Here is an 89745-nt window from a genome sequence, read left to right on the forward strand (position 1 = left end):
GGTCTACATCATGGTTGCGCCGAAGGGCCGCGAAGATCCGGCCATGCTGAAGGGCAAGGCGGTGTCCGCCGAGGACGTGACCGAAGAGCTTGCGGCGGTGGGCGCGACGGCGGGTGTGGTGGCTGCGGCGAAGGTCGCTGTCGACGACGAGCCCACGTCCGAGGCCGCGAGCGAAGCGGAGAAGCTCACCGCCGATGTCCTTAGCGCACCGTCGGAAGATATCGCCTCGGCGGAGGAGTTTGCCGCGGAAGGTGAGCCCGAGGCGGCGGAGGAGCCGGACACCGAGTCCGAGGCCGCTGCGGAAGCCGAAGAGCTCGCCGAGGATGTCGAGGAAGCGCCGGCAGAGGACATCATCGAGGCGCAGGACTTCGCGGAGGCCAAGGAAGACGCGGAGACTGAGGCTGCCGTCGACGATGTCGATGAAGGCGAAGAGCTCGCTGCCGAACTCGACGAAGCCGCCGATGCGATGGCCGAAGAGGTGGCTGTCACGGAGGCAGCCGGCGCGGATACGGTCGAGCCTGAGGCCGGCGTCGGTGCGGTCGAGGGGCTGAAGGAGGCCGAGCCCGAAACGGACGGGGACTCGGGGGCATCCGATTCTGACGCTACGGGCGAGACTGCAGTCAGGGCTGTCGAAGCCGACGAGGCTGAAGAAGTCAACGAAGCCGCGGAGCCTGATGCTGGTGTGGGTGCGGCCGAGGGTGAGGCGGCCGTCGAGGGGCTCGAGGAGGCCGAAGACGTCGCCGCCGAAGTCCATGAAGGCGCCGACGAAGCCGACGAGGAGGCCGAGCCCGAAACGGACGGGGACTCGGGGGTATCCGATCCTGACGCTACGGGCGAGACTGCAGTCAGGGCTGTCGAAGCCGACGAGGCTGAAGAAGTCAACGAAGCCGCGGAGCCTGATGCTGGTGTGGGTGCGGCCGAGGGTGGGGCGGCCGTCGAGGCCGAGGACGTCGCCGACGAAGTCCATGAAGGCGCCGACGAAGCCGACGAGGAGGCCGAGCCCGAAACGGACGGGGACTCGGGGGCATCCGATCCTGACGCTACGGGCGAGACTGCAGTCACGGCTGTCGAAGCCGACGAGGCTGAAGAAGTCAACGAAGCCGCGGAGCCTGATGCTGGTGTGGGTGCGGCCGAGGGTGAGGCGGCCGTCGAGACCGAAGACGTCGCCGACGAAGTCCATGAAGGCGCCGACGAAGCCGACGAGGAGGCGGAGGTCGAGGACGCCCAGCCCGAGGCAGGCGTCGGTGATGTAGAGGACGACGACACCGACGAGACGGCCGAGGCCAACACTGAGCAGGACAGAGCCGACACCGAACAGTCGAAGACCGTTTCTGTTGAATCAGCCGCCGAGTCGGGAGGACGCTTACGCCGCTGGATGCGAAGGCGGCGGAGGACCTAACGGGCTCGGTTATCCACAACTGCGAATTCATCCACAGGCCTAAGGTAACGCCTTCGCAGCGAGGCGCCCGGCAGCAGGGTCGACGAATACGGTGCTGCGCCGCTTCCCGCTCACGTACGAGAAGTGTTGGTACACAACGGAACTGCATTATCACGCCGCTGCGTGTCGGGGCTGCCGCGCCGACCATCCCATCGCAGTACAGACCGCCACCTCTTGCGCGGACCGACTGGTCCGGTTTTGTCGGTAGGTGCTGTCATGATGCGGTTATGTCTTCGTCGACCGCATCTGATGCCGTGGAGTTGAGCTCCGTTGAGCGGCTGGATGGGTTGTTTGATGAGTTGGCGGAGTTGGCCGGTCAACGCAATGCCATTGATGGACGCATGGTCGAGATCGTGGCCGAGATCGACCGTGACCGGTTATGGGGATCGACTGGGGCGCGGTCGTTGTCGGGGTTGGTGGCCTGGAAGTTGGGGGCATCGACCAAAACCGCCACCACGATCACTGCGGTGGCTCAGCGCTGGGAAGAGTTCCCGCGCTGCACCCAGAGTCTGCGCGAGGGCCGGGTGTCGTTGGATCAGGTCGGGGTGATCGCCCAGTACGGCGGGGCGGGATCAGATGATCATTACGCGCAGTTGATCGAGTACGCCACGGTCAGCCAGTTACGCACGGCCACCAAGCTCGAACCGCCGCGTGACCCCAAACCCAAACGCGACTCCTACTACGACGCCGACCCCGACCCTGATGCCGAGCCGCAGCCCGCGCCGGTGCCCGAGCCGACGATTTCGAAGACCGTCGATGTGGATGGTTCGCATCGCTATCACATCACCCTGCCCGCGATCGAGGCCGCCAAACTCGACGCGGCGTTGCATGCCCATCACGAGGGGATGCTGGCCGATTGGAAACACGACCGCGACACCAGCGACAGCAGCGGCAGCGTTGAGCACCCGGGCCCGGAAGCACCGCCGATGCCGACGCTGGGGCAGGCGTTCGTGCATCTGGTGGAAAGCAGCTGGGATGCTGAGGCCGCGCGGCGCCCGCACGGGCAGCGCACCACCGTGGTCGTGCATGTCGATGTCAACGACCGCATCGCCTCGTTGCATCTGGGCCCGCTGCTGGCCGATGCCGATCGGCAATACCTGCTCTGTGATGCCAGCTGTGAGGTGTGGTTTGAACGAGACGGTCAACCCATCGGAGCCGGACGCAGCACGCGTTCGATCAGTCGCCGGTTGCGTCGGGCGTTGGAGTATCGCCATCCCACCTGTGCGGTGCCCGGTTGTGGGGCCACCCGCGGTCTGCACGCCCATCACATCCAACATTGGGAAGACGGTGGGCTCACCGAACTCGACAACCTGGTGCTGGTGTGTCCCCATCATCACCGGCTGCACCACCGCGGGTTGATCACCATCACCGGGCCCGCTGATCGCCTGACCGTCACCGACAGCGCCGGACGCACCATGAGCAACGCATCACTGGCGCGCCCACCCACCACCGCCGCACCCGCGGTGCCTCCATGCCCGGGTCCGACCGGTGAACGCGCCCAATGGTGGTGGTATGACCCCTACGAACCCCCACCCCAACCGCTGAACTAACATCCGTTCCGCCGATGCCCAAACCACATGCGGCGAAGGATTCAGGCCGCGCCGACTCGGCGAAGCGCCGGCTAACGCCCCGGGGTGACGTGGAAGTCGCGGTCGTCTGGCTCGCCGAGCATCGTGGCCATCGTCGCGCGGTCATAGGGCCAAAGATCGACGGTGCCTTCGTCGGTGAGATACCACGAGTTACAGCCGGTGTTCCAGACCGTCGGGCCCAGCGCGGCAGCGACGTCGTCGTTGAACTTGGTGGTTGCTTCCTCGGTGACCTCGACAGTGTCGATGTCGCCGTCGCGAAACCTCGTCAGCCACTGGGCGATATAGCGTGCGGTGAGTTCGGCGGAGTACTGCAGCAGGATTGAACCGGTCGGCGAATTCGGCCCGAGCACCGTGAAGAAGTTCGGAAAGCCGGGAATGGCCGTCATGCGATACGCACGCGGGCCCTTCGCCCACACATCGTCGATCGACACGCCGTCACGGCCCCGTAAGTTCATCGGCCGCATGTAGTTGTGCGCGTGAAATCCGGTGGCCAACACCAGCACATCCAGATCGACCTCGACGCCATCCGCCGTCCGAACACCACCTGAAGTGACTGCCTCGATAGGCGACGTCACCAACCGTGCGTTGGCAGCCCGCAACGCACGGTAATAGGAACCCGAGACCACCTGGCGCTTGCACAGCGGTTCGTAGTCCGGCGTCAGCCGTCGCCGCAACTGCGCGTCACGCACCTGAAAACGCAACGACGACCGCGCATATGCCTGAACAAGCCTCCGTCGCCAACTCGGCCGGGTGGTGACGTCGGCCAGAATTCCCGACCCCTGCAACAACACCTCGTACAAGCCACGGTTCAGCCCCGGCCGCCCAGTCAACAGTTTGCCCACCAACTTCGGTTGTCGCAGGTTTGTCGGCACCCACATCACCCATTGCGGGGTGCGCACGAAATGCGTGATTTCGGTCGCCTCGGGTTGCAACGCCGAAACGACCTGGACCCCGGTAGAACCATTCCCAATGACACCGATTCGGCTGCCGCGCACTTCGACGCGGTGATCCCAGCGGGCCGTATGCGCCACCTGTCCCTCGAACGTGGCCAATCCCGGTATCTGCGGCGTGTACGGATGATGCAGCACACCGGTTGCTGCGATCAGGAAGTCGGCGTCCCACCGTGTGCCATCACCTGCGACCACTCGCCAACCGGTCCCAGTGAACTCCGCGGCGACGACCTCGGTATTCAACCGGAGATACCGGTCAAGGCCGAACCGGTCGACGACGTCGCGCAGATACCGCTGGATCTCTGCCCCCGGCGCGAAGACCGACGACCAGTCCGGTTTAGGCGCGAACGAGAACTGATACAGCTGCGACGGCACGTCGCACGCCAGCCCGGGGTAGCGGTTCCAATGCCATACGCCTCCGACGTCGGCACCCTTCTCGAGGATGGTCATGCCACGAAAACCAGCCCGCTGCAGCGTCACTGCCGTCGCGATACCCGCGATACCGGCCCCGATGATGACGACCGTTGGTTCCCGGCTCATCGCTGCAACATACTTCCCGATCGAAAAGGTGGGTTTTCCTTACTTACTGGGCCGAACGGATTCTGGCATGCTGGCCCTATGACTGAGCCGCAGTTCGGTGGCAACGAGAACTCCAACCCGCCTCCGCCGCCACAGCAGCCGTATCCACCACCTGGCCAGTACGGTCGGCCACCAGGTGGCTACCCGCCCATCTACACCGACCCGGCCGCGCCGTTCGGGCGTCACCCGCTGACCGGTGAACCGCTTTCGGACAAGTCCAAGGTGGTCGCCGGCCTGCTGCAGTTGGTCGGGCTGATCGGGATCGTCGGCATCGGCCGCATCTACCTGGGCAACACCGGCCTGGGCATCGCCCAACTCATCGTGGGGCTTATCACCTGCGGTGTCGGTGCCGTCATCTGGGGCATCGTCGATGCCGTGCTGATCCTGACCGACAAGGTGCGCGATCCGGAGGGGCGTCCGCTGCGCGATGGCACCTAGCGCCACCTTCGGCCGGAAACGGACATATGGCGCGCTCGGGACGGGCGCCCTGGCGGTGGGCGCGCTGACCTATGTCGGCCTGGCCGACCCGCACCGCACCGACTTCTTCTTTCCCGCCTGCCCGTTCAAGGCGCTGACCGGGCTCGACTGCCCCGGCTGCGGCGGTCTGCGCATGACCCACGATCTGCTCCACGGCGACCTGGCCGCGGCCGCCGCCGACAACGTCTTCCTCCTCGTGGGCCTGCCGTTACTGCTGATCTGGGCGCTCGCGCGGTGGCGGCAGAATCGACCAGTGTGGAACATCCCCGTCGTCGTCCTCATCATCGTCACCACCGTGACCTGGGGGGTGGTCCGTAACCTTCCCGGTTTTCCGCTCGTCCCGACGATGCTCGACGGCTGACTGACCGACGCACGAAAGACACAGGCGCACTAGGGATTCACACGCCCGCACCGGACACACCCGCCGGGGGCGCGCAGCCCAGCATCTGAATCGATCAACGACTATGCTGAACAGTCGTGAGTAGACGCGGAAAGATCGTCTGTACGTTGGGGCCGGCCACCGCTTCTGACGAGGCCGTCAGGGCGCTGGTCGACGCCGGGATGGACGTCGCGCGGCTGAACTTCAGCCACGGCGGATACCCCGATCACGAAGCGAACTACAAGCGTGTCCGCGCCGCTTCCGACGCCTCCGGCCGCGCCGTCGGGATACTCGCCGATCTGCAAGGTCCCAAGATCCGGCTCGGCCGGTTCGCCGCCGGGCCGACCTACTGGGCCACCGGCGACACGGTGCGCATCACGATCGACGACCTGGAAGGCACCCAAGACCGGGTCTCGACGACTTACAAGCGGTTAGCCGAGGACGCCAAGCCAGGCGACCGGGTTCTGGTCGACGACGGCAACGTCGGCCTCGTGGTGGAAAGCATCGACGGCAACGACGTCGTGTGCACCGTCACCGAGGGCGGGCCGGTCAGCAACAACAAGGGCATGTCCATGCCCGGTATGAACGTTTCGGCGCCGGCGCTGTCCGAGAAGGACATCGACGATCTCGAGTTCGCGCTGCGCCTCGGCGTCGACCTCGTCGCGCTGTCGTTCGTTCGCTCACCCGCCGACATCGAGGTCGTGCACGAGGTGATGGACCGCGTCGGCAGGCGCGTCCCCGTCATCGCCAAACTGGAGAAGCCGGAAGCCATCGACAACCTCGAAGCGATCGTGTTGGCGTTCGACGCGATCATGGTCGCCCGAGGCGACCTCGGTGTGGAGCTGCCGCTCGAAGAAGTCCCGCTGGTCCAGAAACGCGCTATCCAAATGGCAAGGGAGAACGCCAAACCCGTCATCGTCGCCACCCAGATGCTGGAGTCGATGATCGAGAGCTCCCGTCCGACGCGCGCAGAAGCCTCCGATGTCGCCAACGCGGTGCTCGACGGCACCGACGCTGTCATGCTCTCGGGGGAGACGTCGGTGGGCAAGTACCCGCTGGAATCGGTCCAGACGATGGCCCGCATCATCTCGGCGGTCGAGGACATTTCGGTGGCAGCCCCGCCGCTGACCCACGTGCCGCGCACCAAACGCGGCGTCATCTCCTATGCCGCACGCGACATCGGCGAACGCCTGGACGCCAAGGCGCTTGTCGCCTACACGCAGTCCGGCGACACCGTGCGCAGGCTCGCGCGACTGCACACACCGCTTCCGCTGCTCGCGTTCACCTCGCTACCCGAGATCCGAAGCCAGCTGGCTTTGACGTGGGGCACAGAAACATTCATCGTGCCGCACATCCAGACCACCGACGGCATGATCCGGCACGTGGACCAGTCGTTGCTGGAACTGGGCCGCTACAAGCGCGGCGATCTGATCGTGATCGTCGCGGGAGCCCCGCCCGGCACCGTGGGCTCCACGAACATGATCCACGTGCACCGCATCGGCGAGGAGGACGTATAAAAAGGCCTGTGTCTTCCGACGAACCGTCCGCACGGGCAGTAGCCAGCTCAGCAGACTTCGACGAACTGCTGGCGATTCTCGACCTCAAACAAACCGACGAGAACCTCTACGTCGGCAAGCATCCCAGTAAGAACCCGGTCCGCACCTTCGGCGGCCAGATGATGGCGCAGGCTTTCATGGCCGCGAGCCGCAGCCTGAAGCATCTGACCCCGCCGAGCGCGCTGTCCGCGCACTTCATCGCCGGTGGCGACCCGCAGAAAGACCTCGAGTTTCACATCGTGCGCCTGCGCGACGAGCGCCGCTTCGCCAACCGCCGTGTCGACGTGATGCAGGACGGTCAGCTGCTGACCACAGCGATGGTGTCCTATCTGTCGGGTGGACGCAGCCTCGAGCACGGCATCAAGCCGCCCGAGCTGCCGGGCCCGCAGTCGGTGCCCCCGGTCGACGACCTGCTGCGCGGCTACGAGGACGTCGTACCGCATTTCGTCAACGCGCTGCGCCCGATCGACTGGCGCTACACCAACGACCCCACCTGGGTGATGCGCAAGAAGGGAGAGAAGCTGCCGCACAACCGGGTGTGGATGAAGGCGCTGGGCCAGATGCCCGACGACCCGGCCGTGCACGCCGCGGCGCTGGTGTACTCCTCGGACACCACGGTGCTCGACTCGATCATCACCACCCACGGGCTCTCATGGGGTTACGACCGGATCTTTGCGGTCACCACGAACCATTCGGTGTGGTTTCACCGGCCGATCCGTTTCGACGACTGGGTGCTCTACTCGACGTCGTCGCCGGTGGCCGCTGACTCCCGCGGCCTGGGCACCGGGCACTTCTTCGATCCGTCCGGTCAACTGCTGGCGACCGTCGTGCAGGAAGGTATCGTCAAGCACTTCCCGGCGACCTGATCGCTACGGGGTCGGGGTGACCGTGACGGAGAACTGGTCTTCGACGCGTTGTTGGAACTCAGTGGCGCATTGCTCGAGGGCCGCCTGATCATTGCCGGCTTGTGACACGCAGTCCAGGTAGTCGGTGCCGCCTGCCCTGTCGAATCCCCACACCAGCAAGGTGATCGCGGCGATCGCCTCGATGATGCTGAGGATGCCCAGGATGATGCCGGCCACGGCCATGCCGCCGTTGGTCGCCTCACCGCGCTTGGCTCGGCCCCAGCCGAGGAAACCGAAGATGATCGCCACGACGCCGAGCACGACGCCGAAGATGATCGACAGCAGCGCGACGATCGCGATCACCAGCGAGGCGATGCCGAAACCGTTCTTGGGGCCCGTCGGTGGCAGTGGGTAACCGCCGTAAGGCTGCTGTGGCGGCGGGGGCGGCGGATAGCTGCCCGGGTACGCGCCGTACTGGCCGGGTGCGGACGGCGGCAGAGTCGACGGCGGGGTCGGCGGCGGCGTCTCGGGTCTGTCCGGTTCGCTCATACCGACGAGGCTACCCCGGGCATGTCGAGGTTAAGGACGCGACAGCGAACATCTTTGGGCAGATGGTGGGTCGCGACGACGACGGTGCGGTCGGCGCCGAACAGCCCGCCCGGGGTGAGCAGCGCGGTCAGTATTTGCTGACCGCTGTCGGCATCGAGATGTTCGGTGGGTTCGTCCAGCAGCACAGTCGGCGCCGCGCAGATCAAGGCGCGGGCCAACAGAAGCCGTCTGCGCTGTCCCGCGGACACCGCGGCCGCACCGCCGACCAGCACGGTGGACAACCCGTCGGGCAGCCCCTCCAGCCAGTCCCCAAGGCCGACGCGGCACAAGGCGTTTCGCAGCTCGTCGTCGGTGGCATCACCGCGGGCGACCAAGAGATTGTCGCGCACGGTGGTCGCGAACATGTGCGCGTCCTCGGCGAAAAATGCGGTTTCTGAGGGATTTTCGGCCATCGCCATCAGCAGCGTCGTCTTTCCTGAGCCGCTGGGGCCCAGCACCGCCAGCCGGGAGCCCCGTGGCAGTTCGATTGGAGTGACCGGTGGGCGCACGCGGTCGACCGGCGTGGTCAACTCGGCCAGCCGGCGTGCGGCGATGCGCGAACGGGTCAGCTGCACGGCTGCGGCGGGCAGCGCGGTCGTCGCCTCGAAAGCCGACAGCGGCAGCAGCATCAGGATCGCCACCGTCATCGGCGCGACGGTATCGGCGATCGCGATCGCGGCCACGACCGCGCCGAGCACGCTGAGCCCCACCGCGGCCGTGGGCGCCGCCGCAGCAACGGCACCGGGTGCGGCCGCCCGGTCGGTGTGGTGACCCCAGTCCCGGTGGCGGCGGCCCGCTTCGGCGATGACATCGTCGAGACGCCCGCCGACCCGAAGCTCCGGGGCATGCTCGAGCGCGAGCATCACCGCGACATCACGGCCGGAATGATGCTGTGCGGCAACTGCTTCCGCGGCCGCCGCGGCGCGCGCAGCGGCCCACGGCGCGACGACGCCCGCGACGAACAGGCAGATCGTCAACACGGCCGCCGCCGCAGGCGAGATGACCGCGATCACCGCCACCGCCGTCACCGAGAGCACCGCGGCCACGGCGATCGGCAGCACCGCCCGCACCAACACATCGGCCAACTCGTCGACCGAGCCGCCGATCCGGGCCACCAGCTCACCGCTCGGGAGCCGCGACGCCACACCGGTCGGCGCGTCGGCCAGCCGGCGGAACAGGGTTTCGCGGACGTCGGCGGCCGAGCGTAAGGCGGTGTCGTGTGACGCCAGCCGTTGGCAGTAGCCGAGCACGCCGCGGGCGATGCCCAGCGCGCGGACCGCGACGACGGCGACCGTCAGATGCAGCACCGGCGGCATCTGCCACGCCCGGGTGATGAGCCATGCGGAGATCGCGGCCAGCGCCAACGCGCTGCCCAGCGACAGCACCCCCAACATGGCCGCCAGCACCAGTCGCGGAAGTCGGGGCCGCAGCAGCTCAAGCATCGACGAGGCTTCCCATGCGCAGCACCCGGTCGCCGATCGCGCAGACGGTCTCGCGGTGGCCGACGACCAGCACGGTGGCTCCCGCCCGGGCCCGTGCCACGATGGCGTCGAGCACGCGCGCCTCCATGCGGGCGTCGAGGTGCGAGGTCGGCTCGTCGAGCAGCAGCACGGGCGCGGGCGACCCCAGTGCCCGGGCCAGCCCGAGCCGCTGGCGCTGGCCCAACGACAGCCCGACGCCGCCGCGGCCGAGCATGGTGTCCAACCCGTCGGGCAGCGAAGCGAGTACCTCGTCGAAGCCCGCGTCTTGGCAGGCGGTCTGCATGTCGCGCAGCGGCCCGAACAGCTCGAGGTTGTCGCGCACGGTGCCGGGGATCAGCACCGGGCGATGCGGCAACCACGTCACCTGCCGCCACCAGTTCTGCGGCGCGAGGTCGGCGACCTCGGTGCCGTCGACCAGAACCCGTCCGGGATGCAGTCCGAGGACCGTCTCCAGCAGCGTGCTCTTGCCGATGCCGTTCGGGCCGGTGAGCACGGTGACCCGGCCCGGCTCGACGGCCGCGTCGAGCACATCTAGATGGATGGTGGCGCCGCGCGCCGACACGGTGCGGGTACCCGGGGCTCGGCGCGGCAGCGTGTCGAGGAGCCGAAATGCCTTGTCGGCAGCGGTCTTACCGTCCTGGGCGGCGTGGAACTCCACCCCGACGCGGCGTAGCGGCCAGAACACTTCCGGCGCCAGCAGCAACGCCGTCAACCCAGCCGTCAGCGTCATCTCGCCGAACACCAGCCGCAGCCCGACACCTACCGCGACCAGCGCCACCCCGAGCGTGGCGAGCAGTTCCAGCACCAGCGCGGACAGGAACGCCATCCGCAACGTGGACATCGCCGAACGCCGGTGTGCCGCACCGAGTTCAGCGATACGTTTCGCTGAGCCACCGACCCGCCCGAGCGCGCGCAACGTCGGGATCCCGGCCACCAGGTCCAGCAGCCGCGATTGCAGGGTGGTCATCGCGGCCAATGCCGCCGCCGAGCGGTCCTTGGTCAGCAGCCCGATGAGCACCATGAAGATCGGGATGAGTGGCAGCGCGATCAGCACGACGACCGCCGATGGCCAGTCGTACACGGCGATCGTCAAGACCGCGGCCGGGGTGAGGATGACCGCCAGAAACACCGCGGGCACATATGCGGTGAGGAACGGACGCAGACCGTCCAGGCCGCGGGTGATCACCGCGGCGACGGTGTCGCGTTCGGCGGCGAGTCGGCGCGATGGCAGATCAGTAACGGTGCGCAGCACCTGATCGGACAGGTCGGCAATCACCGCCGTCGCGCCGGCTTGCGAAAGGCGCCCCTGCTCCCACTGTGCGAGCGTGCGAAACAGCCAAAGCGCCAACAGAATTGCCAGCGGGCCGGTCCAGTGCGACAGTGACCGCGATGCGGGGTCGGTGACCACACCGGCCACGATGCGGGCCAGCACCACCGCCGACCCGATGGTCGCTGCCGCGATGACGACCCCGCAGGCCACCGACAGGGCCAGGTAGCGGCGCATCGCCGCCGAAGCGCGCACGAGGTTCACGGTGAGCGCCTGGTCAAACCGGCCGGCGCCGGGATGTGTTCGGCGGAAACCCGTCGCCGGAACACCCAATACGTCCACCCCTGATACATCAGGATCAGCGGTGCAAACGCCAGCGCGGCCCAGGACATGATGGTCAGCGTGTACGGGCTAGACGAAGCATTGTAGATCGTCAAGCTCCAATCCGAGTTCAGCGCCGATGGCATCACGTTCGGGTACAGCGCGCCGAACATCAGGACCACCACCGTCGCGACGACGAAGGTGGTCGACGCAAAGGCCCAGCCGTCGCCGGTGCCGCTGACCATCCACAGGATCGCCGCCACCAGGGCCACGACGGCGATGGCCAGCACAATCCAGGTCCAGTTCTTGCCGCGCGCCAGTTGGGTCCACAACCCGAAACCGCCCACCGCCGCCGTCACCGGCAGCGCCAACAACCTTGCGAAGTGCAGCGCGTCATCGCGCAGCGCGCCACCGGTTTTCAGCGCGACGAACGATGCGCCGTGCAATAGGAACAGCCCGCAAGTCGCCAACCCGCCGAGCAACGTGTAGGCGTTGAACAGGTCGCCGAGCGAAAGGCGCAGCTGTTTGTCAGCGTCCACGGGCAGCCCCTGCAGCAGCGCGGCGAACACCACACCCCACAGGATTGCGGGCACCCACGAGCCCGCGGCGATGCCGACGTCGGCCCATCGCTGCCATACCGGATCGTCGATCTTGCCGCGCCACTCGATGGCGACCACCCGCAGGATCATTGCCAGCAGGATCGCCAGCAGCGGCAGATAGAACCCGGAGAACAAGGTGGCGTACCAGTCCGGGAACGCGGCGAACATCGCGCCGCCCGCGGTGATCAACCACACCTCGTTGCCGTCCCACACCGGGCCGATGGTGTTCAATGCGGCGCGACGGTGTTGTTCGGGGTCGCCCTTGGCGACGCGGCCGAACGGGCCCATCAGCATGCCGACGCCGAAGTCGAAACCTTCGAGGACGAAGAAGCCCAGAAACAGCCCGGCCATCACGACGAACCACAGTTCCTGCAGCCACATGTGCCGTCACCTCCTCAGTACGCGAACGACAGCGGCGCCACGTCGTCGTCCTCCGGTGAGTGCGGCGGTGCCGGTTCAGCGTCGTGTTCGGTGGGTCCTTGGATCACGTAGCGGCGTATCAGCCAGAACCAGATCACCGCCAGCACCCCGTACACCACGGTGAACGTCGCCAACGACGCCACGACCATGCCGACCGAATGTCCCGAGACGCCCTCGGCGACGGTCAATCTGATCATCTGGTCGCCGGTCGGGTTGGGCACCACGACCCAGGGCTGGCGGCCCATCTCGGTAAATATCCAGCCCGCGCTGTTGGCCAGAAACGGCGTCGGCAGGGTGGCCAGCGCGAACCGGGTGAACCAGGGGGACTGCGGGATTCGGCCGCCGCGAGTGAACCACAGCACGGCAAGCGCGAAAAGCGCCGGGACTGCGAGCAATCCGATCATGGCGCGGAACGACCAGTACGTCACGAAGAGGTTCGGCCGGTAGTCGCCGGGGCCGAACTTCTCCTGGTACTGCTCCTGTAGGTCCTTGACGCCTTCCAGGTGTACCCCGGAAAACGTGCCCTCCGCCAGGAACGGTAGGACGTAGGGCACCTCGATCAGGTGTACGACGCTGTCGCAGTTGTTGTGCGTGCCGACGGTCAGGATCGAGAAGTACGGGTCGGTTTGACTGTGGCACAACGATTCTGCCGAGGCCATCTTCATCGGTTGTTGTTCGAACATCAGCTTGCCCTGGATGTCTCCGGTGAAGACGAGGCCGGCGCTGGACACCAACACGACAAGGCAACCGAGCACGGCGGCCGGCCGGTAGAGGGTCTGCGCGTCAGCCGTCGGCCCCTGACGATGGGTTCGGACCAGCCACCACGCGCAGACGGCTGCGACGAACGTTCCGGCGGTCAGGAAGGATCCGAACACCGCGTGGGCGAACGCGGCGATCGCGGTGTTGTTGGTGAACAACGCCACGATGCTGGTCAGCTCGGCACGACCGGTGTCGGGGTTGACCCGTGCGCCGACGGGGTGCTGCATCCACGAGTTGGCGGCGATGATGAAGAACGCCGACATGTTCACCGCGATGGCCACGACCCAGATGCAGGCCAGATGGACCAACCGGGGCAGCCGGCTCCATCCGAAGATCCACAGCCCGATGAACGTGGACTCGAAGAAGAATGCGGCGAGGCCTTCCATGGCCAGCGGAGCGCCGAAGACGTCGCCGACGAAGCGGGAGTACTCGCTCCAGTTCATCCCGAACTGGAACTCCTGGACGATGCCGGTGGCCACCCCGAGGGCGAAGTTGATCAGGAACAGCTTGCCGAAGAACCGGGTCAGCCGATACCAGGCCGGGTTGTCGGTGATCAGCCATGCGGTCTGCATGACGGCGATCAGCGGCGCCAGCCCGATAGTCAGCGGCACGAAGATGAAGTGGTACACGGTGGTGATGCCGAACTGCCACCGCGACACATCGAGCGCGTCCATCTGCCCTTCTTTCGTGGCTGTGCAACCAGCCTACGACAGGGCGTAGTAGACGTCAGCGTGTGTTAGGTCACCGGTGTCTCTGCCTCGGGCGTCTGGGTCTCAGGCGCCGTGGCCTGGGGTGACGGCGTTTCGGTGTCCTGGTCCTTCGAGGCCTTGCGGATGGCGAACGCGGAAACCACCTCGAACACACCTAGGACAACGAGCCCGATCCCGGCAACCAGGGTCAGCGCCGCGAGCGACGGGAACGGCAGTGCCAACAGGATGACGCCGGCGATCAGGTTGAGCACGCCGATGAAGATCTCCCATGCGCGGCCGGGCAGGGTGGGGTCGCTGATCGCCGACACCGCGGTGGCCACACCACGGAAGATGAACCCAATACCGATCCAGATCGCCAGCAGCAGGATCGACTCCTGCAAGCTGCGGAAACACAACACCGCCAGGATCAGCGCCGCGGCGCCGCTGACGAACAACAGCACCCGCCCGCCGGCCGAGATGTGCAAGCTGAACGCGAAGATCACCTGCGCAATACCGGCAACCAACAGATACGCGCCGAAGAAGATCGCCGCGATGATGATCGTGATTCCCGGCCAGGCGAGGATCAGCACGCCGAGGATCAGGGCGATGACGCCGGAGAGCAGCGTCGACTTCCAGAGGTGTTGCGACAGGTTGGGTGGGGCTGGGCTTTCCATGCGCGAAGTCTGGCACAAAGCAGCATCCAAAGACCTGCTTTCCCGCACCACCGACCCGCAGATTGACGCTTGCGCAAATCTCTCCACGCGTCGCGCGCAAACGGTGTGACATGCACACTGGAGACTAGTGTTCGGCCGCACAGTGCGTATTCGGTACGATGATCAACCACCAGCAACCGTTTGAGCACAGTCACCTGCCGCAACCGAGCAAACGAGGAGTGATGATGACACGGACCGTCCTGCGCCGGGGCGCCGCCGCAACGGTGGCCGCTTTACTCGTTGCGACAGGCGCCGGGCTGGCCGTCGCACCCGCGCACGCCGGCGAGAAGGACGACCAGTTCATCGAGTACCTGGACCAGAAGGGCGTGCCGTACTCCAATAAAACGGAGGCCATCCGCGTTGCCAAGGACTTCTGCCTGGCGCGGACGAGGCAGAACGCACCCAAGTGGCGCGCGGCCTACCACCTCGCGAACGATCAGGGCTGGACCGAGACCGAAGCCGCCCACTTCGCCGAGGCTGCGATACCGACGTACTGCCCGCGAGTCTGGCAATAGGCGCGGGTCCGAGTTCTCCTGCTCCCGCCTTAGCTCTCCACTACTGTTCCGTTACCGGTCTTGCAAACCGGTTCCCGGGAGGCAGAAAGCCGAGGGTGAAGCGTGTCAGGTACGGGTCAAAACCGTCGAAGGGCACTGTGGCGCATCGCCACAGCGGGTGCTGCGGCCAGCGCCCTTGCGCTGTCGGGTTGCGCTGGCAACACGGCCACAGACGACACCGCCGCACCGACCACCACGGCGCCTGCGCAGAAGATCGACAAGATCGCCAATACCGTGCCCGAGGCGATCAAGTCGTCCGGAGAGCTGGTCATCGGCGTCAAGATTCCCTACCCGCCCAACGAGTTCAGAGATCCCAGCGGCAAGATCGTCGGCTTCGACGTCGACCTGATGAACGCGATCGCCGCGACGCTGGGGGTGGCACCGGACTACCGTGAGTCCGATTTCGCCAAGATCATCCCGTCCGTCCAGGGCGGCACGTACAACGTCGGCATGTCGTCGATCACCGACACTAAAGAGCGGGAGGAGTCCGTCGACTTCGTCACGTACTTCAGCGCGGGCATCCTGTGGGCGCAGCGTCCCGGTGAGCCGGTCGATCCGAACAACGCATGCGGAATGAAGGTGGCGGTGCAGGCCACCACCATCCAACAGGTCGAGGAACTACCCGCCAAGAGCAGAACCTGCACCGACGCCGGTCGACCGCCGATTGGGATCGTCTCGTTCGACGGGCAAGACGCGGCTACCGACGCGCTGATCCGAGGCGAAGTCGATGCGATGTCGGCGGATTCGCCGGTCACGTCCTATGCCATCAAGCAACGCAACGGCAAAATCGAGGCGGCAGGTGAGATGTTCGATTCAGCGCCGTACGGATGGCCGGTGCAGAAGGGTTCGCCCTTGGCGCAGTCGTTGCAGATGGCCCTTCAGCATCTGATCGACACCGGTACCTATGAGGAGATCGCCAGGAACTGGGGCGTCGAGAGCGGGATGATCGACAAGCCGGTCATCAACGGCGCCACCAACTAGGGATTGCGCGGTGATGCGGAACACGCCCGACCCGGCCGCCCCGCTATGGCGGGCGGCCCAGGTGTTCCGGTTGCTGAGTTGTCTTTACGCGCTTGGTTTTCAAATCGCGGTCAACCCCGCGCTGGACCGGCCGGTGCTCGGCTGGCTGCTGTTCGGTGCGCTGATCGCGTGGAGCGCAGCCTGTGCGGTCGCCTACCTGAGCGGGTTCGGCCGACGCCCGTCGTGGGTGCTGGCTGAGATCGTGGTGGTGCTGGTGTTGATCCTGTCCACCGAACTGGTTGCCTCGCAGCAATGGGCGCTTGACAACCAGTCCTGGCCGACGACGTTGTGGGCCACCAACGCCACGATCTCGGCGGCGATCCTGTTGGGCCCGATCGCCGGCATGCTGACCGGGGTGGCGGTGGTGATCGCCAGCATGGCGGTAAAGGGCGTCGTCACTTACGATCTGGGCCGCAACGCCACCATCGTCATCGAACTGGCTGTCGGTCTCGCGGTCGGCATGGCCGCCCAGACCGCGCGCAGGGCACACGCCGAACTGTCAGCCGCGGCGCGTCTGGCCGCCGCACAGCAGGAGCGGGAACGGTTGTCGCGAGAGGTGCACGACGGCGCCATTCAGGTGCTCGCGTTGGTATCGCGGCGCGGCCGCGAAATCGGCGGCGACACTGCGGAACTCGCGCAGCTTGCCGGTGAGCAGGAGCGGGCGCTGCGGCGGCTGGTGAGCTCCGGCGATGCCGAACCGCGGGTCGGGCAGATGACCGACATCGGGGCGCTGTTGCGGTCGCGCGCATCCGATCGGGTGTCGGTGAGCCTGCCCGCCGAACCCGTGCTGCTCGACGCACACACCGCGACCGAACTGTGCGCGGCAGCCACCAACGCGCTGGACAACGTCGCCGCCCACGCCGGACCGGGCGCCCGGGCCTTCGTGCTGCTGGAGGATCTGGGTGACTCGGTGACGGTGAGCGTGCGCGACGACGGCATCGGCATCCCCGACGGCCGGCTGGCCGAGGCCGTGCATGAAGGGCGCGTCGGCGTGGCCAAATCGATTGTGGGACGGATGGCTTGGCTGGGCGGAACCGCCAAGCTGCACACCGGACCGGAAAGTGGAACGGAATGGGAACTGACGGTACCCCGACGGTGATGGTGGTCGACGACCATCCGATCTGGCGTGACGCGGTGGCCCGCGACCTGGCCGAGGACGGGTTTGACGTCGTCGCGACCGCTGACGGGGTCGGGACCGCTCGGCGCCGGGCGGCCGCCGTGCAGCCCGACGTCGTCGTGATGGACATGCGCCTCGCGGACGGCGACGGTGCGATGGCCACGACGGAGGTGCTCGCCGTGTCACCGTCGTCGCGCATCCTCGTGTTGTCCGCCTCCGATGAGCGCGACGACGTCCTGGAGGCGGTTAAGGCTGGGGCCACCGGATATCTGGTCAAGAGCGCGTCCAAACAAGAGCTCGGCGATGCGGTACGGGCGACGGCCGATGGCCGCGCGGTGTTCACCCCGGGTTTGGCCGGTCTGGTGTTGGGGGAGTACCGCCGCATCGCGAAGAAGAACCCGGCGCCGGGCCCGCAGACACCGAGCCTCACGGAGCGGGAGACCGAGATCCTGCGTCATGTCGCGAAAGGGTTGACCGCCAAGCAGATCGCCGCACGGCTGTCGTTGAGCCGCCGTACGGTCGAGAACCACGTGCAGGCGACGTTTCGCAAACTTCAGGTTGCCAACCGCGTTGAACTGGCCCGTTATGCGATCGAGCACGGGTTGGACAAGGAATCCGAGTAGTCCTACTCATCCGGAAACGCTCGTCGCGCTGCGACGATGACGCCATGAGCGAACCGCAGCATGCCGTCATCGCCCGGCTGTCGGCCGACTTCTCCGCGATCTCGCAGTACATGGCGCGGGTCTCAGCAGACCTGACGTATTTGGACCGACTGCTTTCGGAGCGCACGTCGGGCGCGCCCGCGCCGGCACCGTCGTACTGGCCGCAGTACGCCCAACCGCAACAGGCGCCGTCCCAGCCGACGCAACTCACGGCGGCCCCACCTGTGACGCCGACACCGCCCAGACAACCCCGCGACGACGGCTGGATCGGCAAGGTGCTCGCCGTCGCCGGCGTCGCGGTCACGTTGATCGGCGTCGTGCTGCTGCTGGTGCTGGCCGCCCAGGCCGGCATCCTGCGACCGGAGATCCGCGTCGCGGCCGGCGCCGGGCTCGCCGCCGCGCTGGTGGCCACCGCGGGCTGGCTATGGAGTAGGCCCGGGGGCCGGACCGGCGCGATCGCGTTGGCGGCCACCGGCGTTGCCGCGGCCTACATGGACGTCATCGCCGTCACCACGATCTATGACTGGGTATCGGCGCCGGTCGGTCTCGTCATTGCCGCGGTGATCGGCGGTGCCGGGCTGACGTTGGCCCGGCGCTGGGACTCCGAGCAACTGGGACTGCTGGTGCTGGTCCCGCTGTTGCTGCTGGCGCCGGTCCTGGTCGGCACCGTCAACCTGCTGCTCGTGGCGTTCATGCTTGCGTTGGCGGCCGCCTCGCTGCCGGTGCAGCTCGGCAAGGACTGGATCTGGTTGCACTGCGCTCGAACCGCCGCGGCCACCGTTCCGCTGCTGATGGCCCTGCTCGCCGTGAGCTTCGACGACGGCCACGATCCGGCGCTGGCAGCGGCGTGCGCTATCGCGGCGGGGTTGGCGCTCCTCGGCGCGCTGATCCTGTCGCCGTGGACCGCGAACCGGATCGGGATGGCGCTGCTGACCGGCGCCGGGGTGCTGCCGGCGCTGTGTGTTGGCCTGGCGGCGGACCGGCTGGTGGCCGCCGCCATGGCGGCTGTCCTGGCGGCGGTGCTGCTCGCGTTCGTGCTTCTCGGTGGACGGCTACCCGCGGTTCAAGGCGGTGCTCGGCAGGTGTGGGCGGTGTTGTCGGCGGTCGCGGCGTTGATCGCCGTGCTGGTCGCATTCGACGGGCACATCGCCGCGCCGGTGCTGCTGGCGATGGCGGTTGTGGTGGCCGTAGCGGGCCGCTCCGACGCGGTCGCGAGGTGGGCCGCGGTCGGGTTCACCGTCGTGGGCGGCGCTTTCTACCTGAGCTATGCCCCGCCCGACACCTTGGTCGAGGCCACCGCCACCCCGTCGGCGACGGGTATCTCCACGCTGATCGCGAGCCTTCTGCTGATCGCATGTGCCGCGGCGATCGTGTGGTCGTTTCCGGGTCGTGATTCGACGGCCTGGGCCGGCGCGGCCGTCGTGGTGGTCTATGCGCTCACCGCGTTCACCGTCACGGCCGGTGTGCTGATCGGCGGTGTGGAAGGCGGCTTCTTCGGTGGGCACATGGCAGCGACCATCTGCTGGATCGCCCTGGCCGCGGCGCTGTTCGGCTACGGGGCACGGCTGCCGCGCGCGGACCGCTCACTGCCGATCGGCGGCGGACTGGCACTGGTTGTCGCCGCGATGGCCAAGCTCTTTCTGTTCGATCTTTCAACGTTGGACGGCATCTTCCGGGTGGCCGTGTTCATCGTCGTCGGGCTGGTGCTATTGGGTATGGGCGCCGGGTACGCACGGCTGCTCGAGCGCCAGGACCAGCAAAAAGAGCAGCCGGTGTGATACGCATCATATGCTAAACTGGATTGAGTCCAATCTAGGAGATGTTGGAGTGGATATGACTAAGAACGCACGTCGAACCGAAGACGATGTCCAAGAATTTGTCGCCTCGACCGAACTGAGCGCGAACCTACAGCGAGTACTTATCGACCTCATTGAACTGCACCTCCAGGGTAAGCAGGCGCACTGGAACGTCGTCGGGACCAACTTCCGCGACCTTCACTTGCAGCTCGACGAACTCGTCGACCTGGCCCGTGCGGGCAGCGACGTCGTCGCCGAGCGGATGCGCTCCCTGTGGGCTGTTCCGGACGGCCGTACGGACACCGTCGCAGCCACCACGACCCTTCCGCAGTTCCCTGGCTTTGAGCAGAGCGCGAGCGAGGTCGTCGACCTGATCGCGACCCGTACCTACGCCGCTGTCGACACCATGCGCAAGGTGCGCGACGCCGTCGAGGCTGAGGACCCCATCAGCGCCGACATCCTGCACGGGCTGATCGACGGTCTGGAGAAGCAGGCCTGGCTGATCAAGTCGGAGAACCGGAAGGTCTAATCCGATCGCATCGTTTCGCGCCGGAGCGGGTACTCCGCTCCGGTGACCGTGACACGAGACATACGCGCTTCGCGCCAACAGGTGTGGGACGTAATGGCCGACGGGTGGACTTATTCGCAGTGGGTGGTCGGTAACAGCCGGATGCGGGCGGTGGACCCGAACTGGCCAGACCCCGGCTCCAAGATCTGCCACTCCATCGGCGTTTGGCCGCTGTTGCTCGACGACGTCACCGTCGTCGAGCACAGTGAGCCGTTGGAGCAGCTGGTGCTGCACGCGAAGGGCCGTCCCATCGGGGGCGCGCGGATAACATTGCGGCTCAGCGATATCCCCGGCGGCTGCCGGGTGGAGATGGAGGAGTGTCCGGTCAGCGGGCCCGCCGCTGTGCTTCCGGACCGGCTGTCTGACCTCGCGGTGTGGCCGCGCAACCGTGAAACGCTGTGGCGGCTGGGTGCACTGGCCGAACGGCTCAACCCCGCCGAGGTGTCGGATTAGCTGACCGGGCGCAGTTCGACGGCGCGGCGGGTGGCCGCGTCGTCGCGGCGCCCCACCAGGTACCAGGTGTACATCACGCCCTTACCTTTGACGTCGACCGCGCCGCGCTCCTCGAACAGGTACGAATCCTTGAGCCGCTCATAGACGTTTTGCGGGACCTGGATTCGGCCTTCTTCATCGGTGGATTCCATGCGCGCCGCGACGTTGACGGTGTCGCCCCACACGTCGTAGAAGAACTTGCGTGCCCCGACGACGCCGGCAACCACGGGGCCGGCCGCCAACCCGATGCGGATCGGCACGATACGGCCGTGCGGGTCACGGTAATCCGCGACGGCTTCGGCCATGTCCAGCGCAAGGCAGGCCAGCGCCTCGAGGTGGTCCTCCCTCGGGTTGGGCACCCCGCTGACCACCATGTACGAATCACCTGTGGTCTTCACCTTCTCCAAGCCATGCCGATCGACCAGCGCGTCGAGATCGGTGTAGAGGCGATCGAGAAACCGCACCAGATCGCTGGGTGTGGTGTCGCTGGCGCGCTTGGTGTATCCGGCGATGTCGGCGAGCAGAATCGAGGCGTCGTCGTACTTGTCGGCGATGATGTTGTGGGTCGGATCCTTCAGACGCTCGGCGATGGTGGCCGGCAAGATATTGGCCAGCAGCTGTTCGGACCGGTCGTATTCGGCCTCCATCGCCAGCCGGGCGCGCCGGATTTCCCGCATCGCGTACCAGATGGTCGCCACCAGCAGGAGCCACGCGGTGATCACCGTCAGGACAAACGACATTTGAAACGCCCATGGCGGTTGCGCACCGGTGTCGTTGGGCACCAGGAACTCGAGCAGGATGACCGCCGCGGCGCCGACGGCCATCAGCACGGCCGCTACGACCATATGGTCCAGACCGAGGACCACAAGCGTGATCGCCGCGGCGACCACGAAGTACAACTGCAACCCGGTGCCGGTGCCCAGGTGCACGCACAACACGGTGATCGTCGCGTAGGCGACCACGAAGTACACCAGCGGCGCCACGAGTTCCCCGAACCGGCAGAGGGAGGGGATCGTCATGAAGACCAACGCGCAGCCGAAGTTGAGCAGCGGAACCCACCAGATGTTCCCCTCGACCAGCACGGCTTGTACCCCGAAGAAGGCGATGATGGCAGCGCTGATCCGCGCGGTCATGCTCAGCACCCGGCGATGACGCTCCGCGGTCTTGATGTGGTGGCGAGTTCGGGCCGGCGCTCGACTCTCCAGTGCCACGTCGGGCACGCAGACCGCTCGGAAGTTCGCGACCACCGTCAAAGCGTAACCGCCGCACACCGTGCCGACCTGCGATTTTGCCTCCGCCTCGCACTCGGCTTAGGAAGTGGCAGGCAATACCGGCGACGTGGTCGGCGCCGAGAAATCACCGCTGACGAAAATAATGGTCTGCATGACGTTGCTCGAGATTCAACTGGCTAGCCGGCAAGCGAACCCGACCTGTACCGGTGAAGACGGCGGTACACAGGTCTTTCAGAGCTGACGGCCGCATGCCATCGCGTGTAATAAGTGTCGGAAACGAGTTTGCTGTATTCGCAGCGAAAGTCCCATTGGCGCGTTATTTGCGAATTGCGTATTGCGCTATCTTAAATCGGCTAATTTGAATCCATCGTCTGTGGCAACGCCAAGCGTGCGTCGAGAACAGGAGTGGCATGAGGGCCATCGTCAAACGTCGACTTCGGCGCTGGGGGTTGGCCGCGGTGATTGCCGCCGCGCCGATAGCCATTCTGTGCGCGTACGTGACCAATTTGCTCGTCCCGACCGAGCCGACGGGCAAGCCCAGATACGACGCGGCGGCGCTGCACATCGTGCCCACGGCGACCATCAAAGACGAGTCGACGACGATCGGGATCGCCGACTCGGATATGTATGACCCGAATCTGACCGAGGATGAGATCATCAAGCGCTTCGACGACATGCAAGCGCTAGGCGTCGACACTTTGCGGGTTCTGGTGCCGTGGGCGGCGATCCAGCAGGCCGAGCCAGGTAGCCCCCTGGAAGAGCTGTTCCCGCAGGATTGGAGCCGAATCGACTTCATCCTCAGCCAGGCCCAAGAGCGCGATATGGCAGTGCTGGGCGTGCTGAACTCCACCCCGTACTGGGGCGGTGCCGACGGCAGCGGCTGCCTCGGCTGTCCCGGCGTCGCGCCGGATCCGGCGAAGTTCGCCGCGTTCGCAAGTGAAGCGGTCACCCGGTTCGACACGCTTTATCCGGGCGTCGTCTCGGCCTATGAAGTGTGGAACGAGCCGAACTATTACCGCTCGTGGTTCCCGGCGGTGGATCCCATCGCCTACACCGAGGTGTTGAAGGCGGCCTACACCGCGATCAAGGCCGCGGACCCCGACGCGACTGTCGTCGCCGGCGTGCTGGGCGCGGTCATTTCGGCGGGCGGGTTCACGATGGATCCGGTGACGTTTGTGCAGACGATGTATGCCAACGGCGCCAAGGGGTACTTCGACGCGCTGTCGTACCACCCGTACAGCTACGACCGGCCGTTCGGGGAGCAGAACCCCAATTTCATCTCGCCGCTGCGCGCCCTGTTGGAAATGCGCCAAACGATGTTGGACAACGGTGATGACCTGGTGAAGATCTGGGCGACCGAGTATGGGCTGCCGACGTCGATCGTCAGCGATCAACAGCAGGCCGTATTCATCGAGGACTTTCTCAACACCTGGGCGGACGGGCTGACCGAGGAACAACTAGCCCAGTTGCCAGCGGAGTTCCTCCCGTTGGTGGCCGACTGGGAGAACTGGATCGGCCCGGCGTTCATCTACACGCTGCGTGACCGGTTAGCCGCCCCGGACACCGAACAGGGCTCGATGGGGCTGTACTACTTCGACGAGGCCAGCGGTGATTGGAAGATGAGGCCAGCCGCCGAGGTCATCAAGTCGATCATCGAGGGCCGCGCGCCCGACAGCCTGGCAGAAGCGCTGGCCGCGTCGCTGCAGAAGCTCGTCGAGCAGGTGGCTGACTCGGTGGCGGCCGCGGTCCAGAACGCGGTGCCGGCGGTGACTGCGACCGTCCAGCAGATCGGGGCACAGGTCGCCGATGCGTTGGCGAATGCCCTTGCCGCGTTGTTGGGCTCGGTGTCGAAACCCGCGGCGACGACGGCGGCGACGGCGGCCGATGCGCCGTCGGCGGATGCGTCCGCGACCGCTGAGCCGTTGATGGCTGAGGAGCCCATTGAGCCCACCGAGCCCGTCGAGGAGAAGGTGACCGAGGCCATTGAGCCCACCGAGCCCCTCGCGGCCGTCGAAACCATCGAGACCGAGGGCGAGTTAGAGGTCACCGACTCCGTCGAGGTCGGCTCTGAACCGCAGCCTGCCCGCGACGACTCCGGCGAAGACGAGGTCGATCTGGACGAGGACGCGCTGGATTTCGAGGACATCGATACGGACATCGAGACGGACCTCAGCGATGTCGACGACGTGACGGACACCGACAGCACGACGACGGACGGTAAATCCGACCACGGTGGCGTCGAAAATGAGACATCCGTCGACGCCGACGCGTCGGACACGGACACCGGGGGAGACGACGCGGGCGACACAGGCGATGCGGACACCGACGCGGCGGCCTAGCGGAAAGCCCTGGAGCACAAGGGTTCCAGAGCGCAAACAGTGCCCTCGGTGGGATTCGAACCCACACTGTCTGGGTTTTGAGTCCAGTTCCTCTGCCAGTTGGGATACGAGGGCGTCGGGACGTGTACTCCCGCGCGGCTTACTACCTTAGAGGATGCCCCGGCGTCGCTGATCGTGGCCGCTACCGCCACAATATCCACTATGACCGGGTCACCGACCGACGCCGAGAAATCACGCCGCGTTCTCGTCGCAGAAGACGAAGCGCTCATCCGGATGGACTTGGCCGAGATGCTGCGCGACGAAGGCTACGAAATCGTCGGTGAGGCCGGCGATGGGCAGGAGGCCGTCGACCTGGCCGAGCGCCTCAAACCCGATCTGGTGATCATGGACGTCAAGATGCCCCGTCGTGACGGCATCGACGCGGCCTCTGAGATCGCGAGCAAGCGCATCGCGCCGATTGTCATCCTCACCGCGTTCAGCCAGCGTGACCTCGTCGAGCGGGCCAGAGATGCCGGCGCGATGGCCTACCTGGTCAAACCGTTCACCATCACCGACCTTGTCCCGGCCATCGAAGTGGCGGTCAGCCGGTTTCGTGAGATCTCTGCCCTGGAGCAGGAGGTCGCCACCCTGGCGGACCGGTTGGAGACCCGCAAGCTCGTCGAGCGCGCCAAGGGGTTGCTGCAGAGCACACACCAGATGACCGAACCCGAGGCGTTCAAATGGATCCAGCGCGCCGCGATGGATCGGCGAACGACGATGAAACGGGTCGCCGAGGTGGTCCTGGAAACCCTCGACACCTCCGACTCGTCGTGAGCATCGGGCGTTTTTCCGACTAATGGTGACTCCGCTTCCCTAAGATCACAGCTTGGCCATGCCGACCTCTGCTGTGCGTGCATCTGATTTAGGAGCGACTCGATGAAGAACCGGACACTGGCTCGCGCCTTCGCCGCTGCGGGTATCGCCTCGTTGGCACTCGCCGGCTGTTCGTCGGGTGAGCAGTCGAGTGAGGAATCCGTCGCCGCCGAGGGCGAAGCGCAGGGCACCGCCGAAGTCGTCAGCACCGACTGCGAACCCCCACAGGCGACCGCGGGCCCCACCCCGGACACCACCGCGATGAAGATCGGCACCTTGCTGCCCGAAACCGGGACGCTGTCCTTCCTCGGACCGCCCGAGATCGCGGCTGTGCAGGTAGCCGTTGGCGAGATCAACGAGGCAGGCGGAGTGTTGGGCCAACCGGTCGGGTTGGTCACCGGCGATTCCGGCGACACCACCACCGACACCGCGAACGTCACGGTCGACCGCGAGCTCGCCGAGGGCGTCGACGTCATCGTCGGGGCCGCCTCATCGGCGGTGTCGCTCAAGGTGATCGACAAAATCACCAGCGCGGGCGTGGTGATGTTCTCCCCGGCCAACACCTCCGACCAGTTCGTCTGCTACCCGGACCGGGGCCTGTATTTCCGGACCGCGCCTACTGACGTGCTGCAGGCGCAGGCGCTGGCCCAGCTCATCACCCAGGATGGTGCGCAGCGGGTGGTTGTGTTGGCGCTCAACGATCCCTACGGAACGGGCCTGGCCAACAACGCGGTCAATAACCTCGAGACCGCAGGCATCGGATCCGACCAGATCAAGAAGATCATCTACGACCCGAACGCGCAGTCTTTCAACGCCGAGGTCGATCAGATCAGGGAGTTCAACCCGGACGCGGTCGCGGTGATCGGCTTCGAAGAAAGCGCGAAGATCCTCACCCGCATGCACGAGGTGGGCATCGGTCCCTCCGACGGCATGTTCGTGTACGGCACCGACGGCAACATGGGCAACGCGCTGGGCGAGGGCGTCGCGCCGGGACTGCTGGAGGGGATGAAAGGCACCGCGCCGATGACCGAGACCAGCCCCGAGTTCCGGGATCGACTGCTCGCGGTCAACGGCGCCCTGGTCGACTTCAACTACGCCGGCGAGGCCTACGACGCGGTAGTCATCTCCTCGCTCGCCGCCGAGCAGGCCGGTTCGACGGCCGGAGTCGACATCGCTGCGAACATCAACGCGGTGACTCGCGACGGCGTGAAATGCACGACGTTCGCGCAGTGTCGAGATCTGCTCGCCGCCGGCGAGAGCATTGACTACGACGGTGTGACCGGCCAGTTGGCGTTCGGACCCGCGGGCGAGCCGTCGATCGGCTCCTACGGCAGCCTCGAGTTCGACGCGAACAACAAGATGCAGACCATGGACTACATCGTGGTGGAGAACCCGTAGCTAGCCGCGACTAGCCCGAATCACGTTTGCCGGCAAGGGTTCCCAGGTACAGCTCGATCACCTTGGGATCGTTCATCAGGTTGCGGCCGCTGTCGGTGTAGGCATTGACACCCTGGTCCAGGACGTAGCCGCGGTCGCAGATCTGTAGGCATCGGCGGGCGTTCTGCTCGACCATGATGACCGAGACGCCCGTGGCGTTGATCTGCTTGCAGCGGATGAAGACCTCGTCGGCGAACATCGGTGACAGCCCTGCCGACGGCTCGTCGAGCAGCAGCACGGACGGTTCCATCATCAGGGCCCGGCCCATCGCGACCATCTGGCGCTCGCCGCCGGACAGCGCCCCGGCCTTGACGCGGCGTCGCTCGGCCAGCAGCGGGAACAGCTCGCTGACGAACTCGAACCGCTCGGCGAATTTGGACGACCGCAGATAGATGCCCATCTGCAGGTTCTCCTCGATGGTCAGCGAGGCGAACACGTTTTGGTTCTGCGGCACGTAGCCCACACCCTTGGTGACGAGAACGTGCGCGGGGGCGGCGGTGATGTCCTCACCGCGCAGGGTCACCCGCCCGGACCGCACCGGGATCATCCCGAACAGCGCCTTGAGCAGCGTGGACTTACCTGCCCCATTGGGCCCGATGATGCCGACGATCTCGCCGTCACGTAGGAAGAAGTCGCAACCGCGCAGGATGTCGACGTCGCGCAGGTAACCGGCGACCAGGCGGTCCGCTCGCAGCAGCGCGCCTTCGGCCTGACGCGCATGCTCCTCCGGGGTGGCCGCGACTTCGCTCACGGGATTGGCTCAGACAGGTCGCCGCCGGCCTCGATCGTGCCCGCAACAGCCCGCTCGAGCTGCACGGCCAGCTGCGCGGTGGCGCCGACCGGGTTGCCGTGCGCGTCGAACTCGAGCACCTGATCGTGGTGGCTGCCCAGATACGCATCGACCACCGCCGAGTTGTCGGCCAGGTTCTCCGGCGTCGACTCGGCGATGACCGCGCCCTGCGCCATCACGACGACCCAGTCGCTGATATCGCGGATCACGTCCATGTCGTGCTCTACGAACAGCACCGTCATCCCTTCGTCGCGCAGCGACCTGATGTGCTCGAGCAGGTTCTGGGTGAGCGCCGGGTTCACCCCCGCCATCGGCTCGTCGAGCATGATCACCTTCGGATCGGTCATCAACGCCCGCGCCATCTCGAGCAGTTTGCGCTGGCCACCGGACAACGAACCGGCCATATCGTCGGCCTTGGTGTCGAGCTTGAAGCGGGACAGCATCTCGTGCGCACGGGCCGTGATGTCGCGCTCCTGCTGGCGCCAGGCCGGCCGGATCAGCGAGGTGAAGAAGCGTTCGCCGGTCTGGTTGCCCGCGCCGAGCCGCACGTTGTCGAGGACGGTCATTTTCGCCAGCGCCTTGGTGAGCTGGAACGTGCGCACCGCGCCCCGGCGCGCCACCCGATGCGGAGGTAGCTTGCCCATCGCTTTACCGTCCAGCGTCCAGGATCCGGTGTCGGGCCGGTCGAACCCGGTGAGCAGGTTGAAGAACGTGGTTTTGCCGGCGCCGTTGGGGCCGATCAGGCCGGTGATGACGCCGCGTTCCACCTCCAGATGCGTGACATCCACAGCCTTGAGGCCGCCGAAGGTCCGAGACATGTTGTCCACCACCATGATCGGATCCGGTTTGGCGGAGCCGGGCTCGGCGGCCACGCCAGCGAACGGGGACGTGTCAACCATCGAGCGCCACCTCCCGTCTTCGTCCCATGATGCCCTGTGGACGAAACACCATCAGCAATGCGATGACAACGCCCAGCAGCACGTAGCGCATCGCGCCGACTTGGGCGTCGGTCAGCGGCAACAGCGGCTCGGGTCCGGCGATCGCCTGGCGCATCAACGCATCGGGAATCGCCAGGAAAAACCAGAACAGCATGGCGCCGACGACCGGCCCGAACACGGTGGCAGCCCCGCCGAGAAGCAGCGCCCCGAACGCATAGAACGTCTGCGCCGTCGAGTAGAAGTCGGGGTGGATCGACTTGGTCTGCAACGCGTTGAACACCCCGCCCATGCCGCCGATGATCCCGCCGATGATCAGCGCCTGCAGCTTGTAGACGAAGACGTTCTTGCCGAGCGCGCGCGCCGCATCCTCGTCTTCGCGGATCGCCTTGAGGACCCGGCCCCACGGGCTGTGCGCCAGCAGGTACACGAACGCGCACAGCACCAGGACCAGCGTCCAGCCCACCACCATCGCCCATACGTCGTCGCCGACGAAGCGCACCCCGAAAATCGAATACTGCTTGCTGGAATCGAACGGGCTGAACCGGGTGAACGGTTCGGCGAATCCGTAGAGGCCGTTGGTCGAGCCCGTGACCGGATCCGACGCGGTAGATCGGAATATCAGCCGTAGCACCTCGGCGGCGGCGATCGTCGCGATCGCCAGGTAGTCGGCGCGCAGCCGAAGTGTGGGGATTCCCAACACAATTGCGAGCCCACCGGCTGCCGCCAACCCCACCAACACCCCGACCCAGAGCGGCTGTTGGTACGTGACGGTCATGATCCCGACGCCGTACCCGCCGAGCAGCGCGAAGCCGATCTGGCCGAAGTTCAGCAGCCCGGTATAGCCGAAGTGCAGGTTCAACCCGATGGCGAGCAGCGCATAAAAGATCGCCGATGGGCCGATCAACTGGGCGAACGATGTCTGTAGCGCGCTGACGATGTCCATGGCGGTCCTCAGCCGATTCTTTCCCGCGAGCCCAAGATGCCCTCCGGGCGCACGATCAAGATGAAGATCAGGATCAGCAACCCACCCACGTATTTGAGGTCCGGGTTGATCACCAGGGTGGACAGCTGCACCAGCATGCCGACGATCAGGCAGCCCAGCAGCGCACCGTAGGCGGTGCCGATCCCGCCGAGGATGATGCCGGCGAACATCAGCAAAAGCAGTTTGAATCCCATCTCCCACTGCACGCGGCCACCCAGTTCGGAAATTGCGAGCAGTACCCCGCCCAGGGCGGCCAGCCCGCCACCCAGGCACCAGACATAGGTGATCACCCGTTCGACATTGATCCCGGACGCCGCAGCCAGGCTCTTGTTGTCGGCGACCGCCCGCATCGCCTTGCCGATCCGGGTTTTCTGCAGCATCACGGCCACCGCGATGAGCACGACGACGCTGATGGCCATGGTCATCAGGTTGGTGTCGGTGATGGCGATCGGACCCCATTGGCGCTGGACGCTGACGGTGTGGTCGGCGAACGCCTGGGTGCGATCGGAGAACAGCATCAGGATCAGATACCTCAGGCAGATGGCCACGCCGATCGAGACCACCAGTTGCGGGATGAGCCCGATTCGTCGCGTCCGCAGGGGACGCCAGATCCCGGCGTTGTTGAGCCAGCCGACCGCGACGCCCGCGACCACCGCCAGCAGCGCGGAAAGCAGCAGCGAGAACCCCATCGTCACGTTGAACACCCAGGCAAACACCGCGCCGAGGGTTACCAGTTCCCCGTGCGAGAAGTTCGTCAAACCGGTCGTGCCGTACACCAGGCTGAGCCCGATCGCGGCGACCGCGATGACGAGCCCGAACCGCAGCCCGTCGATGGCCAGGTGGATGACGCGCGCATACAGGGGGGTGCCTTGGCCGGTGCGGACCTCACCGAACGTGAACACGACGGCGTTGACCCTGCCTGCGGTCACCTTCCGCGTCACCGTGCCCTGCACGCTGGTGTCCTCCGGGAGGGTGTCGGCGACCACCTCGAACGTGTAGGTGCCGTCGGGAACTTGCAGGGTCCAGCGTCCGGCCGCGTCAGATTCCGTGGTCGCGGCCTCCGCGCCGTCGGCATCCAGCGCACGGATCTCCGCGCCCGCGACCGGTTCGCCGGCGTCCACGAGCCGCCCGGACACCCGTGCGGTGTCCTCTTCGTCGGCGCCGGCCGGTCCTGCGCTCAACACGGCCGCGAACATCACGAACAGGAGCAGCAACAGGGCTCGCGAAAGCGTTCGAGCGCACGAGCCCAATGATCAACCTCCGTCACGATCGTTCCCCGGGACTGAGGGGACTGTATAGCGTGCGCGCACGTGTTGCCGGGAGCTAAATGAGTTGCACGCGACAGTTTTGGTTCGGGAAAGTGTGAAGGGCCGCGCCAGACCGGTGGCGGAATTTATACGGAAGGCGTCACTACTGCCACTGTCGTGGGCGTTGCGGAAGGCGGAACATCGCTGACATGACCATCCTGATCGTGTTCATCGCAATGCTTGTGGTGCTCACGGTTGCCGCGATCGCGGAAAAGACTCCCGACACCCATCGCGAAGTCAGCCCGCACGGCCACTTCGACTTCTGAGCGGCGCGTCCGACGGCGTTGCTATGTTTTACCTCGGGGTTCTCCCTTGACTCCCGAGGCCAGAAGCCGCATGACCCGGAGGTGACCGCGTGCGCCGTCGTTGCACACGGAGCGCGCTGGTGTGGGGGTTGGCCTCGGCGACGGTGCTGAGCATGGCCGCGTGCGGGCAGTCCGCACCGGGCCCGACGGCGCCGCCGCCGGATTTGACGATCGTGGCCCAGGAGTCGATCGACCGGACCGGCGCCCGAGTCGACGTCGAGGCCCTCGGAGATCCGGCTGACCCGGCCGGGGACGGCAACGCGGTCTGTCCGCCGGTGTCGATCGCCATGGCCGGGCCGCTCAACGGCCCCGACGCGGCGCTCGGCGTCGGGATCAAGAACGGCGTGCAACTGGCCGTCGACAAGCACAACGCGGCCAACCCGGCGTGCCAGGTGCAGTTGAAGCCGTTCGACACCGAAGGCGATGCGGAGACGGCCACGCGGGTCGCGCCCCGCATCGTGGAGGACGCGTACACGATCGGGCTGCTGGGTCCGGTGTTCTCGGATGCGGCCATGGCGGCGGGGGAGGTGTTCGACCGCGCGGGTCTGGCGGCCGCGACGCCGTCGGCCACCAACGCGGCACTGAGCGCGCAGAATTGGCGCACGTTCTTCCGGGGATCGGCCAGCGACGCAGTGCAGGGTCCCGCGGTGGCCAACTACATGACCGCCACCCTGGGCAACCGCAAGGTATGCGTGGTCGACGACAGCACCGACTACGGCCTAGGGCTCGCCACGCGGGTGCGCGAAACCCTTGGTGCGATAGCGAATTCGGAATGCAACATCGCCGTCAAGCGCGGCGACACCGACTTCGAGGGGGCGGTGACACTGATCAACGCCGCCGCACCCGACTCGGTGTTCTTCAGCGGCTACCATGCCGAGGCCGCGCGACTGGTGCGGCAACTGCGCGACGCCGGCTTCACCGGCACATTCGTCGGGTCCGACGGCTCGAAGAACACGGCGTTTCTCGAGCAGGCCGGGGCAGCGGCCGCCGATGTCGTGCTGTCGTGTCCGTGCAGTCCGGCCACCCCGGAGTTCGCCGACGAGTACAGCCACACGTTCGGCGTCGTACCCGGCCCGTACAGCGCCGAGGCATACGACCTGGGCACCATCCTGCTCCGCGGTATCGACTCGGGCGCGATCACGCGCCCGGCACTGCTTGACTATGTGCGCACCTACGAAGGGCAGGGGATCGCGCGGGCGTACAGGTGGGCTGACAACGGCGACCTGGAAGATGCGCTGAACTGGATCTACCGCGTCGAGTAGCCCCGGGCTATTCGACGCGAAACCGCTTGGTACGGGTCGTCTTACCAGAGATCAGCCGCACCCGGCTGGGCGGCACGCCGAGGTGGCCGGCCAGCACTTTGGTGACGGCTTCGTTGGCCTTGCCGTCGACGGCGCGCTCCTGCACATAGATGGTCGTCGACCCGTCGTCGCCGACCTCCACCAGCGGCCCTTTCCGGCTCCCCGGCTTGACGCGCACCACGAGCGTGCGCGGGCTCGGCCCGCAACCCGGTGTGTCGCTCGCTGGGCCCACCGCTCGCTCGCGCTATCGGGCGACGATTACCGACGAGCCGTGGCCGAACAGACCCTGGTTCGCGGTGACGCCGACCTTCGCGCCCTCGACCTGACGGCCGGTGGCCCGGCCCCGCAACTGCCAGGTGAGCTCGCAGACCTGCGCGATGGCTTGCGCCGGGATCGCCTCGCCGAAGCAGGACAGCCCGCCGGACGGGTTCACCGGGACCTTTCCGCCCAGAGCCGTTGCGCCGCTGCGCAACAGGCTTTCCGCATCGCCCTTGGCGCACAGGCCCAGGTGCTCGTACCAGTCGAGTTCCAGCGCGGTGGACAGGTCGTAGACCTCGGCGACGTCGACATCCTCGGGCCCGATGCCGGCCTCGGCGTACGCGGCGTCGAGGATCTGATCCTTGAACACCCGCTCAGGTGCCTCCACAACCGCGGTGGAATCCGTTGCAATGTCCGGTAATTCGGGAAGGTGCTGCGGATAGCGCGGGGTCACCGTGCTGACCGCCCGCACCGACGGTACCCCGTCGAGCGACCCGAGATGCTTCTGCGCGAAGGACTTGCTCGCAACGATCAACGCCGCCGCGCCGTCGGACGTCGCGCAGATGTCCAGTTGGCGCAGCGGGTCGGCGACCATCGGGCTGGCCATCACGTCCTCGACAGCGGATTCCTTGCGGTAGCGGGCATTCGGGTTGTGCAGGCCGTGGCGGGAGTTCTTCACCTTCACCGAAGCGAAGTCCTCCTGCGTCGCGCCGTAGAGATCCATCCGGCGGCGGGCCAGCAGCGCGAAGTACACCGGGTTCATCGCCCCGATAAGGTGGAAGCGCTGCCAATCAGGGTCGTTCTTGCGTTCACCGCCGACCGGCGCAAACGCGCCTTTGGGCGTGGTGTCCGCCCCGATCACCAGCGCGACGTCACAGAAGCCCGCCAGGATGTGGGCCCGCGCGCTCTGCAGCGCCTGCGAACCGCTGGCACACGCGGCATACGAGGACGACACCGGAACGCCGTTCCAGCCGAGCTTCTGCGCAAACGTGGACCCGGCGATGAAGCCGGGGTAGCCGTTGCGGATGGTGTCGGCGCCGGCCACCATCTGAACCTGCGGCCACTCCAAACCGGCCTCGGCCAGCGCGGCACGGGCGGCGACCACGCCGTACTCGGTGAAATCATTACCCCACTTGCCCCACGGGTGCATACCCGCGCCGAGGATGTAGAGCGGCGCCGAAGTGCCAGTGCTCATTCCGCCACCTTCCATGCGTAGACGACGCGCTCGACGTTGTCGTCATCGACATACAGCGTCATCGTGTCCAGCTCCATCTCCATACCGACCTTGAGGTCCTCGGCCAACGTGCCGTCCACCACTTTGCCCAGGATGATCAGACCCTCGTCGGCGAGCTGCACCGCGGCGACCGCGAACGGTTCGAACGGGTCTGGCGCCGGATAGGGGGCGGGCGGCGGATAGCGGTTTTCGGTGTAGCTCCACAGCGTGCCGCGGCGCGACAGCGGCACCTGGGCCAACTCGTCGCCGGTACAGGCGGGGTTGGGGCAGTTGTTGGCGCGCGGCGGGAACACATAGGTCCCGCACTGGTGGCATTTGCTGCCGATCAGATAGGGCGCGCCGGACTCGTCGGTGGCGAACCACCCGTCGATGGCTGGCTTCGTGGAGGCTGCTGACACGTCGGTCAGCCTACCGACCCGCCAAACCGCGCTGAAACATGTTCCAGTTTCGCGGCCACGGGGTGGCTTTCCCGCGGCGCCGCGGTCGGCGAACCTCGGCGATTCTCTGCCATACCTGCGGGTTACCCGGGTAGCGTCCGCCCATACATCACGACCGGGGGCGGGCAGATGGGGGCCGGGGAAGCGATGGGGCGTCGTGCCGGGAAACGAAGGACGGCGACCGGGGTCCGGCAGGCGGTCGACGCGTACACCGCCGGTCCGGTCGACCTGGCCTCGATGGCCGGTCCCTCGACACGTCCGCGCGGCGTCGACGACCCGATCTGGCAACCGATCAGCGGCATCTCGTTACAGGACTACGCCAGGCTGGTCCGCGAGGCACAGGCCCGCGGGGTCTTCGATCAGGCCGGGATGATCGACCTCGCGACGGCGCGTGGCTGGAACCCGCTGGCGACCAAGGCCGCGCTCGACGGGTGGTCGATCCGTATCGGCCAGTCGGTGGAAGTGGGTCAGCAATTCCGCAGCTTCCTTGGTTGTTGAGGCTGCCTACTACTTGTCACAGGCGGTGCATAGAGTAAGGCCGTGAGCCCAGCCAGCACCGCCACCGACAAGAAGAAGGGTTCGGTTCCTGCAGCCGAGCAGCAGCCGACATTGATGCTGTTGGACGGCAATTCACTGGCGTACCGAGCGTTTTACGCCCTGCCCGCGGAGAACTTCAAGACCAGAAACGGGCTGACCACCAACGCCGTCTACGGCTTCACCGCGATGCTGATCAATCTGCTACGCGACGAACAGCCCAGCCACATCGCGGCGGCGTTCGACGTGTCCCGGCAGACGTTCCGGGTCGACAAGTACCCGGAGTACAAGGCCGGCCGCTCGACCACGCCCGACGAGTTCCGCGGCCAGATCGACATCACCAAGGAGGTACTGGGCGCGCTCGGCATCACCGTGCTGGCCGAACCCGGTTTCGAGGCCGACGACATCATCGCCACGCTGGCCACCCAGGCCGAGGAGGGCGGTTACCGCGTGCTGGTCGTCAGCGGCGACCGTGACTCGCTGCAACTGGTCAGCGACGACGTCACCGTGCTGTACCCGCGCAAGGGTGTCAGCGAGCTGACCCGGTTCACCCCGCAGGCCGTGGTCGAGAAGTACGGGCTGACACCGCAGCAGTACCCCGACTTCGCGGCGCTGCGCGGCGACCCCAGCGACAACCTGCCGGGCATCCCCGGCGTCGGCGAGAAGACGGCGACCAAGTGGATCGCCGAATACGGATCCCTTCAGGGGCTGGTCGACAATGTCGATTCGGTGAAGGGCAAGGTGGGCGACGCGCTGCGGGCCAACCTGTCCAGCGTGGTGCTCAACCGCGAGCTGACCGACCTGGTCAAAGATGTGCCGCTGGCGCAGACCCCCGACACGCTGCGGATGCTGCCGTGGGACCGCGACCAGATCCACCGGCTGTTCGACGACCTCGAGTTCCGTGTCCTGCGCGACCGGCTGTTCGAGACGCTGGCATCGGCCGACCCCGAGGTCGACCAGGGCTTCGACGTCCGCGGCGGGCCGCTCGAAGCCGGAGAACTGGCCGGCTGGCTGGCCGAACACAGCCTGGGAAACCGGTTCGGTCTGGCCGTGGTGGGCACACACCAGGCGTTCGACAGCGACGCCACCGCACTGGCCATCGTTGCCGCCGACGGCGACGGCCGATACCTCGACACCGCGACGCTGACCCCCGAGGACGAGGCCGCGCTGGCGTCCTGGCTCGCCGACCCCGGACCACCGAAGGCGCTGCACGAAGCCAAGCTCGCGATGCACGACCTGGAAGGCCGCGGCTGGAAATTGGCTGGCGTCACGTCCGACACCGCGCTGGCCGCCTACATCGTCCGGCCCGGGCAGCGCAGCTTCGCCCTCGACGACCTGTCACTGCGGTATCTCAAGCGCGAACTGCGCGCGGAAACACCTGAACAGCAACAACTTTCGTTGCTCGACGATAGTGGCGGCGTCGACGACCAGGCTGTCCAGACACTGCTTCTGCGGGCCAGCGCGGTGATGGACCTCGCCGACGCGCTCGACGAGGAGCTCGCGCGGATTGACTCGTTGGCGCTGCTGAGCAACATGGAGCTGCCGGTGCAGCGGGTGCTTGCCGAGATGGAGGCCGCCGGCATCGCCGTCGACCTCGACCAGCTCGGCGAACTGCAGAGCGATTTCGCCGACCAGATCCGCGACGCCGCAGAGGCGGCGTACGCGGTGATCGGTAAGCAGATCAACCTGGGTTCGCCCAAACAGCTGCAGGTGGTGTTGTTCGACGAGCTGGAGATGCCCAAGACCAAGCGCACCAAGACCGGTTACACCACCGACGCGGACGCGTTGCAGTCGCTGTTCGACAAGACCGGGCACCCGTTCCTGCAGCATTTGCTGACCCACCGCGACGCCACCCGGCTCAAGGTCACCGTCGACGGGCTGCTGAACTCGGTGGCCTCCGACGGGCGCATTCACACCACGTTCAACCAGACCATCGCCGCCACGGGGCGGTTGTCCTCGACCGAGCCGAACCTGCAGAACATCCCGATCCGCACCGAGGCGGGCCGGCGGATCCGCGACGCGTTCGTGGTCGGTAAGGGTTATGCGGAGCTGATGACCGCCGACTACAGCCAGATCGAGATGCGCATCATGGCGCACCTCTCCAAAGACGACGGGCTGATCGAAGCGTTCCGTACCGGAGAGGACCTGCACTCGTTCGTGGCGTCGCGGGCATTTTCGGTGCCCATCGACGAGGTCACCGCCGAACTGCGGCGCCGCGTCAAGGCCATGTCGTACGGCCTGGCCTACGGGCTCTCCGCCTACGGGCTGGCCGCCCAGTTGAAGATCTCCACCGAAGAAGCCAAGGTGCAGATGGAGCAGTACTTCGACCGGTTCGGCGGGGTGCGCGACTACCTGCGCGACGTGGTGGACCAGGCGCGCAAGGACGGTTACACGTCGACCGTGTTCGGCAGGCGGCGCTATCTGCCCGAACTGGACAGCAGCAACCGGCAGGTCCGCGAAGCCGCCGAACGCGCCGCGCTCAACGCGCCGATCCAGGGCAGCGCCGCCGACATCATCAAGGTGGCGATGATCGACGTCGACAAGGCGATCAAGGACGCCGGGTTGACCTCGCGGATGCTGCTGCAGGTGCACGACGAGTTGCTGTTCGAAGTGGCGCCGGGGGAGCGCGACATCCTGGAGAAGCTGGTGCGCGAACAGATGGGCAACGCCTACCCGCTCGACGTACCGCTGGAGGTCTCGGTCGGTTACGGGCGCAGCTGGGACTCCGCGGCCCACTAGGCGGCAAGTAGCGCCCATGGACAATCTTCGCCACGACCAGCAGATCCGGTTCCTGGCGCGGCTGGGTTCGGCCATGGGCGCCGCGAACTACCCGGTTACCTTGATCCGGCAGATGCTGGCCCGGTCCTCGGCCGCCTACGGGGTGCCCAACGACTTCCTGGCGCTGCCCTACACCGTGCAGGTCGTCGGACCGGCCACCGAAGCCGGTACGGCGATGAAGTCCGCGCACCTGGAGGATGACCTGCGGTTCGATCAGACCTTTCCGTTGGCGCGGCTGGTGACAGCCACCATGAACGGCAAGGTGGATCCGGCCGAGGGCGATACCAAGCTCGACGAGATCCTCGCGACGCCGACGCGGTTCCCCCAGTGGGTGACCGTGCTCGGATACGGCGTGTGGAGCGCGGGCCTGGGCCTGGTGCTGGAACCCACACCGCTGAACCTGCTGGGCGCCACCGTGCTGGGGCTGATGGTCGGCCTGATCGCCGTCGCGGGCCGACGGGTGCAGGCCTTGGCCCAGCTGGTGCCGGTGACCAGCGCCTTCCTCGTGGCGACGGTCTGCATCGCCGTCGCCGAATACCTGGGCCTGGACCACATCGGGCTGCGCGCGCTGATCCCGCCACTGGCGATGTTCCTGCCCGGGGCCGCCATCACGCTGGCGGTCATCGAGCTCACCTCGCGCGACACAGTCTCGGGTTCCAGCCGTCTGATCGGGGGCTTCATGCAGCTGGCGCAGCTGGTGTTCGGGATCCTCATCGCCGCCCAACTGTTCGGCCAGGACACCGCCAACCTCAGCGCGAGCCCGCTGAACACCATCGGTCCGTGGGCGCCGTGGCTGGGGGTGGCGGTCTACGCCGTCGGCGTGATGCTGTTCTTGGCCCCACCCGCCTCGTTCCTGCCGTGGCTGCTGGGCGTGTCCTACGCCGCCTACACGGCTCAATACGTCGGTGACCTGCTACTCGGCAGCTACGCCAGCGGTTTCTGTGGCGGTGTGGTGCTGACGATCGCCGCGCTGGCGCTCGCGCGTCGTCCCGCTGCACCGCCGGCCATCACGATGATCCTGCCCGGATTCTGGCTGCTGGTGCCGGGCTCGATGGGGTTGATCGGGATCGCCGAGCTGTTCGGCGCCGACGGCGATTCCGCGCTCGGCGTCACGTTCATCTCCATGTTCTCGGTGGCCATCGGCCTGCAAACCGGCTTTGTGCTGTGGCAGCTGGTCCGACGCCGCCGCGTCTGACCGGGTTTGTCCAGCGTGGAGTCAGTCGAGTACCCTCGACAGGTACTCGTCTGGGCGTTCTTGAGGCTTACCGAGCGTCCGTGGCGGGTAACACCAAATAATTCAAGTCCCAGTCCCTACGACCAAACCTGTCCGGAGCAACCCAACATATGCCAAGTCCCTCCGTCACCTCGCCGCAAGTAGCCGTCAACGACATCGGCTCGAGCGAGGACTTTCTCGCCGCCATCGACAAAACCATCAAATACTTCAACGATGGCGACATCGTCGAAGGGACCATCGTCAAGGTTGACCGTGACGAAGTCCTGCTCGACATCGGCTACAAGACCGAAGGCGTCATCCCTTCCCGAGAACTTTCCATCAAGCACGACGTCGACCCCAACGAGGTCGTTTCCGTGGGCGATGAGGTCGAAGCCCTGGTCCTCACCAAGGAGGACAAGGAAGGCCGGCTGATCCTGTCCAAGAAGCGCGCTCAGTACGAGCGGGCCTGGGGCACCATCGAAGAGCTCAAGGAAAAGGACGAGGCCGTCAAGGGCACCGTCATCGAGGTGGTCAAGGGCGGCCTGATCCTCGACATCGGCTTGCGCGGCTTCCTGCCCGCGTCGCTGGTCGAGATGCGCCGCGTCCGCGATCTGCAGCCGTACATCGGCAAGGAGATCGAAGCCAAGATCATCGAGTTGGACAAGAACCGCAACAACGTTGTGCTGAGCCGCCGCGCCTGGCTGGAGCAGACCCAGTCCGAGGTGCGCAGCGAATTCCTCAACCAGCTGCAGAAGGGCGCCATCCGCAAGGGTGTGGTTTCCTCGATCGTCAACTTCGGCGCGTTCGTCGACCTCGGTGGAGTCGACGGCCTGGTGCACGTCTCCGAGCTGTCCTGGAAGCACATCGACCATCCGTCCGAGGTGGTTCAGGTGGGCGACGAGGTCACCGTCGAGGTGCTCGACGTCGATATGGATCGCGAGCGGGTTTCGTTGTCGCTCAAGGCAACTCAGGAAGATCCGTGGCGCCACTTCGCCCGCACCCACGCGATCGGCCAGATCGTACCGGGCAAGGTCACCAAGCTGGTGCCGTTCGGCGCGTTCGTCCGCGTCGAGGAGGGCATCGAGGGCCTGGTGCACATCTCCGAGCTGTCCGAGCGCCACGTCGAGGTCCCCGACCAGGTGGTCCAGGTCGGCGATGACGCGATGGTCAAGGTCATCGATATCGACCTGGAGCGCCGTCGAATCTCGCTGTCGCTCAAGCAGGCCAACGAGGACTACATCGAAGAGTTCGACCCGTCCAAGTACGGCATGGCCGACAGCTACGACGAGCAGGGCAACTACATCTTCCCCGAGGGCTTCGACGCCGAGACCAACGAGTGGATCGAGGGTTTCGAGAAGCAGCGTGAGGAGTGGGAGGCCCGCTACGCCGAGGCCGAGCGCCGGCACAAGATGCACACCGCGCAGATGGAGAAGTTCGCCGCCGCCGAGGCCGAGGAGGCGGCCAAGCCGTCGACGTCCAACGGCACCTCGCGTGGTGACGACGCTCCGGCTGGTGGCTCGCTGGCCAGCGATGAACAGCTTGCTGCGCTGCGGGAGAAGCTCGCCGGTTCCGCGTAACAAGGCGCTGCGATGCTGCGCATCGGTCTGACCGGAGGTATCGGTGCCGGTAAATCGACGGTGTCCGCCGCGTTCAGCGAGTGCGGCGGCGTCATCGTCGACGGTGACGTCATCGCCCGCGAGGTCGTCGAACCCGGTACCGAGGGGCTCAAGCAGCTCGTCGAGGCGTTCGGTGACGACATCCTGCTGCCCGACGGTGCGCTGAACCGGCCGGCGTTGGCTGCCAAGGCGTTTCGGGACGACGACACCCGCGCGCTGCTGAACGGCATCGTGCATCCGCTGGTCGGTAAGCGGCGCGAGGAGATCATCGCGGCCGTGTCGGAGGACACCGTGGTGGTCGAGGACATCCCGCTGCTGGTGGAAACCGGGATGGCGCCGACGTTTCCGCTCGTCGTCGTGGTCACCGCACCCATCGAAACTCGAGTAACCCGGCTGATCAAGCGGGGAATGGACGAGGCGGATGCCCGTGCCCGCATCGCCGCGCAGGCCACCGAAGAGCAGCGCCGGGCGATCGCCGATGTGCTGCTTGACAACTCGGGTTCACAGGGCGAACTCGTCGAGAAGGCCCGCGACCTTTGGTACAACCGAGTGTTGCCGCTCGCGCACAACATCCGGACGCGCGAATGCGGCAAGGCGATCCATGAGCTCACGCCGTACCGGCCCTCGTGGGCCGAGGACGCGGCGCGAATCATCACGCGCATCGAAATGGCGTGCGGTGCAACGGCCATACGTGTCGACCACATCGGCTCCACCGCGGTGCCGGAAATGGACGCCAAGGACGTCATCGACATCCAGGTGACGGTCGCCTCGCTCGATGACGCCGACGTGCTCGTCAAACCGCTGACCCAGGTGGGTTTTCCGCGCCGGGAGGACATCACCGCCGACACGGCGCACACCGAGGATCCGGGGGTGTGGCGCAAACGATTCCACTGCGCCGCCGACCCCGGGCGGCCGGCGAACGTCCACGTCCGCGTCGACGGCTGGCCGAACCAGCAGTTCGCGCTGCTGTTCACCGATTGGCTTCGCGCCAATCCCGGTGTGCGCGAGGACTATCTGCACGCCAAGCGGCATGCGGTGACCACCGCGGATTACGTCCAGGCGAAGGAACCCTGGTTTCTCGACGGGTATCGGCGCGCCTGCGAGTGGGCCACCACCACCGGATGGCGCCCGTAGCCCGTCAGGTCAGCGGCGGTTCGACCGGCGGCGGCGCGTTCGGGTCCGCGGGCGGCGGTGGTGCGTCGGGGTCGGCCGGAACCGCATTCGGTACACCGCCGACAGGCACCTCGCAGACGAGCGCGCCGTAGTCGGGATCGTCGCGCTGAGGCAGCACGGTCGGTCCGATGAAGTCGTCGGCCTGGGCGACAACCTTGTCGTCGATCAGGATCTCGCAATGCAGGTTGGCCGAGTACGGCCACTCGATCGCGACGCGCATGTTGGCGGTGCTCGACGCGGGCAGCACGGTGTTCACCTCGAAGACCCGGCCCGGCACCATGGTGGGGTCGGCGGACTGGATTTGGTTGCCTTGGGCGGTGTAGGTGATCGTCGCTCCGCGGGACACCCCGTCGATGCGGGCCCGGTAGATGATGTTGTGCAACACCTCGGCGTCGCCCTGCGCGGCGTTCTCCCCGGCGTGCGTATCGACCGTCGGGTCGGCCAGCGCGGGCGCCGATACCGCACCCGGCACCCCCAACGTCACTGCCACCGCGGCCGCCCCGGCCGCGATCCAACTGCGTTTGATGGGGCTCACGTGGCCAGAGGTTACCGCCCGCCCCGGAACGGGGCCATTCCCTTTCGTCTTCGCCATCACGATCAAGATCGTCCCAAACCGGTCACCCGTTACGCCAAGTGAGGGTCATCCCGTGCCCGGCGAGCCAGCGGCCGAGGTGGTAATCGTGCCTGGCCAGCCCGTCGATTGCGGAGACGGCGGTCTGCACGGCCTGCTCGCCGGTCTCCGGGGTCAGCAAACCGTGCCGGACCGCGGTCAGCAGCTCGTCAACGTCGCAGAGCTCGACGCCGACGCCGGTGCGCAGTACGAGGTCGAGGTAGTGGTCCTCGGCGTGCCAGGCCGTCGGGCCCGCGGTGATGTGCCCGACATCGAGGTAAAAGTCCTGTTCACGGCGGTGGCCCGGGTTGAAATGGAACACCGTGGCCCGCAGCCCCAGCGACGGCAGCAGCCACGACTCCAGGTAGTGGAACTGGACGCGGCCGGGCGTGGGCCTGGCCATGTAGAGGCCCCAGGGCTCGACGGTGTAGACGTCGACCGCCCGCACGATGCCTTTCGGATCGGTGTTGGTGCGGGCGACGAGGTCGAACGTCTCGTGTTTGGGAGCGTGGATGCGGTCAGCCTACTGTCGGCGGAACAGAATCTGTCGGTGGCTGGTTCTACCCTGGTGAATTATGGCTTTCGCGACCGAGCGCCCCGTGCTGGCGCATTCCGAATATCGACCGGCGGTCGATGCCGTAGACGGCCTCGTGCGCGCGGGCGGCCGTTTCGAGGTGGTCAGCCCGTACTCGCCCGCGGGTGACCAACCGGCCGCCATCGATGAGCTCGAGCGCCGGATCAAGGCCGGTGAGCGCGACGTGGTGCTGCTGGGCGCCACCGGAACCGGGAAGTCGGCGACGACGGCGTGGCTCATCGAGCGGGTGCAGCGGCCCACCCTGGTGATGGAGCCGAACAAGACGCTGGCCGCCCAGATGGCCAATGAACTGCGGGAAATGTTGCCGCACAACGCGGTTGAGTACTTCGTCTCCTATTACGACTACTACCAGCCCGAGGCGTACATCGCGCAGACCGACACCTACATCGAGAAGGACAGCTCGATCAACGACGACGTGGAGCGGCTGCGGCACTCGGCCACGTCAGCCCTGTTGTCGCGGCGCGACGTGGTCGTGGTGGCATCGGTGTCGTGCATCTACGGCCTGGGCACACCGCAGTCCTACCTGGATCGCAGCGTCGAGATCAACGTGGGCGACGAGGTGCCCCGCGACGCGTTGTTGCGGCTGCTGGTCGACGTGCAGTACACCCGCAACGACACGGCGTTCACCCGCGGCTCGTTCCGGGTACGCGGCGACACCGTCGAGATCATTCCGAGCTACGAGGAGCTCGCCGTCCGCATCGAGTTCTTCGGCGACCAGATCGAGGAGCTGTACTACCTGCACCCGCTGACCGGCGACGTCGTCCGCAAGGTGGACTCGTTGCGGATCTTCCCGGCCACCCACTACGTGGCCGGTCCGGAGCGGATGGCACACGCGATCTCCACCATCGAGCAGGAGTTGGAGGAGCGGCTGGCCGAACTGGAAGGGCAGGGCAAGCTGCTGGAGGCGCAGCGGCTGCGGATGCGCACCAACTACGACATCGAGATGATGCGCCAGGTCGGGTTCTGCTCCGGGATCGAGAACTACTCGCGCCACATCGACGCCCGGCCTGCCGGGTCGGCGCCGGCGACGCTGCTGGACTACTTCCCCGAGGATTTCATGCTCGTCATCGACGAGTCACACGTCACGGTGCCGCAGATCGGCGGGATGTACGAGGGCGACATCTCCCGCAAACGCAACCTGGTTGACTTTGGGTTCCGGCTGCCCTCGGCCGTCGACAACCGGCCGCTGACCTGGGAGGAGTTCGCCGACCGGATCGGGCAGACGGTGTACCTGTCGGCCACGCCCGGCCCCTACGAGCTGAGCCAGTCCGGCGGCGAGGTCGTCGAGCAGGTGATCCGGCCGACCGGGCTCATCGACCCCAAGGTCGTGGTCAAGCCGACCAAGGGCCAGATCGACGACCTGATCGGGGAGATCCGGCAGCGCACCGAGCGCGATGAGCGGGTGCTGGTCACCACGCTGACCAAGAAGATGGCCGAGGACCTCACCGACTATCTGCTGGAGATGGGCATCCGGGTGCGCTACCTGCATTCCGAGGTCGACACGTTGCGCCGCGTCGAGCTGCTGCGGCAGTTGCGGCTGGGGGAGTACGACGTGCTGGTCGGCATCAACCTGCTGCGAGAAGGTCTGGACCTGCCCGAGGTGTCGCTGGTGGCGATCCTCGACGCCGACAAGGAAGGGTTCCTGCGGTCCACGCGCAGCCTGATCCAGACCATCGGACGTGCCGCCCGCAACGTGTCCGGCGAAGTCCACATGTACGCCGACAACATCACCGACTCGATGCGGGAGGCCATCGACGAGACCGAGCGGCGCCGCGCCAAACAGGTCGCCTACAACGAGGCCAACGGCATCGATCCCAAGCCGCTGCGCAAGAAGATCGCCGACATCCTCGACCAGGTGTACCGCGAAGCTGACGATGTCGAGATCGGCGGCTCGGGCCGCAACGCGTCGCGCGGCCGTCGCGCACAGGGCGAGCCCGGCCGGGCCGTAAGCGCGGGCATCATCGAGGGCCGCGACACCACGAACATGCCGCGGGCCGAGCTCGCGGATCTGATCCGGGACCTCACCGAGCAGATGATGGCCGCCGCGCGGGATCTGCAGTTCGAGCTCGCGGCGCGCATCCGCGACGAGATCGCCGATCTGAAGAAGGAATTGCGCGGCATGGACGCCGCCGGGCTGAAATAGACCCACGCCGTGACCTTCGACCCTCGCGCCCGGCAGCGCGGTCACGTACAAACGCAGACATGAGCGATGGATCCGAAACTGCGTCTGTGATCAACGTCGACGTGACGACGCGCGGTGAATTGCCGGGCGCCGCCGACTACGCCAAGGACAAGATCTCCGGCCTGGGCCGGTTCGCGCACCGGCCCGTGCGGCACGCGCACGTCAAGCTGACCAGGCACGGGGATCCAGCGCAGGAGCGACCGGTGATCGCGCAAGCCAACCTCGACGTGGACGGCAGGCTGGTTCGGGCCCAGGCCCAGGGCGACACCGCGCGCGAAGCGATCGACCGCCTCGACGATCGGTTGCGAAGCCGGCTGCGGCGGGCCGCCGAACACTGGGAAGCACGCCGCGCGAACCGGCCCGCACCGGCTGCGCAGGAGGCCCACGCCGACCGGCCCACACATCTCCCGGTGCCGCCGGAGGAACGCGAGATCGTGCGGCGCAAGTCGTACACGATCGCGGCCTGCAGCGCCGACGAGGCGGTCATGGAGATGGAGCTGCTCGACTACGACTTTCACCTGTTCACCGAGAAGGCCACCGAGATGGCCAGCGTCATCTACCGGGACGGCCCCACCGGCTACCGGCTGGCACAGGTCGCGCCGGTGCCCAAGGAGCAGCTGGCCCCGTTCGAGCTGCCGGTGACCATCAGCGCCACGGGGCCGCCGTGTATCACCGTCGAGCAGGCCACCGAGCGGCTCGGCCTGCTGGGGCTGCCGTTCCTGTTTTTCATCGACGCCGCCCAGGGCCGCGCCGGCGTGCTCTACCGCCGCTACGACGGCCACTACGGGCTGATCACCCCCGCCGGCTGACGGCTTCACCAGGTTGACCTCAACTCCGGTTGAGCTCGTAGGTTGACCACGTGACCGATGACGCCGCGGTGACCGCGGGTGGCTGGCGGGAGCTATTGGGCCCAGCGAACCTCGGCGCGTCCACGGTGCTCGCCGGCGGTGTCGCGCTGTATGCGACCAACGAGTTCCTCACCATCAGCTTGATGCCCAGCGCCGTCGCCGAGATCGGCGGGCACCGGCTGTACGCCTGGGTGACCACGGTGTACCTGGTGGCGTCGGTGGTCGCGGCGACCACCGTGTACTCGACCTTGATGCGGTTCGGCGCGCGGCGGTCCTACCTCATCGCGCTCGCGGTGTTCGGCGTCAGCAGTGTGGCGTGTGCCGTCGCACCCACCATGCAGATCCTGCTGGTGGGTCGCACGGTCCAGGGTTTGGCCGGTGGTCTGCTGGCCGGTCTCGGCTACGCCGTCATCAACACCGCCCTGCCCAGCACGTTGTGGACCAAGGCCTCCGCGCTGGTATCGGCGATGTGGGGGGTCGGCACGTTGCTGGGCCCCGCTGCAGGCGGGTTGTTCGCCCAGTTCGGTTCGTGGCGTTGGGCTTTCGGCGTACTGGCCATCCTCACGGCCGCGATTGCGGTGGTGGTTCCGATCGCCCTGCCCGCCCGCGACGACGCCACCGCGGGGGTTGCGTCGACGCCCGTTCCGGTGTGGTCGCTGGCGCTGCTGGGCACTGCTGCGCTGGTGGTGAGCGTCGCCGCGATACCCCACGACGCGCGGGCCACCGCCGGGCTGCTGGTGCTCAGCGGCCTCCTGGTCGCGGCCTTCCTGTACGTCGACCGGCGGCGGTCCGCAGCGGTGTTACCGCCGAGCGCCTTCCGCGCCGGGCCGCTGAAATGGATCTACCTCACGCTGGGTGTGCTGATGGCCGCGACGATGGCCGACATGTACGTACCCCTGTTCGGCCAGCGGTTGGCGCATCTGACCCCCGTCGCTGCCGGTTTTCTCGCGGCGGGTCTGGCCATCGGCTGGACGGCCAGCGAGATCGGCAGCGCCTCGCTGCGCGCCAATTCCACGATCAGGCGCACGGTGGCGGTCGCGCCGCTGGTGATGGCGACCGGACTGGCCCTGACCGCCATGACATGGTCCGAGGACGCATCGGCTGGCCGCGTTGCGGTATGGGCGGTCGCGCTGTTCATCACCGGGGCGGGGGTCGGTATGGCGTGGCCGCACCTGTCGGCGTGGGCGATGAGCCGGGTCGACGATCCGGCGGAGGGGCCGGCGGCGGCTGCGGCGATCAACACCGTCCAGTTGATCAGCGGCGCGTTCGGCGCGGGGCTGGCCGGTGTGGTGGTCAACCTGACCGAGACGGGTGACGCCACCCCGGCCCGCTGGTTGTTCGCGGCGTTTACCGGGTTGGCGGCGATCGGCGTTGTCGCATCGGTGCGAAGCGGACGACCGTATCCCGCGCGCACGCTCGCGAAATAACATTCAGGTCGCTGAACATCCAATTCGACAGCGCGGAATGCTATTTCGCCACCAGACGGCGGGCAAACACTCGGAATAGGGCATCGCGTCGACGCGGTTGGCAACGTTAGAATGACGACGGGTCGGATTGCTGAATTTGACGCTCTAGTAAGGAATTTAACGTGAACGCGAAGATGTTCGGCGCCGGAGCGGCGATGGTCGGCGCGCTGGGATTTGCGGCTCTCGGTGTGGGTGCCGGTGTGGCCACTGCCGACGCGGCGGTTCCCGGTTCGCTGGGTGTGACGTACAAACTCGACCGGCCGCACTGGGACGACGACTGGCACGACTGGCGCCACGAACGCGGCCCGCGCGGCTGGCACGGACCGCCGCACAGCCCGTGCGCATGGGTTCCGCCGGCGGCGTCGCCGTGGGTGCCACCGGCGGTGTGCTAACCGCCCCGAGGCAGAAGTCCGGCGGCGAAACGCAGATCGGACACCAGCGCGTCGAACGCCTTGTCCCGTTCGGACGGGGGACCACGCAACACCGATGACGGGTGGACGGTGACCGCCACCCGCGGATTGAAGTCGAGCTCGACAGCCTCCTCGCCCGGCAGGCTCAACTCCTCGCCGCGGTGGGCGGTGAGGCGAAAACTACTGCCCAACAGGGCCTTCGAAGCCGTCGCGCCCATCAGCACCACCACGTCGGGTCGCAACACCATCAGCTCCTGCATCAACCACGGCCTGCACGCCACCACCTCGGTGCGGCTGGGTGTCTTGTGGATGCGACGCTTACCGCGTTCGGGCAGCGTGAACTTGAAGTGCTTTACCGCGTTGGTGACATAGACGCCATCCCGGTCGATTTCTGCGGCCACCAGCGCCTTGTCCAGCAGCCGTCCGGCCGGGCCGACGAACGGTTCGCCCGCCTTGTCCTCCTGGTCGCCGGGCTGTTCACCGACCAAAACCATCTCCGCAGTGGCCGAACCGCCCCCGAACACGGCCTGGGTGGCGTCCAGGTAGAGATCGCACCCCTTGCAACTCTGGACGGCTTCGGCCAACGCGTCCAGATCGACGGTGTCGGGAATGAAAGCCGTGGCGGTTCGCGCTGCCATGCTCACCGGATACCCGTCTGCGGGCACCGAAACCGCACGCGGGCGGCGAGCGTTATCGCCGTTGGGAATTGAATACCAAGCGGCGGCCAGAAATTGGAAATTAGCACCGACGACGATTGTGGCGACGGAAGAAATCGATGTTTCCCGATTAAACATGACACCGCTTCTCCGCCAGTCGTTTTGCCTGGGTGTTGGGCAGGTCACGCTGGACGACTCGCGGTGATCTTGCCGGTAAAAGGGCGCTAAAAGGGCAGGAGAATGGTATTCATGTGTAGTGATTCGCACCCGTGTTCGGGTCCGAAAGGGCTACTGTCTCGGGTGGCGTTAAAACTGAACTTGGGAGGATATGGATGAGCGCCTATCAGACCGTCGTGGTTGGCACGGACGGATCCGATTCATCGCTGCGCGCGGTGGAGAAGGCCGGCCATATCGCCGGGGAGAACGCCAAATTGATCGTTACGACGGCGTATTTCCCCCAAGAGGAAGACCAACGCGCCGCTGACGTGCTCAAGGACGAGGGCTACAAGATGTCGGGTAACGCCCCCATCTACGCCATCCTCCGCGAAGCGCGGGAACGTGCACACCAGGCCGGGGCGAAGAACGTCGAGGAGAAGGCGGTCATCGGCGCGCCGGTCGACGCGCTCGTGGAACTGGCCGAAGAGGTCAAGGCCGACCTGTTGGTGGTCGGTAACGTCGGGCTGTCCACCATCGCCGGGCGGTTGCTCGGTTCGGTGCCCGCTAACGTCGCCCGGCGCGCCAAGACCGATGTGCTGATCGTGCACACCACGCCGTAAACGTCAGCAACGCCACCACGATCAGCCAGTCGCCGAAGCGCTGGTAGCCGGTGGTCCGCGCGCCCAGCGGAACATCGACGACGGCGACGCCGCGCTGAGCGGCAGGAAGCCAGCCGAGTACCCGCCCGCCGGCGTCGAACGCCGAACTCACCCCCGATGTGCCGGCATGGACGGCCGGACGGCCGACTTCGACCGCGTGCACGGCGACCATGCTCGCCAGTTGCGACTGTGCCCAACTGCTCTGGTAGGTCGATGTCGCGCTCTGATAGGCCAGCAGGTCGGCGCCTCGATCCACCAGCCGTCGCGGTAGGTCGGAGAACAACGTCTCGAAGCTGATCAACGGTCCGACCGCGAGCCCGTCGGTGCGCAGCACGACCGGTCCGTCGCCGCGACGACGGTCTTCCGCCGCGGCCGAGGTGTGTCGGGTGGCCCAGCCGAGCAGCGACCGAAACGGGACGTATTCGCCGAACGGCACCAGCCGCGTCTTCGCATACCTGCCGCGCACACCGTCGGGCCCAACCAGCACCGAGGATTTGTAGATCCCGCCCGAGGGGGCGCGCGCGTCGACGTTGACCAGCAGGTCGGCACCGACCCGACGGGACAGTTCGGCCAGCCGTGCGCTGACGTCGGGGTGGCTGTCCAGGTCGACGGCGACGCTGCTCTCACCCCAGACCACCAGGTCGAGGTGCTGCCCCGCGAGATCGGCGGTCAGCGTCTCGGCGGCGGCCTGGCGGGCGGTCGCCGAGACGATGTCGCCGGGCTGCACGAGCGCGACGCGTACGGACCGGGCGGCAGTGGGTGCGTCGGTGGGCGCCGGACCGAGCCAGAACCACAGCGGGCCGGCGGCCACGACGGCGATCGGTAGCGCGAGCATCCGGACCGAGCGCAGCAGCACCGCCGCGACGATCGCGGTGTTGGCCGCGACGATCAGGAAGCCGACCAACCACACGCCGCCCACGGACGCCGCCGCCAACGTCGACGGCTGATTCCACTGCGACGCGCCGAGCAACGCCCACGGGCCGCCGAGCCGGTCCCATGAGCGAACGGCCTCGGCGAGCACCCAGGCGCAGGGCAGCACGACGACGGCGGTCAGCGCCGCGCGGGTCGTGGTGTCACCGCCGAGCAGCCGGTGTGCCGCCCAGCCCCACGGCAGCCACAGCGCGCCGAGCCCGGCGGCGAGCAGCGCGAGCAACGGTCCCGCGCTCGGCGCCAGCCAGTACTGGGTGGCCAGCACGAAACCGGCCATCGCGGCCCAGGCGCGCAGGGCGCCCTGACCGGACGTCGGCGCTGCGCGCACCACCAACAGCAGCGGGACCACACCGACCCACGCCAACCACCACCATGACGGTGCCGGAAAGGCGAGGGCCAGCAGCGCGCCGGCGGGCAGCGCCGCTGCGAGGCCCCGAACCGAACTCAGGTGCTGGAGGCTTTGGCGATGCTGGCGATCGCCTGATCGAGGGTGGCGTTGAACTCCTCGTCGCTCTGTTGGGCGGACAGGCCTTCGGTAAGTGCCCGCGAGAAGCTCGCGATGATGCCGGTGTTGCGGGCCAGCTTCTCGTTGGCGACCTCGCGGCTGTAGCCGCCGGACAGCGCCACCACGCGCAGCGCCTTCGGATGGTCGACGAGCTGCTTGTAGAGGTTGTCGGTGTCGGGCAGGGTCAGCTTGAGCATGACCTTCTGGTCGTCACCGAGCTGGTTGAGGCCGTCGAGCAGGGCGGCGTTGAGCTGATCCTCGGCCTCGGCCTTCTTCGGGCTGTTGATGTCGATCTCGGGTTCCAGGATCGGGACGAGACCCTTTGCCAGGACCTGCTGGCCGACCTCGAACTGCTGCGCCACGACCGCGTCCACACCCGCGCCGGGCATCTTGATGACCGAGCGTTCCTTGGTGCCGAAGATGCCCTTCTGGACAGCGCGGTCCAGCAGGTCGTCGAGGCCGGGCATCGGCTTCATCACCTGCGCGCCGTCGTTCTCCTCGGCCAGACCCTTGTCGATCTTGAGGAACGGGACGACGTTCTTGACGTTCCACAGGTAGTCCGCGGTGGGGCGGCCCTCGACGTCGCGGTCCATCGTCTTCTCGAAGAGGATCGCGCCCATGACGCGGTCGCCGTTGAAGGCCGGGCTGGTGATGATGCGGCTGCGCATCTGGTGCACCAGGTCGAACATCTCGTCGTCGCCGGAGTAGGCATCTTCGGCAATGCCGTACAGCTTCAGCGCCTTGGGCGTGCTGCCGCCGCTCTGGTCCAGTGCAGCGATGAATCCGGCGCCGCTGCGCGCCTTTTCCAACTGGTCGCTATTCATCCGCATCTCCTCGCAACTCCCGAAGTCGCCGTCGCGAATTCGGCTAGGTCGTGTCGCATCAGCCTAGGCCAAAGCCGCGGACGTATGGTGTCGGGCCACATGATGTGACCGCAGGTCACCAGCCGCGTTCGCGCCACTCACCCAGCTGTGGGCGCTCGGTGCCCAGCGTGGTGTCGTCGCCGTGGCCCGGATAGACCACCGTGGAATCCCCGTAGACGTCGAACACCCGGGTGGTCACGTGGTCGAGCAACTTCTCGAAGTCACCTTCCTGCCAGGTCTTGCCCACACCGCCGGGGAACAGGCAATCACCGGTGAACAGGTGGGTGGCCTCATCGGCGCCGTCCAGCGCGAGCGCCACCGAGCCCGGAGTGTGGCCCTGCAGGTGGATCACGTCGAACGTCAGGTCGCCGATCTTGATCGTGTCGCCGTGTTCGAGGATCCGGTCGGGCTTGACCGGCAGCGGCTCGACGTCCAGCCGATGCGCGGCGGTCGGGGCGCCGGTGGCGTCGGCGACCGCCGCCAGCGCCTGCCAGTGGTCGAAGTGCTGGTGGCTGGTAACGATCAGCGACAGTTTCGGCGCGTGCTTCTCGATCAAGTCCAGCAGGATCTCCGCGTCGTTGGCGGCGTCGATCAGCAGCGTCTCGCCGGTTCGGGAACATGTCACCAGGTAGGCGTTGTTGTCCATCGGACCCACCGAGACCTTGACGATCGTGGCGCCGGGAAGCGTGCGCCTACCCGCGGTCTGGGGCTCGACATGGCCGGTGTAGTTGTCATCGACGACGGTCATGAGGCCACGGTATCGGGCTTGTCGGTGGCGGCACATAGCATGGGCGTGAACTGTTTTTCCGGGAGGACTGTGTCGTTGAAAGCAAACGGGCGTGGCTGACCGCCTGATCATCAAAGGGGCGCGCGAACACAACCTACGAAGCGTTGATCTTGATTTGCCGCGCGACGCGCTGATCGTCTTCACCGGGTTGTCCGGGTCGGGCAAGTCGTCGCTGGCCTTCGACACCATCTTCGCCGAGGGGCAGCGCCGCTACGTCGAGTCGCTGTCGGCCTACGCGCGGCAGTTCCTGGGCCAGATGGACAAACCCGACGTCGATTTCATCGAGGGGCTCTCGCCCGCGGTGTCCATCGACCAGAAGTCCACCAACCGCAACCCGCGCTCGACCGTCGGCACCATCACCGAGGTCTACGACTACCTGAGGCTGCTCTACGCCCGCGCCGGCACCCCGCACTGCCCCGTGTGCGGGGAGCGCATCGCCCGCCAGACCCCGCAGCAGATCGTCGATCAGGTGCTCGCCATGGACGAGGGGCTGCGCTTCCAGGTGCTGGCGCCGGTGGTACGCACCCGCAAGGGCGAGTTCGTCGACCTGTTCGACAAGCTCAACACCCAGGGGTACAGCCGGGTGCGCGTCGACGGCGTGGTGTATCCGCTCACCGAACCGCCCAAGCTGAAAAAGCAGGAGAAACACGACATCGAGGTCGTCGTCGACCGGCTCACCGTGAAGGCCACCGCCAAGCAGCGGCTCACCGATTCGGTGGAGACGGCGCTGAACTTGGCCGACGGCATCGTGGTGCTCGAGTTCGTCGATCGCGAAGACGACCATCCGCATCGTGAACAGCGGTTCTCCGAGAAGCTGGCCTGCCCCAACGGGCACCCGCTGGCCGTCGATGACCTCGAACCACGGTCGTTCTCGTTCAACTCGCCCTACGGCGCCTGCCCCGAGTGCGTGGGGTTGGGCATCCGCAAGGAGGTCGACCCCGACCTCGTCATCCCGGATCCGGACCTGACGCTGGCCGAGGGCGCCATCGCGCCGTGGTCGATGGGGCAGACGGCGGAGTACTTCACCCGGATGCTGTCCGGTCTCGGTGATTCGCTCGGGTTCGACGTCGACACCCCGTGGAAGAAGCTTCCGGCCAAGGCGCGCAAGGCGATCCTCGAAGGCTGCGACGAGCAGGTGCATGTGCGGTACAAGAACCGCTATGGCCGGACCCGTTCGTACTACGCCGATTTCGAAGGCGTGATGGCGTTCTTGCAGCGCCGCATGGAGCAGACCGACTCCGAGCTGATGAAGGAACGCTACGAAGGCTTCATGCGCGACGTGCCCTGCCCGGAATGTCAGGGCACCCGGCTCAAACCGGAGATCCTCGCGGTCACGATGACGGCCGGGCAGTTCGGCGACAAGTCGATCGCCGAGGTGGCCGAGCTCTCGATCGCGGAGTGCGCTGAGTTCCTCAACGCGCTGACACTCGGCGCGCGCGAACAGGCCATCGCCGGCCAGGTGCTCAAGGAAATCCAGTCGCGGCTCGGGTTCCTGCTCGACGTCGGGTTGGACTACCTGTCGCTGTCGCGAGCCGCGGCCACGCTGTCCGGCGGAGAGGCGCAACGGATCCGGCTGGCCACCCAGATCGGTTCCGGGCTGGTCGGCGTGCTGTACGTGCTCGACGAACCGTCGATCGGGCTGCATCAACGCGACAACCGCAGGCTGATCGACACGCTGATCCGGCTGCGGGATCTGGGCAACACGCTGATCGTCGTCGAACACGACCTCGACACCATCGCCCACGCCGACTGGGTCGTCGACATCGGACCCGCCGCTGGCGAGCACGGCGGTCAGATCGTGCACAGCGGCCCGTACGACGACCTGGTGAAGAACCCGGAATCGCTGACCGGCGCATACCTTTCGGGCAAGGAAGAGATCGAGGTGCCCGCGATCCGGCGCCCGGTCGACAAGAAGCGTCAACTCACCGTCGTCGGCGCGCGCGAACACAACCTGCGCGAGATCGACGTGACGTTCCCGCTCGGCGTGCTGACCTCGGTCACCGGCGTCTCGGGCTCGGGTAAGTCGACGCTGGTCAACGACATCCTGGCGGCGGTGCTGGCCAACAAGCTCAACGGCGCCCGACAGGTACCGGGCCGGCACACGCGGGTGACCGGCCTGGACAAGGTGGACAAGCTGGTGCGCGTCGACCAGTCGCCGATCGGCCGGACACCGCGGTCCAACCCGGCGACCTACACCGGGGTGTTCGACAAGATCCGCACCCTGTTCGCGGCCACCACCGAGGCCAAGGTGCGCGGCTATCAGCCGGGCCGGTTCTCGTTCAACGTCAAAGGCGGTCGCTGCGAGGCGTGTTCGGGTGACGGCACGATCAAGATCGAGATGAACTTCCTGCCCGACGTGTACGTGCCGTGCGAGGTGTGCCACGGCGCCCGCTACAACCGCGAAACCCTCGAGGTGCACTACAAGGGCAAGACCATCGCCGAGGTGCTCGACATGTCCATCGAGGACGCCGCCGAGTTCTTCGCGCCGATCACCTCGATCCACCGGTACCTGCAGACGCTGGTCGACGTCGGGCTCGGCTACGTCCGGCTCGGGCAGCCGGCGCCGACGCTGTCCGGTGGGGAGGCGCAGCGCGTCAAGCTGGCCTCCGAGCTGCAGAAGCGGTCGACCGGCCGCACGGTCTACATCCTCGACGAGCCGACCACGGGTCTGCACTTCGAGGACATCCGCAAGCTGCTCAGGGTGATCAACGGCCTTGTCGACAAGGGCAATACGGTGATCGTCATCGAGCACAACCTCGACGTGATCAAGACCTCCGACTGGATCATCGATATGGGCCCCGAAGGCGGTGCCGGCGGTGGCACGGTGGTGGCCACCGGTTCGCCCGAGGACGTGGCCCTCAACCCGGACAGCTACACCGGCCACTTCCTGGCCGAGTGCCTCGGTGTGCAGCGGCCGACCCCGAAGGCACGTAAGCGCAGCAAGACCGGCAAGGTCAGCGCCTAGGGGAACTCACCCCGGTTTGGAGAGGGGAGAGGGGAATCGCGGGTTGATCCGCACACCGTCGAGCCAGTCGGTCAGCTCCTCGGCGCGCTGCTGCAGCGATTTTTGGGCGTCACGGCCGACCTCCTCGACAAGCCGCACCTTGACCCTGCCGTCGGCGTCCTGGAGCCAGCCGCCGACGATCCGGCCGTCGCACCAGGCGGTGGGCCCGCCGTTGCCGTTGCGGTCGAACACCTGGCTGCGGTGGTCGCCCAGATACCAGTCGCGGTCGAACCAGCCCATGGTGGTGACGTCCAGGCCGGGCAGCAGCGCGCACCACGGCTCGGGTTCGGGTTCCACGTCGAGGTCGTCGGGCAGCACATAGGCCGGGGCGCCGTCGAGGTCGACCTGGACGGCGTCGAGATCAGCCAGCGCCTGCCGGGCCCAGGTCACCGTGTTGCCGAACCACCACTTGATATCGGTGACGGTGGCCGGGCCGAAGGCTTGCAGCCATCGGCCCACCAGTGCGGTGCGCGCCACGTCGTGATCGACTGCGGCAGCAGTGTTCACCCATTGCGGGGTCGCCACCCAGCGCGGTCGCGAGGTGATCCACCCGCCCTCGTTCGGCCCGCGCATGATGTGTCCGCGCACCGCCAGCACCGTCAAAATCCTTGGCGCCAGGGGTGTTTCACCGCCCCACCGTTTATCCGGTGCCGGGTCATAGCTGCCGGCCAGTTCAGGCAAGGCCCTACGCAGGTCTCTGGCGTTGGTCGGCCCGTTGTCGGTCAGGTGGTGCAGCACCGCCGAGCAGGCGGCGTCCAGCCAGGCGTCGCCGTCGGTGCAGACGCCGGCTCTCTTGGCGTCGGCGATCAGCCGGCGGGCTTCGTTGTCGGCGACCCGGTCGCTGGCCGCGGCCTGCACCAACGGCAGATCGGCAGTGCGCACCATCCACAGCGTCCGCCGCATCGCCAGGTGCTTGACCAGACAGCGACGGTCGTAGAGCGCGGCGTCGACGTCGGCCACCGTGGCACCGGGCATCCGCGCCCACAACGACAGGTACGGCGTCGCCGGGTCGGTGGCGTGCAGCCCGACGAGATCGCCGGTGACCGTATCAACCGAGTCAGCCGGCACACCGAGAAAGTGACGTCGCGCGAGCCGGGCGCGCCGCTCGGCAATTGTGAAGGAGCGCATCGTCCGCTACGTCGCGTCGTCGTCCTTCATCGACTCGCGGATCGCGGCCAGCCGCTCGGCGGCCGTGCGTTGACGCTTCTCGTACTGCTCCTCGGCGCTGCGGCCCTCCGGAGTCTCGGCGGCCAACTCGGACGCGCCGATCGCGGTGCCGTAACGGGTTTCGATCTTCTCGCGCACCGACTCGAACGTCGGCACCCCGCTGGGCGTGTAGCCGGTCTCGGCGGGGTCAGCAGGCGGAGGCATCGGCGTCGGTTCGACGAGCTCGGCCTCGATGGCTGGTTGCGGCTCGGCGTCGGGTTCGTCGGGTTCCTCCGGCATACCGCCACGCTAGCGCGAGCAGACGCAAAGTCGCACGAAAAGGGCGCCGCCAGTGCGAGTTCACGTCTTCTTGCGAAGACTAGCGTGGTTTGGCCAACGGGAACGGCAACGTCTCGCGGATGCTGCGCCCGGTGATCAACATGACCACCCGGTCCACGCCCATGCCCAGCCCACCCGTCGGCGGCATCGCGTACTCCATGGCCTGCAGGAAGTCCTCGTCGAGTTCCATCGCCTCGGGGTCGCCACCGGCCGCCAGCAGCGACTGCGCCTGCAGCCGCCTGCGCTGCTCGACCGGATCGGTCAACTCGCTGTAGGCGGTGCCCAGCTCCACCCCCCAGGCCACCAGATCCCAGCGTTCGGCCACGCCGGCGATGCTGCGGTGCGGGCGGGTCAGCGGCGACACCGACGTCGGAAAGTCCTTGTAGAACGTCGGCTCCTCGGTGCGGTCCTCGACGAGGCGCTCGTAGAGTTCCAGCACCACCGCGCCCGCATCCCAGTGCGTCAGGTAGGGGATACCGGCGGCGTCGCACAGCCCCCGCAGCGTCGCCAGATCGGTGTCGGGGCCGATCTGTTCGCCGAGGGCCTCCGACACCGCGTCGTGCACGGTCTTGACCGTCCACGCCCCGGAGATGTCGACCGGCTCCAGCGACCCGTCGTCGCGGGGACGCAGGAACACCTGCGCACCATTAGCGGCCTGCGCGGCGTTCTGGATCAGCTCCCGGCACCCGTCGATCCAGACGTGGTAATCCGCGTGCGCCTGGTAGGCCTCCAGCAGCGTGAACTCCGGGTTGTGGCTGAAGTCCACCCCCTCGTTGCGGAACGCGCGGCCCAACTCGAAGACCCGCTCGACCCCGCCGACACACAGCCGCTTGAGATACAGCTCCGGCGCGATACGCAGGTACAGGTCCAGGTCGTAGGCGTTGATATGGGTGAGAAACGGCCGCGCGTTGGCGCCGCCGTGGATCTGCTGCAGGATCGGCGTTTCGACCTCCAAAAACCCCTTGCCCACCAGGGTTTCGCGGATCGTGTGCAGAACATTGCTGCGGGCCCGGATCAAATCGCGGGCCTCGGTGTTGATCGCCAGGTCGACATACCGCGCGCGTACCCTGGCCTCCTGGTCGGTCAGACCCTTCCACTTGTCGGGCAGCGGCCGCAGACACTTGCCGATTAGCCGCCAGCTGTGCACCAGCAGTGACCGGGTGCCGTTGCGGCTGTAGCCCATCACGCCTGCCACCGCGATCAGGTCGCCCAGGTCGATCGCGTGCGTGAAATCCGCTGTCGAGCCTGTCTCGAGCCGTGAATTGTCCAGCAGCAGTTGCACTTCCCCGGACCAGTCGCGAAGCTGCGCGAACAGCACCCCGCCGTAGTCGCGCAACCGCAGCACCCGTCCCGCCACGGTCACGGCGGTGTCGCCGCCGGCGTCCAGCGCAAAGGCGATCGTGTGGCTGGGCTGCTGACCGACCGGATACGGGTCGACCCCGCTGCCCTGCAGCGCCTTGAGTTTGGCCATCCGGACCCGCACCTGTTCGGGAAGCCGCGCCTGGCCGTTGTCGGGCAGGTCGGCCTGCAGGTCGTCGACGTCGGGGGCGCTGCCGTCGCTGTTCAGCACCCCCGATTCCAGCAGGTTCTGCGGTGCGGCGATGTGCTGGCCGGTGTGCGGTTGGGCGTGGCGGCGCGAAAACGGCAGCACCAGAAAGCCTTCGGCGATCACCGATGCGACGCCGACGCGCGGCAGCAGGCGGGCGTCGTGATAACAGGCGTAGCGCGGCACCCACTGCGGCTGGTACTTCATGTTCGACCGGTACAGCGTCTCGAGCTGCCACCACCGCGAGAAGAACACCAGCAGCCACCGCCACAGCCGCGCGACCGGCCCCGCACCCAGCTGCGCACCCTGTTCGAATGCGGACCGGAACATCGCGAAGTTCAGCGAGATACGAGTCACCCCAACGGTTTCAGACTGCATACACAGTTCGCTGACCATCAGCTCGATGGTGCCGTTGGGTGACTGCGGTGAGCGACGCATCAGGTCCAGCGAGACGCCGGTGGTGCCCCACGGCACCAATGACAGCATCGCCACCGGGTGCTCATCCCCGCCCGACCCCCCGGCGTCGTTCTGGACCGCCTCCACGAGAAGACAATCGCCGTCGGCCGGGTCCCCGAGCCGGCCCAACGCCATCGAGAAGCCGCGTTCGTCGTCGGTGTCGCGCCAGGCATCGGCCCGCTCGATCACCCGCGTCATCTCGTCACCGTCGATGTCGCGGTGCCGACGGATCCGGACGCTGACGCCGGCGCGGCGCGCCCGCGTCACGGCCTGACGCACGGCCCGCATGTCGGGGCCGGAGAGCCGGAAGTCCTCGGGATGCAGGATGGCCTCGTCGCCGAGCTGCAGCGCGTTGAGGCCGGCGGCGCGAAACACCTCGGCCGCCGCCGAACTGGCGCCCATCACACCGGGCGCCCAGCCGTACGTCTCGCACAGCTGCAACCAGGCGTCGATGGCCGCGGACCACGCCTTCGGATCGCCGACTGGGTCACCGCTGGCCAGGCAGACACCGACCTCGACGCGGTAGGTGACGGCCGCGCGGCCGTTGGGCGCGAATACCACGGCCTTGTCGCGGCGGGTGGCGAAGTAGCCCAGGGAGTCGTTCTTGCCGAACAGTTCGAGCAGCCCGCGGATCGCCGACTCATCCTCACCGGTGAGCGCGTTCTCGGCGCGTTGGGACTGGAACAGCACGACGGCCGCGGCCATCAGCGCGAGCGCACCGAACAGCCCGAGCAACGCGTCGACGAAGACGTGCGGTTGGCCGGCGAAGTACGACGCGTCCGCGCCGGCGAACGCGGAGACCCGGTTCAGCGCGTACCAGAACCGGTCGTCGGGGGTCAGCGTTCCGGGAAATGCCTGCAGCAATCCCCATCCGATCGCGGTGCCGATGGCCATCCCGAGGATCAGCGTGGCGGCCGCCTTCACCAGCGCCCCGCGGCGGACCTTCGCCCAGAACTCGCGCCGGGCCAGCACCAGGACCAGGATCGCGGCGACGTGGAAGACCAGCCCGATGACCTCGCCGATCTCCTCCATCACCGTCTCGTCGCCTGCGACGAGGTCCCCGATGTTCCAGCCGATCGCGGCCACCAGGTAGCCGACCAGGATCCACCAGGCGATGCGTTTGCGGGCCGCCAGCGCCGCGGCCAGCAGCGCCAGCACGAACGCCCAGGCGAAGCTGGTGTCGGGGAAGTTGAAGATGTACTCGTTGACGAACTCGCGCGGCACCCTGATCAACGACCGGACCGCGGGGGAGATGCTGGCGATCAGGGACAGGGTGGCGATTACTCCGACGGTCCACCCGGCTGCCGCGGGCACCCACCGGTACCTGGAACTGGGGCGGGCGGCGGTGGGGCTGGCAACCGTCATAGGCCGGGAGAATATTCGCTCGACCTGGAAATTTCGTGCGACGCGCTACCGCACCGGACCCGTGTATTTCTCCCCGGGGCCGTGCCCGGGTTCGTCGGGGACGGCGCTGGATTCCCGGAAGGCCAGCTGCAGCGTCTTCAGCCCGTCACGGACCGGGCGGGCGTGCGGCCCGAGATACTCGGCCGAGGCGGTGACCAGCCCGGCCAGCGCGGTGATCAGCCGGCGTGCCTCGTCGAGGTCGCGGTGCGGGCTCTGGTGCGGGTCCTCGGCGGACAGGCCGAGTTTCTCGGCCGCTGCGCTCATCAACATGACCGCCGACCGGGTGATCACCTCCACCGCGGGGATTTCGGCCAGCTCGCGAACCGGAACGGCGTCGGGCGGAGTGCCAGGAACCTCTGTCATTCCTGTTAGACTGGCATACGCGACCGTCCCGGCACACGCCAGGGACAGCAAGTGGAGTCCCTCTCCCACCGTTGGCCTCGGAGACTATCCGAAGGCTCAGCGGTCCGGTCAGGCGTCAACCGACGCCTGTTCTGGTCGGCATCGGGCCCTGCTTTGAGCAGGGCTTTCCTGTTCGACGAGCAGAGCGATGACGGGGTCCGGGCCTCCTCGAGGACAACATAGGAGGGCCCATCAGCACTGAGACCCGCGTCAACGAGCGCATTCGAGTACCTGAAGTCCGCCTGATCGGACCAGGTGGCGAGCAAGTAGGCATTGTGCGCATCGAAGACGCTCTCCGCGTCGCCGCGGACGCCGATCTCGACCTTGTCGAAGTTGCCCCGAACGCCAGACCTCCGGTCTGCAAGATCATGGACTACGGCAAGTACAAGTACGAGACGGCGCAGAAGGCGCGCGAGTCTCGCAAGAACCAGCAGCAGACCGTCGTCAAGGAACAAAAGCTCCGTCCCAAGATCGACGACCACGATTATGAAACCAAGAAGGGCCATGTGGTCCGGTTCCTGGAAGCGGGGTCGAAGGTCAAGGTGACGATCATGTTCCGCGGACGCGAGCAGTCGCGCCCCGAACTGGGCTACCGACTCTTGCAACGGCTGGGCGCCGATGTCGCCGATTACGGCTACGTCGAGACGGCCGCCAAACAGGACGGACGAAACATGACGATGGTGCTGGCCCCGCATCGCGGTGCGAAGACTCGCGCCAAGGCGGCACACGATGCGGACGCACCGCCCGCACAGCGCGCAAGCGGTGAAGCACAGACCGAGCAACGATAGAACTGAGGACCTAATGCCCAAGGCGAAGACCCACAGCGGCGCTTCGAAGCGTTTCCGGCGCACCGGAACCGGAAAGATCGTGCGTCAGAAGGCCAATCGTCGACACCTGCTCGAGCACAAGCCGTCTACCCGCACCCGTCGGCTCGCCGGCCGCACCGAGGTGTCAGCGAACGACAAGAGCCGCATCAAGAAGATGCTCAACGGCTGACTCCGCCCGACACCTGTACGACCACCAACGATTAGGAACACTCTCATGGCACGCGTAAAGCGCGCAGTCAACGCTCAGAAGAAGCGGCGCACGATCCTAAAGGCATCGAAGGGTTACCGCGGTCAGCGCTCACGGCTGTACCGTAAAGCCAAAGAGCAGCAGCTGCATTCGTTGGGCTATGCCTACCGTGACCGGCGTGCCCGCAAGGGCGAGTTCCGCAAGCTGTGGATCTCCCGGATCAACGCCGCAGCCCGCGCCAACGACATCACCTACAACCGGCTGATCCAGGGCCTCAAGGCCGCTGGCGTCGAGGTGGACCGCAAGAACCTCGCCGAGATCGCGGTGAGCGATCCGGCCGCGTTCACCGCGCTGGTGGAGGTCGCCAGGGCCGCGCTGCCTGAGGACGTCAACGCGCCCTCCGGAGAGGCCGCCTGACGCTTACCGAGCGCTCCGCTCGGGTGGCGGCGGCGGTCAAATTGCACCGCCAGATCGCACGCCGACGCGCCGCGCGCTTCCTCGCCGAGGGACCCAATCTCGTCGAGGCGGCGTTGCGGCGCGGCCTGGTATCGGAGGTCTTCGCCACCGAATCCGCCATGGACCGGTTCGACTCGATGCTGGCCGACGTTCCCGTGCATCTGGTCACCGAGCGCGCCGCAAAGGCGTTGTCGGACACCGTGACACCGGTCGGCCTGGTCGCGGTGTGCACCATGCCGCGGACGACGTTCGCCGACGTCCTGGCGCAGCCGCGGCTGGTCGCGGTCGCGGTGGGCATCTCCGAACCCGGCAATGCCGGCACGCTGATTCGGGTGGCCGATGCGATGGGTGCGGACGCGGTGGTGCTGACCGCAAACAGCGTCGACCCGTACAACGGCAAGTGCCTGCGCGCGTCGGCGGGCAGCATCTTTTCGGTGCCGGTGGTGTCGGAGGCCGACGCGGAGGCCACGCTGCAGTCGTTGCGGGAGGCCGGATTACAGGTGCTGGCCACCACGGTCGACGGTGCGGTGTCGCTGGAGGATCCCGCCGTGCAAGCCGACCTGGACAAGCCGACGGCGTGGCTGTTCGGGCCCGAGGCGCACGGTCTGCCCGCCGAGTTGGCCGGGCTGGCCACGCACCGGGTGCAGATACCGATGCGCGGCAGCGCGGAGAGCCTCAACGTGGCGTCGGCCGCGGCGATCTGCCTGTACCTGAGCGCACGGGCTAGCCGCCGTTGAGCAAACCCCGCGCCACGTGCGTGATCTGCACCTCGTTGCTGCCGGCGTAGATCATCAGCGATTTGGCGTCGCGCGCCAACTGCTCGACCCGGTATTCGGTCATATAACCGTTGCCGCCGAACAGCTGCACGGCGTCCATTGCCACATCGGTCGCGGCCTGCGAGCAGTACCACTTGATCGCCGAGGCCTCCGACAGCGAAATAGAATAGCCCTTCTCGCCAGCTTCGATCACCCGGAACAACATGTTGCGCACGTTCATTCGGGCGACTTCCATGCTGGCCAGCTTGAGCTGAATGAGCTGGAACTGCGCGATCTCCTGGCCCCAGAGCTTGCGGGTTTTGGCGTAATCGACGCACAGCCGCAGGCATTCCTCGATGACACCCAACGCCATCGCGGCCACGCCGATCCGCTCGGCGGAGAAGCTCGACCGCGCGCTGGCCCGCCCGTCGGAAGCGCCGCTGGCTTCATCTCCTTCGGTCTCGCCGAGCAGCCGGTCGCGGCCGAGGCGGACGTTGTTGAAGAACAGCTCGCCGGTGCGCGATGAGTGAATGCCCATCTTGCGGAACGGCTTTGACTGCACAAAGCCCTCCATCCCGCGGTCCAGTACGAACGTCAGCACCTTGCGGTCGCGCTTGTCGACACCGGGTTCGTCGAGTTTGGCGTACACCACGACCACGTCAGCGTCGGGCCCGTTGGTGATGAAGGTCTTCTGACCGTTGAGGATGTAGTCGTCCCCATCGCGCGTGACATAGGACTTCATGCCGCCGAACGCGTCAGAACCAGAATCGGGTTCGGTGATGGCCCACGCACCGACCTTCTCGTAGGTGACCAGCTCGGGCAGCCAGCGTTCCTGCTGGGCCAGCGTGCCGCGACTCATGATCGTCGGCACGGTCAGGCCCAGGCTGACCCCCATCCCGGTGACCACGCCCATGCACACCCGGCACAGCTCGCTGACCACGATGTAGCCCATCCCGCCGGAACCGCCGAGCACGCTGCCGCCGGACTCGCCGGACGAGTCGCCGCCGTCGCGCAGCCGGGCCAGCCGCTTGTCAAGCGATTCGCGGGCCATATCTGCGATACCGAACGTCGTGAACAGCTTGCGGATGATGGGGTAGGGCTCCATGTCGCCGCTTTCCAGCGCGTCGACGTGGGGACGAATCTCCTTGTCTACGAACTCACGTACGGCATCGCGGACGGCAAGGTCGACATCAGACCATTCGAGCATGCAGTCATGCTGCCTTACCGGATTTTTGCCCGCGCCCCCGGGCCGGTCGACGCAAACCCGCCAGGGAGAACGTGGTATGCACCAGTGAGCCGGCACGGTCCAGCAGCGACTTGTGCTGCGGCACGTAGTGCATCGGCAGACCACGCCGGTCCGGCGGCGGCGCCATGAACCCGGGTGCCTCGACCAGCGGCGCGTCGGGAGGCAGTTTGCCCTGGGCGCGACGGTAGGCCGACAACGCCCGCGGGTGCAGCCGGATCTCGTCGGGCACCGCGACGAACGCGAACTCCACCAACTTGCCGAACAGACGCAGCAGCACCTCGTCGCCGGGGGTCCAGCGCATCCCGGCCTTCTCCCGCAGCGCCTCGTCAAACAACCCGGCCGCAATCCAGCGTTGCGCGCCGACCATCGGTTTGAAGATCTGGTCCCACACTCCCGTGGGCATCAGCACGAACCACGGTTTGGGGATGCGGATGTCGAAGATGTCCAGGGTGGCGCGGTTGATCTCCAGCTCGTCGCGGCACTTGGCCTCCCAGTACACCTGGAAGTCCTCCCAGGTCTCGGGCACCGGGCGCATGCTCATTCCGTACATCCGGTACCACTGCACGTGTTCTTCGAATAGCTGGCGTTTCTCGGCTTCGGTCAGCCCGCCGCAGAAGTACTCGGCCGTCTTGATGATGAGCATGAAGAACGTGGCGTGGGCCCAGTAGAAGGTCTCGGGGTTCAGCGCGTGGTAGCGGCGGCCCTCGGCGTCAACGCCTTTGATGCCGTGGTGGAAGCCCTTGATCTGCGCGCCGGTGTCGGCGGCACGCTCGCCGTCGTAGACCACACCCATGATCGGGTACACCGAGCGTGCCACCCGCTGCAGCGGTTCACGCAGCAAGATGGAGTGGTCCTCGACGCCGGCGCCGAGTTCGGGATACATGTTCTGGATCGCGCCGATCCACACGCCCAGCATGCCGGTGCGCAGGTCGCCGAAGTACTTCCACGTCAGCGAATCGGGCCCGAGGGGGTCCGCCGCCGCAGTGCTCGTGGTCATTGTCGTCCTGCTCATCGCCGCCTCGCTGAAATCCAGTACCCACGGTTCCACCCTCACGATAATGTTGACAACGCATGTTGTCTACGATTTGCCGGGCGCGTCGGCGAATGCGTTACCCACCGGCTACTGATGCGCCACAACGGCGTGATCAGGGCGATCGCCGCGGCGGCTTCGCAAAACGCGGATCGGCTTCGCTCGACGGACATTGTTCGCCGCCCGAACGCCCGCTTAGGCTGGCGACGTGGATGGCGAGCCGTTCGACGAGCAAGCCGACGACACCCGCGAGCCCGAACGGCCGGCGGCGCTGCCACGTCCGAACGGACCGTTGCGCTGGCTCGGCGAGACCAACCACAATCCGGGCATCATCGCGTTTCTGCGACGCACCCGGCGGGCGCTGCCGGGCGATCCCGAGTTCGGTGATCCGTTGTCGACCTCGGGTGTGGGCGGACCGCGCGCCGCCGCCCGAGCCGCCGACCGCTTCCTGCAGCGCGATGCGGCCACCCGCGAGGTCAGCCTCGGAGCGCTGCAGGTCTGGCAAGCCCTGACCGAGCGGGTCTCCGGTAAGCCCGCGAACCGGGAGGCGACGCTGGTCTTCACCGATCTGGTGGGCTTCTCGTCCTGGTCGCTGACCGCCGGCGACGGCGCCACGCTGCAACTGCTGCGGCGGGTGTCCCAGGCGGTCGAACCCCCGCTGTTGGAAGCCGGCGGGCACATCGTCAAACGCATGGGCGACGGCATCATGGCGGTGTTCGCCGACCCGACGACGGCGCTTGGTGCCGCGATCACGGCCCGTGAGGCCGTCAAAACCGTTGAAGTGGATGGCTATACCCCGCGGATGCGGGTCGGCGTGCACACCGGAAACCCGCAGCGGATCGGATCGGACTGGCTGGGCGTCGACGTCAACATCGCCGCGCGCGTGATGGAGCGCGCCACCAGGGGCGAGCTGGTGGTCTCGCAAACCACGTTGGAGCGGATCTCCGAAGAGGACTTCGAATCGCTCGGCATCGAGGCCAAACGCCTGCGCAAGCAGGTGCTGTTGGCCAAACAGGAGGGTGTACCGGCCGATCTCGACATGTACCGGGTGAGAAAGCGCCGTCGGCGGGTCGCCGATGGGAACGCAGACGGCGATACGCCCGGGAGCTAGCGGTTCCGGCGTCGCCTATGATCGCCGGGTGGCTGATCAGCCCGTAGACCTGTCCCAAGACGCGCTGACCAAGGTCGTCGGCGCGTCCCGGCGCGCCTTCGCACAGGCCGCCGACCTCGACGCGCTGTCGCGCGCCAAGACCGAGCACCTCGGTGACCGCTCGCCGATTGCGCTGGCCCGGCAGTCGCTGGGCGCGCTGCCCAAGACCGACCGCGCCGACGCGGGCAAGCGGGTCAACGTGGCCCGCGGTGAGGTGCAGCAGGCCTACGACGAACGGCTCGCGGTGCTACGCGCCGAACGCGACGCGGCGGTGCTGGTCGCCGAGCGCATCGACGTCACGCTGCCGTCCACCCGGCAGCAGATCGGCGCCCGTCACCCGATTACGATCCTGGCCGAGCACGTCGCCGACGCCTTCGTCGCAATGGGCTGGGAACTGGCGGAGGGTCCGGAGGTCGAAACCGAGCAGTTCAACTTCGACGCGCTGAACTTCCCGCCGGACCATCCGGCCCGCAGCGAACAGGACACCTTCTATATCGCACCCGAAGGGTCGCGTCAGGTGCTGCGCACCCACACCTCGCCGGTGCAGATCCGCGCGCTGCTGGAGCGTGACCTGCCGGTCTACATCATCTCGATCGGCCGCACGTTCCGCACCGACGAACTCGACGCCACCCACACCCCGGTGTTCCACCAGGTCGAGGGGCTCGCGGTCGACAAGGGCCTGACCATGGCGCACCTGCGCGGCACGTTAGACGCGTTCGCCCGCTCGCAGTTCGGCCCCGCGGGGCGGACCCGGTTCCGGCCGCACTTCTTTCCGTTCACCGAGCCGTCCGCCGAGGTCGACATCTGGTTCGAGGACAAGAAAGGCGGCCCCGACTGGGTGGAGTGGGGCGGCTGCGGCATGGTCAACCCGAATGTGTTGCGCGCTTGCGGCATCGACCCCGACGTCTACTCCGGGTTCGCCTTCGGCATGGGGTTGGAGCGAACCTTGCAGTTCCGCAACGGAATTCCGGATATGCGCGACATGGTCGAAGGTGACATCCGGTTCTCGCTGCCGTTCGGGGTAGGGGCCTGATGCGGCTGCCGTACAGCTGGCTGCGCGACGTCGTCCAGGCCGGCGCCCCGGGCTGGGACGTCGGTCCCGACGAGCTCGAGCAGGCCCTGATCCGCATCGGCCACGAGGTCGAAGAGGTCATCCCGGTCGGCCCGGTCAGCGGCCCACTGAGCATCGGGCGCGTCGCCGAGATCGAGGAACTCACCGAGTTCAAGAAACCGATCCGCGCCGTGAAGGTCGACGTCGGCGAAGCTGCAACGCGCGATATCGTCTGCGGCGCAACGAACTTCGCGGTCGGCGATCTGGTCGTGGTGGCACTGCCGGGCGCCACACTGCCGGGCGACTTCACGATCGGCAGCCGAAAGACCTACGGGCGCACCAGCGACGGCATGATCTGCTCGGCCGCCGAACTGCGCCTCGGCGCCGATCACACCGGCATCATCGTGCTGCCCGCGGGCACCGCCGAACCGGGCGCACCTGCCGCCGCCGTGCTCGGCCTCGACGACGTCGTGTTCCACCTGGCCGTCACCCCCGACCGCGGCTACTGCCTGTCGGTGCGGGGGCTGGCCCGCGAGATCGCCAACGCCTACGACCTCGACTTCGTCGACCCCGCCGACGTGCCCGCGCTGCCCGCCGACGGTGAGGCGCTGCCCGTCACCGTGCAGCAGGGCACCGGCGTCCTGCGGTTCGGCCTGCGTCCGGTCACCGGCATCGACCCGGCCGCCGTGTCACCGTGGTGGCTGCAGCGCCGACTGCTGCTGTCGGGGATCCGCGCCATCTCACCGGCCGTCGACGTCACCAACTACGTGATGCTCGAACTCGGCCATCCGATGCACGCCCATGACTGCAGCCTGATCACCGGCGGCTTCGCGGTGCGCTTCGCCGAACCGGGGGAGACGGTCGTCACGCTCGACGATGTCGAACGCAAACTCGATCCCGGTGACGTGCTGATCGTCGATGACGTCGCCACCGCCGCCATCGGCGGTGTGATGGGCGCCGGCACCACCGAGGTCCGCGACAGCACCACCGACGTGCTACTGGAGGCCGCGGTGTGGGACCCGGCGGCGGTGTCGCGCACGCAGCGGCGCCTGCACCTGCACAGCGAGGCCGGCCGCCGCTACGAGCGCACCGTGGATCCGGCGATCTCGGTGGCCGCGCTGGACCGCTGCGCCACGCTACTCGCCGAACTCACCGGCGGCGCCGCACAACCCACGCTGACCGACTGGCGCGGTGACCCGCCCCGCGACAACTGGTCGCCGCCGCCGGTGCGCATGGCCGTTGACCTTCCCGACCGCACCGCGGGCATCGCGTACCCGCCCGGCACCACCGAGAAGCGGCTCACCCAGATCGGCGCCGACGTCGTCGCCGCCGATGGACAGCTCACCGCGGTCCCGCCGAGCTGGCGGCCCGATCTGCGTCAGCCGGCCGATCTGGTCGAAGAGGTGCTGCGGCTGGAGGGGCTGGAGCAAATTCCGTCGGTGCTGCCGCTGGCGCCCGCCGGGCGTGGTCTGACCGCCCTGCAGAAGCGCCGCCGGGCCATCGGAAAAGCGTTGGCGTTCAATGGCTACGTCGAGGTGCTCCCGACGCCGTTCCTGGCGGCCGCGGTGTTCGACCAGTGGGGCCTGCCCGCCGACGATCCGCGACGCTCGACCACCAGGGTGCTCAACCCGCTGGAGGCCGACCGTCCGCACCTGGCGACCACGCTGCTGCCGGGGCTGCTGGAGGCGTTGAACCGCAACGTGTCGCGCGGCGCGGGCGATGTGTCGCTGTTTGCGATCGCGCAGGTCGTGGAGCCCACCGCGCAGGCCCGCCCGGTCGAGCGGATCGCGACCGACCGACGCCCCACCGACGACGAGATCACCGCGCTGGACGCGTCGCTGCCACGGCAGCCGCAACACGTCGCGGCGGTGCTGACCGGGCTGCGCGAACCCGTGGGGCCGTGGGGACCCGGCCGGTCCGCCGAAGCCAGCGACGCCTTCGAGGCCGTGCGGCTCATCGGCCGGGTGACCGGGGTCGACCTCGTGCTGCGGCCCGCGCAGCACCTGCCATGGCACCCCGGGCGGTGCGCCGAAGTGCTCGTCGGCGATATCGTCGTCGGCCACGCCGGGGAACTGCACCCCGCGGTGCTCGAGCGCTCGGGGCTGCCCAAGCGCACCTGCGCCGTCGAACTGGACCTCGACGCGGTGCCGATCGTCGAGAGACGACCCGCGCCGGCGGTGTCCCCGTTCCCGGCGGTGTTCCAGGACGTCAGCCTCGTGGTCGACGCCGACGTCGCGGCCCAGAGCGTGGTCGAGGCCGTGCGCGAGGGTGCGGGTCCGCTGGTCGAGGATGTGCGCCTGTTCGACGTCTACGCCGGGCCGCAGATCGGGGAGGGCCGCAAGTCGCTGACCTTGGCGCTGCGGTTCCGCGCTCCCGACCGCACGCTCACCGAAGACGAGGCCAGCGCCGCGCGCGAAGCGGCGGTGCAGGCCGCAGCCGCCCGCGTCGGCGCCGTGCAGCGGGGGTAACCTGGCCCCCGTATTACCGTGAGCAGCCGCGCGTATTACCGCGAGCAGACAGAGAATGTTGTTCCCGAGGCGGCTTTCGCACGCTTCTGTGTCTGCTGGCCGATGATGAATTTGCATACCTATGCATAACCATGCAGAATTGCCGGTATGGTTTCTGTGGCTGTGGCCGGTGCCAGCGGATACGCCGGCGGAGAGATTCTGCGACTCCTATTGGGGCACCCCGCCTACGCCGACGGACGGCTGCGCATCGGCGCGCTGACCGCCGCGGCCAGCGCGGGCACCTCGCTGGCCGAACACCACCCCAACCTGTTACCGCTGGCCAACCGGGTGCTGGAGGCCACCGACGCCGACGCGTTGAGCGGCCACGACGTGGTCTTTCTCGCGCTGCCGCACGGGCACTCCGCGGCGCTGGCCGACCAATTCGGCCCCGATGTGGTGATCGTGGACTGCGGCGCCGACTTCCGGCTCACCGACTCCGACACATGGGAGCGGTTCTACGGTTGCGCGCACGCGGGCAGCTGGCCCTACGGGCTCCCAGAGTTGCCCGGCGCGCGGGAGCGGTTGCACGGCGCCAAACGCATCGCCGTGCCGGGCTGCTATCCGACCGCCGCGCTGCTCGCGCTGTGGCCGGCGATCGCCGAGGACCTCATCGAGCCCGCGATCACCGTCGTCTCCGTCAGCGGCACCTCCGGAGCGGGCCGGGCCGCGAAAACCGACCTGCTGGGCTCTGAGGTGATCGGCTCGGCGCGGGCCTACAACGTCGGCGGCAAGCACCGCCACACCCCCGAGATCATCCAGGGGCTCAAGTGCGTCACCGACAAGGACGTGACCGTATCGTTCACCCCGGTGCTGATTCCGGCCTCGCGCGGGATCCTGGCCACCTGCACCGCGCGCACCAGCGCACCTCTTTCGCAGATCCGGGCGGCCTACGAAAAGGCTTACGACGGTGAGCCGTTCGTCCACCTGCTGCCCGAAGGGCAACTGCCCAAGACCGGTTCGGTGCTGGGCAGCAACGCCACGCAGCTGGGCATCGCGATCGACGAGGACGCCCAGACGTTCATCGGTATCGCGGCGATCGACAACCTGGTCAAGGGCACCGGCGGGGCAGCCGTGCAGTCGATGAACCTCGCGTTGGGCTGGCCGGAGACCGAAGGGCTTTCGGTCGTGGGATTCGCGCCGTGACCGGCACCTCGACACAGAGCCGGCTCGTACGCACCCAGGGCGTCACCGCTCCCGCGGGTTTCCGTGCGACGGGAATCGCCGCCGGCATCAAGGCATCCGGCGCCCTCGACCTGGCGTTGGTGTTCAACGAGGGCCCCGACTACGCGGCCGCCGGGGTGTTCACCAGCAACCAGGTCAAAGCCGCGCCGGTGCAGTGGTCACAGCAGGTGCTCACCACCGGCCGGCTGCGGGCGGTCATCCTCAACTCCGGCGGCGCCAACGCCTGCACCGGACCGCAGGGGTTTCAGGACGCCCACGCCACCGCCGAAGCCGTCGCGGCCGCGCTGTCGGACTGGGGCACCGAGACCGGCGCGATCGAGGTTGCCGTCTGCTCCACCGGGCTGATCGGCGACCGGCTGCCGATGGACAAGGTGTTACCCGGAGTCACCGAGGTGGTCCACGAGATGGCCGGCGGGCTCACCGGCGGCGAAGAAGCTGCACGGGCCATCATGACCACCGACACCGTGCCCAAACAGGTGGCGCTGCATCACCCCGCCAACTGGACGGTCGGCGGTATGGCCAAGGGCGCGGGCATGATCGCGCCGTCGCTGGCGACGATGTTGTGCGTGCTCACCACCGACGCCGTCGCGGACGCGCCCGCACTCGACGCGGCGTTGCGCAAGGCCGCCGCCCAAACGTTTGACCGGCTCGACATCGACGGCAGCGCTTCGACCAACGACACGCTGCTGCTTTTGGCCTCCGGCGCCAGCGCGATCACCCCGAGCCAAAGCGAACTCGACGACGCGGTACTGCGGGTGTGCGACGACCTGTGCCAACAACTCCAGGCCGACGCTGAAGGCGTGACCAAGCGCATCAGGATCACCGTGATGGGCGCGGCGTCGGAGGCTGATGCGCTGACCGTCGCGCGCATCGTCGCCCGCGACAGCCTGGTCAAGACCGCGCTGTTTGGTTCCGACCCGAATTGGGGCCGCGTGCTCGCTGCCGTCGGCATGGCGCCGTTTCTCCTCCAACCCGATCGGATCACGGTGTCGTTCAACGGCTTCCCGGTGTGCGCGAACATCACCGGGTTACCCGGCGCGCGCGACGTCGACCTGTCCGGTGAGGAAGTCGACGTCATCGTCGACCTCGGCGTCGGTGCAGCGCAGGCCACTGTGCGCACCACCGACCTGTCGCACGCGTACGTCGAAGAGAACTCGGCGTACAGCTCATGAGCATCGAAACCCCGCTCAAAGCAAAGGTCTTGGCAGGTGCGCTGCCGTGGCTCAAGCAGATCCACGGTAAGATCGTCGTGGTCAAGTACGGCGGCAATGCCATGACCGACGATGTGCTGAAGGCGGCGTTCGCCGCCGACATGGTTTTCCTGCGCAACTGCGGCATCTACCCCGTTGTGGTGCACGGCGGCGGACCGCAGATCACCGCGATGCTCAATCGGCTTGGTATCGAAGGTGATTTCCGCGGCGGCTTCCGGGTGACCACACCCGAGGTGCTCGACGTCGTGCGGATGGTGTTGTTCGGCCAGGTCGGCCGAGAGCTCGTCAACCTCATCAACGCGCACGGCCCGTACGCGGTCGGTCTCACCGGTGAGGACGCCCAACTGTTCACCGCCGTGCGGCGCAACGTCACCGTCAACGGCGTCGCCACCGACATCGGGCTGGTCGGTGACGTCGAGCGCGTCGACGCCGACGCGCTGCGCGACCTGATCACCGCGGGCCGGATTCCGGTGGTGTCCACGATCGCGCCCGACAGCGACGGCGTGGTGTACAACATCAACGCCGACACCGCCGCCGCGGCGCTCGCCGAGGCGCTGGGCGCCGAAAAGCTCGTCGTGCTCACCGACATCGAAGGCCTCTACGCCCGTTGGCCCGACCGGGATTCACTGGTCAGCCAGATCGACGTCGCCACGCTCGCCGAACTGATGCCGACGCTCGAGGCGGGCATGGTGCCCAAGATCGAAGCCTGCATGCGCGCCGTGTCGGGCGGTGTGCCCAGCGCGCACGTCATCGACGGCCGCGTCGAACACTGCGTGTTGGTGGAACTGTTCACCGACGAGGGGACCGGGACCAAGGTGATTCCAGCGTGACGCTACTGGACAGATGGCAGACGGTGATGATGAACAACTACGGCACTCCGCCGCTCGCGTTGGTCAGCGGTGACGGCGCGGTGGTGACCGACGCCGACGGCAGATCGTATGTGGATCTGCTCGGCGGGATCGCGGTCAACATCCTCGGGCACCGCCACCCCGCGGTGATCGAAGCGGTCACCCGCCAGCTCAACACGCTGGGCCACACGTCGAACCTGTACGCCACCGAACCCGGCGTCGCGCTGGCCGAGGTTCTGGTGGGCCTGTTGGGCGCCGGACCGGCGAAGGTGTTCTTCTGCAATTCGGGCACCGAGGCCAACGAGGTCGCGTTCAAGCTCACCCGGCTCACCGGACGCACCAAAATCGTTGCCGCCGAAGGCGCTTTCCACGGCCGCACGATGGGTTCGCTGGCATTGACCGGTCAGCCGTCCAAACAGGCCCCGTTCGCGCCACTACCCGGCGACGTGACACACGTGCCGTTCGGCGATGTCGACGCGTTGACCCGTGTCGTCGATCACGACACTGCGGCGGTGTTCCTCGAGCCGATCATGGGGGAGGGCGGCGTGGTGGTGCCGCCGGCCGGCTACCTGGCGGCCGCCCGTGAGATCACCGTTAAACACGGGGCGTTGCTGGTACTCGACGAGGTACAGACCGGAATGGGCCGCACCGGAACGTTTTTCGCCCATCAGCACGACGGCATCGTGCCCGACGTGGTGACGCTGGCCAAGGGCCTCGGCGGTGGGCTGCCGATCGGGGCGTGCATCGCGGTGGGCGCCACCGCCGACCTGATGACCCCGGGCCTGCACGGCAGCACGTTCGGGGGCAACCCGGTGTGCACCGCGGCCGCAGTGGCGGTGCTGCGGGTGCTGGCCGACGAGGACCTGCCCGGTCGCGCCGACGTGCTCGGCAAGACCATCACCTCGGGCGTCGAGGATTTGGAGCATCCGTTGGTCGACCATGTGCGCGGACGCGGCCTGTTATTGGGCGTGGTGCTCACCTCGGCGGCGGCCAAGGCCGTCGAGGCTGCCGCCCGCGACTCCGGGTTCCTGGTCAACGCCGCCGCGCCGGATGTGGTGCGGCTGGCTCCGCCGCTGGTCATCACCGACGAGCAGGTCGGCGCGTTCATCAGCGCGCTGCCCGCGGTGCTCGACACCGCCGCGAAAGCCGCGTCATGACACGGCATTTCCTGCGCGACGACGACCTGATGCCCGAGGAGCAGGCGCAGGTGCTCGCCTTGGCGGCCGAGCTGAAAAAGGACCCGGTGAAACTGCGCCCGCTGGACGGGCCCCGCGGGGTGGCGGTCATCTTCGACAAGAATTCCACCCGCACCCGGTTCTCCTTCGAGATGGGCATCGCCCAACTCGGCGGGCACGCCGTCGTGGTCGACGGGCGCAACACCCAGCTCGGCCGCGACGAGACGCTGCAGGACACCGGCCGGGTGTTGTCGCGCTACGTCGACGCGATCGTGTGGCGGACCTTCGAGCAGGAGCGGCTGACCGCGATGGCCGAGGGCGCGACCGTGCCCGTGGTCAACGCGCTCTCCGATGAGTTCCACCCGTGCCAGGTGCTCGCCGACCTGCAGACCCTGGGCGAGCGCAAGGGCTCGCTGGCCGGGCTGCGGCTGTCCTATTTCGGTGACGGCGCCAACAACATGGCCCACTCGCTGATGCTGGGCGGGGTGACCGCCGGGGTGCACGTCACGATCGCCGCGCCCAGCGGGTTCGCGCCGCACCCGGAATTCGTTGCGGCCGCCGAGAAACGCGGGGCGCAGACGGGCGCGACGGTGACGCTGACCGACGACGCGCGCCGCGCCGCCGACGGCGTCGACGTGCTGGTCACCGACACCTGGACGTCGATGGGGCAGGAGGACGACGGGCTGGACCGCGTCGGGCCGTTTCAGCCGTTCCAGCTCAACACCGAACTGCTCACGCTGGCCGACCGCGAAGCCGTTGTGCTGCACTGTCTTCCGGCGCACCGCGGCCATGAGATCACCGACGAGGTGATCGACGGACCGCAGAGCGCGGTGTGGGCCGAGGCGGAGAACCGGCTGCACGCCCAGAAGGCGCTGCTGGTGTGGCTGCTGGAACAGGACCGCGGATGACCTCGGCGGCCACCCGGGCCGGCAGGCAGGCCCGCATCATCGCGATCCTGTCGTCGCAATCGGTGCACAGTCAGACCGAACTCGCCGCGATGCTGGCCGACGAGGGGATCGAGGTGACGCAGGCGACGCTGTCGCGCGACCTCGAGGAACTCGGCGCAGTGAAGTTGCGCGGCGCCCACGGCGGCGTCGGGGTGTACGTCGTGCCCGAGGACGGCAGCCCGGTGCGCGGCGTTTCCGGTGGCACCGAACGACTCTCACGCCTGCTGGTCGAACTTCTGGTGTCAACTGACGCCAGCGCGAACCTCGCGATCCTGCGTACGCCGCCCGGTGCGGCGCACTACCTCGCCAGCGCGATGGACCGCGCCGCGCTGCCGTACGTGGTCGGCACCGTCGCCGGGGATGACACCATCCTGGTGGTCGCGCGCGAGCCCATGACGGGGGCGCAGCTGGCGACGAAGCTTGAAAGCATCCAACAAGGAGGAGATTAGGTATGCCACAACCGGGGTCCGAGCGCGTCATCCTGGCGTATTCCGGCGGTCTGGACACCTCGGTGGCGATCAGCTGGATCGGCAAGGAGACCGGCCGTGAGGTGGTCGCCGTGGCGATCGATCTCGGTCAGGGCGGCGAAGATATGGAGGTGGTCCGGCGGCGGGCGCTGGACTGTGGTGCGGTCGAGGCGGTCGTCGTCGACGCCCGAGACGAATTCGCCGAGCAGTACTGCCTACCCGCCATCCAGTCGAACGCGCTCTACATGGACCGCTATCCGCTGGTGTCGGCGCTGAGCCGGCCGCTGATCGTCAAGCACCTGGTGGCCGCGGCGCGTGAGCACGGCGGCGGCACCGTCGCCCACGGCTGCACCGGAAAAGGCAACGACCAGGTGCGGTTCGAGGTCGGGTTCGCCTCGCTGGCACCGGATCTGCAGGTGCTCGCGCCCGTGCGCGACTACGCGTGGACGCGGGAGAAGGCCATCGCGTTCGCCGAGGAGAACGCGATCCCGATCAACGTCACCAAGCGGTCGCCGTTCTCCATCGACCAGAACGTGTGGGGGCGCGCCGTGGAGACCGGGTTCCTCGAGCATTTGTGGAACGCGCCCACCAAGGACGTCTTCGAGTACACCGAGGACCCGACCGTCAACTGGAGCACCCCCGACGAGGTGATCGTGGGGTTCGAGCGTGGGGTGCCGGTGTCGATCGACGGCCGGCCGGTGACGGTGCTGCAGGCCATCGAGGAACTTAACCGCCGCGCCGGCGAGCAGGGCGTCGGCAGGCTCGACGTCGTTGAGGACCGGCTGGTCGGCATCAAGAGCCGCGAGATCTACGAGGCGCCAGGGGCGATGGTGCTGATCACCGCGCATGCCGAGCTCGAACACGTGACGCTGGAACGCGAACTCGGCCGGTTCAAGCGCGGCACCGACCGCAAGTGGGGCGAGCTGGTGTACGACGGGCTGTGGTTCTCGCCGCTGAAGACCGCGCTGGAGGCGTTCGTCGAGCACACCCAGCAGCGAGTCACCGGTGAGATCCGGATGGTGTTGCACGGCGGGCACATCGCGGTCAACGGCCGCCGCAGCCCCGAGTCGCTGTACGACTTCAACCTCGCCACCTATGACGAGGGCGACACGTTCGACCAGTCGGCGGCCCGCGGTTTCGTGCAGATCCACGGCCTCTCGTCGAGCATCGCCGCCCGCCGGGACCTGGACCTATGACGCTCAAAGGGACATCTCGGCGGGAAATTGCGATTAGAAACCGCCAAGACGTCCATCTGGACGCGGTGACGGGAGGCCGATGAGCACCAACGAGGGCTCGCTGTGGGGCGGCCGGTTCACCGACGGCCCCTCGGACGCGCTGGCCGCGCTGAGCAAGTCCACACATTTCGACTGGGTGCTGGCCCCGTACGACATCCAGGCCTCCAAAGCCCACGCGCAGGTGCTGTTTTCCGCCGGCCTGCTGACCGGCGAGCAGCGCGACGGGCTGCTCGCCGGCTTGGACCAGCTGGCCTCCGACGTCGCCGACGGCGGCTTCGGGCCGCTGCCCACCGACGAGGACGTGCACGGTGCGCTGGAGCGCGGCCTGATCGACCGCATCGGTCCCGAACTGGGAGGCCGGCTGCGGGCGGGCCGATCGCGAAACGACCAGGTGGCGACGCTGTTTCGGATGTGGCTGCGCGACGCCGTGCGGCGCGTCGCCGACGGTGCGCTCGCCGTCGTCGACGCGCTGGCCGCCCAGGCCGCGGCCCATCCGAGTGCGATCATGCCCGGGAAGACTCACCTGCAGTCGGCTCAACCCGTCCTGCTGGCCCACCACCTGCTCGCCCACGCGCATCCGCTGCTGCGCGACGTCGACCGGCTCGCCGATTTCGACAAACGAACCGCGGTGTCCCCGTACGGATCCGGGGCCCTGGCGGGTTCGTCGCTTGGCCTGGACCCCGACGCCGTCGCGGCCGAACTCGGCTTCGATGCGGCCGCCGACAACTCGATCGACGCGACCGCCTCACGCGACTTCGCCGCGGAGGCGGCGTTCGTGCTCGCCATGATCGCCGTCGACCTGTCGCGCCTCGCCGAGGACATCATCCTCTGGAGCACCACCGAATTCGGCTATGTCACGCTGCACGACGGCTGGTCCACTGGCAGCTCGATCATGCCGCAGAAGAAGAACCCCGACATCGCCGAGTTGGCGCGGGGCAAATCGGGCCGGCTGATCGGCAACCTCACCGGTCTGCTCGCTACGCTGAAAGCCCAACCGCTGGCCTACAACCGGGATCTGCAGGAGGACAAGGAGCCGGTCATCGACTCGGTGGCACAGCTGGAGCTGCTGTTGCCCGCGATGGCCGGGCTGGTGGCCACCCTAACTTTCAACACCGACCGGATGGCCGAACTCGCCCCGCTCGGCTACACATTGGCCACCGATGTCGCGGAATGGCTTGTACGCAAGGGCGTTCCGTTCCGGGTGGCACATGAAGCCGCCGGGGCTGCGGTGCGGGCGGCGGAGACGCGCGAGGTCGGTCTGGAAGACCTCGGCGACCACGAGCTCGCCGCCATCCATCCGGCGCTGACGCCGCAGGTCCGCGAGGTACTCACCATCGACGGCTCGGTGAACTCACGCGACGCCCGCGGCGGAACCGCACCGAGCCAGGTGGCCAAACAGCTCGACGTCGTGGCGGAAACCACCGAGCGGCTGCGACTACGCTTGCAGAGATGACCGAGCGGATCACCTTCGAGTCCGGCGGCGAAACCTGCATCGGTTACCTCTACGGTGATCACGCCGACGAGCGATCCTGCGTCGTGATGTGCCAGGGGTTCGGCGGAACCCAGGATACCCCCGCTTTCACAGAGAACGCCAAAGGCTTCGCCGCGGCCGGCTATCGCGTGCTGACCTTCGACTACCGCAACTTCGGCGAAAGCACTGGCGCACCAAGGCAATTGGTCGACATCGACGGCCAGCTCGACGACATCCGCGCCGCGATCAACCATGCCCGCGGCGTCCCGGGCGTCGACGCCGACCGGATCGTGCTCTGGGGCACCTCGCTGGGCGGCGCTCACGTGGTGGTGGCTGCGTCGCGCGATCCGCGTATCGCGGCGGTGATCGCGCAGATCCCCTTCAACGGCACGGCACGAAAGGTGGAGGGCCGCTCGACGGCGGCGACCCTGCGCCTGCTCTGGGCCATGACGGTCGATGCGGCGCGCGGCATGCTGGGTTTGTCACCGGCCTACATCAAGGCGGTCGCCGGTCACGGGGAACTGGCCGCGATGTCCAGCGCAGCGGCGCAGCAGACCGTCGCCGGCATGGCCAGCGACACCTGGCGCAACGAGGTGGCACCGCGGGCGTTGTTCGGGTTGATGCGCTATCGGCCGGCCGACGCGGCGCCTGAGGTGCGCGTCCCGGTGTTGGTGTGCGCCGCGGAACGCGACAAGGAGGTTCCGCTGGCGCTGGTCGCCCAACTTGCCGACGCGCTAACGCGCGGTGTGCTGCGGACCTACCCCTGCCCGCACTTCGAGTTCTACCGCGACGACGTCCGCGAGCAGGTCCTTGCCGACCAGCTCGCGTTTCTGTCGCGCGTGTTCGACGACTAGTAACTAGTCGTCGTCGTTGCAGATACTGACCTCGAGCCGGCCGTCGTCGACTTCGACCTCGAGGTCGAGTTCCTCAGGGCCTCGCCGGAACGCGATCTCGACCTCTTCGGGTTCCTGGTCGTCGACGCGGTGCGTCCAGCCGTCCGCCGGGGTGACCGTGCCCAGGGTCAGCCGGCCGTCGGCGAAGGTGACGACGGCCGAGCCCGCGTCGAACACCTGGTAGCGCCCGTCGGGGGCGGGATCGATGCGCACGCATTGATCGCGCGCCGGTCGAGCGGGGGCGGCCACCCCGGTCTGGGGTGCCTGCTGTTCGGCGGTCGGAGCGCTGGGCGACGTTGTGACGGCCGGGGCCGGTTCGGTGACGGTCACCGTGGACTGGGCCTCGTCGGAGGAACCGCATGCCGGCAGGAGCAGAACAGCTCCCGCGAGGACCGTGGCGCCTATCGATCTGCTGTTCATGGCGCCACCCTACGTGGCGGGGTCACTCGTCGGCAGCGGCCAGCCAGGCCTCTTCCAGCGAATGTTTCCGCTTCAACAGCTCCTGCAGTTCGGCGTTGAGTTCGCCGAGCTGCACATGGTCGGCGGCGGCCTCGGCCATGGCCAGGTGCAGTCGTTCGATGCGGGCCTCGAGTTTCTCCAGCTGACCCTCGATGCGGGCCATCTCCTTGCCCGTCCGGCGTTGGCGCGCTGCCTCGGACTCACCGCGCGCCGGCTCCGCACGTCCTGCTGAGGCGTTCGGCGCGGCGGCCCGGTCGGCCAGGTACTGCTCGATGCCGCCTGGCAACAGATCGCACCGGCCCCCGCCGGTCAACGCGTAGGTGACGTCGCTGACGCGTTCGAGGAAGTACCGGTCGTGGGTGACGACGATCAACGTGCCGGGCCAGCCGTCGAGGTAGTCCTCGATGACGGTCAGCGTGTCGATGTCGAGATCGTTGGTCGGCTCGTCGAGCAGCAGCACGTTCGGCTCGTCGAGCAGGAGCCGCAGGAACTGCAGCCGGCGTCTTTCCCCGCCGGACAGCTCGCCGACCCGCGCGGTGAGCTTGTCGCCGGTGAACCCGAAGTCGCGCAGCAACGTGTCGGCGCTGATTTCTCGACCGCCGGCCAATTCGGCGACCCGGCGGCGGTTTTCGACCGCGTCGAGCACCCGCTCGCCGTCGTTCACCTCGGCCAGCGCCTGGCTCAGATAGCCGATCTGCAGCGTCGCGCCGCGCTTGATGGTGCCCGCGGTCGGCTCCAAATAGCCGGCCAGCAGACGCAATACCGACGTCTTGCCGGTGCCGTTGACGCCGACCAGCCCGATGCGTGCGCCCGGTCCGATGGACCAGTCGACCCGGTCCAGAATCACGTGCGGGCCGACCTCGAGCCGCACCCGGTGCAGGTCGAAAACGTCCTTGCCCAGCCGGGTGGTGGCGAAGCGTTGCAGCACAAGCGAATCGCGCGGCGGCGGCTCGTTGGCGATCAACTCGTTGGCCGCCTGGACGCGGAACTTGGGCTTCGACGTCCGCGCCGGCGGGCCACGCCGCAGCCAGGCCAGTTCCTTGCGCATCAGGTTCTGCCGCCGCGCCTCCACCCCGGCCGCCAGGCGCATCCGCTCGGCACGGGCCAGCACGTAGGCGGCGTAGCCACCGTCGTAGCCATCGACGACGCCGTCGTGCACCTCCCAGGTTCTGGTGCACACCGCGTCGAGAAACCACCGGTCGTGGCTGACCACCACCAGCGCCTGGGCGCGGCGCGCATTGAGATGTCGGGCCAGCCACTCGATCACCTCCACGTCGAGGTGGTTGGTCGGCTCGTCGAGCACCAGCACGTCGTGCCCGGCGATCAACACCTCGGCCAGCGCGACGCGGCGCCGCTCGCCGCCGGACAGCCGCGCGACCTCGCTGTCCAGCGGGACGCCGGACAACAGGTGGGTGACGACGTCGCGGGTGTGCGGATCGGCCGCCCAGACGTGGTCGGGGCGCCCGCCGACCTCCGCCATCCCGTCGCTGCGCTCGCCCAGGACGACGTCGCGGACGGTGGTCCCGATGAAGTCGTCGGCCTGGCGCAGATAACCCACCGAGAGGCCCGACGTGTGCGTGACGCGCCCCGAGTCGGGCGGCCGCGCCGACGTCAGCACCTGCAGCAACGTGGTCTTGCCGTCGCCGTTGCGGCCGACGACGCCGATCGCGTCGCCTTCGTCGATGCCCAGGCTGACCCCGTCGAGCAGGGTGCGGGTGCCGTAGCTGACGGTGGCGCGCTCGACGTTGATCAGATTCGGCATCAGCCGCGATGATATGTCGACCCCATGCCATGATGACCACGGCGATTATCGGGGCAACGGGGCTAGCGAGCAGCTGAAGGGGAGTGGGGCGTGGTGGACCTGTCCGCGATAACCAAGCCGGTCGGCCGGCTGGTGGCCACCGCGCAAAACGGCCTGGAAGTGCTGCGCTACGGCGGTTTGGAGACGGGGTCGGTGCCGTCGCCATTCCAGATCATCCAGAGCGTCCCGATGTACCGGCTGCGACGCTATTTTCCGCCGGACGCCCGGCCCGGAGCAAAGCCGCCAGGAGCGCCGGTGCTGATGGTGCACCCGATGATGATGTCGGCCGACATGTGGGACGTCACCCGCGACGACGGTGCCGTCGGCATCCTGCACCGGGCGGGCCTGGACCCGTGGGTGATCGACTTCGGCTCCCCGGACAAGGTCGAAGGCGGCATGGACCGCAACCTGGCCGACCACATCGTCGCGCTCAGCGAGGCCATCGACACCGTCAAGGAGGTCACCGGCCGCGACATCCATCTGGCCGGCTACTCCCAGGGCGGCATGTTCGCCTACCAGACCGCGGCCTACCGCCGGTCCAAGGACCTTGCGAGCATCATCGCGTTCGGCTCACCGGTCGACACCCTTGCCGCTCTTCCGATGAACCTGCCGCCGAGCCTGGCCCCGGCGGCCGCGGACTTCATGGCCGACCATGTGTTCAGCCGCATCGACATCCCGGGCTGGCTGGCGCGCACCGGCTTTCAGATGCTCGACCCCCTCAAGACCGCGCAGTCGCGGCTGGACTTCTTGCGCCAGCTGCACGACCGCGAAGCGTTACTGCCCCGCGAACAACAGCGCCGCTTCCTGGCTTCCGAAGGCTGGATCGCCTGGTCGGGGCCCGCGATCGCCGAACTGCTCAAACAGTTCATCGCGCACAACCGGATGATGAGCGGCGGCTTCTCCATCCACGGTGACCTGGTCACGCTCTCCGACATCGACTGCCCGGTGCTTGCTGTCGTCGGCGAGGTCGACGACATCGGCCAACCCGCATCCGTGCGCGGCATCAAACGCGCCGCCCCGAAAGCTGATGTCTACGAATTCCTCATCCGGGCAGGGCATTTCGGCCTGGTAGTGGGATCCAAAGCAGCCAGCCAGACATGGCCGACCGTCGCACAGTGGGTCAGGTGGCTCGAGGGCACCGGTGAGTTGCCCGACGATGTGGCGCCGATGGCGCTGCAGCCGGAGACGCCCTCCAGTGGGGTTTCGCTCAGCTCCCGGGTGGCGCACAGCACCGCGGCAGCCACCGAAATGATCTTCGGGATGGCGCAGACGGCCGCCGACGCGCTCGTCGCGGCCAACAAGTCCGCTCGCACGCTGGCCATCGAAACCGCGCGCACACTGCCCCGGCTGGCCCGACTCGGCCAGATCAACGACCACACCCGAATCTCCTTCGGCCGGATCATGTCCGAGCAGGCCCGTAACCTGCCCAACGGGGAAGCCCTGCTGTTCGACGGCCGGGTACACACCTACGAGGCGGTGGATCGCCGCATCAACAACGTGGTGCGCGGTCTGATCGACGTCGGAGTGCGTCAAGGCGCGCGGGTCGGGGTGCTGATGGAGACCCGCCCCAGCGCCCTGGTCGCGATCGCTGCACTGTCGCGGCTGGGCGCGGTCGCGGTGCTGATGCCGCCCGACGCAGACCTGCGCACCGCAGCCCGGTTGGGCGCGGTGTCGGAGATCATCGCCGACCCGAGCAGCCTGGACGCCGCCCGGCAACTGAACATGCGGGTGCTGGTGCTCGGCGGTGGCGAGGCGCGGGACCTGAACGTGCCCGGCGACGCCGATGTCATCGACATGGAGAAGATCGATCCCGACGCGGTCGACCTGCCCGGCTGGTACCGGCCGAACCCCGGGCTGGCCCGCGACCTTGCGTTCATCGGCTTCAGCGCGACCGACGGGGAACTGATCGCCCGCCAGATCACCAACTACCGGTGGGCGCTGTCGGCGTTCGGCACCGCCTCGGCCGCGAACCTCAGCCGCGGCGACACCGTCTACTGTCTGACCCCGCTGCACCACCAGTCCGGGCTGCTGGTCGCACTCGGTGGGGCCGTTGTCGGCGGATCGCGCATCGCGCTGTCGCGGGGTCTGCGCCCCGACCGCTTCGTCCAGGAGATCCGCCAGTACGGCGTGACCGTGGTGACCTACACGTGGGCGATGCTGCGCGACGTCATCGACGACCCGGCCTTCTCCCTGACGGGCAGCCATCCCGTGCGGTTGTTCATCGGCTCGGGTATGCCGACCGGGCTGTGGGAGCGTGTCGTCGACGTGTTCGCGCCAGCGCGGGTCGTGGAGTTCTTCGCCACCACAGACGGACAGGCGGTGCTGGCCAACGTCTCCGGCGCCAAGATCGGCAGCAAGGGCAGGCCGCTGCCCGGTGGCGGCGACATCGAGTTGGCGGCGTATGACGCCGAGGACAACCTGATCCTCGAAGACGAGCGCGGCTTCGTGCGCAGAGCCGAAACCGACGAGGTCGGTGTGCTGCTCGCCCGTCCTCGCGGCCCGATCGACCCGACGGCGTCGATCAAGCGAGGCGTCTTCGCGCCCGCCGACACGTGGGTTTCGACGGAGTTCTTGTTCCGCCGCGACGAGGACGGCGACTACTGGCAGGTCGACAACCGCGGCGCCCTCATCGACACCGCGCGCGGCATCGTCTACTCCTCGGTGGTCAACGACGCCGTCAGCCGGCTCGGCGCGGTGGACCTTGCGGTGACCTACGGTGTGCCGGTCGACGGGGGACAGTTGGCCGTCACGGCGCTGCAACTGCGTCCCGGCGGCAGTATCCCGTCGGCGGATCTGTCCGAGGCGCTCTCGGATCTGGTGCTTGGAAATCCGCCCGACATCGTGCACGTGGTCAACAAGATGACGCTGTCGGCGTCGTACCGGCCCCTGGTCAGCCCGTTGCGCGAACAAGGCGTCCCCAAAGCGGCGCGTAACGCCTGGTACCTGGATTTCGATACCCATCGGTACAAGCGATTGACCGTCGCGGTGCGCGCGGAGATCGCCGGTGGGCAGTAGCGACGGAAGTGCCGGACTGCAGGTGCGCTGTTAGGCTCCCGCTTGGCGGCACCCGTCGCCGGGTCGGGCAATCGCGGCACCGCACTGGAGGTTTGATGACATCGCAGGCCGGTTCCAACCGCGACCTCTGGCGTCGCCTCGTGGTCACGCCGATGGCCGCCGGCGCGATGGTCGCGGGCATGTTGTCGGCTGCGGCGACAGCGGGTGCCCAGCCGACTGAGCCGACGACCGAACCGACCGCCACCGAGACGCCGACAGCGGCGGCCGAAGGTGCGCCGCGCTCATGTACCGGGGACGACTGCAGTCGCGGGGAACCGGAACCGGAGAAGGTGTCAGCCGATCGGGTGCTCATGCAGATCTATACCGAGTACGCGCAGGGTGACGGCGGCGGGCAGGTGTCCAAGCTCATCGACGACGCGGTGAAGCTGCGCAGGCAAGGTTTCCGCCCGTCCAATTTGAACGCCCAGGCGCTCGCCGATGCGCTCGAATACCGGCCAAACCAGACACCGCTGGTGGAGGCGCTGAAGAACACAATCGCCTACCAGCGCAAGCTGCAAGCCCAGGCTGCCCTGACCGCCTCGCAACAGGGGCCCGTGGCTGGTCCGGTGCCCGTCATTCCCGGCACGACCATGCCGGTCGGTTAGCGTCGTGGCACTCGACGAAAGGCTGCTCGATATCCTGGTCTGCCCCCAGGACCGCGGGTCACTGCTGTTGGTGGGGGACGAGTTTCTGTACAACCCGCGGCTTCGGCGCGCGTACCGCATCGACGATGGCATCCCGGTGCTGCTGATCGACGAGGCCGTCGCCATCGACGACGACGCCGGACACCAACGCATGCTGGACCGGGCCTCAGGCGAGGCCGGGTAGCTCGCCGGTGAGGTAGCGCTGCAGGGTGGGCGCGACGGTGTCGACGATCTGCTCCACCGGCAACGACTTGAACGGCTCCAACTCGAGGATGTAGCGGGCCATCACCACGCCCACCAGCTGGCTGGCCACGAACTGCACACGGATCCGGCCGCTGCCGGGCGGGTTGTCAACGCGTGAACCGACCTCCGCCACGATGACTTCCTGCAGAAACGACCGGAACAGGCTGACATCACCACCGGCCAGCGTGGAGCGCAACGTGGCGATAAACCCCTTGCCCGCCTCCGAATCCCACAGCGGCAGAACGAGTGACGGCAGTATGCGCCCAATCTGTTCGACGGGCACCTGGCGAAGCGGGCCGATCACCTCCATCGGATCGATCGGGGTCTGGATAGCAGCGCCGAAGAGTTGGGTTTTGGTGCCGAAATAATGGTGTACGAGCGCGGGGTCCACCTTGGCTTCGGTGGCGATCGCGCGGATGGGTGTGTTGTCGAAGCCGTTGCGGGCGAACAGGTCTCGGGCGCACCTGAGGATCCGTTCCCGGGTGTCCGACGGGCCGGGTGGCCGGCCGGGACGCTTGCGCTCGGCGTCTGTGCTTTCTGTTCTTCGCGCAAGCGGTTCATCGCTGGTCAACTCAGGGCGTCCGTCGTCGCAGGGTCGCCGCCGCCAGGCACAGTGCCACGACCGCGCAGCCGCTGACGATGACGATGTCGCGCAGCGCGACACCGCTCAGTTCCGGGTGCACGCCGACCTCCCGCAGGGCCTCCAGCGCATAGCTGGCGGGCATCACGTTGCTGATCCATTGCAGCCACTCCGGCATTGTGCCCCGTGGCACGATGATGCCGGCAAGCAGCAGCTGCGGCACCATCACCAACGGGATGAACTGCACGGCCTGGAATTCGGTGCGCGCGAACGCGCTACAGAGCAGGCCGAGCCCGACGCCGAGGATGGCGTTGACGATCGCGATCACGAACACCCAGGCCGGGCTGCCTGCGGTTTCGAAGCCGAGCAGCCAGAAGGCGACGGCGCAGGCCAGGCTGGCCTGGATGGCCGCAGCGATCGAGAACGCGGTGCCGTACGCGCCGAGCAGGTCCAGCCGGCGCAGCGGCGTGGTGAGGATGCGTTCCAGCGTTCCCGAGGCGCGTTCGCGCTGCATGGTGATCGAGGTGATCACGAACATCACGAACAGGGGGAACAGGCCGAGCAGGATCAGGCAGGCGTTGTTGAAGCCCGACGTCGCGCCCGGTGCGGTCGGGACGTTTTCGAACATGAAGTACATCAGCGTGATGATCACGATCGGCACCAGCAGGATCATCGCGACGCTGCGGTGATCGCCGGCCAGCTGCCGCAGAATCCGCGTGGTGGTGGCCAGGTAGGCCTGCGGGTTCAGCCGGCCGCGGGGCTCGCGGCTGCGGTGCTGTGCGTGATGACGGACAGAAACGCTTGCTCCAGTGACTGACATCCCGTGTCCTCTCGTAGCTTGGTCGGTGTGGTGTGCGCCAGGAAGCGCCCGTCGCGCATCAGCAGCAGGTCGCCGCAGTGGTCGGCCTCGTCCATCACGTGGCTCGACACCAGCAGCGTCGTGCCGCGATCCGCGAGCTGGCGGAACTGCTCCCAGAGGTCGGCCCGCAGGACCGGGTCAAGCCCGACAGTGGGTTCGTCGAGTACGAGCAGATCGGGGCGCGAGACCAGCGCGCAGGCCAGCGATGCCCGGGCGCGCTGACCACCGGACAGGTTGGCGCACAAGGCGGTTCGATAATCGTCAAGGCCAACTGCTGCGACGGCTTCGTCGGCCGCCTCCGAATCGGTGCCGTACAGCGAGGCGAAGTAGTGAGCGTTGTCGATAACGCGCAGGTCGTCGTAGATCGTGGCGTGCTGCGTGACGTAGCCGACGTGGTGGCGCAGTTCGGCCGAGCCGGCTGGACGGCCGAGCACCCTGACCGTTCCGCCCGCGATGATCTGGGTGCCGACGACGCAGCGCATCAAGGTGGTCTTACCGCAGCCCGACGGTCCCAGCAGGCCGGTGATCGTGCCACGGGGGATGGCGACCGTGATGTCGTCGAGGGCGACGCGCTTGCCGCGGATGACTCGCAGCCCGCGGATGTCGATGGCCGGTTCGGCGGTGCGCGGGATCGGGAATTCATCAGACAATGAAGTCATCATGTGGTGAATATCCTCCCCACCCGGGGCGGTGTCAAGGGTGGCAGGGAGAATCCCTCGGATGAGCGCCGAGCTGTTGTCCACCGATCCGCTCACCGCGGCTCGCCGGTTACTCGGGGCGACGCTGATCGCACGGGAAACCAGCGCGATGATCGTGGAGGTCGAGGCTTATGGTGGCCCCGCCGACGGCCCGTGGCCGGACCCCGCTGCGCATTCGTTTCGCGGGCCGGGTCCACGCAACTGGGTGATGTTCGGACCCGCCGGGCGGCTCTACACCTATCGCAGTCATGGCGTCCATGTGTGCGCCAACGTGGCGTGCGCCACCGACGGTGTGGCGGGCGCGGTGCTACTGCGGGCGGCCGCGATCGAGTCCGGTCTCGAGGTGGCGCAGATCCGGCGCGGCGAGTCGGTGCGGCCCGCCGCGTTGGCCCGCGGACCCGGCAACCTGTGTTCGGCGATGGGAATCATCCTGGACGACAACGGGCTTGACCTGTTCGACCCGAACAGCTCTGTCCAGTTGCAGTTCGGTGAAGAGCATCCTGTAGCCGAAGGGCCGCGGGTCGGAGTGAGCAAAGCCGCCGACCGGCCGTGGCGTCTTTGGCTGGCGGGTCGGCCAGAGGTATCGCTGTATCGGCGCAGCCCGCGGGCACCGGCTCCCGGCCTAAGCGATTAGTACGAGAAGATCGAAGCTGTGACTTCTGCGGGTACGTCCATTCTCGACGAGCTCGAGTGGCGGGGGCTGGTTGCCCAATCGACCGATCGTGAGGCGCTGGCGGCGGAGCTGGCCAAAGGGCCCATCACCGTCTATTCGGGGTTCGACCCGACCGCGCCGAGCCTGCACGCAGGACATCTCATTCCGTTGTTGACGCTGCGGCGCTTTCAGCAGGCGGGTCATCGGCCGATCGTGTTGGCCGGCGGCGCCACCGGCATGATTGGTGACCCCCGCGACACCGGTGAACGCACGTTGCACACCGCAACCACGGTCGCCGAGTGGGCCGAACGCATCCGCGGCCAACTCGAGCGGTTCGTCGAGTTCGACGATTCGGCGAGCGGTGCGGTGGTGGAGAACAACCTGTCGTGGACGGAGCCCCTGTCGGCGATCGAGTTCCTGCGCGACATCGGCAAGCACTTCTCGGTCAACGTCATGCTCGACCGCGACACGGTCCGGCGCCGCCTGGACGGTGAAGGCATCTCCTACACCGAATTCAGCTACATGCTGCTGCAGGCCAACGACTACGTCGAGCTGCATCACCGGTACGGATGCGCGCTGCAGATCGGCGGGTCCGACCAGTGGGGCAACATCATCGCCGGGGTGCGGTTGGTCCGCCAGAAGGACGGTGCGACGGTGCACGCGTTGACGACGCCGTTGGTCACCGACTCCGAGGGCAAGAAATTCGGCAAGTCGACCGGCGGCGGCAGCCTGTGGTTGGACCCGGCGATGACAAGCCCATACGCCTGGTACCAGTACTTCATCAACACCGCCGACGCCGACGTAGTCCGCTATCTGCGCTGGTTCACCTTCCTGACATCCGAAGATCTGGCCGAGATGGAGCAGATAACGGCCGAACGTCCGCACGAACGGGCCGCGCAGCGTCGGTTGGCGCGCGAACTCACCACGTTGGTGCACGGCGAAGCGGCCACCCGCTCGGTCGAGCTCGCCAGCCAGGCGCTGTTCGGCCGCGCGGATCTGGCGGACCTGGACGAGCCGACGCTCGCGGGGGCGTTACGAGAAGCGTCGGTCGCGGCGTTGGAGCCGGGCGGGTCCGACACCATCACCGACCTATTGGTGGCCAGCGGCCTGGCGCCGAGCAAGGGCGCGGCGCGGCGCACCGTCGCCGAGGGCGGCGCCTACGTCAACAACGCCCGCATCGACAGCGAGAACTGGGCGCCGCAGCCGTCGGACTTCCTGCACGGCCGATGGTTGGTGCTGCGTCGGGGCAAGCGGAATTTCGCCGGCATCGAACGCGTTGGATGAGGTGTCGGGCTCTGCGCGGGAATAAGTTCCGCGCCGTTGTCGTTGGGCTTGATGCGTGAGTCGACGCATCGACGATGCGCACGGTAGGTGACGAGCGAAAGACACGCCCTATCAGGCCATTTGACTCCACGTATTCCCTCACGTAACTTGTTGATTCGTCGCTGCGACACGGGCCTGGCCCGAAGAGCGCGGCGGATCCCAGAGGGAATCCCCACTTCGGTGGGTTCCTGAGTGTCCGCACTACGAGTACGCGGCTTTTAGCCGTGGACTTACTGCGCGGTCAC

General features: G+C 67.4%; 82 protein-coding genes and 1 tRNA gene (1 of these 83 cut by a window edge). 50 read left to right on the top strand and 33 right to left on the bottom strand.

The genetic code is table 11. The features are described from left to right. Positions 1-1399, top strand: the 3' portion of a protein-coding gene (gene lgt / locus ABQF13_RS19460) for a prolipoprotein diacylglyceryl transferase (protein WP_448394419.1). 803 nt of this gene lie to the left of the window's left edge; the window shows 1399 of its 2202 coding nt (coding positions 804-2202); its start codon lies beyond the left edge, outside the window; the stop codon is at positions 1397-1399. Positions 1400-1665: 266 nt separating this feature from the next. After that, positions 1666-2988 carry an HNH endonuclease signature motif containing protein gene (locus ABQF13_RS19465; protein ID WP_448394420.1) on the top strand — a complete coding sequence of 441 codons (1323 nt, stop codon included), beginning with the start codon at positions 1666-1668 and terminating at the stop codon, positions 2986-2988. A gap of 71 nt (positions 2989-3059) precedes the next feature. On the opposite strand, the gene ABQF13_RS19470 is transcribed toward ABQF13_RS19465, so the two are convergent. Continuing rightward, complete coding sequence (locus ABQF13_RS19470; RefSeq protein ID WP_448394421.1) at positions 3060-4517, bottom strand: flavin-containing monooxygenase; 1458 nt, start codon at positions 4515-4517, stop codon at positions 3060-3062. Positions 4518-4595: 78 nt separating this feature from the next. Here ABQF13_RS19470 and ABQF13_RS19475 point away from each other — a divergent pair, with 78 nt between their 5' ends. From ABQF13_RS19475 to ABQF13_RS19490, 4 genes are all read left to right on the top strand, one after another. Beyond that, the gene (locus tag ABQF13_RS19475; protein WP_448394422.1) at positions 4596-4994 is read left to right on the top strand and encodes an NINE protein; all 399 of its coding nucleotides are present in this window, start codon (positions 4596-4598) and stop codon (positions 4992-4994) included. Beyond that, entirely contained in the window at positions 4984-5394 is a 411-nt protein-coding gene (locus ABQF13_RS19480; protein ID WP_448394423.1) for a DUF2752 domain-containing protein, read from the top strand. The genes ABQF13_RS19475 and ABQF13_RS19480 overlap by 11 nt, the downstream gene beginning before the upstream one ends. A 116-nt stretch (positions 5395-5510) precedes the next feature. Further along, positions 5511-6929 carry a pyruvate kinase gene (gene pyk, locus ABQF13_RS19485; protein WP_448394424.1) on the top strand — a complete coding sequence of 473 codons (1419 nt, stop codon included), beginning with the start codon at positions 5511-5513 and terminating at the stop codon, positions 6927-6929. 8 nt (positions 6930-6937) lie between these two features. After that, positions 6938-7834: an acyl-CoA thioesterase II gene (locus ABQF13_RS19490; RefSeq protein WP_448394425.1), complete on the top strand. Its 897-nt coding sequence runs from the start codon at positions 6938-6940 to the stop codon at positions 7832-7834. 3 nt (positions 7835-7837) lie between these two features. On the opposite strand, the gene ABQF13_RS19495 is transcribed toward ABQF13_RS19490, so the two are convergent. The 6 genes from ABQF13_RS19495 to ABQF13_RS19520 form a co-directional block, all read right to left on the bottom strand. After that, on the bottom strand, positions 7838-8362 hold the full coding sequence (locus ABQF13_RS19495) for a DUF4190 domain-containing protein (RefSeq protein ID WP_448394426.1): 525 nt from the start codon (positions 8360-8362) through the stop codon (positions 7838-7840). After that, positions 8359-9843 carry an ATP-binding cassette domain-containing protein gene (locus ABQF13_RS19500; protein WP_448394427.1) on the bottom strand — a complete coding sequence of 495 codons (1485 nt, stop codon included), beginning with the start codon at positions 9841-9843 and terminating at the stop codon, positions 8359-8361. The genes ABQF13_RS19495 and ABQF13_RS19500 overlap by 4 nt, the downstream gene beginning before the upstream one ends. Further along, the gene (cydD, locus tag ABQF13_RS19505; RefSeq protein ID WP_448394500.1) at positions 9836-11386 is read right to left on the bottom strand and encodes a thiol reductant ABC exporter subunit CydD; all 1551 of its coding nucleotides are present in this window, start codon (positions 11384-11386) and stop codon (positions 9836-9838) included. The genes ABQF13_RS19500 and cydD overlap by 8 nt, the downstream gene beginning before the upstream one ends. A gap of 23 nt (positions 11387-11409) precedes the next feature. Then, positions 11410-12450, bottom strand: coding sequence for a cytochrome d ubiquinol oxidase subunit II (cydB, locus tag ABQF13_RS19510; protein WP_448394428.1), 1041 nt, complete (start codon positions 12448-12450; stop codon positions 11410-11412). Between the two features lie 14 nt (positions 12451-12464). Then, the gene (locus ABQF13_RS19515) at positions 12465-13922 is read right to left on the bottom strand and encodes a cytochrome ubiquinol oxidase subunit I (RefSeq protein WP_448394429.1); all 1458 of its coding nucleotides are present in this window, start codon (positions 13920-13922) and stop codon (positions 12465-12467) included. 62 nt (positions 13923-13984) lie between these two features. Beyond that, complete coding sequence (locus tag ABQF13_RS19520; protein WP_448394430.1) at positions 13985-14611, bottom strand: HdeD family acid-resistance protein; 627 nt, start codon at positions 14609-14611, stop codon at positions 13985-13987. Positions 14612-14835: 224 nt separating this feature from the next. On the opposite strand from ABQF13_RS19520, the gene ABQF13_RS19525 reads away from it, so the two are divergent. From ABQF13_RS19525 to ABQF13_RS19555, 7 genes are all read left to right on the top strand, one after another. Next, entirely contained in the window at positions 14836-15165 is a 330-nt protein-coding gene (locus tag ABQF13_RS19525) for a DUF732 domain-containing protein (protein ID WP_448394431.1), read from the top strand. A 102-nt stretch (positions 15166-15267) separates the two neighbouring features. Continuing rightward, a complete protein-coding gene (locus ABQF13_RS19530; protein WP_448394432.1) occupies positions 15268-16185 on the top strand; it encodes an ABC transporter substrate-binding protein in 918 nt (305 codons plus the stop codon). Between the two features lie 13 nt (positions 16186-16198). Then, entirely contained in the window at positions 16199-17323 is a 1125-nt protein-coding gene (macS, locus tag ABQF13_RS19535; protein ID WP_448394501.1) for a MacS family sensor histidine kinase, read from the top strand. Continuing rightward, positions 17296-17964 (top strand): response regulator, encoded by a 669-nt coding sequence (locus tag ABQF13_RS19540; RefSeq protein ID WP_448394433.1) that lies wholly within the window; start codon positions 17296-17298, stop codon positions 17962-17964. Before macS ends, ABQF13_RS19540 begins: the two co-directional genes overlap by 28 nt. A 44-nt stretch (positions 17965-18008) precedes the next feature. Continuing rightward, a complete protein-coding gene (locus ABQF13_RS19545; protein WP_448394434.1) occupies positions 18009-19781 on the top strand; it encodes a DUF2339 domain-containing protein in 1773 nt (590 codons plus the stop codon). Between the two features lie 55 nt (positions 19782-19836). Further along, positions 19837-20328 (top strand): Dps family protein, encoded by a 492-nt coding sequence (locus tag ABQF13_RS19550; protein WP_448394435.1) that lies wholly within the window; start codon positions 19837-19839, stop codon positions 20326-20328. A gap of 42 nt (positions 20329-20370) precedes the next feature. Continuing rightward, positions 20371-20820, top strand: a complete 450-nt coding sequence (locus ABQF13_RS19555; RefSeq protein ID WP_448394436.1) for an SRPBCC family protein — start codon at positions 20371-20373, stop codon at positions 20818-20820. On the opposite strand, the gene ABQF13_RS19560 is transcribed toward ABQF13_RS19555, so the two are convergent. Continuing rightward, positions 20817-22106, bottom strand: coding sequence for an adenylate/guanylate cyclase domain-containing protein (locus ABQF13_RS19560; protein ID WP_448394437.1), 1290 nt, complete (start codon positions 22104-22106; stop codon positions 20817-20819). The genes ABQF13_RS19555 and ABQF13_RS19560 overlap by 4 nt on opposite strands. Before the next feature lie 70 nt (positions 22107-22176). Between ABQF13_RS19560 and ABQF13_RS19565 the strand changes: the two genes are divergently transcribed. Continuing rightward, on the top strand, positions 22177-22332 hold the full coding sequence (locus tag ABQF13_RS19565) for a hypothetical protein (protein ID WP_448394438.1): 156 nt from the start codon (positions 22177-22179) through the stop codon (positions 22330-22332). A gap of 169 nt (positions 22333-22501) precedes the next feature. Next, complete coding sequence (locus ABQF13_RS19570) at positions 22502-24430, top strand: cellulase family glycosylhydrolase (protein WP_448394439.1); 1929 nt, start codon at positions 22502-22504, stop codon at positions 24428-24430. Positions 24431-24470: 40 nt separating this feature from the next. Here the strand turns inward: ABQF13_RS19570 and ABQF13_RS19575 are convergent. Further along, positions 24471-24544: transfer RNA gene (locus ABQF13_RS19575), tRNA-Leu, on the bottom strand. A gap of 87 nt (positions 24545-24631) precedes the next feature. Between ABQF13_RS19575 and ABQF13_RS19580 the strand changes: the two genes are divergently transcribed. After that, positions 24632-25243, top strand: a complete 612-nt coding sequence (locus ABQF13_RS19580; protein WP_448394440.1) for a two-component system response regulator PdtaR — start codon at positions 24632-24634, stop codon at positions 25241-25243. A 102-nt stretch (positions 25244-25345) separates the two neighbouring features. Further along, positions 25346-26680, top strand: a complete 1335-nt coding sequence (locus ABQF13_RS19585; protein WP_448394441.1) for an ABC transporter substrate-binding protein — start codon at positions 25346-25348, stop codon at positions 26678-26680. A gap of 10 nt (positions 26681-26690) precedes the next feature. Here ABQF13_RS19585 and ABQF13_RS19590 read toward each other — a convergent pair whose 3' ends face one another. Genes ABQF13_RS19590 through ABQF13_RS19605 form a run of 4 tightly spaced genes read right to left on the bottom strand, consistent with a single transcriptional unit; the run spans position 26691 to position 30625 of the window. Further along, a complete protein-coding gene (locus ABQF13_RS19590) occupies positions 26691-27470 on the bottom strand; it encodes an ABC transporter ATP-binding protein (RefSeq protein WP_448394442.1) in 780 nt (259 codons plus the stop codon). After that, the gene (locus tag ABQF13_RS19595) at positions 27467-28408 is read right to left on the bottom strand and encodes an ABC transporter ATP-binding protein (RefSeq protein WP_448394443.1); all 942 of its coding nucleotides are present in this window, start codon (positions 28406-28408) and stop codon (positions 27467-27469) included. The genes ABQF13_RS19590 and ABQF13_RS19595 overlap by 4 nt, the downstream gene beginning before the upstream one ends. Further along, positions 28401-29390 carry a branched-chain amino acid ABC transporter permease gene (locus ABQF13_RS19600; protein ID WP_448394444.1) on the bottom strand — a complete coding sequence of 330 codons (990 nt, stop codon included), beginning with the start codon at positions 29388-29390 and terminating at the stop codon, positions 28401-28403. The genes ABQF13_RS19595 and ABQF13_RS19600 overlap by 8 nt, the downstream gene beginning before the upstream one ends. Before the next feature lie 8 nt (positions 29391-29398). After that, complete coding sequence (locus ABQF13_RS19605) at positions 29399-30625, bottom strand: branched-chain amino acid ABC transporter permease (protein ID WP_448394502.1); 1227 nt, start codon at positions 30623-30625, stop codon at positions 29399-29401. Positions 30626-31091: 466 nt separating this feature from the next. On the opposite strand from ABQF13_RS19605, the gene ABQF13_RS19610 reads away from it, so the two are divergent. After that, positions 31092-32303, top strand: coding sequence for a branched-chain amino acid ABC transporter substrate-binding protein (locus ABQF13_RS19610; protein WP_448394445.1), 1212 nt, complete (start codon positions 31092-31094; stop codon positions 32301-32303). Positions 32304-32310: 7 nt separating this feature from the next. Here the strand turns inward: ABQF13_RS19610 and ABQF13_RS19615 are convergent, their stop codons facing one another. The 3 genes from ABQF13_RS19615 to ABQF13_RS19625 are packed head-to-tail and all read right to left on the bottom strand — an operon-like array spanning position 32311 to position 34232. After that, a complete protein-coding gene (locus ABQF13_RS19615) occupies positions 32311-32574 on the bottom strand; it encodes a DUF167 domain-containing protein (protein ID WP_448394446.1) in 264 nt (87 codons plus the stop codon). A 12-nt stretch (positions 32575-32586) separates the two neighbouring features. Next, positions 32587-33795 (bottom strand): lipid-transfer protein, encoded by a 1209-nt coding sequence (locus ABQF13_RS19620; RefSeq protein WP_448394447.1) that lies wholly within the window; start codon positions 33793-33795, stop codon positions 32587-32589. Next, positions 33792-34232, bottom strand: coding sequence for a Zn-ribbon domain-containing OB-fold protein (locus ABQF13_RS19625; protein ID WP_448394448.1), 441 nt, complete (start codon positions 34230-34232; stop codon positions 33792-33794). Before ABQF13_RS19625 ends, ABQF13_RS19620 begins: the two co-directional genes overlap by 4 nt. Positions 34233-34400: 168 nt before the next feature. Between ABQF13_RS19625 and ABQF13_RS19630 the strand changes: the two genes are divergently transcribed. The 5 genes from ABQF13_RS19630 (at position 34401) to coaE (ending at position 41546) form a co-directional block, all read left to right on the top strand. After that, the gene (locus ABQF13_RS19630; RefSeq protein WP_448394449.1) at positions 34401-34769 is read left to right on the top strand and encodes a hypothetical protein; all 369 of its coding nucleotides are present in this window, start codon (positions 34401-34403) and stop codon (positions 34767-34769) included. A 42-nt stretch (positions 34770-34811) separates the two neighbouring features. Beyond that, positions 34812-37544 (top strand): DNA polymerase I, encoded by a 2733-nt coding sequence (gene polA / locus ABQF13_RS19635; RefSeq protein ID WP_448394450.1) that lies wholly within the window; start codon positions 34812-34814, stop codon positions 37542-37544. A gap of 16 nt (positions 37545-37560) precedes the next feature. Further along, a complete protein-coding gene (locus ABQF13_RS19640) occupies positions 37561-38778 on the top strand; it encodes a threonine/serine exporter family protein (protein WP_448394451.1) in 1218 nt (405 codons plus the stop codon). Positions 38779-38927: 149 nt separating this feature from the next. Continuing rightward, positions 38928-40373, top strand: coding sequence for a 30S ribosomal protein S1 (gene rpsA / locus ABQF13_RS19645; protein WP_448394452.1), 1446 nt, complete (start codon positions 38928-38930; stop codon positions 40371-40373). 12 nt (positions 40374-40385) lie between these two features. Beyond that, complete coding sequence (gene coaE, locus ABQF13_RS19650; protein ID WP_448394453.1) at positions 40386-41546, top strand: dephospho-CoA kinase; 1161 nt, start codon at positions 40386-40388, stop codon at positions 41544-41546. A gap of 4 nt (positions 41547-41550) precedes the next feature. On the opposite strand, the gene ABQF13_RS19655 is transcribed toward coaE, so the two are convergent. Together ABQF13_RS19655 and ABQF13_RS19660 are read right to left on the bottom strand one after the other, a co-directional pair. Next, positions 41551-42120 (bottom strand): hypothetical protein, encoded by a 570-nt coding sequence (locus tag ABQF13_RS19655; RefSeq protein ID WP_448394454.1) that lies wholly within the window; start codon positions 42118-42120, stop codon positions 41551-41553. Positions 42121-42202: 82 nt separating this feature from the next. After that, positions 42203-42709: a ribonuclease FAU-1 family protein gene (locus tag ABQF13_RS19660; RefSeq protein WP_448394503.1), complete on the bottom strand. Its 507-nt coding sequence runs from the start codon at positions 42707-42709 to the stop codon at positions 42203-42205. Between the two features lie 61 nt (positions 42710-42770). Between ABQF13_RS19660 and uvrB the strand changes: the two genes are divergently transcribed. From uvrB to ABQF13_RS19680, 4 genes are all read left to right on the top strand, one after another. Further along, a complete protein-coding gene (uvrB, locus tag ABQF13_RS19665; protein WP_448394455.1) occupies positions 42771-44933 on the top strand; it encodes an excinuclease ABC subunit UvrB in 2163 nt (720 codons plus the stop codon). A gap of 59 nt (positions 44934-44992) precedes the next feature. Beyond that, on the top strand, positions 44993-45781 hold the full coding sequence (locus tag ABQF13_RS19670) for a sigma 54 modulation/S30EA ribosomal C-terminal domain-containing protein (protein ID WP_448394456.1): 789 nt from the start codon (positions 44993-44995) through the stop codon (positions 45779-45781). A 50-nt stretch (positions 45782-45831) separates the two neighbouring features. Then, positions 45832-47247: an MFS transporter gene (locus ABQF13_RS19675; RefSeq protein ID WP_448394457.1), complete on the top strand. Its 1416-nt coding sequence runs from the start codon at positions 45832-45834 to the stop codon at positions 47245-47247. A 161-nt stretch (positions 47248-47408) separates the two neighbouring features. Beyond that, the gene (locus tag ABQF13_RS19680; protein WP_448394458.1) at positions 47409-47678 is read left to right on the top strand and encodes a hypothetical protein; all 270 of its coding nucleotides are present in this window, start codon (positions 47409-47411) and stop codon (positions 47676-47678) included. On the opposite strand, the gene ABQF13_RS19685 is transcribed toward ABQF13_RS19680, so the two are convergent. Further along, positions 47675-48334 carry a UdgX family uracil-DNA binding protein gene (locus ABQF13_RS19685; RefSeq protein ID WP_448394459.1) on the bottom strand — a complete coding sequence of 220 codons (660 nt, stop codon included), beginning with the start codon at positions 48332-48334 and terminating at the stop codon, positions 47675-47677. The genes ABQF13_RS19680 and ABQF13_RS19685 overlap by 4 nt on opposite strands. A gap of 350 nt (positions 48335-48684) precedes the next feature. Here ABQF13_RS19685 and ABQF13_RS19690 point away from each other — a divergent pair, with 350 nt between their 5' ends. Beyond that, positions 48685-49128, top strand: a complete 444-nt coding sequence (locus ABQF13_RS19690; RefSeq protein WP_448394460.1) for a universal stress protein — start codon at positions 48685-48687, stop codon at positions 49126-49128. On the opposite strand, the gene lnt is transcribed toward ABQF13_RS19690, so the two are convergent. From lnt to ABQF13_RS19705, 3 genes are all read right to left on the bottom strand, one after another. Next, positions 49073-50515: an apolipoprotein N-acyltransferase gene (lnt, locus tag ABQF13_RS19695; RefSeq protein WP_448394504.1), complete on the bottom strand. Its 1443-nt coding sequence runs from the start codon at positions 50513-50515 to the stop codon at positions 49073-49075. The two genes, ABQF13_RS19690 and lnt, sit on opposite strands and share 56 nt — an antisense overlap. Before the next feature lie 26 nt (positions 50516-50541). Continuing rightward, entirely contained in the window at positions 50542-51426 is an 885-nt protein-coding gene (locus tag ABQF13_RS19700) for a fructose bisphosphate aldolase (RefSeq protein ID WP_448394461.1), read from the bottom strand. Between the two features lie 115 nt (positions 51427-51541). Next, positions 51542-52213, bottom strand: coding sequence for an MBL fold metallo-hydrolase (locus tag ABQF13_RS19705; protein ID WP_448394462.1), 672 nt, complete (start codon positions 52211-52213; stop codon positions 51542-51544). A gap of 91 nt (positions 52214-52304) precedes the next feature. Between ABQF13_RS19705 and uvrA the strand changes: the two genes are divergently transcribed. Beyond that, positions 52305-55217: an excinuclease ABC subunit UvrA gene (gene uvrA, locus ABQF13_RS19710; protein WP_448394463.1), complete on the top strand. Its 2913-nt coding sequence runs from the start codon at positions 52305-52307 to the stop codon at positions 55215-55217. A gap of 6 nt (positions 55218-55223) precedes the next feature. On the opposite strand, the gene ABQF13_RS19715 is transcribed toward uvrA, so the two are convergent. The 4 genes from ABQF13_RS19715 to ABQF13_RS19730 all read right to left on the bottom strand — a co-directional run bounded on the left by ABQF13_RS19715 (position 55224) and on the right by ABQF13_RS19730 (position 60510). Further along, on the bottom strand, positions 55224-56384 hold the full coding sequence (locus ABQF13_RS19715) for a winged helix DNA-binding domain-containing protein (protein ID WP_448394464.1): 1161 nt from the start codon (positions 56382-56384) through the stop codon (positions 55224-55226). Between the two features lie 6 nt (positions 56385-56390). Continuing rightward, on the bottom strand, positions 56391-56627 hold the full coding sequence (locus ABQF13_RS19720; RefSeq protein ID WP_448394505.1) for a hypothetical protein: 237 nt from the start codon (positions 56625-56627) through the stop codon (positions 56391-56393). Positions 56628-56781: 154 nt separating this feature from the next. Then, complete coding sequence (gene lysX, locus ABQF13_RS19725) at positions 56782-60108, bottom strand: bifunctional lysylphosphatidylglycerol synthetase/lysine--tRNA ligase LysX (RefSeq protein ID WP_448394465.1); 3327 nt, start codon at positions 60106-60108, stop codon at positions 56782-56784. A 45-nt stretch (positions 60109-60153) separates the two neighbouring features. Continuing rightward, a complete protein-coding gene (locus ABQF13_RS19730; RefSeq protein WP_448394466.1) occupies positions 60154-60510 on the bottom strand; it encodes a DUF1844 domain-containing protein in 357 nt (118 codons plus the stop codon). Positions 60511-60740: 230 nt separating this feature from the next. Between ABQF13_RS19730 and infC the strand changes: the two genes are divergently transcribed. Genes infC through ABQF13_RS19750 form a run of 4 tightly spaced genes read left to right on the top strand, consistent with a single transcriptional unit; the run spans position 60741 to position 62756 of the window. Then, positions 60741-61337, top strand: a complete 597-nt coding sequence (infC, locus tag ABQF13_RS19735; protein ID WP_448394506.1) for a translation initiation factor IF-3 — start codon at positions 60741-60743, stop codon at positions 61335-61337. Between the two features lie 13 nt (positions 61338-61350). Further along, positions 61351-61545 carry a 50S ribosomal protein L35 gene (rpmI, locus tag ABQF13_RS19740; RefSeq protein ID WP_163904918.1) on the top strand — a complete coding sequence of 65 codons (195 nt, stop codon included), beginning with the start codon at positions 61351-61353 and terminating at the stop codon, positions 61543-61545. Between the two features lie 45 nt (positions 61546-61590). Further along, positions 61591-61980 carry a 50S ribosomal protein L20 gene (rplT, locus tag ABQF13_RS19745; RefSeq protein WP_448394467.1) on the top strand — a complete coding sequence of 130 codons (390 nt, stop codon included), beginning with the start codon at positions 61591-61593 and terminating at the stop codon, positions 61978-61980. Positions 61981-62003: 23 nt separating this feature from the next. Then, on the top strand, positions 62004-62756 hold the full coding sequence (locus ABQF13_RS19750) for a TrmH family RNA methyltransferase (protein WP_448394468.1): 753 nt from the start codon (positions 62004-62006) through the stop codon (positions 62754-62756). Here the strand turns inward: ABQF13_RS19750 and ABQF13_RS19755 are convergent. Next, positions 62743-63981 (bottom strand): acyl-CoA dehydrogenase family protein, encoded by a 1239-nt coding sequence (locus tag ABQF13_RS19755; protein WP_448394469.1) that lies wholly within the window; start codon positions 63979-63981, stop codon positions 62743-62745. The genes ABQF13_RS19750 and ABQF13_RS19755 overlap by 14 nt on opposite strands. Before the next feature lie 4 nt (positions 63982-63985). After that, a complete protein-coding gene (locus ABQF13_RS19760; RefSeq protein ID WP_448394470.1) occupies positions 63986-65017 on the bottom strand; it encodes an oxygenase MpaB family protein in 1032 nt (343 codons plus the stop codon). A gap of 241 nt (positions 65018-65258) precedes the next feature. On the opposite strand from ABQF13_RS19760, the gene ABQF13_RS19765 reads away from it, so the two are divergent. The 12 genes from ABQF13_RS19765 to ABQF13_RS19820 all read left to right on the top strand — a co-directional run bounded on the left by ABQF13_RS19765 (position 65259) and on the right by ABQF13_RS19820 (position 79148). Then, complete coding sequence (locus ABQF13_RS19765) at positions 65259-66161, top strand: adenylate/guanylate cyclase domain-containing protein (protein WP_448394471.1); 903 nt, start codon at positions 65259-65261, stop codon at positions 66159-66161. A gap of 28 nt (positions 66162-66189) precedes the next feature. Next, positions 66190-67233: a phenylalanine--tRNA ligase subunit alpha gene (pheS, locus tag ABQF13_RS19770; RefSeq protein ID WP_448394472.1), complete on the top strand. Its 1044-nt coding sequence runs from the start codon at positions 66190-66192 to the stop codon at positions 67231-67233. Then, complete coding sequence (gene pheT / locus ABQF13_RS19775; protein ID WP_448394473.1) at positions 67233-69719, top strand: phenylalanine--tRNA ligase subunit beta; 2487 nt, start codon at positions 67233-67235, stop codon at positions 69717-69719. Before pheS ends, pheT begins: the two co-directional genes overlap by 1 nt. A gap of 147 nt (positions 69720-69866) precedes the next feature. After that, on the top strand, positions 69867-70901 hold the full coding sequence (gene argC / locus ABQF13_RS19780) for an N-acetyl-gamma-glutamyl-phosphate reductase (protein ID WP_448394474.1): 1035 nt from the start codon (positions 69867-69869) through the stop codon (positions 70899-70901). After that, a complete protein-coding gene (argJ, locus tag ABQF13_RS19785) occupies positions 70898-72112 on the top strand; it encodes a bifunctional glutamate N-acetyltransferase/amino-acid acetyltransferase ArgJ (protein ID WP_448394475.1) in 1215 nt (404 codons plus the stop codon). Before argC ends, argJ begins: the two co-directional genes overlap by 4 nt. Beyond that, positions 72109-72981, top strand: a complete 873-nt coding sequence (argB, locus tag ABQF13_RS19790; RefSeq protein WP_448394476.1) for an acetylglutamate kinase — start codon at positions 72109-72111, stop codon at positions 72979-72981. Before argJ ends, argB begins: the two co-directional genes overlap by 4 nt. After that, a complete protein-coding gene (locus ABQF13_RS19795) occupies positions 72978-74156 on the top strand; it encodes an acetylornithine transaminase (protein ID WP_448394477.1) in 1179 nt (392 codons plus the stop codon). Before argB ends, ABQF13_RS19795 begins: the two co-directional genes overlap by 4 nt. Further along, positions 74153-75082: an ornithine carbamoyltransferase gene (argF, locus tag ABQF13_RS19800; protein ID WP_448394478.1), complete on the top strand. Its 930-nt coding sequence runs from the start codon at positions 74153-74155 to the stop codon at positions 75080-75082. The genes ABQF13_RS19795 and argF overlap by 4 nt, the downstream gene beginning before the upstream one ends. Further along, a complete protein-coding gene (locus tag ABQF13_RS19805; RefSeq protein WP_448394479.1) occupies positions 75079-75570 on the top strand; it encodes an arginine repressor in 492 nt (163 codons plus the stop codon). The genes argF and ABQF13_RS19805 overlap by 4 nt, the downstream gene beginning before the upstream one ends. A gap of 2 nt (positions 75571-75572) precedes the next feature. After that, positions 75573-76784, top strand: coding sequence for an argininosuccinate synthase (locus ABQF13_RS19810; RefSeq protein ID WP_448394480.1), 1212 nt, complete (start codon positions 75573-75575; stop codon positions 76782-76784). Between the two features lie 79 nt (positions 76785-76863). Further along, entirely contained in the window at positions 76864-78276 is a 1413-nt protein-coding gene (gene argH, locus ABQF13_RS19815; RefSeq protein ID WP_448394481.1) for an argininosuccinate lyase, read from the top strand. Then, positions 78273-79148, top strand: a complete 876-nt coding sequence (locus ABQF13_RS19820) for an alpha/beta hydrolase (RefSeq protein ID WP_448394482.1) — start codon at positions 78273-78275, stop codon at positions 79146-79148. Before argH ends, ABQF13_RS19820 begins: the two co-directional genes overlap by 4 nt. 3 nt (positions 79149-79151) lie before the next feature. On the opposite strand, the gene ABQF13_RS19825 is transcribed toward ABQF13_RS19820, so the two are convergent. Both ABQF13_RS19825 and ABQF13_RS19830 read right to left on the bottom strand, forming a co-directional pair. Then, positions 79152-79607, bottom strand: a complete 456-nt coding sequence (locus ABQF13_RS19825; RefSeq protein WP_448394483.1) for an FAD-binding oxidoreductase/lyase — start codon at positions 79605-79607, stop codon at positions 79152-79154. 22 nt (positions 79608-79629) lie between these two features. Beyond that, a complete protein-coding gene (locus ABQF13_RS19830) occupies positions 79630-81408 on the bottom strand; it encodes an ABC-F family ATP-binding cassette domain-containing protein (protein WP_448394484.1) in 1779 nt (592 codons plus the stop codon). 93 nt (positions 81409-81501) lie between these two features. Between ABQF13_RS19830 and ABQF13_RS19835 the strand changes: the two genes are divergently transcribed. The 3 genes from ABQF13_RS19835 (at position 81502) to ABQF13_RS19845 (ending at position 85329) form a co-directional block, all read left to right on the top strand. Beyond that, positions 81502-84462: an acyl-CoA synthetase gene (locus ABQF13_RS19835; protein ID WP_448394507.1), complete on the top strand. Its 2961-nt coding sequence runs from the start codon at positions 81502-81504 to the stop codon at positions 84460-84462. 95 nt (positions 84463-84557) lie between these two features. Then, positions 84558-85106, top strand: a complete 549-nt coding sequence (locus tag ABQF13_RS19840) for a hypothetical protein (protein ID WP_448394485.1) — start codon at positions 84558-84560, stop codon at positions 85104-85106. A 4-nt stretch (positions 85107-85110) separates the two neighbouring features. Then, the gene (locus ABQF13_RS19845) at positions 85111-85329 is read left to right on the top strand and encodes a Trm112 family protein (protein ID WP_448394486.1); all 219 of its coding nucleotides are present in this window, start codon (positions 85111-85113) and stop codon (positions 85327-85329) included. On the opposite strand, the gene ABQF13_RS19850 is transcribed toward ABQF13_RS19845, so the two are convergent. Genes ABQF13_RS19850 through ABQF13_RS19860 form a run of 3 tightly spaced genes read right to left on the bottom strand, consistent with a single transcriptional unit; the run spans position 85312 to position 87489 of the window. After that, positions 85312-85959 carry a TetR/AcrR family transcriptional regulator gene (locus ABQF13_RS19850; protein WP_448394487.1) on the bottom strand — a complete coding sequence of 216 codons (648 nt, stop codon included), beginning with the start codon at positions 85957-85959 and terminating at the stop codon, positions 85312-85314. The genes ABQF13_RS19845 and ABQF13_RS19850 overlap by 18 nt on opposite strands. A 1-nt stretch (position 85960) precedes the next feature. After that, entirely contained in the window at positions 85961-86788 is an 828-nt protein-coding gene (locus tag ABQF13_RS19855) for an ABC transporter permease (protein ID WP_448394488.1), read from the bottom strand. Next, positions 86713-87489, bottom strand: coding sequence for an ABC transporter ATP-binding protein (locus tag ABQF13_RS19860; protein ID WP_448394489.1), 777 nt, complete (start codon positions 87487-87489; stop codon positions 86713-86715). Before ABQF13_RS19860 ends, ABQF13_RS19855 begins: the two co-directional genes overlap by 76 nt. A gap of 58 nt (positions 87490-87547) precedes the next feature. Here ABQF13_RS19860 and ABQF13_RS19865 point away from each other — a divergent pair, with 58 nt between their 5' ends. Both ABQF13_RS19865 and tyrS read left to right on the top strand, forming a co-directional pair. Beyond that, positions 87548-88159, top strand: a complete 612-nt coding sequence (locus ABQF13_RS19865) for a DNA-3-methyladenine glycosylase (protein WP_448394490.1) — start codon at positions 87548-87550, stop codon at positions 88157-88159. Between the two features lie 18 nt (positions 88160-88177). After that, positions 88178-89461 carry a tyrosine--tRNA ligase gene (gene tyrS, locus ABQF13_RS19870; protein WP_448394491.1) on the top strand — a complete coding sequence of 428 codons (1284 nt, stop codon included), beginning with the start codon at positions 88178-88180 and terminating at the stop codon, positions 89459-89461. The last annotated feature ends 284 nt before the right edge of the window (positions 89462-89745 follow it).

Source organism: Mycolicibacterium sp. XJ879 (assembly GCF_053483935.1).

What these genes read in the sequence shown, in the direction of transcription:
- ABQF13_RS19475 (WP_448394422.1), top strand. Translation starts at nt 4,596, where the DNA reads ATGACTGAGCCGCAGTTCGGTGGCAACGAGAACTCCAACCCGCCTCCG.
- ABQF13_RS19525 (WP_448394431.1), top strand. Translation starts at nt 14,836, where the DNA reads ATGACACGGACCGTCCTGCGCCGGGGCGCCGCCGCAACGGTGGCCGCT.
- ABQF13_RS19670 (WP_448394456.1), top strand. Translation starts at nt 44,993, where the DNA reads ATGAGCGATGGATCCGAAACTGCGTCTGTGATCAACGTCGACGTGACG.
- macS (WP_448394501.1), top strand. Translation starts at nt 16,199, where the DNA reads ATGCGGAACACGCCCGACCCGGCCGCCCCGCTATGGCGGGCGGCCCAG.
- ABQF13_RS19595 (WP_448394443.1), bottom strand. Translation starts at nt 28,408, where the DNA reads ATGGTTGACACGTCCCCGTTCGCTGGCGTGGCCGCCGAGCCCGGCTCC.
- ABQF13_RS19730 (WP_448394466.1), bottom strand. Translation starts at nt 60,510, where the DNA reads ATGACAGAGGTTCCTGGCACTCCGCCCGACGCCGTTCCGGTTCGCGAG.
- ABQF13_RS19700 (WP_448394461.1), bottom strand. Translation starts at nt 51,426, where the DNA reads ATGAATAGCGACCAGTTGGAAAAGGCGCGCAGCGGCGCCGGATTCATC.
- ABQF13_RS19805 (WP_448394479.1), top strand. Translation starts at nt 75,079, where the DNA reads ATGACCTCGGCGGCCACCCGGGCCGGCAGGCAGGCCCGCATCATCGCG.
- ABQF13_RS19515 (WP_448394429.1), bottom strand. Translation starts at nt 13,922, where the DNA reads ATGGACGCGCTCGATGTGTCGCGGTGGCAGTTCGGCATCACCACCGTG.
- ABQF13_RS19720 (WP_448394505.1), bottom strand. Translation starts at nt 56,627, where the DNA reads ATGCCTCCGCCTGCTGACCCCGCCGAGACCGGCTACACGCCCAGCGGG.
- ABQF13_RS19820 (WP_448394482.1), top strand. Translation starts at nt 78,273, where the DNA reads ATGACCGAGCGGATCACCTTCGAGTCCGGCGGCGAAACCTGCATCGGT.
- lysX (WP_448394465.1), bottom strand. Translation starts at nt 60,108, where the DNA reads ATGACGGTTGCCAGCCCCACCGCCGCCCGCCCCAGTTCCAGGTACCGG.
- cydB (WP_448394428.1), bottom strand. Translation starts at nt 12,450, where the DNA reads ATGTGGCTGCAGGAACTGTGGTTCGTCGTGATGGCCGGGCTGTTTCTG.
- argB (WP_448394476.1), top strand. Translation starts at nt 72,109, where the DNA reads ATGAGCATCGAAACCCCGCTCAAAGCAAAGGTCTTGGCAGGTGCGCTG.
- ABQF13_RS19495 (WP_448394426.1), bottom strand. Translation starts at nt 8,362, where the DNA reads ATGAGCGAACCGGACAGACCCGAGACGCCGCCGCCGACCCCGCCGTCG.
- pheT (WP_448394473.1), top strand. Translation starts at nt 67,233, where the DNA reads ATGCGGCTGCCGTACAGCTGGCTGCGCGACGTCGTCCAGGCCGGCGCC.
- ABQF13_RS19705 (WP_448394462.1), bottom strand. Translation starts at nt 52,213, where the DNA reads ATGACCGTCGTCGATGACAACTACACCGGCCATGTCGAGCCCCAGACC.
- ABQF13_RS19755 (WP_448394469.1), bottom strand. Translation starts at nt 63,981, where the DNA reads ATGCTCGAATGGTCTGATGTCGACCTTGCCGTCCGCGATGCCGTACGT.
- ABQF13_RS19540 (WP_448394433.1), top strand. Translation starts at nt 17,296, where the DNA reads ATGGGAACTGACGGTACCCCGACGGTGATGGTGGTCGACGACCATCCG.
- ABQF13_RS19685 (WP_448394459.1), bottom strand. Translation starts at nt 48,334, where the DNA reads ATGGCAGCGCGAACCGCCACGGCTTTCATTCCCGACACCGTCGATCTG.
- ABQF13_RS19500 (WP_448394427.1), bottom strand. Translation starts at nt 9,843, where the DNA reads ATGCTTGAGCTGCTGCGGCCCCGACTTCCGCGACTGGTGCTGGCGGCC.
- ABQF13_RS19570 (WP_448394439.1), top strand. Translation starts at nt 22,502, where the DNA reads ATGAGGGCCATCGTCAAACGTCGACTTCGGCGCTGGGGGTTGGCCGCG.
- ABQF13_RS19840 (WP_448394485.1), top strand. Translation starts at nt 84,558, where the DNA reads ATGACATCGCAGGCCGGTTCCAACCGCGACCTCTGGCGTCGCCTCGTG.
- ABQF13_RS19465 (WP_448394420.1), top strand. Translation starts at nt 1,666, where the DNA reads ATGTCTTCGTCGACCGCATCTGATGCCGTGGAGTTGAGCTCCGTTGAG.
- ABQF13_RS19585 (WP_448394441.1), top strand. Translation starts at nt 25,346, where the DNA reads ATGAAGAACCGGACACTGGCTCGCGCCTTCGCCGCTGCGGGTATCGCC.
- ABQF13_RS19640 (WP_448394451.1), top strand. Translation starts at nt 37,561, where the DNA reads ATGGACAATCTTCGCCACGACCAGCAGATCCGGTTCCTGGCGCGGCTG.
- ABQF13_RS19865 (WP_448394490.1), top strand. Translation starts at nt 87,548, where the DNA reads ATGAGCGCCGAGCTGTTGTCCACCGATCCGCTCACCGCGGCTCGCCGG.
- ABQF13_RS19580 (WP_448394440.1), top strand. Translation starts at nt 24,632, where the DNA reads ATGACCGGGTCACCGACCGACGCCGAGAAATCACGCCGCGTTCTCGTC.
- rpsA (WP_448394452.1), top strand. Translation starts at nt 38,928, where the DNA reads ATGCCAAGTCCCTCCGTCACCTCGCCGCAAGTAGCCGTCAACGACATC.
- ABQF13_RS19480 (WP_448394423.1), top strand. Translation starts at nt 4,984, where the DNA reads ATGGCACCTAGCGCCACCTTCGGCCGGAAACGGACATATGGCGCGCTC.
- argH (WP_448394481.1), top strand. Translation starts at nt 76,864, where the DNA reads ATGAGCACCAACGAGGGCTCGCTGTGGGGCGGCCGGTTCACCGACGGC.
- ABQF13_RS19605 (WP_448394502.1), bottom strand. Translation starts at nt 30,625, where the DNA reads ATGTTCGCGGCCGTGTTGAGCGCAGGACCGGCCGGCGCCGACGAAGAG.
- argF (WP_448394478.1), top strand. Translation starts at nt 74,153, where the DNA reads ATGACACGGCATTTCCTGCGCGACGACGACCTGATGCCCGAGGAGCAG.
- ABQF13_RS19630 (WP_448394449.1), top strand. Translation starts at nt 34,401, where the DNA reads ATGGGGGCCGGGGAAGCGATGGGGCGTCGTGCCGGGAAACGAAGGACG.
- coaE (WP_448394453.1), top strand. Translation starts at nt 40,386, where the DNA reads ATGCTGCGCATCGGTCTGACCGGAGGTATCGGTGCCGGTAAATCGACG.
- ABQF13_RS19760 (WP_448394470.1), bottom strand. Translation starts at nt 65,017, where the DNA reads ATGACCACGAGCACTGCGGCGGCGGACCCCCTCGGGCCCGATTCGCTG.
- rplT (WP_448394467.1), top strand. Translation starts at nt 61,591, where the DNA reads ATGGCACGCGTAAAGCGCGCAGTCAACGCTCAGAAGAAGCGGCGCACG.
- ABQF13_RS19855 (WP_448394488.1), bottom strand. Translation starts at nt 86,788, where the DNA reads ATGTCAGTCACTGGAGCAAGCGTTTCTGTCCGTCATCACGCACAGCAC.
- ABQF13_RS19715 (WP_448394464.1), bottom strand. Translation starts at nt 56,384, where the DNA reads ATGCGCTCCTTCACAATTGCCGAGCGGCGCGCCCGGCTCGCGCGACGT.
- ABQF13_RS19620 (WP_448394447.1), bottom strand. Translation starts at nt 33,795, where the DNA reads ATGAGCACTGGCACTTCGGCGCCGCTCTACATCCTCGGCGCGGGTATG.
- ABQF13_RS19690 (WP_448394460.1), top strand. Translation starts at nt 48,685, where the DNA reads ATGAGCGCCTATCAGACCGTCGTGGTTGGCACGGACGGATCCGATTCA.
- cydD (WP_448394500.1), bottom strand. Translation starts at nt 11,386, where the DNA reads ATGCGCCGCTACCTGGCCCTGTCGGTGGCCTGCGGGGTCGTCATCGCG.
- ABQF13_RS19810 (WP_448394480.1), top strand. Translation starts at nt 75,573, where the DNA reads ATGCCACAACCGGGGTCCGAGCGCGTCATCCTGGCGTATTCCGGCGGT.
- argC (WP_448394474.1), top strand. Translation starts at nt 69,867, where the DNA reads ATGGTTTCTGTGGCTGTGGCCGGTGCCAGCGGATACGCCGGCGGAGAG.
- ABQF13_RS19545 (WP_448394434.1), top strand. Translation starts at nt 18,009, where the DNA reads ATGAGCGAACCGCAGCATGCCGTCATCGCCCGGCTGTCGGCCGACTTC.
- ABQF13_RS19860 (WP_448394489.1), bottom strand. Translation starts at nt 87,489, where the DNA reads ATGATGACTTCATTGTCTGATGAATTCCCGATCCCGCGCACCGCCGAA.
- ABQF13_RS19470 (WP_448394421.1), bottom strand. Translation starts at nt 4,517, where the DNA reads ATGAGCCGGGAACCAACGGTCGTCATCATCGGGGCCGGTATCGCGGGT.
- ABQF13_RS19830 (WP_448394484.1), bottom strand. Translation starts at nt 81,408, where the DNA reads ATGCCGAATCTGATCAACGTCGAGCGCGCCACCGTCAGCTACGGCACC.
- rpmI (WP_163904918.1), top strand. Translation starts at nt 61,351, where the DNA reads ATGCCCAAGGCGAAGACCCACAGCGGCGCTTCGAAGCGTTTCCGGCGC.
- ABQF13_RS19825 (WP_448394483.1), bottom strand. Translation starts at nt 79,607, where the DNA reads ATGAACAGCAGATCGATAGGCGCCACGGTCCTCGCGGGAGCTGTTCTG.
- ABQF13_RS19600 (WP_448394444.1), bottom strand. Translation starts at nt 29,390, where the DNA reads ATGGACATCGTCAGCGCGCTACAGACATCGTTCGCCCAGTTGATCGGC.
- ABQF13_RS19550 (WP_448394435.1), top strand. Translation starts at nt 19,837, where the DNA reads ATGACTAAGAACGCACGTCGAACCGAAGACGATGTCCAAGAATTTGTC.
- ABQF13_RS19520 (WP_448394430.1), bottom strand. Translation starts at nt 14,611, where the DNA reads ATGGAAAGCCCAGCCCCACCCAACCTGTCGCAACACCTCTGGAAGTCG.
- uvrB (WP_448394455.1), top strand. Translation starts at nt 42,771, where the DNA reads ATGGCTTTCGCGACCGAGCGCCCCGTGCTGGCGCATTCCGAATATCGA.